The 83313-nt window shown below is 41.1% G+C and carries 80 protein-coding genes and 2 tRNA genes; 29 read left to right on the forward strand and 53 right to left on the reverse strand.

The annotated features are described in order from the left end of the window. Positions 1-72 precede the first annotated feature (72 nt). The 4 genes from BLR53_RS11150 to typA form a co-directional block, all read right to left on the reverse strand. A complete protein-coding gene (locus BLR53_RS11150; protein ID WP_037441905.1) occupies positions 73-789 on the reverse strand; it encodes a 3-ketoacyl-ACP reductase in 717 nt (238 codons plus the stop codon). A 148-nt stretch (positions 790-937) separates the two neighbouring features. Further along, positions 938-4210: a TonB-dependent receptor gene (locus BLR53_RS11155; RefSeq protein ID WP_074589684.1), complete on the reverse strand. Its 3273-nt coding sequence runs from the start codon at positions 4208-4210 to the stop codon at positions 938-940. 56 nt (positions 4211-4266) lie between these two features. Continuing rightward, positions 4267-5229, reverse strand: a complete 963-nt coding sequence (locus tag BLR53_RS11160; RefSeq protein WP_074589686.1) for an MBL fold metallo-hydrolase — start codon at positions 5227-5229, stop codon at positions 4267-4269. 153 nt (positions 5230-5382) lie between these two features. Then, the gene (gene typA, locus BLR53_RS11165) at positions 5383-7188 is read right to left on the reverse strand and encodes a translational GTPase TypA (protein ID WP_037441911.1); all 1806 of its coding nucleotides are present in this window, start codon (positions 7186-7188) and stop codon (positions 5383-5385) included. Between the two features lie 234 nt (positions 7189-7422). Here typA and BLR53_RS11170 point away from each other — a divergent pair, with 234 nt between their 5' ends. After that, entirely contained in the window at positions 7423-8085 is a 663-nt protein-coding gene (locus BLR53_RS11170; RefSeq protein ID WP_074589688.1) for an NAD(P)H-binding protein, read from the forward strand. A 10-nt stretch (positions 8086-8095) separates the two neighbouring features. Here the strand turns inward: BLR53_RS11170 and BLR53_RS11175 are convergent, their stop codons facing one another. After that, on the reverse strand, positions 8096-8893 hold the full coding sequence (locus BLR53_RS11175) for an alpha/beta hydrolase (RefSeq protein WP_074589690.1): 798 nt from the start codon (positions 8891-8893) through the stop codon (positions 8096-8098). Between the two features lie 162 nt (positions 8894-9055). On the opposite strand from BLR53_RS11175, the gene BLR53_RS11180 reads away from it, so the two are divergent. From BLR53_RS11180 to BLR53_RS11220, 9 genes are all read left to right on the forward strand, one after another. Then, entirely contained in the window at positions 9056-9769 is a 714-nt protein-coding gene (locus tag BLR53_RS11180) for an esterase family protein (RefSeq protein ID WP_074589692.1), read from the forward strand. A gap of 59 nt (positions 9770-9828) precedes the next feature. Further along, positions 9829-10851 (forward strand): ATP-grasp domain-containing protein, encoded by a 1023-nt coding sequence (locus BLR53_RS11185; protein ID WP_074589694.1) that lies wholly within the window; start codon positions 9829-9831, stop codon positions 10849-10851. 35 nt (positions 10852-10886) lie between these two features. Beyond that, on the forward strand, positions 10887-11990 hold the full coding sequence (locus tag BLR53_RS11190; RefSeq protein ID WP_037441921.1) for a carboxylate-amine ligase: 1104 nt from the start codon (positions 10887-10889) through the stop codon (positions 11988-11990). A gap of 1 nt (position 11991) precedes the next feature. After that, positions 11992-12810 (forward strand): type 1 glutamine amidotransferase, encoded by an 819-nt coding sequence (locus tag BLR53_RS11195; RefSeq protein ID WP_074589696.1) that lies wholly within the window; start codon positions 11992-11994, stop codon positions 12808-12810. Positions 12811-12820: 10 nt separating this feature from the next. After that, on the forward strand, positions 12821-14020 hold the full coding sequence (locus BLR53_RS11200; RefSeq protein ID WP_074589699.1) for a hypothetical protein: 1200 nt from the start codon (positions 12821-12823) through the stop codon (positions 14018-14020). 76 nt (positions 14021-14096) lie between these two features. After that, the gene (locus tag BLR53_RS11205; protein ID WP_074589702.1) at positions 14097-14255 is read left to right on the forward strand and encodes a FeoB-associated Cys-rich membrane protein; all 159 of its coding nucleotides are present in this window, start codon (positions 14097-14099) and stop codon (positions 14253-14255) included. An 11-nt stretch (positions 14256-14266) separates the two neighbouring features. Then, complete coding sequence (locus BLR53_RS11210) at positions 14267-14860, forward strand: Crp/Fnr family transcriptional regulator (RefSeq protein ID WP_074589704.1); 594 nt, start codon at positions 14267-14269, stop codon at positions 14858-14860. Positions 14861-14935: 75 nt separating this feature from the next. Next, a complete protein-coding gene (locus BLR53_RS11215) occupies positions 14936-15466 on the forward strand; it encodes a YceI family protein (protein ID WP_037441927.1) in 531 nt (176 codons plus the stop codon). Between the two features lie 9 nt (positions 15467-15475). Further along, positions 15476-16348 (forward strand): pirin family protein, encoded by an 873-nt coding sequence (locus tag BLR53_RS11220; RefSeq protein ID WP_074589706.1) that lies wholly within the window; start codon positions 15476-15478, stop codon positions 16346-16348. 48 nt (positions 16349-16396) lie between these two features. Here BLR53_RS11220 and BLR53_RS11225 read toward each other — a convergent pair whose 3' ends face one another. From BLR53_RS11225 to BLR53_RS11370, 30 genes are all read right to left on the reverse strand, one after another. Continuing rightward, positions 16397-16642 carry a hypothetical protein gene (locus tag BLR53_RS11225; RefSeq protein WP_074589709.1) on the reverse strand — a complete coding sequence of 82 codons (246 nt, stop codon included), beginning with the start codon at positions 16640-16642 and terminating at the stop codon, positions 16397-16399. A gap of 66 nt (positions 16643-16708) precedes the next feature. After that, positions 16709-17188, reverse strand: coding sequence for a 2-C-methyl-D-erythritol 2,4-cyclodiphosphate synthase (gene ispF, locus BLR53_RS11230; RefSeq protein WP_074589711.1), 480 nt, complete (start codon positions 17186-17188; stop codon positions 16709-16711). Between the two features lie 44 nt (positions 17189-17232). Then, positions 17233-17943 (reverse strand): 16S rRNA (uracil(1498)-N(3))-methyltransferase, encoded by a 711-nt coding sequence (locus tag BLR53_RS11235; protein WP_037441935.1) that lies wholly within the window; start codon positions 17941-17943, stop codon positions 17233-17235. A 5-nt stretch (positions 17944-17948) separates the two neighbouring features. After that, entirely contained in the window at positions 17949-19274 is a 1326-nt protein-coding gene (locus BLR53_RS11240) for a hemolysin family protein (protein ID WP_037441937.1), read from the reverse strand. Then, positions 19274-19825, reverse strand: coding sequence for an inorganic diphosphatase (locus BLR53_RS11245; protein WP_037441939.1), 552 nt, complete (start codon positions 19823-19825; stop codon positions 19274-19276). The genes BLR53_RS11240 and BLR53_RS11245 overlap by 1 nt, the downstream gene beginning before the upstream one ends. Before the next feature lie 6 nt (positions 19826-19831). Continuing rightward, positions 19832-20491 carry a DedA family protein gene (locus BLR53_RS11250; RefSeq protein WP_037441941.1) on the reverse strand — a complete coding sequence of 220 codons (660 nt, stop codon included), beginning with the start codon at positions 20489-20491 and terminating at the stop codon, positions 19832-19834. Positions 20492-20536: 45 nt separating this feature from the next. Beyond that, entirely contained in the window at positions 20537-21910 is a 1374-nt protein-coding gene (locus tag BLR53_RS11255) for an NADH-quinone oxidoreductase subunit N (RefSeq protein ID WP_037441943.1), read from the reverse strand. A 4-nt stretch (positions 21911-21914) separates the two neighbouring features. Then, positions 21915-23381, reverse strand: a complete 1467-nt coding sequence (locus BLR53_RS11260) for a complex I subunit 4 family protein (RefSeq protein ID WP_074589713.1) — start codon at positions 23379-23381, stop codon at positions 21915-21917. Between the two features lie 21 nt (positions 23382-23402). Further along, on the reverse strand, positions 23403-25295 hold the full coding sequence (gene nuoL, locus BLR53_RS11265; RefSeq protein WP_074589716.1) for an NADH-quinone oxidoreductase subunit L: 1893 nt from the start codon (positions 25293-25295) through the stop codon (positions 23403-23405). Positions 25296-25316: 21 nt separating this feature from the next. Then, entirely contained in the window at positions 25317-25646 is a 330-nt protein-coding gene (nuoK, locus tag BLR53_RS11270) for an NADH-quinone oxidoreductase subunit NuoK (protein ID WP_037441949.1), read from the reverse strand. A gap of 36 nt (positions 25647-25682) precedes the next feature. Continuing rightward, positions 25683-26180 carry an NADH-quinone oxidoreductase subunit J family protein gene (locus tag BLR53_RS11275; protein WP_074589718.1) on the reverse strand — a complete coding sequence of 166 codons (498 nt, stop codon included), beginning with the start codon at positions 26178-26180 and terminating at the stop codon, positions 25683-25685. Between the two features lie 62 nt (positions 26181-26242). Beyond that, positions 26243-26743: a NuoI/complex I 23 kDa subunit family protein gene (locus tag BLR53_RS11280; protein ID WP_037441953.1), complete on the reverse strand. Its 501-nt coding sequence runs from the start codon at positions 26741-26743 to the stop codon at positions 26243-26245. Positions 26744-26777: 34 nt separating this feature from the next. After that, positions 26778-27815: an NADH-quinone oxidoreductase subunit NuoH gene (nuoH, locus tag BLR53_RS11285; protein ID WP_037441955.1), complete on the reverse strand. Its 1038-nt coding sequence runs from the start codon at positions 27813-27815 to the stop codon at positions 26778-26780. Next, positions 27815-28819, reverse strand: coding sequence for an NADH-quinone oxidoreductase subunit G (locus BLR53_RS11290; RefSeq protein ID WP_037441957.1), 1005 nt, complete (start codon positions 28817-28819; stop codon positions 27815-27817). Before BLR53_RS11290 ends, nuoH begins: the two co-directional genes overlap by 1 nt. Positions 28820-28879: 60 nt before the next feature. After that, positions 28880-30244 carry an NADH-quinone oxidoreductase subunit NuoF gene (nuoF, locus tag BLR53_RS11295; RefSeq protein ID WP_074589721.1) on the reverse strand — a complete coding sequence of 455 codons (1365 nt, stop codon included), beginning with the start codon at positions 30242-30244 and terminating at the stop codon, positions 28880-28882. After that, a complete protein-coding gene (locus BLR53_RS11300) occupies positions 30244-30756 on the reverse strand; it encodes an NADH-quinone oxidoreductase subunit NuoE family protein (protein WP_037441962.1) in 513 nt (170 codons plus the stop codon). Before BLR53_RS11300 ends, nuoF begins: the two co-directional genes overlap by 1 nt. Then, complete coding sequence (locus BLR53_RS11305) at positions 30749-31963, reverse strand: NADH-quinone oxidoreductase subunit D (protein ID WP_074589723.1); 1215 nt, start codon at positions 31961-31963, stop codon at positions 30749-30751. The genes BLR53_RS11300 and BLR53_RS11305 overlap by 8 nt, the downstream gene beginning before the upstream one ends. A gap of 4 nt (positions 31964-31967) precedes the next feature. Beyond that, positions 31968-32468, reverse strand: coding sequence for an NADH-quinone oxidoreductase subunit C (locus BLR53_RS11310; RefSeq protein ID WP_037441966.1), 501 nt, complete (start codon positions 32466-32468; stop codon positions 31968-31970). Next, complete coding sequence (locus BLR53_RS11315; RefSeq protein ID WP_037442073.1) at positions 32468-33010, reverse strand: NADH-quinone oxidoreductase subunit B; 543 nt, start codon at positions 33008-33010, stop codon at positions 32468-32470. The genes BLR53_RS11310 and BLR53_RS11315 overlap by 1 nt, the downstream gene beginning before the upstream one ends. Before the next feature lie 105 nt (positions 33011-33115). Beyond that, a complete protein-coding gene (locus BLR53_RS11320) occupies positions 33116-33487 on the reverse strand; it encodes an NADH-quinone oxidoreductase subunit A (RefSeq protein ID WP_037441968.1) in 372 nt (123 codons plus the stop codon). Positions 33488-33566: 79 nt separating this feature from the next. Further along, a complete protein-coding gene (locus tag BLR53_RS11325; protein ID WP_244889489.1) occupies positions 33567-35288 on the reverse strand; it encodes a tetratricopeptide repeat protein in 1722 nt (573 codons plus the stop codon). A gap of 124 nt (positions 35289-35412) precedes the next feature. Beyond that, positions 35413-36324: a substrate-binding domain-containing protein gene (locus BLR53_RS11330; protein WP_074589727.1), complete on the reverse strand. Its 912-nt coding sequence runs from the start codon at positions 36322-36324 to the stop codon at positions 35413-35415. Positions 36325-36376: 52 nt separating this feature from the next. Beyond that, positions 36377-36604: a hypothetical protein gene (locus BLR53_RS11335; protein ID WP_037441974.1), complete on the reverse strand. Its 228-nt coding sequence runs from the start codon at positions 36602-36604 to the stop codon at positions 36377-36379. A 10-nt stretch (positions 36605-36614) separates the two neighbouring features. Further along, positions 36615-37436 (reverse strand): energy transducer TonB, encoded by an 822-nt coding sequence (locus tag BLR53_RS11340; RefSeq protein ID WP_074589729.1) that lies wholly within the window; start codon positions 37434-37436, stop codon positions 36615-36617. A gap of 30 nt (positions 37437-37466) precedes the next feature. Next, positions 37467-38003, reverse strand: coding sequence for an ExbD/TolR family protein (locus BLR53_RS11345; RefSeq protein ID WP_074589732.1), 537 nt, complete (start codon positions 38001-38003; stop codon positions 37467-37469). An 11-nt stretch (positions 38004-38014) separates the two neighbouring features. Next, positions 38015-38623 carry an ExbD/TolR family protein gene (locus BLR53_RS11350; RefSeq protein ID WP_074589734.1) on the reverse strand — a complete coding sequence of 203 codons (609 nt, stop codon included), beginning with the start codon at positions 38621-38623 and terminating at the stop codon, positions 38015-38017. Between the two features lie 85 nt (positions 38624-38708). Further along, the gene (locus tag BLR53_RS11355; protein WP_074589736.1) at positions 38709-39536 is read right to left on the reverse strand and encodes a MotA/TolQ/ExbB proton channel family protein; all 828 of its coding nucleotides are present in this window, start codon (positions 39534-39536) and stop codon (positions 38709-38711) included. A gap of 266 nt (positions 39537-39802) precedes the next feature. Next, positions 39803-41404: a phosphoenolpyruvate carboxykinase (ATP) gene (pckA, locus tag BLR53_RS11360; RefSeq protein WP_074589738.1), complete on the reverse strand. Its 1602-nt coding sequence runs from the start codon at positions 41402-41404 to the stop codon at positions 39803-39805. Positions 41405-41537: 133 nt separating this feature from the next. Beyond that, positions 41538-41891, reverse strand: a complete 354-nt coding sequence (locus tag BLR53_RS11365) for a translation initiation factor (protein ID WP_037441984.1) — start codon at positions 41889-41891, stop codon at positions 41538-41540. A 13-nt stretch (positions 41892-41904) separates the two neighbouring features. After that, the gene (locus BLR53_RS11370; protein WP_037441986.1) at positions 41905-42801 is read right to left on the reverse strand and encodes a diacylglycerol/lipid kinase family protein; all 897 of its coding nucleotides are present in this window, start codon (positions 42799-42801) and stop codon (positions 41905-41907) included. A gap of 234 nt (positions 42802-43035) precedes the next feature. On the opposite strand from BLR53_RS11370, the gene metK reads away from it, so the two are divergent. The 4 genes from metK (at position 43036) to BLR53_RS11390 (ending at position 48635) form a co-directional block, all read left to right on the forward strand. Beyond that, positions 43036-44304: a methionine adenosyltransferase gene (gene metK, locus BLR53_RS11375; protein WP_037441988.1), complete on the forward strand. Its 1269-nt coding sequence runs from the start codon at positions 43036-43038 to the stop codon at positions 44302-44304. A gap of 131 nt (positions 44305-44435) precedes the next feature. Then, positions 44436-44801, forward strand: coding sequence for a hypothetical protein (locus BLR53_RS11380; protein ID WP_234797549.1), 366 nt, complete (start codon positions 44436-44438; stop codon positions 44799-44801). Between the two features lie 618 nt (positions 44802-45419). Next, on the forward strand, positions 45420-47909 hold the full coding sequence (locus BLR53_RS11385; protein ID WP_074589740.1) for a TonB-dependent receptor: 2490 nt from the start codon (positions 45420-45422) through the stop codon (positions 47907-47909). 30 nt (positions 47910-47939) lie between these two features. Further along, a complete protein-coding gene (locus BLR53_RS11390) occupies positions 47940-48635 on the forward strand; it encodes a hypothetical protein (RefSeq protein ID WP_074589742.1) in 696 nt (231 codons plus the stop codon). 47 nt (positions 48636-48682) lie between these two features. On the opposite strand, the gene BLR53_RS11395 is transcribed toward BLR53_RS11390, so the two are convergent. Beyond that, on the reverse strand, positions 48683-49345 hold the full coding sequence (locus tag BLR53_RS11395) for a DUF4142 domain-containing protein (RefSeq protein ID WP_083332057.1): 663 nt from the start codon (positions 49343-49345) through the stop codon (positions 48683-48685). Between the two features lie 175 nt (positions 49346-49520). On the opposite strand from BLR53_RS11395, the gene BLR53_RS11405 reads away from it, so the two are divergent. The 9 genes from BLR53_RS11405 (at position 49521) to BLR53_RS11445 (ending at position 58858) form a co-directional block, all read left to right on the forward strand. After that, complete coding sequence (locus BLR53_RS11405; protein WP_037442077.1) at positions 49521-49850, forward strand: ArsR/SmtB family transcription factor; 330 nt, start codon at positions 49521-49523, stop codon at positions 49848-49850. Between the two features lie 41 nt (positions 49851-49891). Further along, on the forward strand, positions 49892-50323 hold the full coding sequence (locus tag BLR53_RS11410) for a DUF6428 family protein (protein ID WP_074589749.1): 432 nt from the start codon (positions 49892-49894) through the stop codon (positions 50321-50323). Further along, a complete protein-coding gene (locus BLR53_RS11415; protein WP_074589751.1) occupies positions 50323-50745 on the forward strand; it encodes an arsenate reductase ArsC in 423 nt (140 codons plus the stop codon). The genes BLR53_RS11410 and BLR53_RS11415 overlap by 1 nt, the downstream gene beginning before the upstream one ends. Positions 50746-50780: 35 nt before the next feature. Further along, positions 50781-51842 carry an ACR3 family arsenite efflux transporter gene (gene arsB, locus BLR53_RS11420; RefSeq protein ID WP_074589754.1) on the forward strand — a complete coding sequence of 354 codons (1062 nt, stop codon included), beginning with the start codon at positions 50781-50783 and terminating at the stop codon, positions 51840-51842. Between the two features lie 155 nt (positions 51843-51997). Further along, a complete protein-coding gene (locus BLR53_RS11425) occupies positions 51998-54385 on the forward strand; it encodes a TonB-dependent receptor (RefSeq protein WP_074589757.1) in 2388 nt (795 codons plus the stop codon). A gap of 22 nt (positions 54386-54407) precedes the next feature. After that, entirely contained in the window at positions 54408-55637 is a 1230-nt protein-coding gene (locus tag BLR53_RS11430; protein WP_074589760.1) for a DUF4374 domain-containing protein, read from the forward strand. 80 nt (positions 55638-55717) lie between these two features. After that, positions 55718-56845, forward strand: coding sequence for a PepSY-associated TM helix domain-containing protein (locus BLR53_RS11435; RefSeq protein WP_074589763.1), 1128 nt, complete (start codon positions 55718-55720; stop codon positions 56843-56845). Positions 56846-57122: 277 nt separating this feature from the next. After that, positions 57123-58205, forward strand: coding sequence for a HipA domain-containing protein (locus tag BLR53_RS11440; protein WP_037442011.1), 1083 nt, complete (start codon positions 57123-57125; stop codon positions 58203-58205). Next, a complete protein-coding gene (locus BLR53_RS11445) occupies positions 58202-58858 on the forward strand; it encodes an HIRAN domain-containing protein (protein WP_037442012.1) in 657 nt (218 codons plus the stop codon). Before BLR53_RS11440 ends, BLR53_RS11445 begins: the two co-directional genes overlap by 4 nt. Positions 58859-58893: 35 nt before the next feature. On the opposite strand, the gene BLR53_RS11450 is transcribed toward BLR53_RS11445, so the two are convergent. The 11 genes from BLR53_RS11450 to BLR53_RS11500 form a co-directional block, all read right to left on the reverse strand. Continuing rightward, positions 58894-60648 (reverse strand): ATP-binding protein, encoded by a 1755-nt coding sequence (locus BLR53_RS11450; RefSeq protein WP_037442015.1) that lies wholly within the window; start codon positions 60646-60648, stop codon positions 58894-58896. A 17-nt stretch (positions 60649-60665) separates the two neighbouring features. Continuing rightward, complete coding sequence (locus BLR53_RS11455) at positions 60666-61799, reverse strand: sensor protein KdpD (protein WP_037442017.1); 1134 nt, start codon at positions 61797-61799, stop codon at positions 60666-60668. Between the two features lie 32 nt (positions 61800-61831). Then, positions 61832-62902, reverse strand: coding sequence for a porin (locus BLR53_RS11460; RefSeq protein ID WP_074589765.1), 1071 nt, complete (start codon positions 62900-62902; stop codon positions 61832-61834). A gap of 19 nt (positions 62903-62921) precedes the next feature. After that, a complete protein-coding gene (gene kdpC, locus BLR53_RS11465; RefSeq protein ID WP_074589768.1) occupies positions 62922-63509 on the reverse strand; it encodes a potassium-transporting ATPase subunit KdpC in 588 nt (195 codons plus the stop codon). A 12-nt stretch (positions 63510-63521) separates the two neighbouring features. Further along, the gene (kdpB, locus tag BLR53_RS11470) at positions 63522-65552 is read right to left on the reverse strand and encodes a potassium-transporting ATPase subunit KdpB (protein ID WP_074589770.1); all 2031 of its coding nucleotides are present in this window, start codon (positions 65550-65552) and stop codon (positions 63522-63524) included. 10 nt (positions 65553-65562) lie between these two features. Then, positions 65563-67281, reverse strand: coding sequence for a potassium-transporting ATPase subunit KdpA (gene kdpA / locus BLR53_RS11475; RefSeq protein WP_037442021.1), 1719 nt, complete (start codon positions 67279-67281; stop codon positions 65563-65565). A gap of 9 nt (positions 67282-67290) precedes the next feature. Then, positions 67291-67575, reverse strand: a complete 285-nt coding sequence (locus BLR53_RS20320) for a potassium-transporting ATPase subunit F (RefSeq protein ID WP_037442022.1) — start codon at positions 67573-67575, stop codon at positions 67291-67293. A 51-nt stretch (positions 67576-67626) separates the two neighbouring features. Continuing rightward, positions 67627-68961: a sigma-54-dependent transcriptional regulator gene (locus BLR53_RS11485; protein WP_037442023.1), complete on the reverse strand. Its 1335-nt coding sequence runs from the start codon at positions 68959-68961 to the stop codon at positions 67627-67629. 15 nt (positions 68962-68976) lie between these two features. Beyond that, positions 68977-70080, reverse strand: coding sequence for a M20/M25/M40 family metallo-hydrolase (locus BLR53_RS11490; protein WP_244889490.1), 1104 nt, complete (start codon positions 70078-70080; stop codon positions 68977-68979). Further along, complete coding sequence (locus BLR53_RS11495) at positions 70064-70696, reverse strand: GNAT family N-acetyltransferase (protein WP_074589772.1); 633 nt, start codon at positions 70694-70696, stop codon at positions 70064-70066. Before BLR53_RS11495 ends, BLR53_RS11490 begins: the two co-directional genes overlap by 17 nt. Positions 70697-70878: 182 nt before the next feature. Further along, positions 70879-73434 (reverse strand): TonB-dependent receptor, encoded by a 2556-nt coding sequence (locus BLR53_RS11500; RefSeq protein WP_083332058.1) that lies wholly within the window; start codon positions 73432-73434, stop codon positions 70879-70881. A gap of 197 nt (positions 73435-73631) precedes the next feature. Here BLR53_RS11500 and BLR53_RS11505 point away from each other — a divergent pair, with 197 nt between their 5' ends. Both BLR53_RS11505 and BLR53_RS11510 read left to right on the forward strand, forming a co-directional pair. Further along, complete coding sequence (locus BLR53_RS11505) at positions 73632-74696, forward strand: sensor histidine kinase (protein WP_083332059.1); 1065 nt, start codon at positions 73632-73634, stop codon at positions 74694-74696. Continuing rightward, positions 74693-75445, forward strand: coding sequence for a LytR/AlgR family response regulator transcription factor (locus BLR53_RS11510; protein WP_037442024.1), 753 nt, complete (start codon positions 74693-74695; stop codon positions 75443-75445). Before BLR53_RS11505 ends, BLR53_RS11510 begins: the two co-directional genes overlap by 4 nt. Positions 75446-75535: 90 nt before the next feature. Here BLR53_RS11510 and BLR53_RS11515 read toward each other — a convergent pair. Together BLR53_RS11515 and BLR53_RS11520 are read right to left on the reverse strand one after the other, a co-directional pair. Beyond that, positions 75536-75609 (reverse strand) — tRNA-Asp (locus BLR53_RS11515). Between the two features lie 273 nt (positions 75610-75882). Beyond that, positions 75883-76758 (reverse strand): helix-turn-helix domain-containing protein, encoded by an 876-nt coding sequence (locus BLR53_RS11520; RefSeq protein ID WP_074589775.1) that lies wholly within the window; start codon positions 76756-76758, stop codon positions 75883-75885. Between the two features lie 154 nt (positions 76759-76912). On the opposite strand from BLR53_RS11520, the gene BLR53_RS11525 reads away from it, so the two are divergent. Continuing rightward, on the forward strand, positions 76913-78559 hold the full coding sequence (locus BLR53_RS11525) for an alpha-L-fucosidase (protein WP_074589777.1): 1647 nt from the start codon (positions 76913-76915) through the stop codon (positions 78557-78559). 171 nt (positions 78560-78730) lie between these two features. Here BLR53_RS11525 and BLR53_RS11530 read toward each other — a convergent pair. The 3 genes from BLR53_RS11530 to BLR53_RS11540 form a co-directional block, all read right to left on the reverse strand. Next, positions 78731-78804 (reverse strand) — tRNA-Asp (locus BLR53_RS11530). Positions 78805-78892: 88 nt separating this feature from the next. Continuing rightward, entirely contained in the window at positions 78893-79966 is a 1074-nt protein-coding gene (gene prfA, locus BLR53_RS11535) for a peptide chain release factor 1 (RefSeq protein WP_037442026.1), read from the reverse strand. A gap of 133 nt (positions 79967-80099) precedes the next feature. Then, the gene (locus BLR53_RS11540) at positions 80100-80894 is read right to left on the reverse strand and encodes a UDP-2,3-diacylglucosamine diphosphatase (protein ID WP_074589779.1); all 795 of its coding nucleotides are present in this window, start codon (positions 80892-80894) and stop codon (positions 80100-80102) included. Between the two features lie 199 nt (positions 80895-81093). On the opposite strand from BLR53_RS11540, the gene BLR53_RS11545 reads away from it, so the two are divergent. Both BLR53_RS11545 and BLR53_RS11550 read left to right on the forward strand, forming a co-directional pair. Then, positions 81094-82104 carry an NAD(P)/FAD-dependent oxidoreductase gene (locus tag BLR53_RS11545; protein ID WP_037442028.1) on the forward strand — a complete coding sequence of 337 codons (1011 nt, stop codon included), beginning with the start codon at positions 81094-81096 and terminating at the stop codon, positions 82102-82104. Positions 82105-82107: 3 nt separating this feature from the next. Further along, positions 82108-82434, forward strand: coding sequence for a 2Fe-2S iron-sulfur cluster-binding protein (locus tag BLR53_RS11550; RefSeq protein WP_037442030.1), 327 nt, complete (start codon positions 82108-82110; stop codon positions 82432-82434). Between the two features lie 83 nt (positions 82435-82517). On the opposite strand, the gene BLR53_RS11555 is transcribed toward BLR53_RS11550, so the two are convergent. Continuing rightward, complete coding sequence (locus tag BLR53_RS11555; protein ID WP_037442032.1) at positions 82518-82733, reverse strand: hypothetical protein; 216 nt, start codon at positions 82731-82733, stop codon at positions 82518-82520. A gap of 182 nt (positions 82734-82915) precedes the next feature. Here BLR53_RS11555 and BLR53_RS11560 point away from each other — a divergent pair. Then, the coding region (locus tag BLR53_RS11560; RefSeq protein ID WP_176763534.1) for a 6-phosphogluconolactonase at positions 82916-83313 on the forward strand (398 nt) is incomplete at its 3' end.

The following is an 83313-nucleotide window of genomic DNA, read 5'->3' on the forward strand; positions in this document are numbered from 1 at the left end:
AATATGTTTCAAAAGGCCTTAGCGAGCTCTTCGCGAGGTGGAGCCGTCTTGAAACATATTGAATTTTTATTATTAGGGATTAGTCGACCACACCCCCCCATCCTTCACAAAAACCCTGCGGTTCAGTTTCAGGTTGCTGACAATAAATTCGGCAAAATCTTCCGGTTGCATTACTTTGTCAGGGTTACCGTCCGTTAAATTAAGATCCTTTGCCATATCTGTGGAGACCGTACTTGGAGTTAGTGTGCTTACTCTGATATTATGCTTACGAACTTCCTGCATTAAAGATTCAGAAAGGCCGATCAGTCCAAATTTAGATGCGCTGTAAGCACTTGTGACGGCGGCGCCACGAAGACCGGCGGTAGAAGAAATATTAATGATATCTCCGGTTTTACGTTCGATCATTTCTGGAAGAAAGGCACGCGTAACATAATATACCCCAAAAAGGTTAACCTTTACAATCTCTTCCCACCTTGAAGGCTCAAGTTCCATAAAAGAACCGAACGAGCTGATGCCGGCATTATTAACTAAGATATCCAGATGCCCAAAAGCACTTTTAACCTGTTCTGCGGCAGCATTAACAGCGTCAATATCAGCAACGTTTGCAGTGACAACGACCGTTTTAACACCATAAGCCTTTAATTCATCGGCGACAAGATTCAGATCAGATTCTGTTCTTGCGAGCAATGCAATATTTACACCTTCCTGTGCAAGAGCAATAGCTACGGCACGTCCGATTCCTTTACCAGCACCGGTGATCAGTGCATTTTTTCCTTGTAATGATTCCATAATCGATTGAATAGACTGTAAAAATAAATAAAAATTGGGGCCAGCAGAATAATAAAGACATCCTGAAATTGAGATGAGATTTAATTAAAGCAAAACAGGGGTGACCTGTAAATACAGACACCCCTGTTTAAGCTATTTACTTAAAAGATTATTGATTAAATCTATATCTCAGACCGAGCTGAATTCTCCAGCGGGCAGTCTCATCAATACTGCTTGAAAAAGTGTTTACCAGCGGCACACTGTTGTCTGCGTTTAAGTAAGGGAAAGAGAATGATGGTTTGCCGGTAGTAGCATCGACACCCTTAAAATTAAGCAATCCATTTGCCCGGTTGGCAAATTTCGGAACACCCCATGTTTTATTAATCATGTTTCCAAAATTGAAAACATCAAAAGTAAATTGCAAGGAGTGCTTTTTACCCTTAACACTTGTAAATAAGTCTTGGGCCAGGCGAATATCAAGCGTTCCGATCATATTGCCTACAAGCCCGTTCCTTTCGGCGTATTGTCCTCTCTTTTTGTTTAGATAGTTATCCTGGCTGATATAGCTATTTAACTGATTCCAAAGCTGGTCTGGTGTACGGGAATCATTCGCATTCTCCGGTACCAGTACAATATCAGCTTTATTTGCAGGTACAAAAATCAGGTCATTTCCACTTAAACCATCATTATTCAAGTCGTTACCATAAGTATAAGAATATCTGAAACCGTCCTGTAACTGGTAGAACATCGAAACTGTGGTACCCAAATGATTGATGTATTCCTTTCTGTAAACGACCGAAGCGATAAACCGGTTTTTAACCATGTAACTTGAATAAGACAGTGCGTCTGTATTCGGGCTGCCGGACACTTGACGATCTCTCCACATAGACTGTGCAATAGAGCCGCCGTCATTCACTGACCTTGAATCTGTATAAGTGTAACCAGCTGTTGCGAAGAAGCCTCCCGCGAATTCTTTAGATAATGTTCCTGTAAGCGACAAGCTACGTCCCTTATCAGTATTGGTCATTACAATCGCATCGGAAATATTAGGATTTGCTGGCGTAGGTGCCGCAGCGCCATAAATTCTTGGGCTAGTATATCTAGGACGGTTGTCTGCACCTTGTAAAAGCGTGTAGGCTGAAGTATTTAAATTCGCATTCCTGAAATAAACCGAGTTAATGTCCTTTGAATATAGAGCCTCGATTGTTCCTGTGAAGCCCCCTGGCAGTTTTTGGTCAATCGCCAGATTGGACCGCCATACCTGCATAAATTTAAAATTCTGATCAGTTACTGCGAGGTTATAGGTGGTGTTATTGGCAGAAGTTGAGTTATTCACATTTCTGTAGGCATCAACATCAGGTGTAAATGGTCTGTTTTTTGGATTTGTGATTGATTCCGAACCAAATTGAACACCGTTATTACCCGCCTGGTTGGAAACCCAAACTAAAGGAGGCCTTCCCGTGAATAAACCGGTACCACCTCTTACCTGTGTTAGCCCCTCATTATTCACGTTCCAGTTAAAGCCCAGACGTGGTGACCATAAAATTGAGCTTTTTGGGAATCTGCCGACGTCAATTTTCTCGCCGTTTTCAAAAGACAGGTTCTCTACATTCGGGTTACTGACCGAGGCGGGTGAAGAAACATGCGTTAAGTCTGCACGTAGCCCACCGGTTATTTTTAGCTGGTCACTAACTGTGTAAGCATCCTGGACATATAATCCGTACATATTTGACTGAATTTCGGCATAAGGGAATGATCCGTCAGGCGTCACAGAATACTGAACCTGGTATTTGGATGCATTTGAAACTCCGGTATTTGCGCTGTTATAGAAGTCTGCCAGACTATTAAAAGTATAAGCGCCATAATAGTTCGGAGCAAAACCATTGCGCGTCCTGTAGCCCTCGTAATTAGCGCCGATTGTAATTTCATGGCGGCCGGCATAGATATTAAAGTTATTGGTAACCTGATAAACCTTGGTTTTTAAGGTATTAAATGCAGTGAAAGGCTCGTAACCGAAAGCAGTATAGGAACTGCCGTCAGGATTCATGATATCTACAAGAGGGAAAGGTTTATTACCCTTTGACTCCCTGAAATCATTCATATTATTGTAACCTACTGTCAGCTGATTGGAGAACTTGTTACTAAAACGTGTTCGGAATTCAAGGTTGACATTATCCATGTTATTATTAATACCGTATCCGGCAGACTGAAAAGGAAGACCGAGCTGTGAGGGCTGGCGATTATTCTTTGGTGCGCCGCTATTGCTCGGTAAAATGTCTTTGAAGGACCGGAAGTAGAAATACTTTAAACTTAAGGTATTCTTGTCGTCAATATTATAATCCAGTTTGGCAGATAATTTATCACTTCTTGTGTTCAGTGCATAATTCTCATACGCACCTGCCTCATAACCCAGTGTTTGGAGATATGAACTCAATTTATCCAGGTCCTCTCCTTTTGCCTGAGAAACATTGGGGCCGGTACTTCCACCTCTGGAGGCTATAAATCCTGTTCCTGGATCGGAGCGTCTTTCCAGCTCACCGCTTACGAAAAAGAATAATTTATTTTTTATAATGGGCCCGCCTAAAGTGAATCCATAACCTTTAAGACTAAAGTTATTTACGGGTGTTTTTAGTCCGGCGTAGTTATAATCACTAACCAGGTCCTGGTTACGGTAATAGGTATTTAAAGATCCCTGAAACTCATTTGTACCACTTCTGGTTACGGCATTAATTGCCGCTCCTGTAAATCCGCTCTGACGGATATCATAAGGCGCGATATTCACCGTAATTTCCTCAAAAGCATCCATATTGATCGGCTGTGATCCGGTCTGGCTGCCAATTGTACCCTGCAAGCCAAATGCATTATTAAATAAGGCTCCATCCACTGTAAAATTATTAGCCAGGTTACTTCTGCCTGCGATGCTGGGACTTCCGAACTGTAGTGAAAACTGAGGGGTAAGTTTAACAAAGTCGGTGAAACTCCTGTTTAAAGTTGGCATATTCTGTATAACAGTTCTCGAGATATTCTGAGATGCACCCGTTCGCCCGGAATTAAATACTTTACTCTGTTTACCGGTCACAGTGACTTCAGATAAAGTACTGGCATCTTCATTTAAGATGACATTTAAAGTTGAACTTTGGCCCAATGCTAATTTTTCAACGCGCTGGGTCTGATTTTGAAAACCGACAAAAGTCACTGTAATTGAGTACGGGCCGCCGATGCGCATTGCCGGTAAATTGTAGCGTCCGTCCGGCCGGGTTGATGTTGCGTATCTCGAACCGGATGGCTCATGAATGGCAATAACTGTAGCCCCTGAAATTGGTCCTTTTGTATCGGTGACCAGACCATTTATAGAGGCGGTTGTTTCATTTTGTGCTACAGCATCTATCTTTAAGAAGAGTAAAAATAAGAAAGCTGTAAAAAGAAGTAATGTTTTTTTCATGGATGCATTTTTTTCAAAAATACATGCATGAACAGCGGATAAATGTTTGGATTATATTACCTTATTGTTAACTGTTTTCCTTGTTCGGGAAAGACGAGTTTGAGCTTGTGCAGATTGTCTGCAATCAGTTGCTTCTTTACTTTTTCTGCGTTTGCGTGCGGAGGTTTAGTGTGCGTTACAATAAAAGTAAGCTTTTTGAAAGCTTCGGGGTCAGTCAGCTCACGGAGCTGACTAAGCTCAGCATGAAAAAGCTTTGGAGTCAGATGGCCGAACAACTGATTGTCTGGTTGTTCGTTCGGAAAGGAAACTTCAAGAAATACGGCCTTTAACTGACCTGAGTTAATCAATGGAGCAACCGCTTTCCACAGCGTAATTAATTTATTGGATTTTTCAATCTCATCTGCACCGGTATCCCCGAGATATAACAGGGAACTATTATTTGAACTAACTAAAAACGCTGTGCTTTTATAAGGATTTCCATGACTGAGTTCATAAGCCTGAACTTTCATTTCTGTATCTGCAAGCGGATAAATAACACCCTGTTCCAGTGTGACATATGAATATTTCTTCAACTGCGGCTTTTCGCCCTCATTTGTGAAATTCGCCCAGGCATCCCATGTAAAGTATTTATCTCTGAGAACATGAAGTACAGGAGATATTCCATAAATATTTTTTGATGTATCTGCTGGTGAATTGATGATTAATCCAGCCACATGATCCAGATGGGCATGTGAGATCAGATAACCTTTTATTTTTTTTCGCTGAATTTCTTCGATATTTCCTTTGAAGGTCCTGCGGCTAACGGCCATCTGTATTCCTGCCTTTATGGTTCCGGCATCCAGACAAACATAGTTTTCACTACCTGCAGGTGCGACCATATAAGCAGATAAATTGCTTTCATCGTCTCCGCCTTTAACACCGAGTGGAATTATTTTAAAACCGGTGTTGGATTGCTGCGACCAAACACTAGCCGTATTGATTAACAAAAAAACAAGGACTGCACAAAATTTCCGAAGCATATAAACCAGTATTAGTACTGCTGCACAAAATACGAAATCTACCTGACGTGCTATGTTAAAAAAACATTAGCTGATTATCTGCCAGAAAAAAAAAGCTTATAAAAAAAGCCTGTAAGAAAACTTACAGGCTTTAAATAAAAATATCAATATATCCTATTGGAATTTTTTAGCGTTGATTTTACGCTCGTTTTCAGTAAGATAAATCTTACGTAGACGCATACTAACAGGAGTAATCTCAATATACTCATCTGCCTGAATGTATTCCATTGCTTCCTCTAAAGAGAATTTAATTGCAGGAGCAATACGTGAGTTATCATCAGTACCAGAAGCACGCATGTTCGTTAACGCTTTACCTTTAACAATGTTAACAACCAGGTCATTATCACGGATGTGTTCACCCATAATCTGTCCTTCGTAAACATCTACACCCGGATCAACGAAGAAACGGCCACGATCTTGCAGTTTATCAATAGAATAAGCAGTTGTACTACCTTTTTCCATAGAAACCAACACACCATTCAACCTGCCTGGGATAGTACCTTTCCAAGGCTCGTAAGACTTGAAACGGTGAGCCATGATAGCTTCACCACCAGTTGCAGTTAATACGTTGTTTCTTAATCCAATGATACCACGTGCAGGAATTTCAAATTCTAAATGCTGCAGGTCGCCTTTTGGCTCCATAACCAATAATTCACCTTTACGTTGTGTAACCAGCTCAATTACTTTACCGGATACTTCAGCAGGTACGTCTACGATTAAAGTTTCAATCGGCTCACATTTCTTACCATCAATTTCTTTGATAATAACTTGTGGCTGACCAACCTGAATTTCGTAACCTTCACGACGCATAGTCTCAATTAATACTGATAAATGGAGAATACCCCTTCCGTATACCAGGTATGAATCAGGAGATTCCGTTTCCACAACCTTTAAAGCGAGGTTTTTTTCCATCTCTTTGTATAAACGCTCTTTAATACGCTGAGAAGTTACAAATTTACCTTCTTTACCGAAGAAAGGTGAGTTGTTGATTGTGAACAGCATATTCATAGTCGGCTCATCAATCTTAATAACAGGTAATTGCTCAGGAGCTTCGAAATCTGCAATAGTATCACCGATATCGAAACCATCAATACCTACTACTGCACAGATATCACCCGAGTGAACCTCAGTAGCACGAACTTTACCTAAACCTTCGAAAGTATATAATTCTTTCACTCTTGATTTAACGATTTTTCCATCACGTTTGATCAGGGTAACCGGCATATTTTCTTTGATCACGCCACGGTGTACACGACCTACAGCGATACGACCAACGAAAGAAGAGTAATCCAATGAAGTAATTTGCATCTGAAGCGTTCCGTCGTTAGTTGGTGCAGCAGGAATATGCTCAACAACAGCATCCATTAAAGCAAAGATGTCTGTAGTTGGTTTAGTATAATCTGTACTCATCCAGCCTTGTTTCGAAGAACCGTAGATTACAGGGAAGTCTAACTGATCTTCTGTTGCTTCAAGGTTGAAGAACAATTCGAAAATCTGTTCGTAAACTTCTTCCGGACGACAATTTTCTTTATCGACTTTATTAACAACAACAATTGGCTTCAATCCTAAAGCCAAAGCTTTTTGCGTTACAAAACGCGTTTGAGGCATTGCACCTTCAAAAGCATCACACAACAACAGTACACCATCAGCCATTTTCAATACACGCTCAACCTCACCACCGAAATCGGCGTGACCAGGTGTATCGATAATATTGATTTTAATATCCTTGTACATAACAGATACGTTTTTGGATACGATCGTAATTCCACGCTCTCTCTCCAAGTCGTTGTTATCAAGTATTAAATCACCTGATTGTTCGTTATCACGAAAAATCGAACAAGTGTGTAAAATCTTATCAACCAATGTAGTTTTACCGTGGTCAACGTGTGCTATAATAGCTATGTTTCTTATTTTTTGCATAAAATGCGCCTAAATTTTGGCGCAAAGATAACGTAAATAATTGACATATCAGCCTATCAATTAGGGTAATGTCGTGTTTTTCTTCAAAAAAATACATGCCGCTCATTGCCTTTTTTCACCCTTATAACCGGTCTTTATAAAACTCTAAAAAAAAATACATTCAAACTATAACATCATTATATTGTTCTAATTCTGCTTAAATATGCCTGATAAAAAGATCCTAAGTATAGCTAAATGAAAAAGACTGCAATAATTATGGGCGCGACCGGATCCGTAGGTACAGCCCTGGTCCGCTTACTACTTGATGACCCACGTTACTCCACCGTACTCGTTTTACTCAGGCGCGAAATGCCATTAAGTCACCCGAAGCTTAAACAGTTACTCATCAGCTTCGATAAGATTAAAGATTACGCAGATCAGATTAAAGGCGACACAGTCTTTTGCTGTATCGGCACCACGGCAGCGCAGACCCCGGACAAAAATGAATATCGGAAAATAGACTTCAAATACCCGCTGGACCTCGCCTGGATTGCACAGGAAAACGGAGCTACAAGTTATCACCTGGTTTCAGCAATGGGCGCAGATGCAACATCGAAAGTGTTCTATAGTAAAACCAAAGGCCAGCTCGAGGAAGAACTCAAGAAAATACCTTATGAAAGTATTCATATATACCGGCCTTCATTGCTGGATGCTAAAAGACAGCAATACAGGTTCGCCGAAGATCTGCTAAACCGGATTATGCGCGTCGTAAATCCATTGCTGGTCGGTGGACTGAAAAAATACAGGAGTATTAAGGCCGAATGCGTAGCTACGGCCATGCTTCGATACTCACTGGAACAGAAAAAAGGAATTTTTACACATAAATCTGATCAGATTCAGAAAACGTGCGATAGCTAAGCCAGGAAACCTATCTGCCGAAAGCCCATATTAAAAAAGCAGGCATAGCTTTCGCCCAGCTTTTCAAATCGTGTTTACCGCCAACCATTTCATAGTAAAATATATCACCAGGTCTGCTATAGTCTTTGCTTAGCAGCTCCCGTATAATGTCGATCGTGTCATCAATGGAATCAATAATTCCATTTTTGTTTCTATCCGCAGTTTCATCCTCAGTTCCAGTCATCAGCCAGAATTTAAGCGCAGGCTTACCTGCAGTCTGCCTAATCACCTCATGCATAATCCTGTCCTGTTCGGTATAATTCTCTTTCAAATCTTTACTACGCCACCAGAACGAACCGGAGAAAACGCCTGTGAGATCAAAATTTTCCGGATTTTTCCATGCAATATCAAATGCCGCTAATCCGCCTAAAGAATAACCCGCAATCCCCTTTTTACCTTGTATAGGCATACCACAGAAAGCCGCGATATAGGGTAACAATTCCTGATTTACAAAAGAGGCATAAGCTCCGGCCCTAGCTCCCCTGCCAGCGTAATCCGGTATACCGGCAACACCGTACTCCATAACCCTCTCTGCCGATGCGTGTACCGCAACTACCAGTAATGGTTCTATTTTCTGATCTGAATAAAGAGCTGCCAGCATCTCCTCAAGGCCCATCTGCTCAGCATCCTGCCCATCATTCAATAAAAGGAGATTCAGTTTTTCATTTCCCATCAAATCTTCAGGGAAAAATAGATCCAATTGCACCTCCCTGTCTAAAAATACGGAATTCAGCGTCCTGCTCTGATGTCCTGAATGTTGATTTAGCATGTTATTTTCACTCAAATTATCGTTTACACTTATTCGTTTCCGCGGGCAAAATTAAGAAAACATGTGTGTTTCTTAGTATTATCCTGATTATTAGGAGAAAATCTTAAAACATTTGCGCTTTGAACCGGATTTACATATATTCATTATATAAATCGTTTAGGCGTGAAAGAAGAATATAAAAAATGGTATAGTCCAAACCTAAGCACTGAAACAGAGCTTTTGATATTTGGCCATAGCGGACACCCTGTTCTACTTTTCCCAACGAGTCAGGGGCGTTACTATGAGCAGAAAGACTTCGGAATAATCGAAGCAGCCCAACACTATATCGACGCAGGTATAGTTAAAATCTATTGCCCTGACAGCATTGATGCCTGGAGTTGGTATAACAGGTCTCTACACCCCGCAGACAGAGCTAAAAACCATTATTGGTATGATAAAATGCTTAAGGAGGAGCTATTCCCCATGGCATGTCAGGACACCGGTATGGAACGAGTAATCACAGCCGGGTGTAGTTTTGGAGGTTATCATGCAGCGAACTTTGCTTTTAAATACCCCGGGCTGGTCAGCCATCTGTTCAGTATGAGTGGCACATTTGACATTACTTCGCAGACAGATGGTTTCTATAATGGAGATATCTACTACAATAACCCGGTAGATTTCTTGCCAAATGATCTGGACCCGGAACTCTGGAATCTCGATATTATTTTGGGAACAGGAGAAAAAGATATCTGCCGACCCTTTAATGAAAGAATGTCTTCCATATTATCCCAAAAGGGAATCCAGCACTGGCTGGATGTCAGACCAAATGCCGTACATGACTGGCCACTCTGGAAAACACAGTTTCCCGATTATCTTTCCCGTATCCAACCCTTATAAATAATTCTTAATATATAGCCTGTAGATATCTTAAGCATTAAAATTCAATTTTAAAACACATGAAAAAAATAGGTATTCTATTTGGGCAGGAAAGATCTTTTCCAGAAGCCTTTGTCAAACGGGTCAACGAACTAGGAGGCGATGAATTTCGTGCTGAATTTGTCAATATTCACAAAATCCTGCAGGCAGAGCCTTTAGATTATGCAGTGATTATTGACCGCATTTCACAAGACGTACCCTTCTATAGAGCCGCACTTAAAAATGCAGCAATTACTGGAACAGCTGTGATTAACAACCCATTTTGGTGGAGTGCAGATGAAAAATTCTTTAACAATGCCCTTGCCGTGAAGCTGGGAATTCCGGTACCGAAAACCGCTTTGATCCCTTCTTATGAAAGACCGGACGACACTTCAGAACAATCATTCAGTAATCTCGCATTCCCTATGGACTGGGAAGGTATTTTTGAATATACCGGATTTCCTGCCTATATGAAACCATTTGACGGCGGCGGCTGGAAGGAGGTTTACAAACTGCATGATAAAGAAGATTTCTTTGATAAGCATAGTAAAACCAAGCAGTATGTCATGATGCTGCAGGAAGAAATTATATTTGATGAATATTACAGGTGCTACTGTATTGGCGGAAAATACGTGCGTATTATGCAATATGAACCACGTAATCCATTTCACCTGCGTTACGTGGTCGACTCACCGCCATCCAGCCCCCAGTTATTAAAGAAAATAGAGGAATATGTTATTCAGTTAAATGAATATCTGGGTTACGACTTTAATACTGTTGAATTCGCCGTCCGGGACGGTATTCCCTATGCAATCGACTTCTGTAATCCGGCACCCGATGCTGAAGTGACCAGTGTGGGCCAGGAAAATTTTGACTGGGTAGTTGATACCGCGGCAAAGTATGCAATCGAAAGGGCACAATTACACCAGGACGGACAAGATAATTTAACCTGGGGAGCCTATATTAAAACAGCGGCATCAGGCATCCCTTTGGTCAGTAAACCCAAACCTGCAGCAAAAAAAAGCACAGTAAAAAGTGCTAAAACCACAAAGAATACTAAATAACAACCAAATACAGTACACAGCAGGAGGATAGCCAGATGAATGAGTTTACATTGGGTATAGAGGAAGAATACATGGTGATTGACCCGGTGACCCGGGAACTGACATCCCATGATCAGAAAATAGTTGAAGCTGCACAAAAGATCCATAAAGATCAGGTAAAAGCCGAGATGCACCAGGCCGTGGTAGAAGTGGGCACAGGAATCTGCAAGAATACAACAGAAGCCAGAAAAGAAATCTCCATGCTACGCCATACTGTCTCCAGGCTTGCCGGCGAACAGGGCTTGCGTATTGGAGCTGCCGGCACGCACCCTTTTTCTCTTTGGGAAAAACAACTGATCACAGAACATCCGAGATATAGTGAGATAGTTAACGAACTACAGGAAGCTGCACGCTCAAACCTAATCTTCGGCCTGCATGTCCATGTCGGATTTCAGTCCAGGGAGTTAGCCATTCATATTGCGAATCAGGTTCGGTATTTCCTTCCACACGTTTTCGCACTTTCGACCAACTCACCTTTTTGGGAAGGAAGAAATACAGGCTATAAGTCATTCAGGACAAAAATATTTGATAAGTTCCCAAGAACGGGAATTCCGGATATCTTTAATAGCATAGAAGACTATGATAGTTATGTGAAGCTGCTGATAAAAACCAACAGTATCGATAATGCTAAAAAAATCTGGTGGGACATTCGTGTACATCCATTTTTTGAAACTATTGAATTCCGGATTTGTGACTGTCCAATGCTGGTAGATGAGACGATGGCTTTTGTCGCAATTTTTCAATCTTTATGTGCTAAACTTTATAAGCTGCGTTTGCAGAACATGAAGTACATTAGCTATTCCAGGGCATTGATTAATGAAAACAAATGGAGAGCAGCAAGGTATGGAATCGACGGAAATCTAATCGATTTTGGTAAAGAGATGGAGATTAATGCACGAAATCTGATTCTTGAATTGTTAGATTTTGTAGATGACGTAGTAGATGAACTGGGCTGCAGGGACGACATAAACTATGTGCATAAAATATTAGAAAATGGCACAGGAGCTGACAGGCAACTTGCTGTTTACAATCAAACAGGAAGTTTTGAATCGGTAGTAGACTATATAACCAGCCAGACATTGATAGGCACAAACGGATAAGATGACAGATAAAAAAATTGTAAGAGTTGCCGTAATAGATATGAATAACCAGTTCCCAAATCAGGGACTGAGAGGGATTTTGGGGGTGCTGTCAACCTTCGAGAAGAATCATGGACTCACACTCCAGGCTAGCGTATTCGATCTCAGAGCAAAACATGAGCTTCCCGGAACTGATTTTGATATATATATTTCAAGCGGTGGTCCTGGAAGCCCGTTTGATGGCGAAGGGGAAGAGTGGGAACGGGTCTTTTTCAGACTGCTGGATGAACTGGACGACTATAACAATCTGAACCCCGTTAAAAAACACGTGTTCTTAATCTGTCATTCCTTTCAGATGGCCTGCCGAAAATATAATGTTGGTCTGGTCACCAAGAGAAAATCCAATTCTTTCGGGATATTTCCAGTGACCCTCACCGAAAAAGGCGAACAGGATTTACTATACGCAGGCTTAAAAAATCCATTTTACGCAGTTGACAGCAGAGACTGGCAGGTAATTGATAATTCAGACGAACCCTCATCTGTTTCCACGGCGACAGTGCTGGCAATCGAAAAAGAAAGGCCGCATATTGATCTGGAACGCTGCATGATGTCCGTAAGGTTTTCACCACATATGGTAGGTACGCAGTTTCATCCGGAAGCCGACCCTGTACGCATGAAAGCATACCTGACTGAAAAAGAAAAAAAGGAAGCTATAATTACTGTCCATGGAGAAGAAAAATATCAGGATATGATGGATAGCCTGGAAAACCCGGAACATATCTACCTGACTCAAACCCATATCCTTCCAAATTTTTTAGCGGCTGCAATTTCAGGCCTTTGACTAATTAACTATGATACCTAAATACCGGAAAGCCTTCAATGAATCCTTCTCTGAAGAGAAATATGCTGAATTTATTGGCGAACTGGAGGCTGGGTATCCCCCTGTTCCAATTCGCTTTGCGGAGACACCTATATTTTTGCCGGATGCTTTTAAAGAAAAGCTGATCGATGCCGGCGCAGAAATTCTCCGAATAATCAAGAATCCGGACTTTAAAGCGCAAACGGAAAATGCTATTCCAGCAGAATGGTTTGTACCAGGTGAAAATGATCACCCACATTTTCTGGCCTTCGATTTTGCAGTATGCCGGGATCAGGGAGGAGAACTAGTGCCCAGATTAATTGAATTACAGGGATTTCCTTCCCTTTATGCATTTCAGATGCACCTGGCAGAGACTTATATAAAGGTTTTTCAATTGGAGGACATAGCGCATTTAACTCCGTTTTTTAATGGAATGGATAGTGTTTCCTTCACAGAGCTCCTGCGGGAAGTTATACTTGGACCATGTCAGCCAGAGGAAGTTGCCCTGATGGACGTCAATGCAGCAGAACAGAAGACGGCTATCGACTTCTTCGTTACCGCCGGAATTCTCGGGATACCGGTGCTCTCACTGACTGATATTTTCCAGGAAGATAAACAGCTTTTTTATTTAAAGGATGGACAAAAAATAAGGCTTAAGCGGATTTACAACCGCCTGATCTTTGACGAGGTTGCAAACCAGCAGGATTTATTCAACCAAAGCTTTGACCCCAGGGAAGAACTGGATATTGAATGGATTACACACCCAAACTGGTTTTACCGGATCAGCAAATATACCATGCCCCTGCTTAAAAATGAGTTTGTACCTGAAACGACTTTCGTCAGCGAATTACGGGAGATTCCTGCAGACCTGGAAAACTATGTCTTAAAACCTTTGTTTTCATTCGCCGGGATGGGCGTAATTATAGATGTAACTGAGCAGGATATTACAGATATTCAACAGCCGGAGAACTGGATCCTGCAGAGAAAGGTTAACTACGAGCCTATTGTTCAGGCACCAGATGGGTTAATAAAAGCAGAAATCCGGTTACTCTATCTGTGGCCGGATGGAAAGGAGCCTACGTTATGCATTAACCTGGCCAGACTAAGCAGGGGGAAAATGATTGGCGTAAGGTATAATCAGGACTTTGACTGGGTGGGTGGAACGGTGGGCCTCATGGAGAGTCTAAATTGACATTTTAAAGACTACTGGGTCAATAGGATTACATAGATTTGTCTCTAATGTTTATCTGACCTTCAAAATATACATTATGGATTTACAAACAATATTAGTCGGACTACTATTTGCAGCTGCCTTATTCTACATCGGAAGAATAATTTACAGGGCTGTCTCACCTAAAAGCAATGGATGTGGATCTAACTGCAAATGCGGAGTTGATTTTTCAAATATCGAAACACCTAAAAAATAGATTATATCTATATGCCCTTCATAAATCAGTTTAAAGCCTATTTACAGCAGAAGATCGCTTTAACAGACGAACAATTTGAGCTGATTTCAGGCGGAATAACTGTGAAGACATTTGCAAAAAACCAGGTGATCCTTAGTCCAGGCGAAACCAGTATCAAAACCTATTTCGTTGTTGAAGGCTTAATGCGTTCTTACTCAATGGACAGCAAAGGCAAAATACATATCATTCAATTTGCACCTGAGCAATGGCTTCTGTCTGAAAGAAATAGCTTTTTTAATCAACCGTCAGATTTTTATATCGATACCACGGAGCCCGTTACAGCGCTGGTAATTCCGAGAAACTTCTTTATGGAAGCCTCAGTCCATGTGCCCTGTATTCAAGATCTGAATATCACTATGCTGAATAATTCGATCCGTTTCATGCAAAAGAGAATTAACATGCTGCTTAGTGCCACTGCTGAAGAAAGGTATCTTGACTTTATTAAGCTGTACCCGAATCTCACGCTGAGAGTACCCCAATGGATGATTGCCTCGTATCTTGGGATTACACCTGAGTCTTTAAGCCGCGTTCGTAAAGACCTCGCCCACAAACATTTTAACAAGTAGATTTCTTATCATACATCAACATCCGTTTATAAAACCGGCCCTATATTTGTCTTATTAAAAAAAAACAATAAGATTATGGCAACTCAAAAATGGATACTTGATCCCGCACACAGCGAGCTTCAATTTAAAGTAAAACACTTAATGATCTCTACTGTAACTGGTAGCTTCAGTGATTTTTCTGCTGAGATAACAACAGAAGATGCAGATTTCAACCATGCACAAGTTTCTTTTAAAGCTTCAGTTGACACCATTAATACAGGTAATAAAGATCGCGACGGACATCTAAAAGGTGGCGATTTCTTTGACGCAGAAACACATCCTGAAATTACTTTCAAATCGTCTTCATTTGAAAAAGATGGCAGCGACTATATTCTTCAGGGCGATCTAACTATAAAAGGTGTGACCAAACCGGTTAAACTTCAGGCTGAATTCGGAGGTACTGCTGTAGACCCTTGGGGAAATACTAAAGCTGGCTTTACCATTTCAGGTAAGATCAACCGTACTGACTTCGGCCTTACTTATAATGCTGCACTGGAAACAGGTGGCGTAATGTTAGGTGAAGAAGTTAAAATCGCTGGTGAGCTTCAGTTTGCTCAGCAGGCATAAGCAACAATCATGGAAAACAAGATTAAATCTGTCTTCTCCATATTAGATGCACCACAGCCTCATATGGTTGGAGATGGCTTCCGGGTAAGTAATTTCTTTCCCGGAGGTTATAAAATAAAAATGAGCCCTTTCTTTTTGCTGGATTATAACGCAAAAGTCTTACTGCCGCCAACCGATGAACTACGCGGTGTAGGCGTACACCCTCACCGGGGGTTTGAAACCGTAACTATTGCTTATCACGGTGCAGTAGCACATCATGACAGCGCCGGCAATAGTGGCATCATTTACCCGGGAGACGTTCAATGGATGACAGCTGCCGGAGGTATTTTACATAAGGAGTATCACGAAAAAGAATTCAGCGCAAAAGGAGGACCTTTTCAAATGGTGCAGCTGTGGGTAAACCTTCCGGCAAAAGACAAGATGAGCAAACCGAAATACCAGGCTATTGAGCACAAAGATCTGGCTATAGCGGAGCTTACAGACAATGGCGGGGAGGTAGAAATTATTGCAGGAACTTATAATGGCGTAACCGGTCCGGCGACAACTTTCACTCCGCTACACGTTTATAATGCAAAAATCAAAGCCGGTAAGAGCGCAGTTTTCAGCTTTCTGGCAGCTTATAATACTGGTTTTCTAATTATCGAAGGTGAAATCAGCATCAACGGGCAGGAGAATGCAGGCGCGAGTCAGTTCATTTATTTTAAAAATGACGGCGAGGAGATCAGTGTGGAAGCAAAAGAAGATAGTTTAATTCTGATCCTTAGTGGCGAACCTATTCAAGAGCCAATTGCCCAATATGGCCCCTTTCTGATGAATAATCAACAAGAAATTAAACAGGCTATAAGTGACTATAACGAAGGTAAATTTGGATACCTGGAATAAAATCTGCTCAGCTACGAAAAGCTGAGCAGATTTCTGTTTTAAGAATTATTATTTTTTCACCCCGGATTCCGTTGCTTTTGGCTTATCGGGGAATTGACCTGTATCGGTCTGTAAACTATCAATCAGGGCTTTTCCCGAAGAATCCTGTGAATTCTCCTGGACTTTTGGTCTTTCTACAGTATCAATACTAATGGAATCAGGCACGCGCTCACTTCCTTTATCGCCCATCGTACAAGAGCTTACCGAAAATAATCCCGCTGTGACCAATACGCTGTAAATCATAGGAATTTTCATCTTTAATAATTTAGGTTCAGAGATGATATCATCAGAAAATATAACTTCTGCGACCTTAAATTGTTTTTAGTTTTTCTGGATGAGACAAACTGCGTAGGCAACCACCCCCTCTTCTCTTCCTATAAAACCCATAGTTTCATTTGTTGTAGCTTTAATTGAGATATCTTCCTCTGAAATTGCTATTGCTGAAGCGATATTTGCTTTCATCTGCGGAATATACGGGTTAATTTTAGGTGCTTCCAGACATAACATTGCATCTATATTGCCGATCTCCCAACCTTTTTCAGTTATCAGTTTTACGGTTTCCTGCAACAGTAGTATACTACTTACACCTTTCCACTGCGGATCTGTATTTTTAAAATGGAAGCCGATATCTCCTAGATTAGCGGCGCCCAGCAAGGCATCACAAATCGCATGCAACAAAACGTCAGCGTCAGAATGCCCGAAAGCTCCTTTATGATGGCCAAGATCAACACCACCTATGATAAAAGGATGCGCGTCTTTTAACTGGTGAACGTCAAAACCAAAACCTACCTTAATTTTCATACCTATTAATTTAAATAGCCAAAGATAGCAAACTAAGGGGTCTTTTAACGGTTGATGTAACTCGCTTCAAAGCAAGCAGCTAATGCTGCCGTTTCCGTACGCAGGCGCGTCTCTCCCAAACTCAGCGCTTTGTATCCAGCCGCCAATGCCATTTCGATCTCCTGCGGGCTAAAATCACCTTCAGGACCAATTAGAATTAAGTAGTTACCTCCAGGGACTGCAACTTGCTGAATAAACTGCTTTTCCTCTCCAGGCAGACAATGGGCAATCATTTTAAATCCATTAAGACTGGACTGTGCATCAATAAGCTCTTTGAAAGTAGCAGCTGCATTTAGCTGTGGATGAAAGGCCTGTAAAGACTGCTTCACTGCAGCAGTAATTACCTTATTCAGGCGCTCGTCCTTGACGATCTTTCTTTCGGAACGCTCACAGATCAGCGGTGTTACTTCATCTATGCCGATTTCTGTAGCTTTCTCCAGAAACCATTCGAGCCGGTCTATATTTTTAGTAGGAGCAACTGCGATATGCAGACTATAATTTCGTTTTTGATAATCCTGTACATGGTTTACAACCCTCAGAATTACATTACGCTTGGTTTGTGCGGTTATCTCAGCCTCGTACAAACCACCTTTTCCGTCAATTAAATGTACCAGCTGTCCAGTGGACAGTCTAAGCACCTTCATACAGTGCCGACTTTCCTCTTCGTTCAGGATATAATCAGATCCACTGATATCCGGGGTATAAAATACGTGCATTGAAATTAGTGTTTGTCTACCATGTCGTCTGGTCTAATCACCAGCTCGAGCTTAATGGTTTCTATATTCTGTTCGGTTTTCTTAAGGATGGTGAATAAATAACCATAACACTCTTCGCTGTCTCCAACATCTGGAATTTTGCCAAATGCATGCGAAACCAGCCCGCCTACAGTATCAAAGTCCAGATCTTCGGGTAAATCATGCGGGAGATGCTCATTCACATCATAGACCGTTGCATATGCATTGATTACAAATTCTGTTTCAGAGATCCGCTCTACTGTCGGTTTTTCCTCATCATATTCGTCCTGAATCTCTCCAACAATCTCCTCCACAATATCTTCCAGAGTAACCATACCTGCTGTACCACCGAATTCATCGATTACAATAGCGATCTGAATGCGTTTCTGTTGCAGTTCACTTAACAGGTCATTAATTTTTTTGGTCTCCGGGATAAAGTAAGGCTTACGGATAATATCTTTCAGAGACCACTCCTTATTAAAAGCCAATAAAGGAAGTACGTCTTTAGCGTGAATAATACCGATAATCTTATCAATTACGTCATCATACACCGGTAAACGGGAATAACCTTCGGCAATAATCATCTGAATGACTTCTTCCTTCGGACTTCCCAATTCAATACCCTGTATTTTAGTACGGGGTACCATGATATTTTTAACGACACGTTCATTAAAATCAAATACGTTTCTGATCAGTTCGTGTTCGTTGGTATCCAGGGCACCACTTTCTTTTCCCTGATCCAGTAAGTAATACAGTTCTTCTGTACTGTGTACAGTATCATGCCCACCTACATTGGAGATACCAAATCCTTTTAAAATGATATTTGCAAAGCCATTCAGCGCCCAGATAAATGGTCTGAAAACCACATAAAATATCTGAAGAGGAACAGCGACAAATAACGTTGTTGCCACCGGCTTCTGTATCGCTACAGATTTAGGTGCAAGCTCACCGAATACAATATGCATAACGGTAATAAAACCGAATGCAATAATTGGTGATGCAGTTTTGCTGAATGACTCAATAAATTGTGGAGTCTGGTTTAATGCAGTCAATAGATTATGCAGCAAATGCTCCATAACCGATTCACCGACCCAACCAAGGCCTAATGAAGCTAATGTAATACCCAGCTGCGTTGCAGCCAGGTATCCATCAAGATGTTGTGTAATGTATTTGGCAATATTAGCAACCCTGTTCCCGGATTTAGCTTGAATTTCAATCTGTGATGCCCTGACTTTTACAATTGCAAATTCAGCGGCAACAAAGAAGCCGTTTAACAGGACTAGGAAGAAGGTTAAAAATATTTGAAAGCCCATTAAGAGTTTGTTCTAAATGTACTATTGTAAAGTTCAATACTTTCTTCAATTACCTTATAAGCATATGAAACACCCATTAGTTTTTCAACTGTAACATTCTTTTCTTCCAAAGCTTTGTAATCCTGGAAAAAGCGAACAATTTCTTTCATTGTATGCGGCGGCAATTCATCAATATCATTGATATAATTAACAGACATATCGTTTTTGGCAACGGCGATAATTTTATCATCCTGCTCGCCATTGTCAACCATATGCATTACACCAATAACTTTAGCTTCAACCAAAGATAGAGGATAAACGTCAACAGAGCACAAAACAAGAATATCAAGCGGATCGTTATCATCGCAATAGGTTTGCGGAATAAATCCATAATTAGCCGGATACATTACAGAAGAGAAAAGTACGCGGTCTAATTTAATCAGATTGGAATCTTTATCAATTTCGTATTTCGCTTTTGATCCTTTTGGAATTTCAATAATTGCATTTACCGATTCCGGTAAGTTCGCTCCCGGCGAAACGCTATGCCAGGGGTGGTTTTTGTCTATACTCATTTTCTATTACTCAGTGTTTGAATTTTCTTCGATATTATTCTTTTCTACCCTTTTTTTCAAAAATGTGATAATCAGCGGGATAGTTGTAATCACAATAAAACCTACTATAATATACAGCAGGTAATCATTAATTTCCTTTTCAAACTTCTTGCCAAGGAAATAACCTAGCAAAGTTAAAGAAGTGATCCATAAAAAACCACCACTTATATTATATAATGCAAACTTTTTAAAATCCAATTTAACTACTCCTGCAAAGATAGGTGCAAAAGTTCTGACGATAGGCACGAACCTACCCATGATAAGGGCGAAGGCGCCCTGCTTGTTATAATATACTTCTGCTGCTTTCAGATACTTCTTCTTGAAGAAGAATGAGTCCTTTCTATCATATAAAACCGGCCCTGTTTTCTTACCAAACCAGTATCCGGTAAAATTACCAGAAACGGCTGCTACAAAAAGTCCGGCTATAAGCACATAAATATTTACATCAAGTTTGCCGGTAGCGACAAACATTCCTGCCAGAAACAAAAGATAATCCCCCGGTAAAAAGAAACCAAAGAATAAACCTGTTTCCGCAAAGATGACGAACATGACTACATAAAAACCACCTTCTTTAAGTAATTTTTCAGGATCAATGAACTGATGTAAGGTGTTCCAGAAGTCGTGCATAATTCAAGTATTCGTAAAACTACAAATAATTTTCCTGAGATATGCTTATATCAGATTTAAAATTACTGCGGGATAAACACCTAGAACAAGGGTAATTATAACCGACAGGATCAGAACAAGCTTGTATTGAACAGGTGCATTCAACTCCACTTCAGGACCTTCTTTAAAGTACATGGCGACAATAACTTTCAGGTAATAATAGAATCCGATCAGTGCATTTAAAATAGCAAAGGCTACCAGATAAATGTGGTATTCTGTCATTACGTTCAAAAACATCAAGTACTTACCGATAAAGCCAGCAGTAAGTGGAATACCAGCCAGCGAAAGCATGGAGATAGTTAAGGCGAGTGCCACAAATGGATTCTTTTTAGCCAGACCGTTATAACTTTCAAATCCGTCACCCCCGGTTTTCTGTTTAACCAGAATTAATACGGCAAAAGCGATAATACTTGCAAACGTATAAGCTGCAGCATAAACAATCACATTATTCGATGAGTTACCTGTTAAAGTAACCAAAGAGAAAAGCAAGTAACCTGCATGCGAAATACTAGAATAAGCAAGCATTCGTTTGAAGTTCTTCTGGAATAAAGCCGTCACATTACCAATAAATAAAGTGATGAATACAATTGCCAGCAAAGGCGGCATCCAGAAATCATGCAGCGGTGCGAAAGTACCACCGAATAATCTTAAGAAAGCTGCAAAACCCGCAGTTTTCACTACCGTAGACATGAAAGCAGTAATTAGTGAAGGAGAGCCTTCATAAACATCAGGAGTCCAGAAATGAAAAGGAGCAGCACCCAATTTAAAACATAATCCAACCATGATCAGGATCATTCCCGGATAAAACAAAGGAGAAACTGACTGGTGGTTACTAATTAGATATTTGTTAATAGCATCCAGGCTAAATGAACCTGTAGCACCGTATATCAAAGCAATACCGAATAATAAGAAACCTGTAGAGAAAGCACCCATCAGAAAATATTTCAGAGAAGCCTCATTCGAAGCGAAATCTTTCTTTCTGATACCCGCAAGGATATAAAGCGCTACAGACATGATCTCAATACCAATGAATAGCATTGACATGTTGGTGTAGGATAGAATAATCACCATACCCGACAGCGCAAAAAGGATCAGCGTATAGTATTCAGCTACATTTTCACTGTGCTCGGCAAAATAATTCTGAGTCAGTAAAAAGATAAATATCGTTCCCAGAATGATCAATGACGAGAAGGCAATCGCAAAATTGTCCATTTCCATCATTCCATAATAAACTATATTGGTATCCCATGCCGTCACTGCGAATGCCAGAGCAGTCACCAGCCCGACAAGGGTAAGTGGTAATAAAGCTTTTTTTGCTTTGAATAAACCCGCATAAAGCACCGCAAGAGCAGTAACAACAATTGTTATAATGATATTCATTTCCTTATTTTACCGATGTTAATTTTTGATTGACCTGTTCTAATAATTGTTGTACTGAAGCTTCAGACAAATGAAGAAAAGGTTTAGGATACACACCCAGTGCGATAACAAGCACGCAGATAATTACCAGAACCGCTTGTTCCGAACCCTGGATATCTCTAAAACCAGCTGTTAATGTATTTGTCTCGCCAAGCATGATCTGCTGATACATTCTGAACATATAAACCGCTCCGAAGATCACTGAAAGACCTGCAAATACCACTGCCCAGATATTATATTGATAGATTCCGGTCAACAGCAGGAATTCTCCCACAAAACCATTCGTTCCCGGCAGAGCAACTGATCCCAATACAATGATCAGAAAAGCAATTGCCAATTTCGGGGCCGTTTTAGCAATACCACCCAGTTCAGCAATCGTATTGGTTTTCATTCTGCTGAAAATAATGTCCAGCACAAAGAAAAGACCAACTACGTTAATACCATGACTCAACATTTGGAATATAGCACCTTGCATACCCTGCGCATTTAAAGCAAAGATACCGGCAGCGATAATACCTACGTGAGCAATGGAAGAATAAGCAACTAATCTTTTAGCATTACGTTGTGTGAAAGCGATCAGCGAAGCGTAAACCACACCAATCACAGAAAGCACCATTACTGTAGAACCCCAGTCATTCAGACCTAGTGGGGCAATTGGAAGTAACCAGCGGATTACACCGTATACACCCATCTTAAGCATAATACCTGACAATAACATGGTACCTGCTGCAGGCGCTTCAGTATAAGTATCCGGCTGCCAGGTGTGGAAAGGAAATACAGGCATTTTAATTGCAAAAGCAATAAAGAAAGCCCAGAAGATCCAGCCCTGCTGTTCAGCATCCAGGTTAAGCTGATAGAAAGCCTGGATTTCAAAATTGTCAGCTGGATTCTGCAGATACAGGTAAATAATACCCAGTAACATAAACAGTGAACCAGCGATCGTGTAAACGAAAAATTTCATATTCACTTTAATCCTGTCTTTTCCACCCCAGATAGCGCAGATAAAGTATATTGGAATTAAAGCAGCTTCCCATCCGATATAAAACAGAAAGGCGTCCAGTGCAGTGAATACTATCAGTAAACCAGCCTGCATAAACAGGATCAGCGCGAAAAACGACTGAGGTTTAGGATATTCATGCTTAAAAGCGGCCAGAATAATAATCGGTATCAGGACATTAGTCAGTAAAATCGTGATTAAACTGATCCCGTCAATACCAGCGTGAAAATGAATACCCAGATCAGCGATCCAGGGTACATTAACTTCAAACTGCGTACTTGCGTCCGGTACAAACTGTGCAGTGATGATCAGACCAACAGCCAGTGAAAGCAATCCGGAAACCAGCGCCACGTACTTGGCGGCATTACCGGTGAAGGCTGTAACCAGCGCTCCGGCAAGGGGAAGAAATATTAGAAGTATTAAAAGTTGTTCCATTATGTTTATTTGGACGATCTTTTATAGAGATAAATATGTATACAATAACAGGGATATAATTCCGGCGACCATCATAAAGATGTAGAAACCGATATTACCCGACTGAAGCAAACGGATGCCCTTACTTGCTTCACTGGTGCTCCAGCCTAATCCATTGACAATCCCGTCAACAATTTTCGTATCCACAACTTTGTAAAAGAAGCGGGACAGCGCATCAAGAGGTCTTCTCACTAAAAGATCGTAGACCTCGTCAATATAAAATTTATGATAAGACAGGTTAGCCAGTGCCGATCGTTTACCCTGGTCTGCAACGGGCAGATCATTTTGTTTAACGTATTTCACGAAAGCATAAGCAATTGCCACGATCACACCCACCACAGAAACAGCCATCAGCATGTATTCCGTAGCATGAGACAGAGCAGAGCCATGTGCAGGAATTACCGGAGATAACCACCCGGCAAGCCAGTGATGGCCACCCAGTACTTCAGGGATACCAATAATACCACCTACTGCAGATAATACCGCCAGAATGATCAATGGAATAGTCATACTTGAAGGAGATTCATGAATCTTCTCTTCAGCATGATGGGTTCCACGATAAGTACCGTAAAAAGTTAAGAATAACATTCTGAACATATAAAATGCCGTCAGGAATGCAGTAAACACTGCAATACCCCACATGAACTGGTTATGCTCATATACATGCGCCAGGATCTCGTCTTTAGAGAAGAAACCCGAGAAAGGTGGTAGACCGGCAATAGCAATAGTACCAATTAACATGGTAGCAAAAGTAACCGGCAATTTCTTGCGCAGACCACCCATATGACGCATATCCTGTTCGTGATGCATAGCATGAATGACAGACCCTGCGCACAGGAATAATAGCGCTTTGAAGAAAGCATGTGTAATAACGTGGAAGAAAGAACCAGTATACGCACCAACGCCCAGACCCAGGAACATATATCCGAGTTGAGATACGGTAGAGTAAGCAAGTACTTTTTTAATATCAGTTTGTGTCAGGGCAACCAGTGCACCTAGTACGGCAGTGGCCAAACCAATAATGGCGATCAGATGCTGCACTACCGGAGCCAGATCGAATAAAATGTGTGAGCGGGCAATCATATAGATACCTGCAGTAACCATTGTAGCCGCGTGAATCAGGGCCGAAACCGGCGTTGGACCAGCCATCGCATCCGGTAACCAGGTAAATAATGGAATCTGAGCAGACTTACCGCAGGCAGCGATAAACAGTAGAAGTGCGATTAAAGCTAGTGTGCTGTCGCCAGGCATTAACTCAGCAACCTGAGGGAAGACCTTTGCATATTCGATACTGCCAAAGGTCGTAAAGATCATAAATATTGCGATCAGGAAACCCAGATCACCGATACGGTTCATTACAAAAGCTTTCTTAGCTGCAGTTGCATAACTACTGTTCGTATACCAGAAGCCGATCAGCAGGTAAGAACAAAGTCCTACCCCTTCCCATCCGATGAACATCACCAGGTAGTTAGATCCTAGAACCAGTAGAAGCATAAAAAAGATAAACAGATTCAGATAGCTGAAAAACTTTCCGAAACCTGCATCATCGTGCATATAACCAATAGAATAAATATGAATCAGGAATCCGATCCCGGTTATAATCAACAGCATGATTGAACTCAGCGGATCTACCAGAAAAGATAAGGGAACCTGAAGCGTACCAGCGCTAATCCAGTCAAAAAGGAAAATTTCATGAGATTTTACAGGATCATTACCCAGGGCTAAAAAGATACTCACACTGATCAGGAAAGAAATAAATATCACTCCACTTCCAATAAATCCGATCAGGGATTTAGACAATGTGTTTCTCCCCAGACCATTGATAACAAAGCCTAAAAGAGGAATTAACGGGACCAGCCAAACTAAATTTATCATTTTATTATCTATTCTTTATAACTACCACTTAAGGCGATTCAACACATTAATATCTGTAGACTGTGTATTTCTGTAGATCATTACGATTATACTCAGGCCGACGGCAACTTCGGCAGCTGCCAGTACCATAATAAAAAATACGAAGACCTGACCTGAAGGATCGTTGTTATGTACAGAAAAAGCCGCAAGCAATAAGTTCACCGCGTTCAGCATCAGTTCAACTGACATAAAGATCACGATGGCATTCCTGCGTGTCAATACGCCGATCACACCAATCGAGAAAATAATGGCACTTAACCAGATATAGTGGTTAAGCGGCACGCCCTGTAGATTTTGAGTAATGTTGTCCATTAGTATCTATTTTCTTATATCGGGAATAGCTAAGCGCTAGACCTTTTCTTTTTTAGTTAATAAAACAGCACCTACCATGGCAGTAAGGAGCAGAATTGATGATAATTCAAAAGGCAGCATAAAGGGCCCGAACAGCTCTTTACCCAGGTTCTTTACCAGACCCAGATTCGGATTAACCAGAATCAGCGGATCAGAAGCTGCAGTAGCTTTAAGTGACCCGATCAGTGTTACGACCAGGCAGCACCCGCCTATTATACCTACAACTTTAACCAGCACAGATTTGAGCGGTTCGTTATCGGTATTCAGATTGAGCAGCATTAGCACAAAGAGAAAGAGCACCATAATAGCCCCCATATAAACAATAAAGTTTACAACGGCGAGGAATTGTGCGTTCAACAGAATATAATGAACTGTGAACGTAAAAAATGTAACGATCAGATAAAGTACACTATGCACTGGGTTTTTGGCGAAAATCACCATCAGTGAAAAGAATATACTTAGAAAAGCGACCAAATAGAATACTGTTGTACCCATTTATTTTGTTTGTTTTATGCCTGTATGGCGGGTGTATACTATAGCAGAAGCGAGGCTTCCGGTTATTTTTTCTCCAGTGGTTGTTCGACCAGTTTGTCTTTGCCGTAAATAAAATCTTTACGCAGGTAGTCCGAAGGAACAATCGGGCCATCCAGGTAAATTGCTTCCTTAGGGCACGCTTCTTCGCAAAGACCACAGAAAATACAGCGCAGCATATTGATTTCATATACTGATGCATATTTTTCTTCCCTGTACAGATCTTTCTCTTCAGGTTTACGTTCAGCGGCGATCATAGTGATAGCCTCTGCCGGGCAAGATAAAGCACAAAGCCCGCAAGCAGTACAACGTTCCTTACCATTCTCATCCCTTTTAAGGGAATGCATACCTCTCCAGTTAATGGACATTTCACGCTGCACCTCAGGATAACGGATAGTCGCTTCTTTTTTGAAAAAGTGACTGATCGTAATCGAAAGACCTTTAGTAAGCGCAGGTAAATAAATCCGCTCCGAAAAGGTTAGTGGTTTTTGTATTAATACTTTCTTTTTATTGGTTAATGGTTCCATTAAACCTCCTTATATTATTCCGCAGGGCGGACAGTTAAAACTTTTCTACAATTGCAATCACTAGACCGGTAATAACGATATTAGCTATAGCCAGCGGGATTAATGTTTTCCATCCCAGGTGCATCAGCTGATCGTAACGGAAACGTGGAATCGTCCATCTTACCCACATAAAGAAGAAGATGAAAGCAAAGATCTTAGCGAACAGAACTGCAGTTCCGATCAGAGGTCCGATTACAGGGCCAGTATGTAAAAGTACCCAATCCATTCCAGGGTAATTATAGCCACCGAAATAAAGCGTCGCCATTACCGTCGCCGAAACAAACATGTTAATATATTCTGCGAACAGGTAGAAACCAAGTTTCATAGAAGAATACTCCGTGTGGTAACCACCAATCAGTTCAGTCTCACATTCCGGTAAATCGAAAGGTGCGCGGTTAGTTTCTGCAAAAGAGCAAATAATGAATAACAGGAACCCTAACGGCTGATAAAGCACGTTCCAGTGCCAGCCGTGCTGCTGCTCCACGATTTCCTTCAGACTCATCGTATTAGTGACCATTAAAAGGGCAATAATAGAAAGCCCCATAGACACCTCATAACTGATATTCTGAGAAGCTGCACGGATTGCACTCAGCAAAGAGTATTTATTGTTGGAAGCCCAGCCTCCGATCATCACACCGTAAACACCTAGTGAAACTACCCCGAAAATATATAACAGGCCGACATTGATATCAGTAACCTGCAAAGCAATAACGCGGTCACCTATTGTAATATCAGATCCCCATGGAATCACAGCAGTACCGATACAGGCAGTTAACATTGCCAGACCAGGGCCAACCATAAATAACATTTTATTTGAGTTGGTCGGTACAATCTCTTCCTTCATGAACATTTTCAGTCCATCAGCAAGCGGTTGTAACATACCAAAAGGACCGGCACGGTCAGGACCTAGCCTGTCTTGCAGGAATGCTGCAACCTTTCTTTCCGCGTATGTAGAGTACATCGCGATGACTAAACTTATACCAAAAATGATCGCTACAAGTATAAATTTTTCTATGACGAATGAGATATCCATTAGAATTTAGCGGTTTTTTCCAGTTCAACTTTATTAGCCTGCTGTAGACGCAGATCAGTCTGAATAACAGGCAGTGGTTTCATCGTCTCATAGTGATTAGATGCAATTACTGAAGTATCGCTGATATGAGTAGGTTGTTCAATAACCCAGTCGGCAGTTTTCTTTTTATCAAAACGGCAGGTATTGCAGATAAAATCCTCTACCTCGCCATAAATATCTTTACGAGCTGTAACACGCAGTACATCAGCACCTTTGTACCATAATGTAACTTGTCCCTTACAAGTTGGGCAATCACGGTGTGCATCTACAGGTTTGGTAAACCATACCCTGTTTTTGAATCTGAAAGTTTTATCAGTCAATGCACCAACCGGGCAAACGTCGATTACGTTACCGGAAAAATCATTATCCACGGCAGTCTGGATATAAGTAGAGATTTCTGAATGATCACCCCTGTTCAAGATACCATGAACACGTTTATTTGTGATCTGATCTGCAGTAAACACACAACGGTAGCATAAAATGCATCTGTTCATGTGTAACTGGATTTTATCACCGATATCTATACGCTCAAAAGTTCTTCTTTCGAACTCATACCTTGTTTTCTGTAAACCATGTTCGTAACCCAGGTTTTGCAGATCACATTCACCGGCCTGATCACATACCGGACAGTCCAGCGGATGATTAATTAATAAAATTTCGACTACTCCACTTCTGGCTTCCAGTACTTCCGGAGAAGTAATGTTCATCACCTCCATACCGTCCATAACAGTAGTACGGCAGGATGCAACCAATTTAGGCATAGGTCTTGGATCCTTCTCAGAACCCTTGCTAACCTTAACTATACAGGTACGGCATTTCCCGCCACTTCCTTCAAGCTTGGAATAATAGCACATTGCAGGCGGAACAATATCCCCCCCGATTTGCCTTGCGGCATTCAGTATAGTTGTACCTGGTTCTACTTCGACAGTTATTCCGTCTATGGTTACCTTAACTTTTTCACTCATTGTTAAAGATATTCTTTTATCAGTCAGCCCATTTCCATTCAGAACGGAGCCGGCCGACAGTTAATTTTCCTGTTTCAATCCGCTTGCGATCGGCTCAGCATAGCGGGCAATCCCGTAATTAGTGTGTTGACTTTTCTGAGGTTCCCTTACATGCCATTCAAATTCATCCCTGAAGTGTCTGATTGCACTGGCAACCGGCCAAGCAGCGGCATCACCCAGCGGACAAATTGTATTTCCTTCGATTTTCTTCGAAACATCAACCAGCAGGTCGATATCACTCATCTTACCATGACCATGTTCAATACGGTGCAGTACTTTTTCCATCCAGCCAGTACCTTCACGGCAAGGAGAACACTGACCACAGCTTTCATGGTGGTAAAAACGAGAAAAATTCCAGGTATTTCTAACAATACACTGATCTTCATCAAACGCGATAAAACCACCGGAACCCATCATGGTACCTGTAGCAAAACCACCTTCAGAAAGAGATTCATAGCTCATCAGACGCGGATCGCCATTAGCCAGTTTCAGCGTCAGGTTAGCCGGTAATACCGGTACAGACGATCCGCCTGCCACAGTAGCCTTCAACCGTTTTCCGTTGGCAATACCACCGCAATACTCATCAGAATAAATAAACTCTTCAACCGGAAGTCCTAATTCAATTTCATATACACCCGGGCGAACCAGGTTACCAGAAGCAGAGATCAGTTTAGTACCTGTACTTCTGCCGATTCCAACTTTAGCATACTCTTCACCGCCATCGTTAATGATCGGTACAACAGCAGCAATGGATTCTACATTGTTCACTACAGTAGGGCAACCGTATAAACCAGCAATAGCCGGAAACGGAGGTTTAATCCTTGGATTTCCTCTTTTTCCTTCTAATGATTCCAGTAAGGCAGTTTCCTCACCGCAGATATAAGCACCGCCACCAGGCTGAACGTATAACTCCAGATCATAACCCGATCCCAGAATATTTTTACCCAGAAAACCAGCACTCTTAGCTTCAGCAATAGCCTTTTCCAGAATTCTGATCTGCGGCATCATTTCACCACGTACATAGATATAAGAAGTTTTCGCACCCAGCGCATAGCTGGAAACGATCATTCCTTCGATCAGTGCATGAGGAATATATGTCATCAGGTAACGGTCTTTGAAAGTTCCTGGCTCCGACTCATCTGCATTGCAGACCAGATAACGTTCCACACCTTCAGGCTTAGCCAGAAAGCTCCACTTCATTCCCGTAGGAAATCCTGCACCACCACGACCGCGGAGACCAGACTTCTTCACCTCCTCAACCACGTCATCCGGGCTTAGGGTTTTCAAAGCTTTTTCCACAGACCGGTAACCACCTTTCTGGCGGTACACATCAAGAGTATTGATGCCTGGTACGTTAATATGTTCTAATAAGAGTTTACGGGCCATTATTTTTTGCGTAATTCTTCTAACAATGTATCTACTTTCTGTTCGTCAAGGTTCTCATAGAATGTATACTCGGGACCGATCTGTAAAACAGGACCAAATCCACATGCTGCAAGGCATTCTACACCTCTCCAGCTGAATAATCCGTCTGCAGTGACCTCATTCTCCTTCACACCCAGTTTGTGCTCAATATGAGCCATTACTTTCTCCGCACCTACCAGACAGCAAGGCCCGGTACGGCATACTTCCAGTACATATTTACCCTGAGGCTTCAGGAAATACATACTATAGAAAGACGCTACTTCATAAACCTCAATCGGTTCAATTTTAAGCCAGGCAGCAACCTGGTCCATAGCATTTGCACTCAGCCAGCCCAGTTCGGCCTGTACTTCATGCAGTATCGGTAATAAAGCCGACTTTTGTTTTCCTTCCGGATATCTACTGGAGATCTCCGCGAACTTTGCTTTCAAAGCTGGCGAAAACTCTACAGGTTGTGTTTCTTCTACTTTAAGCATCTAATTCTCCGGCAATAATGTTCATACTACTCATATTAATGATGGCATCAGATAATAACATGCCTTCACTCATGTTTGCAAACATGGAATAATTGATAAAGCTGGGTCTTCTGAAATGGAGGCGGTAAGGTGTTCTTCCACCGTCATTGATCAGGTAAAAACCAAGCTCCCCGTTTCCACCTTCAACAGCATGGTAAACTTCGGCCTTTGGCGCATCAATCTCACCCATTACAATTTTGAAGTGGTAGATTAAAGCCTCCATATTATTATAAACCTCCTGTTTTGCAGGAAGGTAAAAATCAGGAACATCTGCATGGAATACACCTGCAGGCTCATTTTTTATTTTTTCGAGTGCCTGTGTGATCAGACTTACACTCTGCCACATCTCTTCGTTACGAACACGGTATCTATCATAAATATCACCAGTCGTACCTACGGGAACTTCAAAATCAAATTCATTATAAGAACAGTAAGGCTCGCTTACACGCACGTCATAATCTACACCAGTTGCTCTCAGTAACGGACCGGTCCAGGAATATTCCAGAGCTTTCTCCGCAGTAACGGCAGCTACACCAGCAGTACGGTCAATAAAGATCCGGTTCCGGTTCAGTAAACTTTCGAATTCTTTAAGTGCAACCGGGAATTCTTTCAGGAATTTATTGATTTTCGCAAAAGCGATATCATTAAAATCTCTTTCAAATCCGCCGATCCGGCCGATGTTAGTCGTTAGACGAGCACCGCAGATCTCTTCATAAATTTCATAGATATGTTCTCTGAACTGAAAAAAATAAAGGAATGTTGTCGTAGCACCAGTATCCTGCGCAATGATCGTATTACAAATAATATGATCTGAAATACGCGCAAGTTCCATCACAATAATTCTCAGATAGTCAACACGTTTAGGCATTTGAATATTGAGCAATTTTTCGACGGTCATGTGCCAGCCCATATTGTTAATGGGCGAAGAACAATAGTTTAATCTGTCTGTTAAAGGAGTAATCTGATAAAATGGCCTGTGTTCAGCGATTTTTTCGAATGCACGGTGAATATAACCAATGGTAGAAATACCACTGACAATCCGCTCTCCATCTAACTGAAGTACATTCTGGAATACACCATGTGTTGCAGGGTGAGTCGGTCCCAGATTTAGGGTTACCAATTCTTCCTGCGGATCATTATCTGTAAATACTGGCTGATTGTGATTCATGTGCTTATCTACCAAAATATTCGTCTTTTTTATCAACTCTGTTTGGATCTTCCAGCGGATATTGCTTTAACATCGGATGCACGTTAAGCTCATCCATGTTTAAGATCCTTCTCAGGTCAGGGTGACCTTCGAATTTCACACCGAAGAAATCGTATGTCTCTCTTTCCATCCAGTTTGCACCTTTCCATAAGCTAGTCGCTGTAGGAATAACAGGTGTATGTTCGTGCAGGTAAACTTTTACTCTGACACGAATTCCTGCCCGCATATTGTGCAGGTGGTAGACCACCGCGATATGGTTGCTTTCCGGATAATGAACAGCTGTAATATCGGTCAGAAAACTGAATCCGGTTGCTGTATCATTTTTCAGAAACTCTAATACTGCTGTAATGACATCGGGTGTTGCAGAAAAGGTTAGTAAACCATAAGGTTCTTCAAACCGGCTAACCTGCTGTCCGAATTTAGCGCTTAAGAGTTCGGTAATTGCTGTATTCTTAATCTCTGCCATTATTCTATTCCGTATGAAGCCAGCATTGCTCTGTATTGCTCAGAATCTCTTCTTCTGCCGCTTTCGTTTTTAACCAGCTCCTGAATCTTTCCAAAGCCATCCAGAATCGCTTCCGGTCTTGGCGGACATCCAGGAACATAAACATCCACAGGAATGATCTCATCAATCCCCTGCAGTACAGAATAAGTATCAAAAATACCACCGCTTGAAGCGCAGGCACCTACAGCGATCACCCAACGGGGTTCTGCCATTTGCAGATAGACCTGTTTCAAAACCGGACTCATCTTTTTAGCAATAGTACCCATCACCATCAGCAAATCTGCCTGACGGGGTGAGAAACTAAGTCTTTCTGAACCAAAACGACCTAGATCGTAATGTGAACCCATGGTTGCCATAAATTCAATTCCACAGCACGAAGTCGCAAAAGGTAAAGGCCATAAAGAATGGGACCGGGCCAAGCCGATAACTTTATCTAAAGAGGTGGCGAAAAAGCCAGATCCTTCAATGCCTGGAGGCGCGTCTACTATATTGATGTCACTCATATTATAAAACAAAAAAGGCTCATTCTGCATAGAATGAACCACAAATCTACAATAATTAGAGCCAAATGGAGGTATTGTAACGGATTTAGAAACGATCTAAATAGTTTAATCCCAATCTAAAGCCTTCTTTTTCAGCACGTAGATAAATCCTAATAAAAGCAGTGCCATAAAGACAAACATCTGCGAGATACCAGCCCAGCCAAACTCTCTAAAATTAACCGCCCATGGGTACATGAAAATCACCTCGATATCGAAAAGGACAAACAAAATCGCAACCAGAAAGTATTTAATTGAAAATGGCTGACGCGCATTACCAATTGATTTAACACCGGCTTCGAATGTTGCCAGTTTATCTTTAGTCTTACGGGAAGGACCTAAGAAATGCGTAGCGATTAACGTCACGACAACAAAGCCAAGGGCTACTATAACCTGGAAGATAATAGGTACAAAATCCGAAGGTAAACTTTGTGTTTCCATAAATTTTAGATTAAAGCACAAAAGTAACAGAAAAAGGCAGGATAACAACCCTGCCTTTTCATTTATAAGCTAATTTATATTATTTCTTTTTAGCAGCTGCCGCTTTAGCCGGAGCTTTAGCAGGCGTTAACTGTTGTAAACCAGCAGTTGCATTTGCATTTGCAGGATCAATAGCTAATGCTTTGTTAAACAATTCAGTTGCTTTAGCTTTATCGGCCGCTGAGTAGAAGAAACCTAAGTTTGTATAAGCTTCAACAAGATTTCTTTTTTCTGCATCAGCTGCACCTAATTCAGGTTTTTTAACTGTAACCAGATCCAGGTATTGCTCGTAGTAAGGAACATTAAGACCTTTTGGACTAGTTTCATCATCCATATAACGTGCAACACGTGCTCTGAAGATATAAGCCAGCGTAAACTCAGGAGAAGTCGTATTCAAGTGAGCCAGCGCAGAGTCAGCCTCAACCAATAACTTTTTATCCGGGTTTTCTTTAGCCTGATCAGCTAATGCATAGTTATAATAGTTAGCAGATGCCAGGTAGTAATAGTTCGTTAATGAACCTTTACCGTTAGGGTTTAATCTGATCGCGTCTTTATAAACAGCAGCAGCCTGAGCATATTTTTTGTTGTTATATAATGCTTTACCTACTTCTTCCAGTGCCTCAACATTTGTAGAGTCTTTAGACACAGCTTTAGTGATGTTAATTAAAGCCTGATCATCTTCACCAGCTTCTAGCTGAGCTTTACCTAAATAAAGGTAATCTGACGCTAACAGACGTGTAGTATCCGTGTTTTTAGCAAAGAAATCTTTCAATAACTGTGCAGCGTTAGGGCTTTTGTTTTCAGCAGCTGAATAAGCTTGCAAACGGTTGATAACTAAAGTTTTTTGATTATTTGGGTATAATTTAGCGATATCAGCAGTTTCAGTTTCTAATGCTTTATAGTCTTTAGCATAGTACAGGAACTGAGCGTAACGCAATCTTGAATCAAAAGAAGTATCAGTTAAATCGATATATTTTTTGAAGTTAGTGATTGCTTCTGCCGATTTGGTTGCAAAATTAGCTGGCTCAAAGTTAGCCCACTGCATATATAACTCAGCAATTTCACGGTAAGCAGGACCATAATTAGGATCAGCTGCAATTACTTCTTTTAATTGAGTTTCAGCCTCAGGAAATGCTCTTGATTCTTTGTACATACGACCAATCTGAACTTTAGCTCTTAACAAGCCTTCATTCATATTAATTGCGCGCAGGTAATTACTCAAAGCTTCCGAGTTTTTCTTTTGCAAAGCATAATAATCACCTAGAGCCAAAAATGTCTCAGGATCTTTATCATTTGCATCTACTTCATCTGCTTTTTGCAGGTTTGGTAATGCTGCATCAAAATCAGGTTTGTCCTGTGCAAGGTAAGCCTTACCAATATATAAATATGGTGTGTGATCTTTTTTGCTTGCTAATGAAATAGCTTTATCAAAATTAGTTTTTGCAGAAGCAGCGTCATTCGCAACAAGATCTGCATGACCTAATCCTACATAATTTAACGCATATTTAGGTTCAGCTGCAATACCTTTGTTGAAAACAGCTTTAGCTGAATCTACATATTCGTTAAGCAGGTAAACATCACCTAAATTAAAATAATTCTCTCCCTTTCCAGCCTGCGAGCTTACCAGCGATTTAAGCATAGAAGTCGCTTTAGCGTACTGCTCAGCATCGATAGCTTTTTTTGCATCAGATAGATTTTGAGCAAAAGAGGCAGAACCCATCACTACTAAACCTAAACTTAAGGTTATTGCTTTTTTTGTCATTTTCATTGTTTTATCTATTTTTTTTTAAAGGTTATGAAGCCGCTGAAAAGCTTTTTCAATGTTTATGTATTATTTTAATCACATATGACCCTTCCTGTGGTCATAGAAAGGCAATATAAATATTTTAATTTTTATTCTTAGTTCTAATATTTAAATCTCTCGGAACCATCCTATTAGGCCCTAACCCAGATTTCAAAACAATAAGCTGTCCACGTTGACTCACTAACCATGTTGCAAAACCTGTGCCTAAACCGTTTTTACCTTCCGCATTAATAATATATACGTTTCTAAGGAACGGATAGATGCCATCAATCAAATTCTTCTGCGAAGGTTTATAAAAAGCATCATCGCCCGGTTTACCTTTAGTGTTTTTTACCGCAAGGACTTTAATTTCGGAAGTGAAATTTGCCACATCCCGGTTATCCTGAATAAGCCAGTTAACGCCTACAACGCCGATATAGTCTTTATGTTCTGCAACGTATTTAATAACATCATTATTATTCTGCAGGGTATAAACTCCATCTTTCGGCAGAACTTTTATACCCGCAAGTACCATAAAATAACGTAGCGTACTTGAATACGGGTTATCAAAAACTAATTTCTTTTGAGATTTACCATCTGCTTTCAGAATAGACACGACTTCATCAGCAGTAATAGTAGAATCCGGGTTGCTGTTCCCTGTTATCATTGCAATACCATCAATTGCAAATCTGGTGGTAAAGACGGGGATACTACGTTTTTTGTAAGCCTGCTCTTCTTCCGGGGTAAGCATTCTGGATAGGATTGCTACCCTGACACTGTCGTTAAGAAATGTAGGTAAAATCTTGTTTTCGTTACCCTGGATCAGTTCAAATTTCGTATCCGGATAATCTAATTTAAAAATTTCTATCTGGTCCGCAAGAACATTGGAAAAACTTTCATCTACCAGCATGCGTACCTGACCAGAGGTTCTGGTATCTGCTGCAACTTCCGCTTTAGGTTTAGGTTTGCAGGCAGCAAATAGAAATAAGGGCAGTATAAACAACAGTCGTTTCATGATGAGGAAGAAAAGGTATGAATTTTCCGATAAAAAGCGCAGAATGCTTAAACTAGTTATCTTTTTGATTGATCAGGCGAAAGAACCGGATGACCGCATAAACGATCAGTAACAGGCCAAAGAGTATGCGATAAGTAGGCTCAATATCAAATGGAATGTCTTTCCAGAAGATTAGCGCTACTCCGAGTACCAGGTACATCGTAAACATCACTAGGCCTAAAATGAACAGAAATCGCTGTTGAGGCGATTTCTGTTTAAATAATGTATTGAAGTCTAACATTTATTTGGTATTAGTTAGATAATGTGAAACTGATTGGAATGTTATATTTAACACGAACCGGTTTACCATTCTGGATACCTGGAGTCCATTTTGGACTACCTTTTAATACCCTTACCGCTTCTTCATCGGTACCACCACCTAATTTACGTTCTACTTTAATATCTGTAAGTCTACCATCTTTCTCAACTACGAAAGATAAGAACACTTTACCTTGAATATTATTTTCCTGAGCCATAGGAGGATATCTGATCGCTTTATTTAAGTAAGCGTAGAATTTGTCCATTCCGCCTGGGAAACCTGGCTGAGTTTCGATACTTACGAAGTCATAGACTTTAGTATCTTCCACAACAGCTGCTTGTTTAGGGCCTTCCCCAACAGGGCCGACTACAACGATATCAGCTCCAGGATCACCTTCAATTGTTTTCTGACCTGGGTCAGCAGCCTTTAATTGCTCAATCTGAGGTGGCTCTTCATCACGAACCTGATTATCCGGTTTTACAATCGGAGGAGGGAACTTGATCTGATCCACTTTTGGTGGCGGTGGCTCAACCGGTGGCGGTGGAGGTGTTTCTGGATCCACTGGCGGTGGTGGAGCAACAACAACTTCAACTTGTTTCTCAATAACCTCTTCCGGCATCTGACCTTGAACAAGAGTCAGGATCTTTGGAAGGAGAAACAACAAGATGAAAGCTGCCGATGCCAAAAATAATGCCTTGGTTGTATTTGCACCATTTTGCTTGCGGAGCTCGTAAGCGCCGTAAGCTTTGTTTTTTTTAGCAAAAACAACGTCAAGCCATTCCTTATTGAATAAATCTATTTTAGAACCGAACATTGCTTGTTATTTAAAATGTTAAAAATATTTTTATAAAATCCCTTGTTGTTTCATGAAAGCTTTTTCATTGTCAAGGATGTTTTCATCATCAATCGCAGGAGCAGTTTTGATGCCCGTGATTAATAACTCATCCATGATATCAACAAAGTTTTTATACTTAGCGCCGGAAGTTGGCTTGATAACCATTACGATATCTTTACCAGTAGTCTCCATTACTTTTTTCTTGTTCTCAAGAATAGTTTTTCTGATGTCACCAATTCCTTCGATTTCAGGAGCTGTTTCACCAGCAACGCCCATGTACCATGCCACTTTATTATTTTTACCTAATAAAATAGTCATTGTCTGAGAAGCCCTCAACTCTAACTGAGCATCAGACGTATCATCCTTATCTGGCTTAGCAATATCCATTGCTATGGGCTTATTCAGCGTGGTGGTAAGCATGAAGAAGGTAATCAGTAAGAAAGCCAAATCCACCATCGCGGTTAAATCGACCTTTGTAGAAGCCTTCTTGGTTCTTACTTTTCCACCCTTTTTGCCACCCCCGCTGGAGGTATCTAATTCTGCCATGATTTTATTAGTTAGCTGCCCTCAGCAGATGTGATTAAACTAAATTTGTTAATTTTTTGCTTTTGAAGGATATCAATAATCTTCTTCATTGTAGAATATTCTTCATCTGCATCTCCTCTGATACTTACTCTCATTCCTTCAGAATGTAATTCAGCAACAGATTTACGTGATTGCAGAATCCAGTCAGCTAACTGGTTATTGGCAGAATCTGCAGGAATTCCTGTTTCCAGACCAGAAGCCTTTCTTTTATCACCATCTAACATGATGAATTGTTTCAGACTCTGAATTGGCACTCCAAAAGAACCAATTACACTAAACCGTTTTTTCTCTTCCGGGGTAAAATCAATTTTGTACTGCTCACCAATTTTCTCCAAGGTAGCAACCTTGATGTCCTGGCCTGCAGTTTCAAAAAACACTTTACCATGACCGATACTCAATACAGCGATATCCTTTTCAGGAACCTTGATCTTATAAGTGGAACTAGGAATAGTCACATTCAAAGGATCCGGCTGTTTTGCAGTAGCTGTTAATATAAAGTAAGTAAGCAGCAGGAAAGATACGTCGCACATCGCGGTCATATCAATTGCTGTACTTTTTCTTTGAACCTTCGCTCTTGGCATAATTTTAAAAATTACTTATGTTTTATATAATGATGTTAATTCTTCCGGTTTTCCATAAAGCCGGTAAAAAAAAATTCATTATTTCTTATTTATGCGTAGAAGCATAAGTTTGGATGATGCTAAAACCAGCTTCATCAATTGCATAAGTTAATTTATCAATTTTAGAAGTCAGGATGTTATACATGATAATCGCTAAAGTAGATGTACCGATACCAGTTGCTGTATTGATCAATGCTTCAGAGATACCTGTTGCTAATGCTGCTGAATCTGGTGCACCAGAGTTAGCTAAACCACCGAAGGCCTTGATCATACCTGTTACTGTACCTAATAATCCCATTAATGTACCTACTGATACTAATGTTGCAATAACTGTTAAGTTTTGCTCTAACATTGGCATTTCTAATGTAGTTGCTTCTTCAATGTCTTTCTGAATAGCTAAACATTTCTGATCTGTATCCATGTTAGCTTCAACTTCCATTTCACGGTATTTTTTCAGACCTGATTTAATAACGTTTGCTACAGAACCTTTTTGTTTGTCACACTCAGCAATTGCAGCTTCAATATTGTTTGAAGTTAAGAGAGCTTGAATTTTTTTAACGAAAGTATCTAAGCTAGAAGTACCAGTTGCTTTACCAATAACGATGAAACGCTCTACAGAGAAAACGATTACCATTAAAAACATACCTACCAGGACCGCAACGATTGGACCTCCTTTAAATGCCATACCACCGTAATTTCCAACTTTAGGCAAGTTGTCAGCGTTGTTGTCGATAAAGTTGTTTGCATCACCGAAGATAAATTTCCAGATACATACACCTATGATAATACAAATAGGGATAACTAGTGTAGCGAATAAATTAGAAGCTGATGAGCTTTCTTTTTGAACTGTTGTTGGTTTTGGTGCGTTTGCCATTTTTTTAGTTTTTGAGTTTTTAGTACTTGTTTTTTTTTAAATTTAGATTAATATTCTGTAATACACACAACGGCTGATAGAATCATTTGTTGTCTAAACAAATTTACAAATTGCTTTCAATTATTTTAGTTGCTAATTTGATTCTTTGCAAAATATTCTTTACAACCGGTCTATATTAAAAAAAGATTGCCTCTGCCAGGAGACAATCTTTCACAATGAAAACTAAAAAAAAATTCAAATGCAAATTTTTGATTAAAAAAAATGATTTAAACCGTGTTTTTGACGATTTTAGGGAGTGAACTCAGAATTTCCTCGCTGGCGCCATCCTCAAACTGTTTGAAATTGAGAATAAATGCCATCGCAAGCTCCTGTGCTTTTTCATCATATTTTAGAGGATCAGCCCATGTATTTTTAGGGTTTAAGATCTCAGAAGGCACATTTGGACAGCTTTCAGGCATGCGCAGACCAAATACAGGATGAATTTCGCAGGCCACCCGATCCAGCTCGCCGTCCAGTGCCGCAGTGATCATGGCCCTGGTATAGGCCAGTTTCATTCTTTGCCCCGTACCATAGGCACCTCCGCTCCAGCCAGTATTCACTAACCACACATTTACCTGATTCTCTTCCATTTTTTTCCCAAGAAGCTCCGCGTATTTTGTCGGATGAAGTGGAAGAAATGCTTTCCCAAAACATGCGGAAAAAGTAAGCTGAGGCTCTGTTACGCCAGTTTCTGTACCAGCTACCTTGGCTGTATAACCGGATATAAAATGAAACATCGCCTGTCCTTTATTCAATTTTGAAATCGGTGGCAGCACTCCGGACGCATCTGCTGTCAAAAAGAAAATATTCTTTGGATTTCCTGCCCGGGAAGGAAGGATTGCATTATCTATATAGTTTATCGGATAGGCCACCCGGGTGTTTTCTGTCTTAATAATATTACTATAATCCACTTCTCTGGTGCCAGGAAAATAGTTGATATTTTCTAAAAGTGCACCGAAACGAACGGCTGCATGAATCTGAGGTTCCTTTTCAGCAGTCAGATCTACACACTTCGCGTAACAGCCGCCTTCAAAATTAAAAACGGCATCTTCGCCCCAACCATGTTCATCGTCACCGATCAGGCCTCTCGCCGGATCAGCAGAGAGTGTAGTTTTCCCTGTTCCGGAAAGACCAAAGAAAATAGCGGTGTCGCCGGATACTCCTACGTTTGCAGAGCAATGCATTGACAGCGTATTTTTCTGTTGCGGCAGAATGAAATTCAGCACCGAGAATATCCCTTTTTTAATTTCTCCGGTATAGCCAGTACCTCCTATCAAAATCATTTTCCTGCTAAAGTTAAGGATCGAAAAATTCGGTTGGCGGGTGCCGTCGAGTTCCGGATCCGCAAAAAAACCAGGAGCCGCGATGATAGTCCACTCCGGTTCTGAATCCTGGTGCCGGTCCGGCCTGATAAATAAATTATGCGCAAAAAGATTTTGGTAGGCGGTTTCTGTGACCACACGTAAAGACAGACTGTACTTTTCATCGGCACAGGCGCTGGCCTCGCGGACATAATACTTTTTACCCCTCAGATAAGCACAAACTTTTTCCAGCAGCGCATCAAATTTAGCGGGTTCAAAACCAATATTGATATCCCCCCACCAGACCGTGTCACGTGTAATATCATCCAGGACAATAAATCGGTCCTTAGGTGACCTACCGGTAAATTCACCGGTATCTATTGCCAGGGCACCAGTATTGGAAAGTGTTCCCTCTCCGTTTAATAGTGCCTCTTCAATTAACTCCGGTACGCTTAACTGAAAAAGCGCATTCTCTGTGCCTAAATTTAACTCTAAAAAGTTTGTTTCGGGCAGTAAAACCTTGCTCATAAAATGAATATTTGTCTGGCAAAGCTAAAGAGTTATTTATGGATAAAACAAGCTTTACAGAAGGAAAAAATTCATTATTGTAGCATTTACACTAACGCATAACAAACTGAAGAACAGATATTTAAAAGGCTTTTTAGCCGCCTGATTTTTTTACTTTATAGCCATCTTTTTGCAGTAGTAAAACCACTTTATCACGGAAATCTCCCTGAATAATGATCTCTCCATCCTTTGCCGCTCCTCCGACACCACATTTCGACTTGAGCATTTTCCCCAAAATTTCCAGGTCCTGCTGACTACCACGAAAACCTGTAATGAGGGTGACTGCTTTCCCTCCTCTATTTTTTTTGTCCAGCGTTACACGCAGATCCTGTAGTTTATTTGGGATTACTTCTTCGGGTATATCCTGGTCTTGTGCAGGCACAAAATCCGGATCAGTTGAATACATAATTCCGCTTAGATCACTTAATGATTTTTTATTTGGCTTCATATCCTGTCAAATTTTAAACTATGGCTTTATCTTCGGGAACAATGACTTTTAGGGATAATGGAGCTACTTTTATATGAAGTTCTGCACTCATTAATCCAGGTTCACCGTCCAGATGAATAGGCGCATCTGCCTTACGTACAATCCTGATTTCTCTGCCTTTAATAATCTCAACCATTCCAGACCGATCCGTACTTGCGTTCAGCATATGATAAGCGAGCATTGGAATTTTATAGAGCGGAAATTCCTTAATTATACAGACATCCAATAAACCGTCGGTAACCGAGGCTCGCGGAGATACGTGCGCATTATTCCCATATTGCGATGAATTCGCAATACTCACCACATAAGCCGTCCTGGTGTACAGTAGACCATCAATATACAATTCGTAAGTTTCGGGTTTATAATGGATCATTTCCTTTAGCCCCAGCTGCAGATAGGTAGAAAATCCCCTTGATTTATTCCCGGCAAAAACTGAACTTACATGGGCGTCAAACCCCATACCGGCCATATTAAAAAAGAATTTCTCATTCAGTCTTCCGGTATCGATGCGGTCTACGTGAAATTTGTTGATTAATCTGACTGCCCTTCTGGTGTTCATCGGGATTTTAAGAAATCTTGCCAGCCCGTTACCTGAACCCTGCGGAATAATTCCCAGTATTTTATCATGCTCCATGACCTTCGAAGCGACTTCATTAATAGTTCCATCGCCTCCAACCGCCACAATAACGTCAAAATTCTTTTGTACAGCCTCCTCTGCAATCTCTGCTGCATGACCTACATACTCAGTGAAACTAAAGTTAGGGTTAAACACCGTACGATCAAGCTCAGCGTCAATTTGAGCCGGAATTTTCAGCTTATCTTTCCCACCTGAAATGGGATTTATGATAAATAATATATTCGATTTTGCCAAGGGAATGAGGTTCTTAAGTCTACAAAATAATTGATATTTTTTGACTAATTTGAATATATATAGTAATTTTGCGCATCAAAGGTGGACTGATTTGCGATGTTATCTAATACATAACGGGATTGCAACCACGTAAAAAAAAGTGCTAACCATTCATACACTTCCTTTTACTGCCTGTTATCAGGGTCATATTCCATTTTTAAAGAATTATTAATTCATAAAAATTAATCATTAAAAATGTCATATTTATTTACGTCAGAATCTGTTTCTGAAGGTCATCCGGATAAAGTTGCGGATCAAATATCGGACGCACTCATAGATAATTTTTTAGCTTTCGACCCGGAGTCAAAGGTAGCTTGTGAAACATTGGTCACAACCGGACAGGTATTTCTTGCCGGCGAAGTGAAATCAAAAGCTTATCTCGATGTCCAGAAGATTGCAAGGGAAGTGATCAGTAAAATAGGTTACACAAAAGGTGAATACATGTTTGACAGTAACTCCTGCAGTGTCCTTTCCGCAATCCATGAGCAGTCACCTGATATTAATCAGGGGGTAGATAAAGCAGACAAAACAACGCAGGGTGCCGGTGATCAGGGAATGATGTTTGGCTATGCAACCAGAGAAACAGAAAATTATATGCCGCTTGCTTTAGACCTTGCGCATAAGATTCTAATTGAATTGGCTGCAATCCGCAGAGAAAACACCGAAATCACTTATCTCAGACCTGATGCAAAATCACAGGTGACTCTGGAATATAACGATAACAACGAACCAGTAAGAATTGATTCGATCGTTGTCTCCACTCAACATGATGATTTCGATGAGGAGTTTGCTATGCTGGCAAAAATCAAGGAGGATATGATTAATATTTTGATTCCACGTGTATCAAGCCAATATCCTCAATTCAGCAAACTTTTTAATAAGGATATTAAATATCATATTAATCCTACCGGTAAATTTGTAATCGGCGGTCCTCATGGAGATACTGGTTTGACGGGAAGAAAAATCATTGTTGATACTTACGGCGGTAAAGGCGCACATGGTGGTGGTGCATTTTCTGGTAAAGACCCATCTAAAGTAGACCGTTCTGCTGCTTATGCAACCAGACATATTGCTAAAAACCTTGTTGCAGCTGGTATTGCTGACGAAGTTTTGGTACAGGTTTCTTATGCAATCGGTGTAGCACAGCCCATGGCTATCTACGTAAATACCTATGGCACTGCTAAAGTAAAAGATGCCGCAGGACAAGTACTAACGGACGGAGAGATTGCCAAAAAAGTTGAAAAGCTTTTTGACATGACTCCTTACGGTATCGAAACCAGGCTTAAACTGCGTAACCCGATTTACTCAGAAACAGCTGCTTACGGGCATTTTGGTAAAGAAAATGAAATCGTCAAAAAAGTATTTAAGGCATCTAACGGCACAGAGAAAGAAGTCGAGGTGGAATTATTCACCTGGGAGAAACTTGATTATATCGATGCGCTGAAAACAGCTTTCAGTTTATAATACTTCGGAATTTATGCCCGTTAATTTAAATGGGCACTCCATATCCCTTTTGATAAAGCATAAAAACCCGGATTTATTCCGGGTTTTTTTATGCGATAAATAAAACCATAACCCAAAAACGGTTGTTAAACATGAAAACAATTTTTATTATGGAACAGCCAGTAGAAATGAATACCCTTAGCCAGATTTTGGAAAAATTAAGGCAAAAAGGTTTAGACAACGAAATCAAAATGACCGACCATGGCAAGATGCAGGGAGTGGGTTTGAATAAAATTTATAAACCAGAAGATCTGACCATCATAAAAACATATCGTTTTGAGGGTGACTCAGACCCGGGAGATAATTCGGTACTTTATCTGCTGGAAGACAATGAAGGACAGATCGGATATATCATTGATGCCTACGGCATGTACAGTTCACATGAAGGAACTGGTTTTGATGATTTTCTTAAAAAAATCCCTACTGCAGACAGAGATATGCAGGAGTTATTTAAATAGAAAAACAAATGGTAAAGGGATAGGGGCGCTTTAAAAGCGCCCTTTTTTTATGCTTTTTTTATACCTTTATAATCTTCATTTCCCTCAGGATATCCATTCTGATCCTGGTTTGATTTCCCCTTACTGGCAAGTCATTATCCCTTCAACAAATACATTTTAACACGATTATTTAACTAATAACTCGGGTCAACCATGGGTCAACCCCACGTTTTTTCGGGTCAACTATACCCCTCACCCGAACAAGACTCTAACAAGACTCTAACAAAACCTTGCCAGTGGTGTCAAAAAAATTAGATTAAAGTCTTGATAGGGAATGGTGTTACTAAAAACACAAATTCTCACCGATTAAATACCATTTCACATACTCGTGTGGGTTATTTGTGGGTTACTATGGGTGTGATGTGGGCTCGTGTGGGATTTTGCACAACCACAGTAAGAGCTCACCCGGGCAAAACCCGAGCAAAGCTCAAACAGGATATTGCTGAATCCGGATTAGGACGGCTCATAGAAATTTTCTTGTGAATGTTACATTCAAACCTTTGTGTAAAAAATACACAGTCTTATTTTTAATTATTCTAAATAAAACATAATTTCGCCGCTTTAATTTTCACACATCATATGAAAAAACAGCTACTATTAATCTTTCTTTTAACTTTTTCCTTCTTTGCAGAAGCGCAAACGGGCAACCGGTTGTCCGGAAGAATCTTTAATGACACAGATGAGATCCTTGCAGGTGCAACTATACAATTGGAAAACACGAGCTACCGTACCAGCACGAATTCCGAAGGCACATTTGAATTGCTCCAGGTGAAGCCCGGCAAGTACACTTTAATCGTCTCTGTGGTGGGCTATCAAACTCAAAAAAAAGCAATACAGATAGAAACCAAAGACCTGATTGTCAATATCCATTTAAAGGCAGCTAACGAAAGTTTACAAACTGTAGAAATTACAGGAAGGGTAGAAAAAAACTATAAAACCAGCGTAAGCTTCGGGGGAACGAAAACTGCAACAGCTATCAAAGATGTCCCGCAATCTATCCAATATGTGAGTAAAGAACTTATGCAGGATCAGGGTGCGGTGCGCATGACAGACATCGTGAAAAATGTCAGCGGTGTAAATCAATATACCTTTTATGACGATGTCTCTATCCGCGGATTCCGTAATCAGGGTGGCGTGGGAAGCAATAGTTCGAATCAGCTGTTAAACGGACTGCGCACTTTCAATGGCTTCTGGAGACAGAATTTATTGAATTACCTGGAACGCGTGGAAGTGATTAAAGGCCCGGCATCAGCACTTTTCGGAAATGCCAATCCCGGAGGAACCATCAATAAGGTTACCAAAAAGCCACTGGAAAACGACAGAAAATCGATCAGCTTTCAAACAGGAAGCAATAATACGGTTCGCGCAAATACCGATTTTACCGGTCCCATGAATAAAGATAAAAGTTTATTATACCGCTTAAACCTCGGCTATGAAAATGCAAATTCATTCCGCGATCTGCTTTTTGATAAAAATGTTATTATTGCGCCATCCCTCTCCTACCTCCCTTCTGAAAAGACCAGAATTAACCTGGACGCGGTTTATAATAAATCTAACAGCCGACTGGACCGCGGTCAGTCAATATTTGGTTCGACAGATCTTTATTCCACGCCTATTTCGCTAAACGTAGCAGATATCAATGACTATTTGAATGAGGAAACTTATATGCTGACAGCGTCCTTAACGCACCAAATCAGCAAAAAAGTATCTTTTAATACTTCCTATTTGAGAACCGGTTACCGCCAGGATCTGTTTGAACACAGAAGCACTGCCTTTGCTTTAGACAAAAAAGGGAAAGAGATTCAGGAACTTGCTTTCAGGAGGGCCAGTATGAGACATAATGAACAGTTTAGTGATAGTTTCACCGGTTATATCAATGCAGATATCAATACCGGAAAGGTTAAACATCAGCTTGTGGTTGGCTATGATTATAATAAAAGTCTGATTCCTCAGGGTTCATCTCAGCAGGATGCAACTGGGTACCGGTTGCTTGACGGAACAATTGCTTCCAGATATGTGGCGAAAGACTCCACTAAATATCAGTTTTACAACTACAAAGGCAAAATGATTCCCAAACCAAATGTATCTTCTTTTGACCTGAGCGCCAATAAACACTCCCTGCAAGATATTAACGGATACGTTTATGAGGCGAACAATACAGACGTAGTCGTACCATTTCAGTCTCAGCAACACAGTATGTATGTTCAGGATCAGATTTCGATTAACCGGCTGAAAGTATTATTGGGTCTGAGATATGATGTATTTCTTTCCGATCTGGGTTATCTGACGCCAAATGTATCCCGCATAAGACAACATGCACTACTGCCAAGAATTGGCGCTACCTATGAGGTTAATGCGAATATCAATGCTTACGCAACCTACACAACTGGTTATAGCCCACAAAACGCCAGCAGCCAGAACGCGCTGGCAGGTGGCCCTTTTGATCCTATGGAGAGCTATTTAATGGAGGCTGGGCTGAAAACTGACTGGTTTGGCGGCAGGTTAAGCGCAACGGCTTCAGTTTACAAAATCCAACAAAAAAATGCACTGTATAATGCATTAGATCCGGATAATCCTGACAAAATGATTCAGATTGGAAAAGACATTTCTAAAGGTATCGAGTTTGACATTGTGGGTAATGTTTCCCCGAGCCTGAGTATCATAGCTACTTATGCCTATAACAATGCTGTACTGCGGGGTGCACAGGGCGGCGCCGATAGTCTTTACAATAACCAGCAAAAGCCCAATGCGCCAAAAAATCAGGGTAGTCTCTGGGCTAAATATATGTTCACAGGTCGTTTGCTGAATGGGCTTGGGTTTGGAGCAGGTGCGTATTACGTGGGTGACCGTACTTTCGGCTTCCAGGGACAGAAAAACATATTACCGAGTAAAGGACCATCTTATTTACTGCTGAACGCAGCTATGTATTACAGATTAGACCGTGCACAGATTCAGGTTAATCTGAACAATTTAACTAACAAAACCCATTGGGTTGGCGGTTATGACAGCTCCAGACTATATCCCGGAGCTCCGCGGAATCTGTTAACCACCATTACTTACGACTTTTAGTTTGAAAGAATAAAACTTAAATAATAAATTATGAAGAAGACATTAACCTTACTCATTGTATTATTAACCTTCAGCGTGGCGCATGCACAGAAAAAAGCCTCAAAAGGGAGCATATATTATGTTTTACGCATGGATTACCGTGACCGTCCTGTAGACGAATTAGTAAAAAAAAGACTCGATTCGCTGGGTTATCAGGTTACTCTTGCCGACCAGTCAGAACCGGTCAGTAAAGCGAAAGGATATGACCTGATTATCATCTCGTCTACTGTGAGTTCTCAGGATTTTGGAGGTGCATATAAAGACCTGCCTATCCCGCTGCTAACCTGGGAAAATGATATCCTGGATGATCTGCGTTTCACCGGAAAACATAAAGGTGTAGATTTTGGAGAGGTAGAAAAAGAACATTATATCTATATAGTTAATGCTCCGCATCCGCTTGCTGCAGGGCTGGAACCGGGTATTAACTCGGTTTACAGGAAAGATCAACCGATGGGCTGGGGGAAACCCGGGTTAGGAGCAGCTACAATTGCTACCATGCCAGGCCAGCCTGATAAAGCAATTATATTCGGGTATGAAAAAGGTGCAACAATGGATTATGATTTCATTGCACCAGCCAGAAGGACTATGCTATTTTTGGATAACACAACGTTCCCTTTACTCAAAGAGAATGGTTTGAAATTATTTGATGCAGCAGTAAGCTGGACAATAACAAAAAAGGCTTTATAATGATGAATTTATCATTATAAAGCCTACTTTACAAGCGATGTTTTTTCTTATTTTTTTACATCTTCCTGACTAATGTTTAACAGGTCATCACCATTGTTTGTATTACTGAGGTTTAATTTTGAACCTATTTTTTTAGCTGCCTCCCAATTTTCTTTAACTGCGGGCAGGGCCTGTGCCGCAAATGAACGTAAGTCTGCGTTATTCAATTTTGCACCGTCTGTATAAAGTGCCACTGCATCTGCCTGTGTTTTAATCTGCATTTTCAGATACTGGACATCCAGCGCGCGTCCGCTTAGATTTTTTAAATCGTCTACCTGTTTCTGCTGCACTTCAGACAACAGTGCAGGCCCTTCCATACCTTTTCCACTAGCGATTTTAGTCACATCCATATTAATTTTAGCATATTCCTTTTTTAACCGGTCAGCCAGGCCTTTGATTTCCTGGTTTTGAGATTTCTGAACAACCACTGCCGCCGCTGCCTCTTCCAATAAGCTGGAAGACGCTGCATTCAGCACAAATTTCTTTTCGTCACCATTCATTGACACGTCGGCTGTAGCGGCCTGAGCTCTGTCAGTTGTGTCGGCGGTACTAGCAACGACAGCAGATTTTGCAGTTTCACTCTCATCACGATCTTTTCTATCTGGTGAACTGCAGGACTGCATGATTAATAAAGCCATTGGAATCAGTAAAAAGTATGTTTCTCTTTTCATCTTTATTGTAGTTAAGGTTGATATTTATTTCTTACGGACAAGTGCTAAAGCGCTCTTGATCAGCCGCCAATGCTTTTTTAACATTCAGAACGCCGAATTGTTTAAAATGCCGCCGGACGTTTCTCAGAAAAATTTGGATATCCCAATTAAGCATCGTAATATTGCGATATAAATTATGGGACTTACAAAAACTGAAATATTTACCGCAGAGCAAAACCAGCTGGCTACATTATTAAAAGCTATGGCCCACCCTGCCCGAATTGCGATCCTGCAGAGGATTCTAAAATCAGACACCTGTATCTGCGGCGACCTTGTAGAAGAACTTGGACTCGCACAGGCAACCATATCCCAGCATTTGAAAGAGTTAAAAAATGCAGGAATTATCCAGGGTACGATTGAAGGCGTCAGTGTTTGCTATTGTATCCATCCGGAAAACTGGAAAACTATGGAAAATCTCATCGGAGGATTTCTGAATTCTTATAAAGGAATAGACAGTTGCTGCTAAAGCCTTTTTTTTATTTAAATCAATCGTTAAATTGCAATATTATGAACAATCAAAATCAAATGACCTGGGGGAACTTCAAATCAACATTGCAAAAAAATCCTGATTTGCATCTGCAGTTCCGGTATGCCGGGGAGAACTTGGTTAAACCTTCTTATCATATTACCGAAATTAAACAGGCTCCGATTGTTTCGGTGGATTGTGGGGGTAATCCCGACGCCATCGTTAAAATAGAATTCGGAAATACCGCTTTCAAGACCCGCCAGTTGTATCCGCAGCAATTTGAAGTAGGCGGTGAAGATCTCATCATTAATCTTTCTCCGGATTTTACACAGTGTAAAGCATTATCAAGAGGAGACACTTGTGGGCCAAAACCAGATTCAGTTAAACCAGCTGCAAATTCGGTCCCAAAAATAGAAATGTATAATGCCGAAGGAGAAGGATCTTCCTGTGCACCTGGATCTGGTTGCTGTTAATGAAAAAGATATTAGTCCTGTGCACCGGTAACAGTTGCCGCAGCCAGTTAGCAGAAGGTTTCCTGCGTCATTTTGCAGGAGAGCACGCCGAAATATATAGCGCAGGTATAGAGAAACATGGCGTAAACCCAAAGGCTGTGGCTGTCATGGCTGAAAGCGGAATAGATATTTCAGCACATACCTCTAATCTGCTGGATGAATACAAAGCGATTGATTTTGATTATCTGATCACAGTATGTGATCATGCCCGGGAAAGCTGCCCGTTATTCATAACCGATGCTACCAGATTCCATTTCAATTTCCCTGACCCGGCAAAAGCTACGGGAACCCCAGAGGAAATATTCGATGAGTTCAGGAACGTAAGAGATCAGATCAAAACTTATTGTGCTGATTTCGCCAAAAAGTATCTTTCCGGTAATTAGGCCGGAAAGATTTTATTAAACGTAAAAAAACTAAAATGTCTGCCAATCACTGCGCACCCGCTGCCGAACGAAAAAAATTGACTCTGCTGGACCGGTATCTGACACTCTGGATAGGCCTGGCTATGGTAACAGGAATCTCCATCGGAAACTTCATTCCTTCTTCGGCAAACTATATCAATTCGTTTTCGGAAGGAACAACTAACATCCCGCTTGCAATCGGATTAATCCTGATGATGTACCCTCCACTGGCTAAAGTAAATTATAGTCAGATCGGCAGAGTGTTTAACGATACACGCGTATTGAGTGTCTCTTTGATCCTAAACTGGATTATTGGCCCGTTTCTAATGTTTTTTCTGGCTATTATTTTTCTGAGTGACTACCCTGAATATATGACCGGACTGATTCTCATCGGACTTGCCAGGTGTATTGCTATGGTAGTAGTCTGGAATGAACTGGCAGAGGGAAATAGAGAGTATGCCGCCGGACTAATTGCACTGAACAGCATTTTTCAGGTTGCTTTCTATAGTGTATTTGCCTACCTCTTCATAACTGTCCTCCCTCCTCTTTTTGGACTCAAATCGTTAAGTGTGGAAATCACTGTGGCTGAAATTGCCAAAAGCACAGGAATTTATTTAGGTATTCCATTTGCACTGGGAATAATCAGCCGTAACGTACTGATCCGATGGAAAGGTATCTCCTGGTTTCAGGAAAAATTCATCCCTTTTATATCACCGATTACGCTGATTGCACTGCTCTTTACTATTGTGGTTATGTTTAGTCTAAAGGGAAGCCTAATTGTACAGATACCTATGGACGTAGTGAGAATTGCAATCCCTATGCTCATCTATTTTACACTGATGTTTGTGATCAGTTTTTTTACGGGAAAATATTTTGGTGCAGATTATTCCAAAAGCACAGCCATCGCTTTTACCGCAACCGGTAATAACTTCGAACTTGCCATTGCTGTTGCCATCGGTGTATTCGGAATTAACTCGGGGCAGGCTTTTACAGGGGTCATCGGTCCTTTAGTAGAAGTACCTGCGCTCATTGCGCTGGTTAATCTTGCTTTTTGGTTCAGAAAAAAATATTTTTCATAAACCACATAAAACACTAATTATCAAAATCATACACCATAAAACGATCTGATTTGACAAAAAAATAGTCATAATCTTTTATTTTTTTTTGATTACCACCTTCCGGAAAGCGAGAGTTGCGCTACTAGCTGAGTATATAATCATTCTAAATAAAAATAATGCGCTATCGAAAATTTATACTCTTGTTCTTTCTTTTTGCCTTCTCAGTTCCCGTCCTGGCACAACAAAATGCAGGTATTTCCGGCCAGATCAGAGATAATGATGAGCTGATTACCGGTGCCTCTGTTTCTATCAAAGGCACACAAACAGGAACGCTATCCGATAAGGATGGAAGTTTCCAGTTGAGTAATTTAAAAGCGGGCGACTACACCCTGCAGGTTTCTTTCCTGGGTTATCTCCCGGAAGTGAAACAAATTTCTTTAAAAACAGGTCAGCAGCTGGTTTTGAACTTCAAACTAAAGAAAGACGCTAAGCAGCTGAACGATGTCGCCATCAGTGCGAAAACCTCAGTCCGCAAAGTAAAGGAAACCGGTTTTGCGGTTACTTCAGTAGAACTGAAAAACTATGCCAATACAACCGCAGACCTCAATCAGGTGCTTAACCGTTCTGCCGGAGTTAAAGTACGTGAACAAGGCGGTCTGGGATCCGATTTCAACTTTTCTATTAACGGCTTATCGGGCAGTCATATTAAATTCTTTATTGACGGTATCCCTCTTGAGTCATTCGGAAGCGGCATGACGCTAAATAATATTCCGGTTAACCTGGCCGAAAGGGTAGATATATATAAAGGAGTTGTTCCGGCGTTTTTGGGCTCAGACGCATTAGGTGGGGCGGTTAATATTATAACCAAGCGCAACAGTGGCAAATCTATAGATGCAAGTTACAGTTACGGTTCTTTTAATACGCACCGTGCAGCTTTAACTGGAAGTTTTACGGATAAAAAAACTGGTATCCATACCAACATCACCTCTTACTATAACTTTTCAGATAACAATTATACAATGTATAATAATCCTAAGGCGAATGCATTGCTTAGGGTTGTAGAGAATGGCCAGTTCGTTACCAAAGACAAACTCAATCGCTTCCATGATGGTTATGAATCTTTCATGGGTCAGATAGAATCTGGTGTATCTAATAAAAAATGGGCTGACGTTTTTGTGGCTGGTATTACGTATACATCTAATTACAAGGAAAGACAAACAGGGGCAACTCAAGAGAAAGTCATCGGTCAGATGTTTACCCGCGGACATAATATTATTCCTTCCATCCGCTACCGCAAAGAGAATCTACTTGTTACCGGATTATCAGCTAGTGTTTTTGCAAATTTCTCCGCAAATAAAACCGTGGTAACCGATACTAGTGGAAATGTATACAACTGGGATGGAACGGTACGCGAGAGACGTGTGGGAAGTGAATTATCGGGTGAAAAACCAATGATTAATCACATCACAGGACACTACGCCCTTGCACAAGTAAATTTTGGCTATGTGCTTGGAGAGAATCACCAGATTAACCTGAGTCATAACTTTAACCGCTCCTACCGCGAAAGTTATAATGAGATAGATCCTTATAACAATACTTACGACAGATCGAACAGTCTGAACAAAAACATTACCGGACTGAGTTATCAGCAACAGTTATTCGGACAGCGATTGACCACTAATTTCTTCGGAAAACGCTTCGGCCTTGATGGAACCACTTATTCTCCAGATAATGTACCGACCAGCCAAAGCAAACAATATTTCGGATATGGAATCGCGACGAATTATAAAATCGTTTCCAATCTGGGTATAAAGGCCTCTTACGAACATGCTTACCGTCTACCGGAACTGGTCGAATTGTATGGTAACAGGGAAGATATCCTGGGCAACCCGAACCTGAAACCAGAAAGCAGTAATAACTATAATCTGGGTATATACTATGACCATAAAATCGGGTCAGGTAAAATATCGGCAGAAGCTACAGGTTTTTATCGTGATGCCAATGATTATATCATTACCACACCTTCTACCTCAGGATCTGTCGGCAGTTATTCTCAATACTACAATACTGACGGGATCAAAGTTAGCGGTCTGGAGGGTGAGGTTCGCTATGAATACAACAACCTGTTTAGTGTTTTAGTGAATATGAGCTATCAGAACGCGGTAAATCGTCAGCAATATAGTGCCGGAACAGTCAGAGAAAATATAACCTACCTAAGCAGAGTTCCTAATCAACCCTGGTTATACGGAAATGCAGATTTCAGCATTGGAAAAAATGATCTGGTCGGCAAAGACACGCGCGTGCAATTTAACTGGTTTACGCAGTTCATTAATGATTATTCTGTAACCTGGTCTAAACTAGGCGATAAAAACACCAAAGATTATATTCCTAAGCAATTCATTCAAAATGCCACCTTAACGTACTCAACGCATGGCGGCAGATACAATATTTCACTGGAAGGCCGCAACCTGACTAACGTCATTGCTTACGACAATTTCAAGCTGCAAAAACCAGGAAGATCCTTCTTTATTAAACTACGTTACGCATTCAGTCAATCAAATTAATTAAATCAATAGCTTATAAATTATGTTTACTACAATTAAAAATCGAGGTTTTATCCTGGCTGCGCTACTAGCAGTCGCTGCTGGTTTCAGCTCGTGTAAAAAAAGTGATAACGGTGGCGGTGGAGAACCTGAGCCTGGTGCAAAAGGCGAATACGCTGTGTTATTTACCGTTGGTGAAAGTGATTACCTCCTGAGTGCAAACTCACTAACTGAAGGTTCTATCAGTCCAAAAGGAAGTGGTGTTGATGTAACGAATATCTTTACCTGGGGTGAGAATATCATTCAAAAGGGTAAATATTTCTACCACCTGGACCCTAATGAAGGCAAATTCGGTAAATATTTATTTGAGAATAATAAGTTAAGTACTATCAGTGAGATTCCATTCAGTTCTTTCCCAAGCCCATACCTTGGCTGGCATGTATGGTTGGATGCAGATCAGGTGATGTTTGGCCCAAGAGGTAGTAATATTTATGCAATTGTAAATACCTCGACCATGAAACTGGTTAAAAATGGTGAATTTGACACCAAATCGATCCCGGCAGGACAGAGCAGAAGAGTCTTCTCCGCAGTCCCAAGAGGCAATAAATTGTTAATCGGATTTGGCTTATACGATGAGGTGAAAAAAGTAAATATCGAAAAATCATATCTGGCTTCTGTGGACTTCCCTTCATTGGAGAACTTCAAAGTGACCAGTGATGACTCTCGTTCTGCTCCAATCGGCGCGTTGAGAAACGGATACTTCAGTCAGTTAACTGACAAGGGTAATACCTTCATCTTGACGCATCCAATCGCATTAGGCGCTAACATGCCAAATATGCCGACAGGATTCTTTAGAATTAAAGAAGGTAGTGACGTTATAGATCCGGGATATTTCTTCAATGTATCTGCATTAACTGGTAATGACGATCAATTAGGCGTTTGTGATCTGGGTAATGGTAAAGTGATCCTGATCAATGCACATAATGCTGCAACAAACGTCAAAGAATGGAATGACTGGTGGTACGCTGCAATGTGGCAATACATGGTGGTAGATGTGAATACACAACAAATTGTGAAAACATTGAACTTCCCGCCATTACTGAACTCCAGATCAGCTGTTGTTCATGACGGTAAAGCTTATATCGCAGTTAATGATCCTAACGCAGATGCAATTTATCTATGGGAATACGATCCAATTGCCGATACACTTAAGAAAGGCTTAAAAGTAGAAGGTGGTAGTGATAATACTCCAGTCATTTTCAAATTAAACTAAATATTATCCATTAAATGAAGACCCGTTCGCGCTGTTAACAGGCTTGAACGGGTCTTTATCTTGTCTAAACTCCCGCTCAAATGTTAAAAAAAATTAATGCATGGCTGCATCTCTGGTTAGGCCTGGCTTCCGGCATTATTGTCGTAATTCTAAGTATTACAGGTTGTGTACTTGTATTTAAACAAGAGATCCAAAGTCTTTCCTCTCCCTGGCTACATGCAGAAAAACCAGAGGGTGCAAAGGTCCTGGCTCCGTCTGTTTTGTATAAAGCGGTAGAAAAGGTGTTGCCGGAAAAAGAGATTCATTCGGTATGGTATCACGGAGAAAATAAAACTGCCCATTTCAGTCTTAATTCGGATTCTATGGTATATGTTAATCCATATACAGCCGAAGTAGTCGCAATGGTCGATCATGATGATATCTTTCATTTCATGGACGAAGGGCACAGGCATCTCTGGCTCCCCGTAAAAATCGGAAGACCTATTATTGGCTGGGCTACTTTCATCTTTTTCGGATTGCTCATTACAGGGATGGTCTTATGGTGGCCAAAAAAATGGAACAAAAAAGGCCGTGAACAGAGTTTTAAAGTAAAATGGAAAGCACGTTTCAAACGGGTAAATTATGACCTGCATAACGTATTGGGTTTCTATTCCCTTACCCTCGCACTGTTAATGGCCATTACAGGATTGATTATGTCTTTCACCTGGTTTAGTAAAAGTGTCTACTTCCTTACAGGTGGCGATACCAACAAACCAAGAAGACAGAAAATGGAAGTTTCTGCACCGTCGGTAAATTCACCGCTTTACAATGCAGACATGATCTATAAAAAGGTGACTGAAGAAATTGGACAGCATAATAAAGACCAGGTAATCGTTTATTTTGAAGAGGAAGCTGACCATCCTATTTATGCCTGTACCGACATGATTAACGGTCACTGGAGAGATCTGTATTTTGACCCGGCAACGCTCGAATTGATGACGGGCTCAGGGAAGACAATGGATGAACTGCCATTTGCTGATAAGGTCAGAAAGTTAAATTACACACTCCATGTTGGCGCATTCGGCGGAATGGTAAGTAAAACACTTTATTTTTTAGCCAGTCTGATCTGTGCGAGTCTGCCAATTACAGGTTTCTATATCTGGTGGGGCAAGAAGAAGAAATCTACCAAGAAACCAAAAACCGATACGAACCAAAATGTTATCGCATAATCTTACATTCCGATCCGGATGTTAATGATTTTAGCCAAAAAAGCCGGGTGATACCCGGCTTTTTTGGCTAAGTAGGAAACTAAATCCAACTAAAGTGGATACGCCAAATTGCACAATAATCTGAGGAAATTATATAATTTAACAGAAATTCTCCCACTAACAAGAAAAAAGGTTACCATTGCCAATTGCAGATCAAATACTTAAAAACGCAGCATAAAAGACTTATTGGTATTTGATTTATCTATTAAGCGGCGATAGTTGAATAGCTAAATAAAACATGGAGAAACTTATACCAACCTTTACAGACATAACTAGCTGGGAAATACCAGTGTACCAAAGTACGGGTGGAACAAGGAGTAAAAATATTGCTATACATCCAGAAACAGGTGATCAATATTTTTTTAAAGGCTCTAAGGAAACTGATAAAGGAGAAATTAGGTATCCACAGGAATTTTGGTCTGAAATAGTGGCGTCAAAAATCGGGCAACTATTAGGCTTCAAAATGCTAGATTACAATATAGCTTACAATAAAAATAAAAAACAAGAAATTGGCTGTCTTTCAAAATCAATGGTTGTACATTCAGATAATAAACTTACTGAGGGTGTTACATATCTAACAGGTTTCGACTCAAAATATAGACCGGATATCCTCCAACATAAGAGATTGTATACATTTCAGTTCATTTGTTCTGCTTTGCAGAGTTTTCATCTGGAGAATCACATAGAAAATCTTGTTGAGGTCATCATTTTTGATAGTATTATAGGTAATTCAGACCGTCACCAAGAAAACTGGGGAATAATCACAAATTTCAGAGGTGCAATACATACTCCTTCAGAAGAAACTAGCGTCGCATTTTTTTCAAAAACAACTACCAAGCTGGAAAAAGTAATAAATAGATTTCTTTCAAACAATTCTGATATTGGTGATAAAATTATTAAACCGCACTTAGTTGTAAAATCAGATATACTCCCAAATGAATTTGCTCCAATCTATGATAGTGGTTGTTGCTTAGGAAGGGAAAATTTGGATGAGAAAATTTTTAAATTACTAAATGACAAAAATATGCTGGATGCATATGTTAAAAAGGGTGTATCTGAGATTCATTGGGAAGGGGAAGAGAAGAAAAAAAATCATTTCAATTTAATTGAACTCATAGAGACTAAACATCGGGCTAAGGTATTATCAGTAATACTGAATATTAAAGAAAAATATAGTTTAGACGCTCTTAGACACATTATCAATCATGCGGATTCAAAACTACCGGATGATTTAAGACAATTTAAGTTAGAGGAACATCGGAAGGAATTGATGTTTAAATTGGTAACTTTGCGGCTCGAATTATTATTCAATCATATATGAAAGCAATAGGAAATATATATCTCACTTGGAGGACAGGTAGAGGTAGTAGTAGATTTCCAGTTGGTACTATTAAAAAAAGTGCCACTGGGGGTGTTCGCTTTCAATATAATAAAGAAGTAGTAGCGAAAGCACAAGTGCATGGTTTTGTTCCCTATGAGGGATTTCCAGACTTGGACAAAGTATATACCGAAAATGTTATTGATATTTTTGGCCAACGGTTAATAAGAAATGAGAGAAATGATGTTCAGGATTTTTATAAATTTTGGGGCATAGATTTAAGTTATAAGGAGGACAAATTTTATATGCTCGCGTATACTCAAGGCTTACTACCAACCGATAATTACGAGTTTTTAGCTGATTTTAACCCAATAAAAGGGTTAGGTTTCATCACTGAAATTACAGGTCTGTCTCATCATAAAATTCCGAGTGATACAATTAAAATTGGAGATAGGTTGCAGTACCAAATTGATACTAAAAACGAATTTGATAAAAATGCAGTCAAGGTCTTAACACAAGGTATTATCTTAGGCTATATAAAAACCATACATTGCAGGATTTTCAGTAAAACTAAAAGACCTTTTAATTTAACTGTTCATGGTATAGAAAAAAATGGGGTTTTAAACAGGGTCTTTCTAAAAGTCGATACATTTTAAATTAATGCTGACTATATCTCGTTAGCATTAATTATCTAATCTGCCAAAGGCAGCGCAAAACAGAACCGGCTTCCTTCACCCAGCGCGGATTCTACCCAGATCCGTCCATTTTCCGCGGCAATAAAATCACGGGAAATGGCTAATCCCAGGCCTGAGCCTGATTTATTCTGTCCATCGGTCGGCACTTGAAAATACCGGTCAAAAAGGCGTTCCAGATACTGTTCTTCTATTCCTTTACCGAAATCACGTACAGAAAATTCAATTTCATGACCACTTTCGATCACCTGAATAACGACTTTGGAATTTTCTGTACTGTAACGCAATGCATTGGATAGAAAGTTCACCAGCACCCATGCCGTTTTCTCGGTATCTACGTTCACTTCAGGAAGATGGTTCCTGCTAATCAATTCCAGTTCTATCGATTTTTGTTCTGCCTGAAACCTGACGGAATCCATTGCATAAATGGCGATTTTGCGCGGATCTGTCCTTACGAAATTAAGCTGCAGTTTTCCGGTTTCTACCTGCGCCAGGTTAAGCAGTTCGCTGGTGATCTTTAGCAGACGTCCGCAATCGTCCTTCATATGCTGAACCAGCTCTCCCTGTTCTGTATTCATTTGGCCTACCCGATCATCTTCCAACAATTTCAGGCTCATTTTTAAAGAGGAAATAGGCGTTTTTAATTCGTGGGATACCGTGGCGATGAAATTGGTTTTAGCTTCATCCAGTTCTTTATATCGTGTTATATTTTTAAGAATATAAACTTCGCCGGCTGCTTTTCCAGTCTGAGTGAGTACTTGCCCGGACTGATCATCTAAGTTCTGTACCATAATGACCCGACGTTCCAGCTGAAAATAGGACTCCTTGTTATCAGCATAGATTTTCATCGGCTTATCGGTATTTTCAATCTGAAGAATACCCCTTAACAAATCATTTTTTTCCATAAGCGCGGCGGCATCCATTCCTACCGTTTCCTGCTGGTTCAGCTGCAATAGTTGTCCGGCCTCCTTGTTCAGGAATAGAATCTCTTTTTTCTCATTCAGCCCTATAATCGCATCATGCATCTGTTCTATAATTGCTTCAATCCTGAGTTTTTCAGACTGCAACTTAGCCAGATTACTATTTTCCCAGTGGTTCAGCTGTAAAGCCATCGCATTAAATGCATCTGCAAGTTCTGCAAACTCATCGGTACCTTTGAAATCCAGATGCTGTTTATAATTTTTTCTGCTGATTTCTTTAATTGCTTCAGAAAGCTCCCGCAGCGGATTTGCCACGAATCCGGGAAAATTCACGATAAAGGAAAACAGGATGAGAAAGCACATCGATGCGGTAAAAATCAGATAAGAAGCAGCCTGCTCCACACCACGCTGTGCTGCATCATTTTTCCGCACAATCGCGCCCATATTAAACTGGTCAATCAGTCGGAGCTGTTGTCTGGCCTGCTGCAATGCCTGCTCTTTCTCTCGCATGTCTGTTAAAGGATCGGAAAGCCGCTTAAATGCATTGGTGAGTGCGAGAACTGCCTGACCTTCCCCTTTTTCAGTAACATTCTTTTGTTCCTCGGCCAAAAATGCACGGAATTTTCTGATGACAGGCTCAGGAAGTGGAAGCTGAAAATCATCGAGTATAGTACGCATCTCCCCGGTGAACCGGATACTTTTATAATTATCTTTTAAAATAACTTTCGAACTGACCGAGATCTTGTTCATATAGTACAGAGACATGCTCCCGAAGAACAGAACGACCAGGAAAAGGAACCCAAATCCAAGTCGTAATTTTGTTTTAATCTTCATTTGATTCTTTTTATAAATTAGGATAAGATCACCAGGTCTGTTTCTGTCTCTGCAATTTGCCGGAGTAACTGGTTAAAGATCGATGTTTTCATCATGATCTGAAACAAGCTGAAATGCGGCCTGCCAATACAAATAGTCGTTATCTCTTTTGCTGCGGCAATGCGGGCTATTGTTGCCGTGACATCGTCGCTTTTTATTTTTAGAACTTCTGCTCCCATTTCTGTGGCCAGCTTCAAATTATTAATCAGGTGCCTTTGCAGGTCTAGCTTGATATTGTTGCCATTTTCTGCACTACGCTGCACGTATAGAACCAGCCAGGGCGAGTGATAATAGGATGCCAGCCTGGCCGTCTTCCTAATAATCACTTTTGCTGTTGAATGATTCGTCGAGATGCAGGCCATAAATTTTTCCGGCCTGAGCTTAACCTGTTTTGGCACTTCAATATTAATCTTTCTTTCTAAATGATGCGCAACTTCTTTTAAGGCAAGTTCCCGAAGCTGCAAAATCCGTTCTGGCTGAAAGAAATTACGTAAAGCAGTTTCTACCTTCATGGGGTCATAGATCTTTCCAGCTTTCAGGCGGTCGATCAGTTCATCGGCTGTCAAATCTATATTGACAATTTCATCGGCCATTTCGAGAATTTTATCCGGAATTCTTTCGGTTACTGCGATTCCGGTAATCTTCTCAATCTCTTCATTCATGCTTTCCAGATGCTGAATATTGACGGCAGAAATCACGCTGATTCCAGCGTCCAGCAGATCGGCAACATCCTGCCACCGTTTAGCATTTTTACTGCCCCCGATATTGCTGTGTGCAAGCTCATCGACAATTACGAGCTCCGGATGTATATTTAAAATGGTATTCAGATCCATTTCTTCCAGTTCTTTGCCTTTGTAGAAGATCTTCCTTCTGGCTATAACAGGAATTCCTTCCAGCAGCGCATGAGTTTCGGCACGGTTATGCGTTTCGATATAGCCGATCTGGATCTGAATACCACTCTTTAGCAGGGTGTGTGCTTCCTGCAGCATTCTGTAAGTCTTTCCAACTCCTGCACTCATACCTATATAGACCTTAAACTTACCCCTTCTTGATCTTTTGACCAGTTCCAGAAAGTTTTTGACGGGCCCTGCGGTATCATCTTCTCTTTTCATCATTTAATTTAAGGATTAAACAGGTATGGGATTTAGAAGGAAACAGCCAGACTTGCTGTAATTGCTGCATTGTAATTTACGGCACGCCCCGCCCTTACAAATACAGGGTCTTTACTGTCGTATATTTTACCTTCCAGACGGAGCAGCGCATTCTTAACAGGCGCATAATCAACATTCATGGAATAACCGGTTGTGCGAAAGCCATGCGGCGTATCTGATGCAATAAAAACGCCTTTTTTATCCTGGTAATGTTCTGCTCTTGCTGCCAATGCCCATTTTTCGGCAAATTTATACTGGGCGATAGCCACAGGTGAAAACACCTTGTTCTTTTTAGTGCCCCCTTTTGTCTGCTGCTGGGTTCCATAATCAACACCCAATATCAGACCTAGTTTTTCACTAAGTTGAAAAATGCCATAGAGGTTGTGATATACCCGGCTGACTCCGATAGAGTCCGCTCCCTCAGTACCTATATAATTGCTATAATTCAGGCTAATACCTGCAGCTGGTTTCCAATTTAGCTGCAAACCAGCGGCAGGCTTGTTATTTCCATCTTGCCGTGTAATCCGCTGCCACCCGTTCAAATATAAAGCTGTTGCCGTAAACTTCCCGTCCGGTGTGGCATAGCTAAGTTTTGCCCCTGACTCGTAGTAAGGGGTGTTTTCCGACGAAATATTTCTTGTTAAGACCCAGCAATCTTTAGAAATTGCGCTCTCAAATCCTATATGGGAGGAGAAAACACCTGCATCCAGCCAAAGACTTTCATTTTTACTCAGCCTGATCCCGGCATTAGCCTCCAAGATATTTTTGAGTACCCCGGTTTCTGCAGTAAGATTTGCATTGGAATAAGTACCGGCCATTAAGGCCAGGTTTGCCCGGATCTTCCCGTCGTCATAATTCCCTTTGAGATAACCAAGATTAAGGTTTACCTCCTGGTTACGGTTATGGGAATAAATAAATCCGGGCCGGTTATGATTTGCAGGTTTATTAAAATCGTAACTATAATAGGTTTCTACATATCCACTAAAGTGGATTTTCGAGTCGTCCTGTGCATAAGCGAATGAACCGGTTGTGAATAGTGCTGCTGATAATATTAATTTTTTCATGGAATACCTGATATAAGTTTTAGTGGTGCTGATTAGCGGCTGTCTGACTGAGCTCGTCGAGGGCCAGGTTAAGTTGTAATACCGAGACGGTGGAGGGCCCAAACATTCCCCAGAGTGGCCCGCTGATATGGGCAGCGACGAGTTCGGCAACTTTGCTTTCTTCCACATTTCTGTAGCTGGCAACTCTTCTAATCTGGATTATTGCCCCCTGCGGAGAAATTGCCGGGTCCAGCCCGCTTCCTGAGGCCGTAACCATATCTGCAGGTATATCGGCTTTTTTTAAACCCGGGTTATATTTCTGTAGTGTATCTATACGGTCTGCTACCAGCTTAAGGTAATCTTCATTGGAAGGGCCTTTATTGGACCCTCCGGATCCGGCAGCATTATAACCAACCGCAGACGGTCTTCCCCAGAAGTAACGCGGATCGGTAAAGGACTGACCAATCTGTACATAACCAACGACTTTTCCCTTGCTGACCGCTTTTTCACCGCCTCCTCCACCTTTGCTAAACCGACCCGCAGCAGCTAATATTAATGGATATATTACGCAAAGCAGTGCCAGTAGAACAGCTGTTAAGCGAATGGATTGTAAAATGTATTTTTTCATGATTTCTATTTTTTAAACAAATAAGCCGACGATCAGATCAATGAGTTTGATGCCCACAAAAGGAGCAATAATACCGCCTGCACCGTAAATGAGGAGGTTTCTGCGTAATAAGGCACTTGCGCCAATGGGTTTATATTCGACGCCTTTCAGTGCCAGTGGAATGAGTATGGGAATAATGATGGCGTTAAAAATAACCGCGGACATAATCGCACTTTCCGGACTGTGCAGCCCCATGATATTAAGCTTCTCTAAGGCTGGTATAGATGCAATAAACAGGGCCGGAACAATAGCAAAGTATTTAGCAACGTCATTAGCGATAGAGAAAGTGGTTAACGTTCCCCTTGTGATCAGCAATTGTTTACCGATCTCCACAATCTCAATTAGCTTGGTCGGATCATTATCTAAATCGACCATATTCCCGGCTTCTTTAGCCGCCTGTGTTCCGCTGTTCATGGCCACACCTACGTCTGCCTGGGCTAAGGCAGGTGCATCATTAGTTCCGTCACCCATCATGGCGACCAGCTTACCCAAAGCCTGTTCTTCTTTGATATAGTTCATTTTATCTTCGGGTTTGGCTTCGGCAATGAAGTCATCGACCCCAGCTTTCTCCGCGATAAATTTGGCTGTCAGCGGATTATCTCCGGTAACCATTACAGTTTTAACTCCCATTTTACGCAGTCGCTCAAAACGTTCGCTAATACCTGGCTTGATAATATCTTGTAATTCAATTACGCCCATTGCCTTTTCGTTGACCGACACAACCAGTGGTGTGCCACCATTACTGGAGATCATTTTAACCTGTTCGGCAGTGTCTGCAGGGAAAGGGTTTCCTGCCTGTAAAACCATATTCCGGATAGAATCGAATGCCCCTTTGCGAATTCTTCCACCTTCGGGAGTATCCAGCCCACTTGCCCGTGTTTCTGCAGTAAACTTGATAAAGACAGCACCTTCGGGTGCAGCCATAATCTTGTGCTCCTGCAATGCTGCTAATTCCAGAATAGACTTCCCTTCGGGTGTTTCATCTGCAAGTGAGCTCATTACACAGGCCTGGATAAAAGCTGCGGAAGTTATACCTGCTGCAGGATAAAAGCTGGTTGCTTTACGGTTACCGATAGTAATCGTACCGGTTTTATCTAAGAGCAATACATCAATATCACCTGCGGTCTCTACTGCTTTTCCAGATTTGGTAATTACATTGGCTCTTAAAGCCCGGTCCATCCCGGCAATACCAATAGCGGAGAGTAACCCACCGATCGTAGTAGGGATCAGGCAAACAAAAAGCGAGATCATCGCGGCAATTGTAATTGGCGTATTAGCGTAATCTGCAAATGGTTTTAGGGTGATACAGACGATGATAAAAACCAGCGTAAAGCTGGCAAGTAAAATAGTTAGCGCGATCTCATTGGGTGTTTTCTGACGGGATGCACCTTCCACCAGTGCAATCATTTTATCCAGGAAGCTCTCTCCGGGCTCTGTATTCACCTGAACCCGGATCTGATCTGATAAGACTTTAGTACCACCGGTAACTGATGATTTATCTCCCCCGGATTCGCGGATTACCGGTGCAGATTCGCCGGTGATCGCAGATTCGTCAATCGTTGCAATTCCAGAGATAATTTCTCCGTCTGCCGGGATCGTATCGCCGGTTTCACACAGAAAAACGTCCCCTTTCTTTAACAGACTGGATGAACGGATAATAATCGTTCCGTCGCTACCCACAACTTTAGCGGGTGTTTCTTCGCGTGTTTTACGTAAAGAATCAGCTTGTGCTTTCCCTCTTGCTTCGGCAATGGCTTCTGCAAAGTTTCCAAACAGCACGGTTAACAGCAGGATAAAAAATATAAAGAAGTTATACAGGGCAGATCCCTGGCCTGTATGGGTAACAGAGTATACTGTTACATAGGCCATAACTAAGGTTCCGATCTCCACGGTAAACATAACCGGATTTTTGATCATCGTCCTGGGGTCCAGTTTAATGAAGGATTCTTTCAGTGCGGTTTGTACCAGCGCCGGATCAAATATTTTATTGGATGAGGTTTTCATATCTCGTATTCTATTTAAGCATGGTAAAGTATTCTGCCAATGGACCCAGGGTCAGCGCAGGAAAATAAGAAAGGGCATTCAGTACTATAATCACAGCCAGCGTCATCAGACTGAAGGTCAGTGTATCTGTTTTTAATGTTCCTGCAGATTCGGGGATATATTTTTTAGCGCCCAGCAATCCTGCTATCGCTATTGGTCCGATAATTGGCAAAAAGCGGCCGAACATCAATACGATACCTGTAGACACATTCCAGAATACATTATTGTCTGCCAGTCCTTCGAATCCGGAGCCATTATTGGCATTGGATGAAGTTATTTCATAAAGCATTTCTGAGAAACCATGGAAGCCCGGATTATTTAGCCAGCTTTTAGGTTGTACAGCCCATGCTGCCTCGCCATGTGTCGTAAAAACATAACTGGCAACAGCTGTACCTGCGAGAATCAGAAATGGACTCAGCAACGCAATTAAAGCGGCAATTTTCACTTCCCTGGCTTCTACTTTATGTCCAAGGAATTCGGGTGTACGACCAACCATCAGTCCGGAAATGAATACGGCGATAATGAGGTAGACGAAATAGTTAAGCAAACCTACCCCACAACCGCCAAAGAATGAGTTAATCATCATACCGAGCAGTTGCCATGTACCTGACATTGGCATGGTGCTATCATGCATGTTGTTTACTGAACCAGTTGATATAATAGTGGTCATCGTACTCCAGTAAGCAGAGATGGCCGGCCCGAAGCGAACTTCTTTTCCTTCCATAGCACCGGTTTGCTGGGAAATACCCATTTTAGCCAAAGCCGGATTTCCTCCGAGTTCTGATTGGAGCATAGGAATCAGCAGCAGCAGCATCCCAATGGTCATTACGCCGAAAATCATCCAGGACAATTTCCTTCTGCGAATGAAGTAACCAAAGGTAATAACCAGTGCAAAAGGGATAATACATTGTGAAACCAGTTCTACTACACCGGTCAGGTAATTCGGGTTTTCCAGCGGATGAGTGGAATTCGCACCAAACCATCCTCCTCCGTTTGTGCCCAAATGTTTAATGGCAATAAACCCGGCCGCGGGGCCCCTGGAGACGTTTACTGTATCTCCCTGCACTGATATATATTGATCTTTTCCTTCGTAACTGGTCGGTGTACCGTTAAATGCCAGGATTAACCCGACCAACAGGGATAACGGCAGCAATAACCGGGTAATAGATTTGACGAAAAACTCCCAAAAATTCCCGAGTCTTTCAGTAGTACGGTCCCTGAAGGCTTTAAAGAAGATAACGCTCGCAGCAATACCTGTTGCTGTACTTACAAACTGAAGAAACATCAGCACAAAATGCTGGGTCAGGTAGGTAACGCCACTTTCACCGGAGTAGTGCTGCAAGTTACAATTGACCACAAAACTGATAATGGTATTAAATGATAGATCTGGCGACATACCCGGATTACCATCTGGATTTAAAGGTAATTTATCCTGATAGATTAATACGAAGAAACCATAGATGAGCCAGACAAGGTTGATAGTTAACAGGGCTTTCATTGCCTGTTTCCAATTCATTTCTTCTTTTGTATTGATGCCGGACAGTTTGAAGATCCCAGCCTCTAAGGGTTTTAGAAAGTCTGTCCAGACTTTTTCTCCGGCAAATACCTTCGCGAGATACCGACCGAGTGGAATAGCAATAACCAGTGTTAATAGGTAGGTGGCTATTACTCCAAGTAATTCTGTGTTCATAACGTTTAATTAAAATTTTTCGGGTTTGATCAGCACGTAAATCATATAGATAAAGACGCTGATAGCGATAATGAATAATGCAATCATAATTGTCAGATTTTTTCGAACCAGTCGATGGATTTGTAAATGATGAGGCAGAGCAGTAGCAGGGCCAGAAGTAAGATGATGGTGAGCATAGTTTTTGTATTTTCCAGACCTTATCCAATCTGGAGGCCAGAAAACCAAACTTGTATTCAAATACCTGATATACTGTATATTACGTGCCGTATTTTTCTTTTTAGAATTTTTGGGCATAAAAAAACCCTTCCAAAATGGAAGGGTTTTTTTCAATATGAAATTCCTGCTTTATTTTTCGAGCTGATATTCTTCAATCTTCCTATACAAGGTAGTTAAACCAATTCCCAGTAAACGGGCAGTCTCAGTTTTGTTCCCGTGTGTATAGTGCAAAACTTTAACAATATGCTGTTTTTCTACCGCCTGCATATTAAAGGGGTCGTCTGTTGTATGCTCGTTGTGGAATTCATAGGGCAGCAGATGCGCACCCAACTGGCTTTCTTCTGCAAGAATCACTACACGCTCCATCACATTTTTAAGCTCTCTGATATTTCCTTTCCAGTTATGGTTAAGCAGTAATCTTGAAAACTCCTTTTCCATACTAAACTCCGGTTTATTAACCTTTGCCGTAAATTCCCGCAGGTAATGCTGTGCGATAAGCAGAATATCTTCCTTTCTATGAGTCAAAGGAGGCAGTTCTATCGTAAAAATAGATAAGCGGTAATAAAGGTCCAGACGGAAATTACCTTTTTCTGCTTCTTTTTTAAGGTCTCGGTTTGTAGCAGCAATAATCCTTACATTGACTTTACTGGTTTGCGTTGCACCTACTTTGATATAGGTCTGATTCTCAAGTACACGTAGTAATTTAGCCTGCAGATCCATATTCATCTCGCCAATTTCATCCAGAAAGATCGTGCCTTCATCGGCTTCTTCTATCAAGCCTTTTTTATCTTTCACTGCACCAGTAAAGGCTCCTGCAAGATAACCGAAAAGCTCGCTCTCCAGTAGCTCTGGATTGAAACCGCTGCAGTTAACAGCTACGAATGGCTTGCTAATCCGGGGGCTGGTCTGATGAATGGCCTGTGCAAATACTTCTTTTCCTGTACCTGTTTCTCCCAGCAGCAAAACGGTAGTGTCTGTTACTGCAACTTTCCTGGCCAGATTTATGGATTCGGTAATTGCCCTGGACTTCCCCAGAATGGATTCAAAGCTATATTTTCTGCTAATCTTACTTTCAAGCTCATATACGCGATAATTAAGTCTCGCCTTATCCATTGCTTTATAAACCAGCGGAATGATCTTATCATTATCATCACCTTTAGTTATATAATCAAAGGCTCCGTTCCGCATGGCCATTACTCCATCGGCAATAGTTCCGAAAGCAGTAAGGTTAATGACTTCTGTGTAGGGCCGGATCTTTTTGATCTCTTTAACGAGTTCTACGCCATTGATATCGGGTAGTTTTACGTCGCTCAGTACCACCTGAATATCCTCAGCTTTCAGGATTTTAAGGCCTTCTTTACCGGTATTGGCCTGAAAAACAGTAAAACCTTCCAGCCCGATAATACGGGCCAGAAGGCTGCAGATTTTTTTCTCGTCGTCTATGATCAGGACTGAATTAGCCATATCTATGGGGGCTTGTTATTGACTCTCCAAATATGGAGATAAAGATGATAAAACCTGGATATAAATGGAGATACCGGATTCGATTTCCTGAAGCAGGATATACTCATCTGCGGTATGTGACCTCGACGATTCTCCCGGCCCCATCTTTACTGCAGGAATTTGCAGCCAGCCCATATCTGAACTGGTTGGGGACATATAGGTCTTCCTGCCGCTCTGCAAGCCTGCTTTTACCAGCGGATGTGTGACAGCGATGTCCGAAGGGTAAAGCACATTTGGCCTGACCGTGATCTCACAAAAGGTATGGTTATCTATCACCGTCAGAATTTCTTTCTGTGTATAATTATGATCAAATCTGACGTCCACGACAAAGCTGCACTCCCCGGGAACAATATTATGCTGGATACCGGCATGAACGCCAGTAACGGTAAGCTTTACGGATTCTGGCTGCCCAGGGTCCACTGGAAAATGATACCCGGCAAACCAGTTGATGTCTTTGAGGGCTTTGTAGATCGCATTATCGCCTTCTTCCCTCGCTGCATGTCCAGCTCTGCCGGTACATACACAGTCGAGCACCATCGATCCTCTTTCGGCAACCGCCATCTGCATTCCGGTTGGCTCTCCTACAATAGCGAATGAAACGGGCATCAAATCCTGAAGGATACATTTAATACCGTAAGTACCGGATGTTTCTTCTTCGGCTGTTAATGCAAGGCATAGGTTAAAAGGCAGGTCATGGTCTTCATAAAAGTAAAGGAATGTTGCGACAAGGCTTACTAGTGGTCCTCCGGCATCATTACTACCTAATCCGTACATTTTACCATCTTTTAAAACAGGCTGAAAGGGGTCATTCTTGTATTGATCATTAGGCCGGACGGTATCATGATGTGAATTTAACAGGATCAATGGTTTGTCCGGATCAAAAAATCTGTTGTAACACCAAATGTTATTGTATTTTCTGATCGTCGACAATCCCCGCAGATTAAGAAATGCTTCCAGATGATCTGCGACTGCTTTTTCTTCGCCGCTATAGGAAGGAATCGTAATAATTTCTCCCAAAAGTTTAATGGAATGAGCACAGAGCTCTTTTAAGCTGATCTGATTTTTAGTTACCATATTCATGATGAGTGGATTGAGTTAGACCAGGATTATAATGCTGAAGCATGTCGTGTCCGCTGAAATCTAAAGCAGCGTTGTCGCTGGCAGGGATAAAAAGCATTGCCGTACACAGACAGTTCGCGCGCTTCTTGCTTTCGAGAATATGAAAGTTTATACAGCCTTTACAACCTTCCCAGAAGGTACTGTCCTGTGTGATTCCGGAAAAGGCAACCGGCTGAAAGCCTAGTCTGCTGTTCATCTTCATTACAGCTGTACCCGTGGTTATACTGAAGATCTTAGCTGTAGGATATAATCTCCTGGATAATTGGAAGATTCTGTTTTTGATTGCCCTTGCCACCCCTGTATTTCTAAAGTCAGGGGATACAATTAATCCGGAATTGGAAATGAAACGTTCTTGTTCCCAAGTTTCAAGGTAAGCAAAACCTACCCACTCTCCTGAACTGGTAACCGCGATAACGGCTTTTCCTTCGCGCATCTTCTGACTGACAGTCTGCGCGCTCCGTTTAGCAATCCCCGTTCCTCTTGCAATAGCTGAAGCTTCTGTTTCCCTGATAATTTCAAGGGTATACCTGATATCATTTAATGTGGCAATTCGCACAAATATGATGTGATTGTTCATCTTTTTATGTTTTGATGAACAGGCACCTTTCAAAAGGAATGCCCCCGCTGTCAGAACGGGCACAAAAGGGCTTCAGGAATCTAGAATCGTGGAAAATAAAAATAAACGGTTTATTCGGAGCCTGACAGACCCTTTCATAATGAAAGGCTTCTTCCCATTTTGTTAGCCTGCAGTGATCTGAATTAACCTGCTCCCTGCCCCGTATTCGCTTCGCCTTGTTTCAAATCGTCGTTGTTAACGCCTCTTTTCTTTTTAGGAGCCTGCTGACCGAAATTCATCTTCCCGAAGTTATAGGCAAAGCTGACACCAAATGATCTGAAAGGAACAGAGAATTTACTGCTTTGTGTTAGCGGCTCGCTATTGATATTGGACGTGAAATCTTTATAATCTTTAAAAGGCTGGGTCACATTCAACCCGATTGTTCCACGCTTTTTCCATACTTCCTGTTTCAACCCAACAACCCAAAGGTTAAATGCCGGATTGGTCCCCTGGAAAGTTCTTCTGGCAGAATTTTGCATGAGAAAGGTTTCTGCATTTAAGGTTGGGCTCAATTTTACAGTCCCGCTGACGAATGCATTATATTGTATATAGGTAGACTGTTTACCTTGCTGCAGACTGCTGATAATTTGAGGTTTATAAGTAAATGCATTAATATTCCCTCTTAAGGTGAGGACACCAAATAGCTGGACTGATCCAAATAGGCTAGTACCAATGGAATTGTTATTCCCTACATTCAGAAAATTAGTTAGTGACACGTCGCGGGTTACTTCATTTCCATTATTATCTACAGTTGTAAAAGGTACGGTGCTCACGACGCTCTCAATAATATCGGCTGTCCTGCGATAATAAACTGAGGCATTAATAACGGAGGTTTTAACAAATGTGGAATAGTTCAATTCTACCGTTTGCGCAATCTCTGGTGATAAGGCCGGATTTCCCTGGCTTTGATTCAATGGGTCACTGGTGTTCCTGAATGGATTCAAATATTGTAAGCTAGGCCGCTGGATCCGTTTACTGTAGCTCAGCTTTATAGTTTGCGATGGACTTAGTGCTTTTGAAATGGCTAAACTGGGTACAAAATTGGTATAGTCGTTTTTAAAGGGCGATAGTCCGACACTGGTATTTCCAGAGTTCCCGTCTATCCTGGTGTTTTCTACCCTTGCGCCTGCCTGGATGGTAATGCCGTTGCTCAGGCTCGTAGTCAGTAATCCATATCCGGAATAAACGTCTTGCCCATAGTTATAGGTGTTTGAGGTATTGGCATTAAATATATACTGGCCTGATTCATCCGGGTTAAAAAAGTCATAATCGCTTTTAATCTTTCTGATAATGGTCTTGGCACCGGTTTCAATTTTAAAGACTTTATTCAGCGGCAATACATAATCGGCCTGAACGGTATATTCATTGTTCGTTCCCAGATTTGTTGCACGCTGATTCTGCGTAAATGCGGAATATTCTGACAAATAATTCACATCGTTAGTTCCATGCGTCCATTGTCCGGCAATGCTTAATTCTTCTCCTTCTCTTTTGAACTTATGTGTAAAGTCGTTATTCCAGTCAAAGTTGGAAAAGCTATTCTTATTGTTGTTAGTGGCTGTATAATCAACGGTTCCCTGTGATGGTGAATAATTACTGTTAATCGTATTTCCGTTATTTTCAAATGCACCTCCACGGGTACTGAATGACGAAGAGAAGCTGTCATTATCATTAAAATCATAACCCAATGAGGCAGAACCACTCAAAAAATGGCGTTTCGAAGTGCTTTCACCCGTCGATGATGAAGAGGTACCCAGTTCTGAATTCTGGCTGCTAAAGGATGAATATGTAGTTTGCGGCCAGGCTGAATTATAACCTACGTTCGCAGTAATGCTGAGTTTATTTTTATTAAAATTCAAATTTGCATTTTCATTGTTCTGTCTGTTTCCTACTCCGGTACTGACAGATCCGCTAATTCCGGATACGTTTTTCTTTTTAGTGATAATATTAATGATCCCTGCTGATCCTTCTGCGTCATACTTGGCGGAAGGAGCGGTAATGACCTCAATATTTTTAATCTGATCTGAGGGCATAGATTTTAACACATCTGCCGCATTTGTAGTGAGTGCTCCTGAAGGCTTACCGTTAATGAGTATCCGTACATTCTGACTGCCACGCAAAGCAACATTCCCATCCATATCTACTGAAACCATAGGAACTTTACGTAGAATGTCGGTCGCATTTCCCCCGGAGCTTGTCACATCTTTCTCGGCATTAAAAACCAGTTTATCAATCCGATTTTCAATCAATGCCTGTTGTCCGGTAATTTGAACGGCAGCCAGCATATTGGCATTTGGAGAAATAATGACCTGCCCAACGTTCTTATTTGGTTTCCCTGTCGATAATATCAGTCCCGATATTGTCTTCCGGCTATATCCCACGAAATCTATTTGTATCCGGTATTCTCCGGGTGGGACATTATTTATTTTGAAATTGCCCTTGGTATCTGTTAGCCCTCCGTTAACAGGAGCCGAAGCTCCGTTCTTAAATAGGCTGATGGTAGCATAATCTACTGGTTTCTGATTCAAGGAGTCTATAACGATACCGGAGACGGTGCCACCTGCAGCAGCGCCGGCCGGAGCCTGACCACGGACATAAAATGCTCCTGTCATCAGGAATATAAAAACCAATGCGAACCTTAGCGGCGATTTCATTAGGTTATTTAAAATTTCAATTGTTGCTTTACTCCTTTTAGTTTCCATTTTTAGGGTCTTTGGGAACAAATCAAAGAAATTATAAGATGTCAAATTTTGATTATAGACGGTTTAATCTAAAAAATCGACCAAATACAAGTTTAAACCGATGAGCAATAGATAATTTCGGCCATTCTATCTATAAAACACCGCCCTGTGTCTAATGTGCTTTATATGCCGGGATAAATGCTCCATATTTGTTTTACATGAGTACAGCAGATAAAGGCATCATGAGAAAACTTCCATCCATCCACTACTTTATAGGTGTGGCCGGGCTTGCATTAATGTTCTTTCCACTGACCTGGCCACTTAAACTACCCCAGGAATTTTGGGTAAAGCAAATCCTAATCTATCTGGTATGGGCTGGCTTGTTTTATGCCAATTTCTTTTATTTCACCCCTAAACTATTATACAGGCACAAAATAGGGTTCTTCGTTATATTGGTCATTTTCACTTTGTTTGCAGTTGTTTTTTTCAGCAATTGGGTAGACAGTTTACTGGGACTGCCGCAAGCCATGGAAAAATTGTTCAGCTCAATCGGACACAAGCCTTCCAACAAAGATGATCATACAGGAAACTATATTAATATCATTACTGCCATGGTGGTCTACGGAATAAGTACGGTAATTTCCCTCTCCAAAAAGATGCAGACCGATCAACTGGCTTTTCAGGTGACAGAGCGCGAAAAGATTATTTCCGAGCTATCATTCTTAAAGGCACAGATTAACCCTCATTTTTTCTTCAATACGCTTCATACGATTTACGCCCTCGCGGATAGCAACACCGGCACAGCCAAAGATGCGATCTACACATTGTCTCATATGATGCGTTATGTTATCTATGACACTAAAAACGACCTCACAAACCTGAAGAATGAGATCAAATTTGCTGAAGACTATATCACCCTGATGAAGCTAAGGCTTGCGGGTGATGTACAGATCATTTTCGAAAAACAGGCCAATATGAAAAATTACGATGTGGCACCTATGCTGCTGCTGCCTTTTATCGAGAATGCATTTAAACATGGGATTAGCACACTTCATCCAAGTTATGTCTATATTGATATATCCCAATCTGAGCAAACAACTATAATAGAAATTAAAAATTCTGTTTTTGAAAAAAGAAAGCATTTGGAAGAAAGCAATGGCATTGGGATAGTTAATACCAAAAGACGATTGGATCTCTTATACCCTGGCAAGTACACCTTGAATGCAGAGAATAACATTACGACCAAGGAATATACGGTTACTTTAACACTGGATTTCAAATGAAAATTAATTGTATAGCCGTTGATGATGAGCCTTTTGCTTTAAGCCTGATCACTTCCTACATTAAACAGACGCCTTTCCTGCATCTGATTGGCGAGTACACAAACGGCGTTGAAGCGCTAAAAGCCATTCATGAGCAACCAGAGATACAGCTGATATTTCTGGATATCCGAATGGCCGACCTTTCCGGTATAGAACTGGCAAGGATCGTCGAGCAAACGGGAAAAAAGAAGAACCTGAGAATTATATTCACTACAGCCTACGACCAGTATGCTGTTGAAGGATTTAAAGTGGATGCACTGGACTATTTGCTGAAACCTTTCAATTTCGTAGACTTTTCTAAAGCGGCAACCCGCGCATATGATTACTTTATAATGCTTGAGCATTCCCTGAATCCAGCAAGTACATTAAATAACGCCAGACAGCCTGAGAAAAACTATCTGTATCTCAAGGTTGACTATCAGCTGGTAAAAATAGACACCGGTGACATCTTATATATTGAAGGGCTTAAGGATTATGTAAAACTGTTTTTGAAAAGTCAGGATAAGCCGCTGCTCACCCTGACCAGCCTGAAGGGTCTCGAAGAAAAATTAAGTGGTTTATCCTTTTTAAGAATTCATCGCTCATTTATTGTCGCAGTTGATCAAATTAAATCGGTCACCAAAAATTCGGTGCAGATCGGAAATACAACAATACCGGTAACAGACCAGTATAAGGACGGATTTACTGCCTTGCTGAAAAAGTGGTCCTGAGATGTAGAAGTTCAGGCTTATGTGTATCTGGTGTATACAAAAAGCGCCTGTTTTCTTACGAAAACAGGCGCTTTAATACTTTAATACCAGCGGACCGGACGGGACTCGAACCCGCGACCTCCGCCGTGACAGGGCGGCATTCTAACCAGCTGAACTACCGGTCCGTTTTCAATAGCGAACGGGCATAAATGCTTTTGATTCGTATCGTGGTGCGAAGATATTGGTAAATATCCTAAAAACAGCTTTAAAATGCAGCTATTTCAAACATTCCTTATAAATCATTGAAAATGAGCAATTATTTTTTTGATGTCGAGTACAAATTTTATTCAGAAGGGTAAAAAAAAACTGAATTAATTCTGACTAAAGAAGAAAGAGTAATTGGTATTGATCGACACGCTGGATCGGTTGATTTGTTGCACAAATAGTAAAAATGGAGACTAAACTAATGAAAAGTATTTTCCGTAAGCTCGAGGACTCATACCAGTTATTTTCTTGAATGTTTTGGAAAAATGGGAAAGGCTTTCAAACCCGGTCATTTTTGCGATTTCTGTTTGTTTTGCCCCTGAGCTCATAATCAGGTACTGAGCCCGCTCAATCCTCTTTTCAGTAATGTATGCCAATGGACGGGAACCGGTATACTGCTCGAAAAGCCGGGAGAAATATTCTGAATTCAGGTGGATCCGTTCAGCCAGGTACTTAACAGAAAGCGAAGCCTGGAGGTTCATTACAATGTAACTAATGGTATCAAGTATTTTTACAGGAATGTGTCCACGTTCTCTTTGTGCAATTATTTCGGGCGACGTAAATCTGGCAACCAATTGTAACAAAACCCCCTGGGTTTCCAGAAACTGATTAGTATTTTGCTGCATATTTAGTTCTTGATATTCCTTATAATAGATGTTCTTTTCGTAAATTTTCGGATCGTCTGAGCGGTTAATGCCGCGTCCCGGATTGATGAGCTTAAGCCGCTCAAAATTTAATATATCAACAGGGTTAGCCTCCACCTTGAATATTGACCTATTTGACGCAAACAGTGATTTCCCATCCGAGGTCTCCTCAAAAAACTGCACAAAATACTGCTCCAGGAAGGTTTCACAAGATAAATTGCACAAGGTAAAACTAGGTATAATGTACAGGAAGCCTGGTTCCAGTCTCAGTTTTTTTTCAAAATGGGATATTTCTCCTGTTCCAGAGCTAATGTAATAAATGCGGTGGTAAGGACTGATCACATTCTTATAATTCCACTTTTTGTCCAATAATACCAGATCTACATTCATCAGGGAAAAACTGTGCGTAAGTATGCGTTTGATCATAGTTCTAAGCAACAAATATCTAAAGGTCTGTTTTCAGTAAAAAGAGGTCTGTTTTTGTCTAAAATAAACAAAATCTGAAGAATTATATTTGAGAGTTGAAAATACTGACCATCAATTGTCAGATTGCAAGTATTAAAAACCAAGTATATAACTGATGAAAAGAAGAACATTGATCAAAGGCGGTCTCTCTGGGCTTGCCGCCTTATGCGCCTCAAGAACTTTTGCACAGGCACAGTTGCTGGATTTCCTCCCGACTACTGATAAAAAAACCTTCCTGCCTAACTGGGATTCCTTGGAACAATACCAGGTTCCCGACTGGTTCAGGGATGCTAAGTTTGGTATTTGGGCACATTGGGGGCCGCAATGCCAGCCAGAGCGCGGCGACTGGTATGCACGCGGGATGTATGAAGAAGGCAGCGAGCAATATCAATACCATTGCGATAAATACGGACATCCGTCGGAATTCGGTTTTAAGGACGTTATCAACGAATGGAAAGCCGAACGCTGGGATCCTGAATACCTGGTTGGCCTGTATAAAAAAGCAGGAGCAAAATATTTTATGGCGCTGGCCAACCATCATGATAACCTTGACCTGTATGACAGTGAGCATCAAAAATGGAACTCTACTAATGTTGGACCAAAAAAGGATCTGATGGCCGGATGGGCCAAAGCGGCAAAAAGACAAGGCTTGCCACTTGGGGTAAGTGTTCATGCAGCGCATGCTTGGAGGTGGTACGAAAACGCCCAACTCTCAGATAAAAAAGGCGCATTGACCGGGGTTCCTTATGATGGCAAGTTAACTGCCGCCGACGGGATTGGAAAGTGGTGGCAGGGCTATGATCCGCAGAAATTGTATGCCCAGAACCACCCTCTAAGTCAAAACAGCAAAGACGACGGGTCTATTCATGGCCAATGGAATTGGGGCGACGGCGTGTATCCTCCTTCAAAGGAGTACTGTGATAATTTTTACGACCGCACCATTGACCTAATTGATAAATATAATCCGGAGTTGGTCTATTTCGATGATACGGCGCTACCTCTCTGGCCGGTCGATGATGCAGGATTACGTATAGCAGCACATTTATATAATAAGAGTGTTAAGAAGCATGGCAAAGCAAACACCGTGATTTTCGGGAAAATTCTGGATGAGCAGCAGCGTAAATGCATGGTATGGGATATTGAACGCGGGCAGAGCAACGCCATAGAGCCACTGCCATGGCAAACCGACACCTGCCTCGGCCAATGGCACTACGACCGCCGGATCTACGACAATAACGATTATAAATCTGCAAAAACAATCATTCATACCTTGGTTGATGTCATTAGCAAAAACGGAAACCTGATGCTCAACGTCCCATTACGAGGCGATGGTTCAATTGACGATAAGGAACTGGATATTGTCGAGGAAATCGGCAGATGGATCGCCATAAATGGTGAAGGTGTATATGGGACGCGCCCATGGAAAGTATTCGGCGAAGGCCCAGCCATGGAATCTGCAGCTCCATTGAGCGCCCAAGGCTTCAATGAAGGGAAAGGAAAACCTTTCGGATCTTCAGACATCCGGTTTGTAAAGAAAGGAGCAATACTCTACGCAACCCTACTCGGATGGCCTGAAAATCAAAAGGCAGTAATTAAAACATTGAAAGCCGGGGCATATGGAAAAGTAGCAAAAGTCAGCATGTTGGGCCATAGTAATAAACTGGATTTCAGTCAAACCACTGACGGTCTAAACGTTAGCCTCCCTGAGCGGCCCAGCGAAAACATTGCCTTTGTCTTAAAACTGGAAGGATCTTTTGCATAAATGCACGGATACTCAGGCTCCTATCGTATCCATACACGCCCGGATGAAATACCTGTGGCGAGATATGTTTTATCAGCTATGTGAGATGCATGATGGGCACTTCTGGAAAATGAAAAAAGCCTGCAATCATATGATTTGCAGGCTTTCTAGTTTATTTGACGTCTTGTCTTGCGGACCGGACGGGACTCGAACCCGCGACCTCCGCCGTGACAGGGCGGCATTCTAACCAGCTGAACTACCGGTCCGTTCTCCCTTTCGGGAATGCAAATATAGGAATGATAATTGCATTTCAAAATTAGTATTTCAATTATTTTTGAAAAAACAGCTAACTAATTAAGCTACAGAACCCTCTTTCATCTTTTCTGCATTTTCAGCAAATTGCAAAGCATCTATCAGCTCCTGCACACCCCCATCCATTACACCATTCAGGTTATACAAAGTTAAACCAATACGGTGATCGGTTACCCTGCCTTGCGGATAGTTATAGGTTCTGATCTTTGCAGAACGGTCACCTGTGGATACCATCGTCTTCCTTCTGGATGCGATATCCCCGTTTCTTTTCTGCAATTCGATATCATATAGCTTACTTCTCAGCATTTCCATTGCAATCTCACGGTTACCCAACTGAGAACGTTCCTGCTGACAAACCACAACCATTCCTGACGGCCTGTGAGTTAACTGAACTTTAGTTTCTACCTTATTTACGTTCTGTCCACCAGCACCACCTGAACGTGATGTTTGCAGGTCAATATCCGCGGGGTTCAAATAGAAGTCAATTTCTTCTGCCTCGGGTAATACAGCAACCGATGCAGCTGATGTATGCACACGCCCCTGTGTCTCTGTATCCGGAACACGTTGCACGCGGTGAACGCCAGATTCATATTTAAGCTGTCCATAAACATCTTCACCGGACACTTTCATGATGACCTCTTTATAGCCTCCTGCAGTACCTTCGGTGACGTCTACAACTTCTATCTTCCACCTTTTTTGTTCAAAGAACCTGGTATACATACGGAATAAATCTCCAGCAAATAACGCCGCCTCATCTCCACCTGTACCACCACGAATCTCAAACACCGCATTCTTAGCATCTTCAGGATCGACTGGTATTAACATTAAACGTACACGTTCTTCCAGTTCTTCCTGTTGCTTAAGCAAAATATCAAGCTCTTCTTTAGCCATATCACGCATTTCAGCATCTTTCTCCGTAGTCAGGATCTCCTTATTAGCCTCAATGTTACTCATGATGTTTTTGTAGATTTTATATTCATCTACAATTTTGGTCAGGTCTTTATATTCTTTATTAAGCTGGGCGAACCGCTTCATATCCTGCATAGTATCAGGATTGCTTAATTGTTCTTCAACATCCTCCCAGCGGGTTTTTATAGCTTCTAATTTTTCTAACATAATATTTTATTCAGCAGATAATTGCCTCATTCCATTCTTTCGGGTTTAATAAGATCGTATCTTTTGGGAAAACCGTTATTATTATTGGATAGACAATTGATTTTTATAGGATTACAAAATTAAACAAAATCATCTAATTTTTATTTGCTTTTTCATGGAGCTCAACGAGATGCTGCTGGTCTCTTGGTTCAAAAAACTCCAGGCGAAGCTCTTCTCCATCAAATACAGCATAGGAATTGAAGGTAAACCATTCGCCTATGTTTATATAAAGGCTGTTATCTTTAAGTTTTATATTTAAGGGAAGGTGTCTATGCCCGTAAATAAAATAATCATAATGCTTTTTATTCAGAATCTCCCTTGAATGTACAGCCAGCCATTCATTTTCTACGCCCAGATAAACCTCTTCAACCCGCGTATTTACAATTCGGCTCTGGCTCGACCAGCCTGTCGCTATTCCAAGACCTATTCTTGGTGGCAGTATTGAGAAAAGCCAGCGGCATACCGGATTCCGGAATATTTTGCGCAGCATCCTATAATTTGAATCCCCGGGCCCTAAACCGTCTCCATGGTGCAGATAAAATTTCTTACCCCCTCTTTCCATCTCCATTTCATCACTGATAATGGTAATGCCCATTTCAAGGGTAAAATAATCCTCTACCCACATATCATGATTACCCTTAAAGAAGTATATTTTTATACCTGAATCTGACATGTGCGCAAGTTTACCCTGCAGCCTGATAAATCCTTTGGGAACCACTGTTTTATATTCAAACCAGAAATCAAAGATATCCCCCATCAGAAATAACTCCGAACAGTCCGGTTCAATATTATTCAGCCAACGGACAATCCGGTCTTCACGGATCCGGCTTTCTTTATGATTAGGTGAGCCCAGGTGGAAATCTGAAGCGAAATATATTTTTTTTGCCATCAATAGGTCAAAGATACCAACGATTATGCTTTTTTGAATAAAAAATTATTTCCTCCTATTGCAAGAAATGGCAGCTATTTGACGATTAATACGATCATTTTGGTCAGGTTTACAAAAAGCACCTTATATTTACCACCAAATCCACACAATATAGAATCATTACAAACAATTTTCGTAAATTCGCCACAAATTTAAATACATGATTTCTACAGATATAGCCATCATTGGCGCAGGCCCCGTAGGTTTATTCGCCATCTTCGAAGCAGGTTTATTAAAAATGCGTTGTCATTTAATTGATTATCTTCCTCAGGTAGGCGGACAGCTTTCTGAAATTTATCCTAAAAAACCTATATATGATATCCCGGGTTATCCAAGTGTCCTGGCGCAGGAACTGGTTGACAACCTGATGGAACAAGCTAAACCTTTCCACCCTGGTTTCACTCTGGGTGAGCGTATCGAAAGCCTGGAAAAACGCGGTGAAGCAGATTTCGTAATGACAACCAACATGGGTACAGTCATTGAATCTAAAGTTGTAGTTATAGCTGGTGGTCTAGGTTGCTTTGAGCCTCGTAAACCTGCTGTTGCCGGACTGGAACAATTCGAAAACGGTCGCGGGGTGAATTATATGATCCTGGATCCGGAAAAATACAGAGGACAGAAAATGGTTATCGCCGGTGGTGGTGACTCAGCACTGGACTGGACTATTTTCCTTGCCGATATTGTCGATGAACTGACTTTGGTACACCGCAGCGAAAGCTTCCGGGGTGCTCCTGATTCCGTGAATAAAGTAATGGAACTTGCTGACAGCGGGAAGATTAATCTAATCCTGAACAGTAACCTCAACTCTGTTTCTGGAAACGGTAAGCTGGAAACAGTAGAAGTGGTGCACAACCGTAGTCTGGAAGTTACTAATATTAATGCAGATCATTTGATACCTTTATTCGGATTAAGTCCTAAATTAGGCCCAATCGAACAATGGAACCTTAATATCAGTAAAAGTGCAATCGAAGTGAATACGGAAGATTACTCTACAAATATTGAAGGTATTTACGCTATTGGTGACATCAATACTTATAAAAACAAATTAAAACTGATCCTTTGCGGATTTCATGAGGCTGCTTTAATGAGCCACAGCGCTTATCAGTATATGAATCCTGGTGTTAAATACACTATGAAATATACTACTGTGAATGGCGTTGCTGAATTTTAAAAAATGGAAGAAAATAATATAACAGTACACGTACAAAATCCTGACGGCACCCTTACTTCACTGGAAGCTCCGGTTGATATGGGATTAAGTTTGATGGAATATTTAAAAGCGTGTGAATATGATATCCTTGCCACTTGTGGCGGAATGGCGCTATGCGCAACTTGCTGTGTAGATGTGTTGGAAGGTGAAGAAAAGCTGAATGAAATGACAGATGACGAATACGCCATGCTGGATACCTTACCAGATCTTCTGCCCAACTCAAGGTTGGCTTGCCAGCTACAGCTTAACCCTGCAATGGACGGGCTGATAGTTAAATTACACGGCACGTAAAATCCACGAAATAATAATACAGGAAAGCCCCTGCATACTTATGCAGGGGCTTTCTTTTTAACCGGACAACCGGTGATATATGATTAAAGACGGTTACCTTCCGGATCCGCCAGTCCTTTTTTGATTGTGAATTCTACGTATGCACGATCTCTTTTTAACAGTTCCATCAGTTGTTCTACTAACTGCTCTTCCTGCCCGGGAACAAATTGTAGATTTTCTTTAGCCAGATCTCTGTATTTTCTGAGTACTTTGATTTTAACTCTTTCTGCACTTTCAGGAGTGAATGTAAAGCTTGCCATAATAATTTCTTTGCTGCAAAAATAGAAAAAAAAACAGCACATCCCCCATCCGTTAGAGCAGGAAGTCAATATTCATATACAGACACGTATCCAGTTCTGTTCATTTGCTTTTTGAGCCGTCAAACATCAAATATATTTTATATTTTCATGTTCCTTAAACCATTAAAAACCAAATCTATAGAATGGCAAGATTAAATCTTCTGGAAGAAACGCGTTTTGAAAAACTGCCCGTTTCTGTATTTGATAATCCGGCAACTGCATCTGTCAACGTAGCCAGGCGTATTGCCGGAATCATCCGCGACAAACAGGAAAAGCAGGAAAAGGCAGTGATCGGACTGGCCACCGGGGCAACCCCTGTTGCTGTATATGCAGAACTGGTGCGCATGCACCGCGAAGAAAACCTGAGTTTCTACAATGTAGTGAGCTTTAACCTGGATGAGTACTATCCTATGCAGCCGGATGCAGCGCAGAGCTATGTCACCTTCATGAAGGAAAACCTTTTTAACCATATTGATATTCCGGCAGAAAATATTCATATTCCTGATGGCACACTGCCCCTGGAAGAAATTCCTGCCTTCTG

Source organism: Pedobacter antarcticus (genome assembly GCF_900103515.1).
In the GTDB taxonomy this organism is placed as follows: Bacteria; Bacteroidota; Bacteroidia; order Sphingobacteriales; family Sphingobacteriaceae; genus Pedobacter; species Pedobacter antarcticus.

What these genes read in the sequence shown, in the direction of transcription:
- BLR53_RS11150 (WP_037441905.1), bottom strand. Translation starts at nt 789, where the DNA reads ATGGAATCATTACAAGGAAAAAATGCACTGATCACCGGTGCTGGTAAA.
- BLR53_RS11155 (WP_074589684.1), bottom strand. Translation starts at nt 4,210, where the DNA reads ATGAAAAAAACATTACTTCTTTTTACAGCTTTCTTATTTTTACTCTTC.
- BLR53_RS11160 (WP_074589686.1), bottom strand. Translation starts at nt 5,229, where the DNA reads ATGCTTCGGAAATTTTGTGCAGTCCTTGTTTTTTTGTTAATCAATACG.
- typA (WP_037441911.1), bottom strand. Translation starts at nt 7,188, where the DNA reads ATGCAAAAAATAAGAAACATAGCTATTATAGCACACGTTGACCACGGT.
- BLR53_RS11170 (WP_074589688.1), top strand. Translation starts at nt 7,423, where the DNA reads ATGAAAAAGACTGCAATAATTATGGGCGCGACCGGATCCGTAGGTACA.
- BLR53_RS11175 (WP_074589690.1), bottom strand. Translation starts at nt 8,893, where the DNA reads ATGCTAAATCAACATTCAGGACATCAGAGCAGGACGCTGAATTCCGTA.
- BLR53_RS11185 (WP_074589694.1), top strand. Translation starts at nt 9,829, where the DNA reads ATGAAAAAAATAGGTATTCTATTTGGGCAGGAAAGATCTTTTCCAGAA.
- BLR53_RS11190 (WP_037441921.1), top strand. Translation starts at nt 10,887, where the DNA reads ATGAATGAGTTTACATTGGGTATAGAGGAAGAATACATGGTGATTGAC.
- BLR53_RS11195 (WP_074589696.1), top strand. Translation starts at nt 11,992, where the DNA reads ATGACAGATAAAAAAATTGTAAGAGTTGCCGTAATAGATATGAATAAC.
- BLR53_RS11200 (WP_074589699.1), top strand. Translation starts at nt 12,821, where the DNA reads ATGATACCTAAATACCGGAAAGCCTTCAATGAATCCTTCTCTGAAGAG.
- BLR53_RS11205 (WP_074589702.1), top strand. Translation starts at nt 14,097, where the DNA reads ATGGATTTACAAACAATATTAGTCGGACTACTATTTGCAGCTGCCTTA.
- BLR53_RS11210 (WP_074589704.1), top strand. Translation starts at nt 14,267, where the DNA reads ATGCCCTTCATAAATCAGTTTAAAGCCTATTTACAGCAGAAGATCGCT.
- BLR53_RS11215 (WP_037441927.1), top strand. Translation starts at nt 14,936, where the DNA reads ATGGCAACTCAAAAATGGATACTTGATCCCGCACACAGCGAGCTTCAA.
- BLR53_RS11220 (WP_074589706.1), top strand. Translation starts at nt 15,476, where the DNA reads ATGGAAAACAAGATTAAATCTGTCTTCTCCATATTAGATGCACCACAG.
- BLR53_RS11225 (WP_074589709.1), bottom strand. Translation starts at nt 16,642, where the DNA reads ATGAAAATTCCTATGATTTACAGCGTATTGGTCACAGCGGGATTATTT.
- ispF (WP_074589711.1), bottom strand. Translation starts at nt 17,188, where the DNA reads ATGAAAATTAAGGTAGGTTTTGGTTTTGACGTTCACCAGTTAAAAGAC.
- BLR53_RS11235 (WP_037441935.1), bottom strand. Translation starts at nt 17,943, where the DNA reads ATGCACGTATTTTATACCCCGGATATCAGTGGATCTGATTATATCCTG.
- BLR53_RS11240 (WP_037441937.1), bottom strand. Translation starts at nt 19,274, where the DNA reads ATGGGCTTTCAAATATTTTTAACCTTCTTCCTAGTCCTGTTAAACGGC.
- BLR53_RS11245 (WP_037441939.1), bottom strand. Translation starts at nt 19,825, where the DNA reads ATGAGTATAGACAAAAACCACCCCTGGCATAGCGTTTCGCCGGGAGCG.
- BLR53_RS11250 (WP_037441941.1), bottom strand. Translation starts at nt 20,491, where the DNA reads ATGCACGACTTCTGGAACACCTTACATCAGTTCATTGATCCTGAAAAA.
- BLR53_RS11255 (WP_037441943.1), bottom strand. Translation starts at nt 21,910, where the DNA reads ATGAATATCATTATAACAATTGTTGTTACTGCTCTTGCGGTGCTTTAT.
- BLR53_RS11260 (WP_074589713.1), bottom strand. Translation starts at nt 23,381, where the DNA reads ATGGAACAACTTTTAATACTTCTAATATTTCTTCCCCTTGCCGGAGCG.
- nuoL (WP_074589716.1), bottom strand. Translation starts at nt 25,295, where the DNA reads ATGATAAATTTAGTTTGGCTGGTCCCGTTAATTCCTCTTTTAGGCTTT.
- nuoK (WP_037441949.1), bottom strand. Translation starts at nt 25,646, where the DNA reads ATGGACAACATTACTCAAAATCTACAGGGCGTGCCGCTTAACCACTAT.
- BLR53_RS11275 (WP_074589718.1), bottom strand. Translation starts at nt 26,180, where the DNA reads ATGGGTACAACAGTATTCTATTTGGTCGCTTTTCTAAGTATATTCTTT.
- BLR53_RS11280 (WP_037441953.1), bottom strand. Translation starts at nt 26,743, where the DNA reads ATGGAACCATTAACCAATAAAAAGAAAGTATTAATACAAAAACCACTA.
- nuoH (WP_037441955.1), bottom strand. Translation starts at nt 27,815, where the DNA reads ATGGATATCTCATTCGTCATAGAAAAATTTATACTTGTAGCGATCATT.
- BLR53_RS11290 (WP_037441957.1), bottom strand. Translation starts at nt 28,819, where the DNA reads ATGAGTGAAAAAGTTAAGGTAACCATAGACGGAATAACTGTCGAAGTA.
- nuoF (WP_074589721.1), bottom strand. Translation starts at nt 30,244, where the DNA reads ATGGCCCGTAAACTCTTATTAGAACATATTAACGTACCAGGCATCAAT.
- BLR53_RS11300 (WP_037441962.1), bottom strand. Translation starts at nt 30,756, where the DNA reads ATGCTTAAAGTAGAAGAAACACAACCTGTAGAGTTTTCGCCAGCTTTG.
- BLR53_RS11305 (WP_074589723.1), bottom strand. Translation starts at nt 31,963, where the DNA reads ATGAATCACAATCAGCCAGTATTTACAGATAATGATCCGCAGGAAGAA.
- BLR53_RS11310 (WP_037441966.1), bottom strand. Translation starts at nt 32,468, where the DNA reads ATGGCAGAGATTAAGAATACAGCAATTACCGAACTCTTAAGCGCTAAA.
- BLR53_RS11315 (WP_037442073.1), bottom strand. Translation starts at nt 33,010, where the DNA reads ATGAGTGACATCAATATAGTAGACGCGCCTCCAGGCATTGAAGGATCT.
- BLR53_RS11320 (WP_037441968.1), bottom strand. Translation starts at nt 33,487, where the DNA reads ATGGAAACACAAAGTTTACCTTCGGATTTTGTACCTATTATCTTCCAG.
- BLR53_RS11325 (WP_244889489.1), bottom strand. Translation starts at nt 35,288, where the DNA reads ATGACAAAAAAAGCAATAACCTTAAGTTTAGGTTTAGTAGTGATGGGT.
- BLR53_RS11330 (WP_074589727.1), bottom strand. Translation starts at nt 36,324, where the DNA reads ATGAAACGACTGTTGTTTATACTGCCCTTATTTCTATTTGCTGCCTGC.
- BLR53_RS11335 (WP_037441974.1), bottom strand. Translation starts at nt 36,604, where the DNA reads ATGTTAGACTTCAATACATTATTTAAACAGAAATCGCCTCAACAGCGA.
- BLR53_RS11340 (WP_074589729.1), bottom strand. Translation starts at nt 37,436, where the DNA reads ATGTTCGGTTCTAAAATAGATTTATTCAATAAGGAATGGCTTGACGTT.
- BLR53_RS11345 (WP_074589732.1), bottom strand. Translation starts at nt 38,003, where the DNA reads ATGGCAGAATTAGATACCTCCAGCGGGGGTGGCAAAAAGGGTGGAAAA.
- BLR53_RS11350 (WP_074589734.1), bottom strand. Translation starts at nt 38,623, where the DNA reads ATGCCAAGAGCGAAGGTTCAAAGAAAAAGTACAGCAATTGATATGACC.
- BLR53_RS11355 (WP_074589736.1), bottom strand. Translation starts at nt 39,536, where the DNA reads ATGGCAAACGCACCAAAACCAACAACAGTTCAAAAAGAAAGCTCATCA.
- pckA (WP_074589738.1), bottom strand. Translation starts at nt 41,404, where the DNA reads ATGAGCAAGGTTTTACTGCCCGAAACAAACTTTTTAGAGTTAAATTTA.
- BLR53_RS11365 (WP_037441984.1), bottom strand. Translation starts at nt 41,891, where the DNA reads ATGAAGCCAAATAAAAAATCATTAAGTGATCTAAGCGGAATTATGTAT.
- metK (WP_037441988.1), top strand. Translation starts at nt 43,036, where the DNA reads ATGTCATATTTATTTACGTCAGAATCTGTTTCTGAAGGTCATCCGGAT.
- BLR53_RS11380 (WP_234797549.1), top strand. Translation starts at nt 44,436, where the DNA reads ATGAAAACAATTTTTATTATGGAACAGCCAGTAGAAATGAATACCCTT.
- BLR53_RS11385 (WP_074589740.1), top strand. Translation starts at nt 45,420, where the DNA reads ATGAAAAAACAGCTACTATTAATCTTTCTTTTAACTTTTTCCTTCTTT.
- BLR53_RS11390 (WP_074589742.1), top strand. Translation starts at nt 47,940, where the DNA reads ATGAAGAAGACATTAACCTTACTCATTGTATTATTAACCTTCAGCGTG.
- BLR53_RS11395 (WP_083332057.1), bottom strand. Translation starts at nt 49,345, where the DNA reads ATGAAAAGAGAAACATACTTTTTACTGATTCCAATGGCTTTATTAATC.
- BLR53_RS11405 (WP_037442077.1), top strand. Translation starts at nt 49,521, where the DNA reads ATGGGACTTACAAAAACTGAAATATTTACCGCAGAGCAAAACCAGCTG.
- BLR53_RS11410 (WP_074589749.1), top strand. Translation starts at nt 49,892, where the DNA reads ATGAACAATCAAAATCAAATGACCTGGGGGAACTTCAAATCAACATTG.
- BLR53_RS11415 (WP_074589751.1), top strand. Translation starts at nt 50,323, where the DNA reads ATGAAAAAGATATTAGTCCTGTGCACCGGTAACAGTTGCCGCAGCCAG.
- arsB (WP_074589754.1), top strand. Translation starts at nt 50,781, where the DNA reads ATGTCTGCCAATCACTGCGCACCCGCTGCCGAACGAAAAAAATTGACT.
- BLR53_RS11425 (WP_074589757.1), top strand. Translation starts at nt 51,998, where the DNA reads ATGCGCTATCGAAAATTTATACTCTTGTTCTTTCTTTTTGCCTTCTCA.
- BLR53_RS11430 (WP_074589760.1), top strand. Translation starts at nt 54,408, where the DNA reads ATGTTTACTACAATTAAAAATCGAGGTTTTATCCTGGCTGCGCTACTA.
- BLR53_RS11435 (WP_074589763.1), top strand. Translation starts at nt 55,718, where the DNA reads ATGTTAAAAAAAATTAATGCATGGCTGCATCTCTGGTTAGGCCTGGCT.
- BLR53_RS11440 (WP_037442011.1), top strand. Translation starts at nt 57,123, where the DNA reads ATGGAGAAACTTATACCAACCTTTACAGACATAACTAGCTGGGAAATA.
- BLR53_RS11445 (WP_037442012.1), top strand. Translation starts at nt 58,202, where the DNA reads ATGAAAGCAATAGGAAATATATATCTCACTTGGAGGACAGGTAGAGGT.
- BLR53_RS11450 (WP_037442015.1), bottom strand. Translation starts at nt 60,648, where the DNA reads ATGAAGATTAAAACAAAATTACGACTTGGATTTGGGTTCCTTTTCCTG.
- BLR53_RS11455 (WP_037442017.1), bottom strand. Translation starts at nt 61,799, where the DNA reads ATGAAAAGAGAAGATGATACCGCAGGGCCCGTCAAAAACTTTCTGGAA.
- BLR53_RS11460 (WP_074589765.1), bottom strand. Translation starts at nt 62,902, where the DNA reads ATGAAAAAATTAATATTATCAGCAGCACTATTCACAACCGGTTCATTC.
- kdpC (WP_074589768.1), bottom strand. Translation starts at nt 63,509, where the DNA reads ATGAAAAAATACATTTTACAATCCATTCGCTTAACAGCTGTTCTACTG.
- kdpB (WP_074589770.1), bottom strand. Translation starts at nt 65,552, where the DNA reads ATGAAAACCTCATCCAATAAAATATTTGATCCGGCGCTGGTACAAACC.
- kdpA (WP_037442021.1), bottom strand. Translation starts at nt 67,281, where the DNA reads ATGAACACAGAATTACTTGGAGTAATAGCCACCTACCTATTAACACTG.
- BLR53_RS20320 (WP_037442022.1), bottom strand. Translation starts at nt 67,575, where the DNA reads ATGCCCAAAAATTCTAAAAAGAAAAATACGGCACGTAATATACAGTAT.
- BLR53_RS11485 (WP_037442023.1), bottom strand. Translation starts at nt 68,961, where the DNA reads ATGGCTAATTCAGTCCTGATCATAGACGACGAGAAAAAAATCTGCAGC.
- BLR53_RS11490 (WP_244889490.1), bottom strand. Translation starts at nt 70,080, where the DNA reads ATGAATATGGTAACTAAAAATCAGATCAGCTTAAAAGAGCTCTGTGCT.
- BLR53_RS11495 (WP_074589772.1), bottom strand. Translation starts at nt 70,696, where the DNA reads ATGAACAATCACATCATATTTGTGCGAATTGCCACATTAAATGATATC.
- BLR53_RS11500 (WP_083332058.1), bottom strand. Translation starts at nt 73,434, where the DNA reads ATGGAAACTAAAAGGAGTAAAGCAACAATTGAAATTTTAAATAACCTA.
- BLR53_RS11505 (WP_083332059.1), top strand. Translation starts at nt 73,632, where the DNA reads ATGAGTACAGCAGATAAAGGCATCATGAGAAAACTTCCATCCATCCAC.
- BLR53_RS11510 (WP_037442024.1), top strand. Translation starts at nt 74,693, where the DNA reads ATGAAAATTAATTGTATAGCCGTTGATGATGAGCCTTTTGCTTTAAGC.
- BLR53_RS11520 (WP_074589775.1), bottom strand. Translation starts at nt 76,758, where the DNA reads ATGATCAAACGCATACTTACGCACAGTTTTTCCCTGATGAATGTAGAT.
- BLR53_RS11525 (WP_074589777.1), top strand. Translation starts at nt 76,913, where the DNA reads ATGAAAAGAAGAACATTGATCAAAGGCGGTCTCTCTGGGCTTGCCGCC.
- prfA (WP_037442026.1), bottom strand. Translation starts at nt 79,966, where the DNA reads ATGTTAGAAAAATTAGAAGCTATAAAAACCCGCTGGGAGGATGTTGAA.
- BLR53_RS11540 (WP_074589779.1), bottom strand. Translation starts at nt 80,894, where the DNA reads ATGGCAAAAAAAATATATTTCGCTTCAGATTTCCACCTGGGCTCACCT.
- BLR53_RS11545 (WP_037442028.1), top strand. Translation starts at nt 81,094, where the DNA reads ATGATTTCTACAGATATAGCCATCATTGGCGCAGGCCCCGTAGGTTTA.
- BLR53_RS11550 (WP_037442030.1), top strand. Translation starts at nt 82,108, where the DNA reads ATGGAAGAAAATAATATAACAGTACACGTACAAAATCCTGACGGCACC.
- BLR53_RS11555 (WP_037442032.1), bottom strand. Translation starts at nt 82,733, where the DNA reads ATGGCAAGCTTTACATTCACTCCTGAAAGTGCAGAAAGAGTTAAAATC.